The 113,715-nt window shown below is 71.6% G+C and carries 104 protein-coding genes and 1 rRNA gene (1 of these 105 only partly in view); 63 read left to right on the plus strand and 42 right to left on the minus strand.

Annotation, left to right across the window (positions count from 1 at the left end):
• Positions 1-8 precede the first annotated feature (8 nt).
• A 5S ribosomal RNA gene (gene rrf, locus HHX41_RS33260) occupies positions 9-125 on the plus strand.
• Positions 126-290: 165 nt separating this feature from the next.
• Complete coding sequence (locus HHX41_RS33265; protein WP_182909114.1) at positions 291-941, plus strand: SUMF1/EgtB/PvdO family nonheme iron enzyme; 651 nt, start codon at positions 291-293, stop codon at positions 939-941.
• Between the two features lie 74 nt (positions 942-1,015).
• On the opposite strand, the gene HHX41_RS33270 is transcribed toward HHX41_RS33265, so the two are convergent.
• Positions 1,016-1,501, minus strand: coding sequence for an Lrp/AsnC family transcriptional regulator (locus HHX41_RS33270; RefSeq protein WP_182909115.1), 486 nt, complete (start codon positions 1,499-1,501; stop codon positions 1,016-1,018).
• A 131-nt stretch (positions 1,502-1,632) separates the two neighbouring features.
• Between HHX41_RS33270 and HHX41_RS33275 the strand changes: the two genes are divergently transcribed.
• Positions 1,633-2,523 carry a phenylalanine 4-monooxygenase gene (locus tag HHX41_RS33275; RefSeq protein WP_182909116.1) on the plus strand — a complete coding sequence of 297 codons (891 nt, stop codon included), beginning with the start codon at positions 1,633-1,635 and terminating at the stop codon, positions 2,521-2,523.
• A gap of 65 nt (positions 2,524-2,588) precedes the next feature.
• Here the strand turns inward: HHX41_RS33275 and HHX41_RS33280 are convergent, their stop codons facing one another.
• The 4 genes from HHX41_RS33280 to HHX41_RS33295 form a co-directional block, all read right to left on the minus strand.
• The gene (locus HHX41_RS33280) at positions 2,589-4,058 is read right to left on the minus strand and encodes a phosphodiester glycosidase family protein (protein WP_182909117.1); all 1,470 of its coding nucleotides are present in this window, start codon (positions 4,056-4,058) and stop codon (positions 2,589-2,591) included.
• A 148-nt stretch (positions 4,059-4,206) separates the two neighbouring features.
• Positions 4,207-4,410, minus strand: coding sequence for a hypothetical protein (locus HHX41_RS33285; RefSeq protein WP_169988936.1), 204 nt, complete (start codon positions 4,408-4,410; stop codon positions 4,207-4,209).
• 200 nt (positions 4,411-4,610) lie between these two features.
• The gene (locus HHX41_RS33290) at positions 4,611-6,221 is read right to left on the minus strand and encodes a PucR family transcriptional regulator ligand-binding domain-containing protein (RefSeq protein WP_182909118.1); all 1,611 of its coding nucleotides are present in this window, start codon (positions 6,219-6,221) and stop codon (positions 4,611-4,613) included.
• Positions 6,222-6,288: 67 nt separating this feature from the next.
• Positions 6,289-6,999: a TetR/AcrR family transcriptional regulator C-terminal domain-containing protein gene (locus HHX41_RS33295; protein WP_182909119.1), complete on the minus strand. Its 711-nt coding sequence runs from the start codon at positions 6,997-6,999 to the stop codon at positions 6,289-6,291.
• Between the two features lie 83 nt (positions 7,000-7,082).
• Here HHX41_RS33295 and HHX41_RS33300 point away from each other — a divergent pair, with 83 nt between their 5' ends.
• The 4 genes from HHX41_RS33300 to HHX41_RS33315 all read left to right on the plus strand — a co-directional run bounded on the left by HHX41_RS33300 (position 7,083) and on the right by HHX41_RS33315 (position 12,666).
• Entirely contained in the window at positions 7,083-8,552 is a 1,470-nt protein-coding gene (locus HHX41_RS33300) for an MFS transporter (RefSeq protein ID WP_182909120.1), read from the plus strand.
• Positions 8,553-8,622: 70 nt separating this feature from the next.
• On the plus strand, positions 8,623-9,918 hold the full coding sequence (locus tag HHX41_RS33305; RefSeq protein ID WP_182909121.1) for an aspartate aminotransferase family protein: 1,296 nt from the start codon (positions 8,623-8,625) through the stop codon (positions 9,916-9,918).
• On the plus strand, positions 9,905-11,398 hold the full coding sequence (locus HHX41_RS33310) for a CoA-acylating methylmalonate-semialdehyde dehydrogenase (RefSeq protein WP_182909122.1): 1,494 nt from the start codon (positions 9,905-9,907) through the stop codon (positions 11,396-11,398). Before HHX41_RS33305 ends, HHX41_RS33310 begins: the two co-directional genes overlap by 14 nt.
• A gap of 74 nt (positions 11,399-11,472) precedes the next feature.
• Positions 11,473-12,666, plus strand: coding sequence for an extracellular solute-binding protein (locus tag HHX41_RS33315; protein WP_182909123.1), 1,194 nt, complete (start codon positions 11,473-11,475; stop codon positions 12,664-12,666).
• A 39-nt stretch (positions 12,667-12,705) separates the two neighbouring features.
• Here the strand turns inward: HHX41_RS33315 and HHX41_RS33320 are convergent, their stop codons facing one another.
• The gene (locus HHX41_RS33320) at positions 12,706-13,287 is read right to left on the minus strand and encodes a hypothetical protein (protein ID WP_182909124.1); all 582 of its coding nucleotides are present in this window, start codon (positions 13,285-13,287) and stop codon (positions 12,706-12,708) included.
• Between the two features lie 87 nt (positions 13,288-13,374).
• Here HHX41_RS33320 and HHX41_RS33325 point away from each other — a divergent pair, with 87 nt between their 5' ends.
• The gene (locus HHX41_RS33325) at positions 13,375-13,965 is read left to right on the plus strand and encodes a TetR/AcrR family transcriptional regulator (protein WP_182909125.1); all 591 of its coding nucleotides are present in this window, start codon (positions 13,375-13,377) and stop codon (positions 13,963-13,965) included.
• Positions 13,966-14,115: 150 nt separating this feature from the next.
• Here the strand turns inward: HHX41_RS33325 and HHX41_RS33330 are convergent, their stop codons facing one another.
• Both HHX41_RS33330 and gabT read right to left on the minus strand, forming a co-directional pair.
• Complete coding sequence (locus HHX41_RS33330; RefSeq protein WP_139576006.1) at positions 14,116-14,364, minus strand: hypothetical protein; 249 nt, start codon at positions 14,362-14,364, stop codon at positions 14,116-14,118.
• A gap of 170 nt (positions 14,365-14,534) precedes the next feature.
• Complete coding sequence (gabT, locus tag HHX41_RS33335; protein WP_182909126.1) at positions 14,535-15,884, minus strand: 4-aminobutyrate--2-oxoglutarate transaminase; 1,350 nt, start codon at positions 15,882-15,884, stop codon at positions 14,535-14,537.
• A 108-nt stretch (positions 15,885-15,992) separates the two neighbouring features.
• Between gabT and HHX41_RS33340 the strand changes: the two genes are divergently transcribed.
• A complete protein-coding gene (locus tag HHX41_RS33340) occupies positions 15,993-17,774 on the plus strand; it encodes a PucR family transcriptional regulator (RefSeq protein WP_310742300.1) in 1,782 nt (593 codons plus the stop codon).
• 23 nt (positions 17,775-17,797) lie between these two features.
• Here the strand turns inward: HHX41_RS33340 and HHX41_RS33350 are convergent, their stop codons facing one another.
• Positions 17,798-18,427 carry a TetR/AcrR family transcriptional regulator gene (locus tag HHX41_RS33350; protein WP_169988926.1) on the minus strand — a complete coding sequence of 210 codons (630 nt, stop codon included), beginning with the start codon at positions 18,425-18,427 and terminating at the stop codon, positions 17,798-17,800.
• A 218-nt stretch (positions 18,428-18,645) separates the two neighbouring features.
• Between HHX41_RS33350 and HHX41_RS33355 the strand changes: the two genes are divergently transcribed.
• The gene (locus HHX41_RS33355; protein WP_169988925.1) at positions 18,646-20,091 is read left to right on the plus strand and encodes an aldehyde dehydrogenase family protein; all 1,446 of its coding nucleotides are present in this window, start codon (positions 18,646-18,648) and stop codon (positions 20,089-20,091) included.
• Positions 20,092-20,169: 78 nt separating this feature from the next.
• On the opposite strand, the gene HHX41_RS33360 is transcribed toward HHX41_RS33355, so the two are convergent.
• The 3 genes from HHX41_RS33360 to HHX41_RS33370 form a co-directional block, all read right to left on the minus strand.
• Entirely contained in the window at positions 20,170-20,619 is a 450-nt protein-coding gene (locus HHX41_RS33360) for a hypothetical protein (RefSeq protein ID WP_169988924.1), read from the minus strand.
• A gap of 10 nt (positions 20,620-20,629) precedes the next feature.
• Entirely contained in the window at positions 20,630-21,736 is a 1,107-nt protein-coding gene (locus HHX41_RS33365) for a DUF6745 domain-containing protein (protein WP_182909127.1), read from the minus strand.
• 75 nt (positions 21,737-21,811) lie between these two features.
• Entirely contained in the window at positions 21,812-23,179 is a 1,368-nt protein-coding gene (locus HHX41_RS33370) for a S41 family peptidase (RefSeq protein ID WP_182909128.1), read from the minus strand.
• Positions 23,180-23,267: 88 nt separating this feature from the next.
• Here HHX41_RS33370 and HHX41_RS33375 point away from each other — a divergent pair, with 88 nt between their 5' ends.
• From HHX41_RS33375 to ppk2, 3 genes are all read left to right on the plus strand, one after another.
• Positions 23,268-23,921, plus strand: coding sequence for a response regulator transcription factor (locus tag HHX41_RS33375; RefSeq protein ID WP_169988921.1), 654 nt, complete (start codon positions 23,268-23,270; stop codon positions 23,919-23,921).
• Complete coding sequence (locus tag HHX41_RS33380) at positions 23,918-25,000, plus strand: HAMP domain-containing sensor histidine kinase (RefSeq protein ID WP_182909129.1); 1,083 nt, start codon at positions 23,918-23,920, stop codon at positions 24,998-25,000. Before HHX41_RS33375 ends, HHX41_RS33380 begins: the two co-directional genes overlap by 4 nt.
• Before the next feature lie 62 nt (positions 25,001-25,062).
• A complete protein-coding gene (gene ppk2, locus HHX41_RS33385; RefSeq protein ID WP_259401498.1) occupies positions 25,063-26,007 on the plus strand; it encodes a polyphosphate kinase 2 in 945 nt (314 codons plus the stop codon).
• Positions 26,008-26,011: 4 nt separating this feature from the next.
• Here the strand turns inward: ppk2 and HHX41_RS33390 are convergent, their stop codons facing one another.
• Together HHX41_RS33390 and HHX41_RS33395 are read right to left on the minus strand one after the other, a co-directional pair.
• Positions 26,012-27,052 (minus strand): serine protease, encoded by a 1,041-nt coding sequence (locus tag HHX41_RS33390; protein ID WP_182909130.1) that lies wholly within the window; start codon positions 27,050-27,052, stop codon positions 26,012-26,014.
• A gap of 51 nt (positions 27,053-27,103) precedes the next feature.
• Positions 27,104-28,216, minus strand: a complete 1,113-nt coding sequence (locus HHX41_RS33395) for a serine protease (RefSeq protein WP_182909131.1) — start codon at positions 28,214-28,216, stop codon at positions 27,104-27,106.
• 213 nt (positions 28,217-28,429) lie between these two features.
• Between HHX41_RS33395 and dxr the strand changes: the two genes are divergently transcribed.
• Positions 28,430-29,617 (plus strand): 1-deoxy-D-xylulose-5-phosphate reductoisomerase, encoded by a 1,188-nt coding sequence (gene dxr / locus HHX41_RS33400; protein WP_182909132.1) that lies wholly within the window; start codon positions 28,430-28,432, stop codon positions 29,615-29,617.
• Positions 29,618-29,667: 50 nt separating this feature from the next.
• On the opposite strand, the gene HHX41_RS33405 is transcribed toward dxr, so the two are convergent.
• Entirely contained in the window at positions 29,668-30,801 is a 1,134-nt protein-coding gene (locus HHX41_RS33405) for a lytic polysaccharide monooxygenase (protein WP_310742301.1), read from the minus strand.
• 335 nt (positions 30,802-31,136) lie between these two features.
• On the opposite strand from HHX41_RS33405, the gene ispG reads away from it, so the two are divergent.
• The 3 genes from ispG to HHX41_RS33420 all read left to right on the plus strand — a co-directional run bounded on the left by ispG (position 31,137) and on the right by HHX41_RS33420 (position 34,970).
• Positions 31,137-32,303, plus strand: coding sequence for a flavodoxin-dependent (E)-4-hydroxy-3-methylbut-2-enyl-diphosphate synthase (ispG, locus tag HHX41_RS33410; RefSeq protein ID WP_169988914.1), 1,167 nt, complete (start codon positions 31,137-31,139; stop codon positions 32,301-32,303).
• A gap of 127 nt (positions 32,304-32,430) precedes the next feature.
• On the plus strand, positions 32,431-34,071 hold the full coding sequence (locus tag HHX41_RS33415) for an alpha/beta hydrolase (RefSeq protein ID WP_182909133.1): 1,641 nt from the start codon (positions 32,431-32,433) through the stop codon (positions 34,069-34,071).
• 56 nt (positions 34,072-34,127) lie between these two features.
• The gene (locus tag HHX41_RS33420) at positions 34,128-34,970 is read left to right on the plus strand and encodes a GNAT family N-acetyltransferase (RefSeq protein WP_182909201.1); all 843 of its coding nucleotides are present in this window, start codon (positions 34,128-34,130) and stop codon (positions 34,968-34,970) included.
• Here HHX41_RS33420 and HHX41_RS33425 read toward each other — a convergent pair.
• From HHX41_RS33425 to HHX41_RS33440, 4 genes are all read right to left on the minus strand, one after another.
• Complete coding sequence (locus HHX41_RS33425) at positions 34,951-35,382, minus strand: DUF3037 domain-containing protein (RefSeq protein ID WP_182909134.1); 432 nt, start codon at positions 35,380-35,382, stop codon at positions 34,951-34,953. The genes HHX41_RS33420 and HHX41_RS33425 overlap by 20 nt on opposite strands.
• The gene (locus HHX41_RS33430) at positions 35,379-36,233 is read right to left on the minus strand and encodes a HipA family kinase (RefSeq protein ID WP_310742302.1); all 855 of its coding nucleotides are present in this window, start codon (positions 36,231-36,233) and stop codon (positions 35,379-35,381) included. The genes HHX41_RS33425 and HHX41_RS33430 overlap by 4 nt, the downstream gene beginning before the upstream one ends.
• 75 nt (positions 36,234-36,308) lie before the next feature.
• Entirely contained in the window at positions 36,309-37,631 is a 1,323-nt protein-coding gene (locus HHX41_RS33435; protein WP_169988911.1) for an alkyl sulfatase dimerization domain-containing protein, read from the minus strand.
• Positions 37,632-37,679: 48 nt separating this feature from the next.
• The gene (locus tag HHX41_RS33440; RefSeq protein WP_182909135.1) at positions 37,680-38,546 is read right to left on the minus strand and encodes a helix-turn-helix domain-containing protein; all 867 of its coding nucleotides are present in this window, start codon (positions 38,544-38,546) and stop codon (positions 37,680-37,682) included.
• Positions 38,547-38,727: 181 nt separating this feature from the next.
• Between HHX41_RS33440 and HHX41_RS33445 the strand changes: the two genes are divergently transcribed.
• A complete protein-coding gene (locus HHX41_RS33445; RefSeq protein WP_182909136.1) occupies positions 38,728-39,588 on the plus strand; it encodes an SDR family NAD(P)-dependent oxidoreductase in 861 nt (286 codons plus the stop codon).
• A 33-nt stretch (positions 39,589-39,621) separates the two neighbouring features.
• Here HHX41_RS33445 and HHX41_RS33450 read toward each other — a convergent pair whose 3' ends face one another.
• Positions 39,622-42,228 (minus strand): AAA family ATPase, encoded by a 2,607-nt coding sequence (locus HHX41_RS33450; protein ID WP_182909137.1) that lies wholly within the window; start codon positions 42,226-42,228, stop codon positions 39,622-39,624.
• A gap of 120 nt (positions 42,229-42,348) precedes the next feature.
• The gene (locus HHX41_RS33455; RefSeq protein ID WP_182909138.1) at positions 42,349-42,888 is read right to left on the minus strand and encodes a TetR/AcrR family transcriptional regulator; all 540 of its coding nucleotides are present in this window, start codon (positions 42,886-42,888) and stop codon (positions 42,349-42,351) included.
• Positions 42,889-42,996: 108 nt separating this feature from the next.
• Here HHX41_RS33455 and HHX41_RS33460 point away from each other — a divergent pair, with 108 nt between their 5' ends.
• On the plus strand, positions 42,997-45,249 hold the full coding sequence (locus HHX41_RS33460) for an MMPL family transporter (RefSeq protein WP_182909139.1): 2,253 nt from the start codon (positions 42,997-42,999) through the stop codon (positions 45,247-45,249).
• 31 nt (positions 45,250-45,280) lie between these two features.
• Here HHX41_RS33460 and HHX41_RS33465 read toward each other — a convergent pair whose 3' ends face one another.
• The 4 genes from HHX41_RS33465 to HHX41_RS42465 form a co-directional block, all read right to left on the minus strand.
• A complete protein-coding gene (locus HHX41_RS33465; RefSeq protein WP_182909140.1) occupies positions 45,281-46,606 on the minus strand; it encodes a cellulose binding domain-containing protein in 1,326 nt (441 codons plus the stop codon).
• Between the two features lie 251 nt (positions 46,607-46,857).
• Complete coding sequence (locus HHX41_RS33470; RefSeq protein WP_182909141.1) at positions 46,858-49,071, minus strand: serine/threonine-protein kinase; 2,214 nt, start codon at positions 49,069-49,071, stop codon at positions 46,858-46,860.
• Positions 49,072-49,142: 71 nt separating this feature from the next.
• Positions 49,143-49,367: a hypothetical protein gene (locus HHX41_RS39910; RefSeq protein WP_220504648.1), complete on the minus strand. Its 225-nt coding sequence runs from the start codon at positions 49,365-49,367 to the stop codon at positions 49,143-49,145.
• Positions 49,364-49,684 carry an amidohydrolase family protein gene (locus HHX41_RS42465; protein ID WP_396795561.1) on the minus strand — a complete coding sequence of 107 codons (321 nt, stop codon included), beginning with the start codon at positions 49,682-49,684 and terminating at the stop codon, positions 49,364-49,366. The genes HHX41_RS39910 and HHX41_RS42465 overlap by 4 nt, the downstream gene beginning before the upstream one ends.
• On the opposite strand from HHX41_RS42465, the gene HHX41_RS33480 reads away from it, so the two are divergent.
• On the plus strand, positions 49,593-50,249 hold the full coding sequence (locus HHX41_RS33480; protein WP_169979648.1) for a ThuA domain-containing protein: 657 nt from the start codon (positions 49,593-49,595) through the stop codon (positions 50,247-50,249). The two genes, HHX41_RS42465 and HHX41_RS33480, sit on opposite strands and share 92 nt — an antisense overlap.
• An 11-nt stretch (positions 50,250-50,260) precedes the next feature.
• Here the strand turns inward: HHX41_RS33480 and HHX41_RS41290 are convergent, their stop codons facing one another.
• Complete coding sequence (locus tag HHX41_RS41290) at positions 50,261-51,202, minus strand: SIS domain-containing protein (RefSeq protein WP_182909142.1); 942 nt, start codon at positions 51,200-51,202, stop codon at positions 50,261-50,263.
• A gap of 53 nt (positions 51,203-51,255) precedes the next feature.
• A complete protein-coding gene (locus tag HHX41_RS41295; protein ID WP_182909143.1) occupies positions 51,256-52,344 on the minus strand; it encodes an aminoglycoside phosphotransferase in 1,089 nt (362 codons plus the stop codon).
• 124 nt (positions 52,345-52,468) lie between these two features.
• On the opposite strand from HHX41_RS41295, the gene HHX41_RS33495 reads away from it, so the two are divergent.
• From HHX41_RS33495 to HHX41_RS33510, 4 genes are read left to right on the plus strand one after another with little or no spacing between them, the layout of a single operon-like run.
• Positions 52,469-53,566 carry a spermidine/putrescine ABC transporter substrate-binding protein gene (locus HHX41_RS33495; protein ID WP_169979643.1) on the plus strand — a complete coding sequence of 366 codons (1,098 nt, stop codon included), beginning with the start codon at positions 52,469-52,471 and terminating at the stop codon, positions 53,564-53,566.
• The gene (locus tag HHX41_RS33500; RefSeq protein WP_259401499.1) at positions 53,563-54,429 is read left to right on the plus strand and encodes an ABC transporter permease; all 867 of its coding nucleotides are present in this window, start codon (positions 53,563-53,565) and stop codon (positions 54,427-54,429) included. Before HHX41_RS33495 ends, HHX41_RS33500 begins: the two co-directional genes overlap by 4 nt.
• Entirely contained in the window at positions 54,422-55,195 is a 774-nt protein-coding gene (locus tag HHX41_RS33505) for an ABC transporter permease (protein WP_182897671.1), read from the plus strand. The genes HHX41_RS33500 and HHX41_RS33505 overlap by 8 nt, the downstream gene beginning before the upstream one ends.
• The gene (locus HHX41_RS33510; RefSeq protein WP_182909144.1) at positions 55,192-56,241 is read left to right on the plus strand and encodes an ABC transporter ATP-binding protein; all 1,050 of its coding nucleotides are present in this window, start codon (positions 55,192-55,194) and stop codon (positions 56,239-56,241) included. Before HHX41_RS33505 ends, HHX41_RS33510 begins: the two co-directional genes overlap by 4 nt.
• A 20-nt stretch (positions 56,242-56,261) precedes the next feature.
• On the opposite strand, the gene HHX41_RS33515 is transcribed toward HHX41_RS33510, so the two are convergent.
• Positions 56,262-56,879, minus strand: coding sequence for a TetR/AcrR family transcriptional regulator (locus HHX41_RS33515; protein ID WP_169979640.1), 618 nt, complete (start codon positions 56,877-56,879; stop codon positions 56,262-56,264).
• A gap of 118 nt (positions 56,880-56,997) precedes the next feature.
• Between HHX41_RS33515 and HHX41_RS33520 the strand changes: the two genes are divergently transcribed.
• Genes HHX41_RS33520 through HHX41_RS33530 form a run of 3 tightly spaced genes read left to right on the plus strand, consistent with a single transcriptional unit; the run spans position 56,998 to position 61,107 of the window.
• Entirely contained in the window at positions 56,998-58,287 is a 1,290-nt protein-coding gene (locus HHX41_RS33520) for a glycosyltransferase (RefSeq protein ID WP_182909145.1), read from the plus strand.
• Positions 58,284-59,687: an FAD-binding oxidoreductase gene (locus HHX41_RS33525; protein WP_182909146.1), complete on the plus strand. Its 1,404-nt coding sequence runs from the start codon at positions 58,284-58,286 to the stop codon at positions 59,685-59,687. Before HHX41_RS33520 ends, HHX41_RS33525 begins: the two co-directional genes overlap by 4 nt.
• 10 nt (positions 59,688-59,697) lie before the next feature.
• The gene (locus HHX41_RS33530; protein ID WP_259401500.1) at positions 59,698-61,107 is read left to right on the plus strand and encodes an aldehyde dehydrogenase family protein; all 1,410 of its coding nucleotides are present in this window, start codon (positions 59,698-59,700) and stop codon (positions 61,105-61,107) included.
• Positions 61,108-61,121: 14 nt separating this feature from the next.
• Here the strand turns inward: HHX41_RS33530 and HHX41_RS33535 are convergent, their stop codons facing one another.
• Complete coding sequence (locus tag HHX41_RS33535) at positions 61,122-61,802, minus strand: DNA alkylation repair protein (protein ID WP_182909147.1); 681 nt, start codon at positions 61,800-61,802, stop codon at positions 61,122-61,124.
• Positions 61,799-62,479 (minus strand): TetR/AcrR family transcriptional regulator, encoded by a 681-nt coding sequence (locus HHX41_RS33540; protein WP_169979632.1) that lies wholly within the window; start codon positions 62,477-62,479, stop codon positions 61,799-61,801. Before HHX41_RS33540 ends, HHX41_RS33535 begins: the two co-directional genes overlap by 4 nt.
• Before the next feature lie 86 nt (positions 62,480-62,565).
• Here HHX41_RS33540 and HHX41_RS33545 point away from each other — a divergent pair, with 86 nt between their 5' ends.
• The 3 genes from HHX41_RS33545 (at position 62,566) to HHX41_RS33555 (ending at position 66,388) form a co-directional block, all read left to right on the plus strand.
• A complete protein-coding gene (locus tag HHX41_RS33545; protein WP_182909148.1) occupies positions 62,566-63,942 on the plus strand; it encodes an alkaline phosphatase in 1,377 nt (458 codons plus the stop codon).
• An 87-nt stretch (positions 63,943-64,029) separates the two neighbouring features.
• Positions 64,030-65,517, plus strand: a complete 1,488-nt coding sequence (locus tag HHX41_RS33550) for a glycoside hydrolase family 3 protein (protein WP_182909149.1) — start codon at positions 64,030-64,032, stop codon at positions 65,515-65,517.
• Between the two features lie 46 nt (positions 65,518-65,563).
• On the plus strand, positions 65,564-66,388 hold the full coding sequence (locus tag HHX41_RS33555; protein ID WP_182909150.1) for a RimK family alpha-L-glutamate ligase: 825 nt from the start codon (positions 65,564-65,566) through the stop codon (positions 66,386-66,388).
• Here the strand turns inward: HHX41_RS33555 and HHX41_RS33560 are convergent.
• Genes HHX41_RS33560 through HHX41_RS33570 form a run of 3 tightly spaced genes read right to left on the minus strand, consistent with a single transcriptional unit; the run spans position 66,378 to position 68,206 of the window.
• Positions 66,378-66,869, minus strand: coding sequence for a dethiobiotin synthetase (locus HHX41_RS33560; RefSeq protein ID WP_182909151.1), 492 nt, complete (start codon positions 66,867-66,869; stop codon positions 66,378-66,380). The two genes, HHX41_RS33555 and HHX41_RS33560, sit on opposite strands and share 11 nt — an antisense overlap.
• A 9-nt stretch (positions 66,870-66,878) precedes the next feature.
• A complete protein-coding gene (locus HHX41_RS33565; protein ID WP_182909152.1) occupies positions 66,879-67,640 on the minus strand; it encodes an SDR family oxidoreductase in 762 nt (253 codons plus the stop codon).
• A 32-nt stretch (positions 67,641-67,672) separates the two neighbouring features.
• A complete protein-coding gene (locus HHX41_RS33570; RefSeq protein ID WP_182909153.1) occupies positions 67,673-68,206 on the minus strand; it encodes a flavin reductase family protein in 534 nt (177 codons plus the stop codon).
• A gap of 558 nt (positions 68,207-68,764) precedes the next feature.
• Here HHX41_RS33570 and HHX41_RS33575 point away from each other — a divergent pair.
• The 3 genes from HHX41_RS33575 to HHX41_RS33585 all read left to right on the plus strand — a co-directional run bounded on the left by HHX41_RS33575 (position 68,765) and on the right by HHX41_RS33585 (position 71,158).
• Complete coding sequence (locus HHX41_RS33575) at positions 68,765-69,517, plus strand: GntR family transcriptional regulator (RefSeq protein ID WP_182909154.1); 753 nt, start codon at positions 68,765-68,767, stop codon at positions 69,515-69,517.
• A 216-nt stretch (positions 69,518-69,733) separates the two neighbouring features.
• Positions 69,734-70,426 carry an N-acetyltransferase gene (locus HHX41_RS33580; RefSeq protein ID WP_182909155.1) on the plus strand — a complete coding sequence of 231 codons (693 nt, stop codon included), beginning with the start codon at positions 69,734-69,736 and terminating at the stop codon, positions 70,424-70,426.
• A gap of 51 nt (positions 70,427-70,477) precedes the next feature.
• Positions 70,478-71,158: a copper homeostasis protein CutC gene (locus HHX41_RS33585; protein WP_182909156.1), complete on the plus strand. Its 681-nt coding sequence runs from the start codon at positions 70,478-70,480 to the stop codon at positions 71,156-71,158.
• Between the two features lie 6 nt (positions 71,159-71,164).
• Here the strand turns inward: HHX41_RS33585 and HHX41_RS33590 are convergent, their stop codons facing one another.
• Positions 71,165-72,748, minus strand: coding sequence for an FAD-dependent oxidoreductase (locus HHX41_RS33590; protein WP_182909157.1), 1,584 nt, complete (start codon positions 72,746-72,748; stop codon positions 71,165-71,167).
• An 83-nt stretch (positions 72,749-72,831) separates the two neighbouring features.
• The gene (locus HHX41_RS33595; protein WP_182909158.1) at positions 72,832-74,022 is read right to left on the minus strand and encodes a DUF6986 family protein; all 1,191 of its coding nucleotides are present in this window, start codon (positions 74,020-74,022) and stop codon (positions 72,832-72,834) included.
• 200 nt (positions 74,023-74,222) lie between these two features.
• Here HHX41_RS33595 and HHX41_RS33600 point away from each other — a divergent pair, with 200 nt between their 5' ends.
• Positions 74,223-74,867, plus strand: coding sequence for an NYN domain-containing protein (locus HHX41_RS33600; RefSeq protein ID WP_169979609.1), 645 nt, complete (start codon positions 74,223-74,225; stop codon positions 74,865-74,867).
• A 12-nt stretch (positions 74,868-74,879) separates the two neighbouring features.
• Here the strand turns inward: HHX41_RS33600 and HHX41_RS33605 are convergent, their stop codons facing one another.
• Positions 74,880-76,202, minus strand: coding sequence for an FAD-dependent oxidoreductase (locus HHX41_RS33605; RefSeq protein WP_182909159.1), 1,323 nt, complete (start codon positions 76,200-76,202; stop codon positions 74,880-74,882).
• A gap of 224 nt (positions 76,203-76,426) precedes the next feature.
• Between HHX41_RS33605 and HHX41_RS33610 the strand changes: the two genes are divergently transcribed.
• Together HHX41_RS33610 and HHX41_RS33615 are read left to right on the plus strand one after the other, a co-directional pair.
• The gene (locus tag HHX41_RS33610) at positions 76,427-76,951 is read left to right on the plus strand and encodes a hypothetical protein (protein ID WP_182909160.1); all 525 of its coding nucleotides are present in this window, start codon (positions 76,427-76,429) and stop codon (positions 76,949-76,951) included.
• A 173-nt stretch (positions 76,952-77,124) separates the two neighbouring features.
• Positions 77,125-78,867: a proline--tRNA ligase gene (locus tag HHX41_RS33615; RefSeq protein ID WP_182909161.1), complete on the plus strand. Its 1,743-nt coding sequence runs from the start codon at positions 77,125-77,127 to the stop codon at positions 78,865-78,867.
• Between the two features lie 96 nt (positions 78,868-78,963).
• Here the strand turns inward: HHX41_RS33615 and HHX41_RS33620 are convergent, their stop codons facing one another.
• Positions 78,964-79,557, minus strand: a complete 594-nt coding sequence (locus HHX41_RS33620; RefSeq protein ID WP_169979603.1) for a ferritin-like domain-containing protein — start codon at positions 79,555-79,557, stop codon at positions 78,964-78,966.
• Positions 79,550-80,080 (minus strand): hypothetical protein, encoded by a 531-nt coding sequence (locus HHX41_RS33625; protein ID WP_182909162.1) that lies wholly within the window; start codon positions 80,078-80,080, stop codon positions 79,550-79,552. The genes HHX41_RS33620 and HHX41_RS33625 overlap by 8 nt, the downstream gene beginning before the upstream one ends.
• A gap of 175 nt (positions 80,081-80,255) precedes the next feature.
• Between HHX41_RS33625 and rimP the strand changes: the two genes are divergently transcribed.
• The 20 genes from rimP to HHX41_RS33725 all read left to right on the plus strand — a co-directional run bounded on the left by rimP (position 80,256) and on the right by HHX41_RS33725 (position 103,113).
• Complete coding sequence (gene rimP / locus HHX41_RS33630) at positions 80,256-80,783, plus strand: ribosome maturation factor RimP (RefSeq protein WP_169979598.1); 528 nt, start codon at positions 80,256-80,258, stop codon at positions 80,781-80,783.
• Positions 80,784-80,805: 22 nt separating this feature from the next.
• The gene (nusA, locus tag HHX41_RS33635; RefSeq protein WP_211591473.1) at positions 80,806-81,795 is read left to right on the plus strand and encodes a transcription termination factor NusA; all 990 of its coding nucleotides are present in this window, start codon (positions 80,806-80,808) and stop codon (positions 81,793-81,795) included.
• A complete protein-coding gene (locus tag HHX41_RS33640) occupies positions 81,779-82,081 on the plus strand; it encodes a YlxR family protein (protein ID WP_182909163.1) in 303 nt (100 codons plus the stop codon). Before nusA ends, HHX41_RS33640 begins: the two co-directional genes overlap by 17 nt.
• 187 nt (positions 82,082-82,268) lie before the next feature.
• Complete coding sequence (gene infB / locus HHX41_RS33645) at positions 82,269-85,394, plus strand: translation initiation factor IF-2 (RefSeq protein WP_182909164.1); 3,126 nt, start codon at positions 82,269-82,271, stop codon at positions 85,392-85,394.
• Positions 85,395-85,462: 68 nt separating this feature from the next.
• Positions 85,463-85,762, plus strand: coding sequence for a DUF503 domain-containing protein (locus tag HHX41_RS33650; RefSeq protein ID WP_169979590.1), 300 nt, complete (start codon positions 85,463-85,465; stop codon positions 85,760-85,762).
• Between the two features lie 47 nt (positions 85,763-85,809).
• Positions 85,810-86,298 (plus strand): 30S ribosome-binding factor RbfA, encoded by a 489-nt coding sequence (gene rbfA / locus HHX41_RS33655; protein ID WP_169979588.1) that lies wholly within the window; start codon positions 85,810-85,812, stop codon positions 86,296-86,298.
• Positions 86,295-87,314 (plus strand): bifunctional oligoribonuclease/PAP phosphatase NrnA, encoded by a 1,020-nt coding sequence (locus HHX41_RS33660; RefSeq protein ID WP_310742304.1) that lies wholly within the window; start codon positions 86,295-86,297, stop codon positions 87,312-87,314. Before rbfA ends, HHX41_RS33660 begins: the two co-directional genes overlap by 4 nt.
• Complete coding sequence (gene truB / locus HHX41_RS33665; protein WP_182909165.1) at positions 87,311-88,225, plus strand: tRNA pseudouridine(55) synthase TruB; 915 nt, start codon at positions 87,311-87,313, stop codon at positions 88,223-88,225. Before HHX41_RS33660 ends, truB begins: the two co-directional genes overlap by 4 nt.
• A gap of 138 nt (positions 88,226-88,363) precedes the next feature.
• Positions 88,364-89,308 (plus strand): bifunctional riboflavin kinase/FAD synthetase, encoded by a 945-nt coding sequence (locus tag HHX41_RS33670; protein WP_169979585.1) that lies wholly within the window; start codon positions 88,364-88,366, stop codon positions 89,306-89,308.
• A 166-nt stretch (positions 89,309-89,474) separates the two neighbouring features.
• Positions 89,475-89,744, plus strand: a complete 270-nt coding sequence (rpsO, locus tag HHX41_RS33675) for a 30S ribosomal protein S15 (protein WP_030510715.1) — start codon at positions 89,475-89,477, stop codon at positions 89,742-89,744.
• Positions 89,745-90,026: 282 nt separating this feature from the next.
• The gene (locus HHX41_RS33680) at positions 90,027-92,351 is read left to right on the plus strand and encodes a polyribonucleotide nucleotidyltransferase (protein WP_182909166.1); all 2,325 of its coding nucleotides are present in this window, start codon (positions 90,027-90,029) and stop codon (positions 92,349-92,351) included.
• On the plus strand, positions 92,348-93,658 hold the full coding sequence (locus HHX41_RS33685) for a pitrilysin family protein (protein WP_182909167.1): 1,311 nt from the start codon (positions 92,348-92,350) through the stop codon (positions 93,656-93,658). Before HHX41_RS33680 ends, HHX41_RS33685 begins: the two co-directional genes overlap by 4 nt.
• Positions 93,659-93,867: 209 nt before the next feature.
• The gene (dapB, locus tag HHX41_RS33690) at positions 93,868-94,605 is read left to right on the plus strand and encodes a 4-hydroxy-tetrahydrodipicolinate reductase (RefSeq protein WP_182909168.1); all 738 of its coding nucleotides are present in this window, start codon (positions 93,868-93,870) and stop codon (positions 94,603-94,605) included.
• Positions 94,606-95,085: 480 nt separating this feature from the next.
• Positions 95,086-95,781, plus strand: coding sequence for a maleylpyruvate isomerase family mycothiol-dependent enzyme (locus HHX41_RS33695; RefSeq protein WP_220504651.1), 696 nt, complete (start codon positions 95,086-95,088; stop codon positions 95,779-95,781).
• 115 nt (positions 95,782-95,896) lie between these two features.
• Positions 95,897-96,658 carry an SDR family NAD(P)-dependent oxidoreductase gene (locus HHX41_RS33700; protein ID WP_182909169.1) on the plus strand — a complete coding sequence of 254 codons (762 nt, stop codon included), beginning with the start codon at positions 95,897-95,899 and terminating at the stop codon, positions 96,656-96,658.
• A gap of 32 nt (positions 96,659-96,690) precedes the next feature.
• Positions 96,691-97,509, plus strand: coding sequence for a phytanoyl-CoA dioxygenase family protein (locus HHX41_RS33705; protein WP_169979575.1), 819 nt, complete (start codon positions 96,691-96,693; stop codon positions 97,507-97,509).
• 44 nt (positions 97,510-97,553) lie between these two features.
• Entirely contained in the window at positions 97,554-98,738 is a 1,185-nt protein-coding gene (locus tag HHX41_RS33710) for an MFS transporter (RefSeq protein WP_182909170.1), read from the plus strand.
• Positions 98,739-99,088: 350 nt separating this feature from the next.
• Entirely contained in the window at positions 99,089-100,144 is a 1,056-nt protein-coding gene (locus HHX41_RS33715) for an ABC transporter substrate-binding protein (RefSeq protein ID WP_182909171.1), read from the plus strand.
• A 27-nt stretch (positions 100,145-100,171) separates the two neighbouring features.
• Complete coding sequence (locus tag HHX41_RS33720; protein WP_182909172.1) at positions 100,172-101,920, plus strand: iron ABC transporter permease; 1,749 nt, start codon at positions 100,172-100,174, stop codon at positions 101,918-101,920.
• Between the two features lie 35 nt (positions 101,921-101,955).
• Positions 101,956-103,113, plus strand: a complete 1,158-nt coding sequence (locus tag HHX41_RS33725) for an ABC transporter ATP-binding protein (protein ID WP_182909173.1) — start codon at positions 101,956-101,958, stop codon at positions 103,111-103,113.
• 241 nt (positions 103,114-103,354) lie between these two features.
• Here the strand turns inward: HHX41_RS33725 and HHX41_RS33730 are convergent, their stop codons facing one another.
• The 3 genes from HHX41_RS33730 to HHX41_RS33740 form a co-directional block, all read right to left on the minus strand.
• The gene (locus HHX41_RS33730) at positions 103,355-104,173 is read right to left on the minus strand and encodes a TauD/TfdA family dioxygenase (protein ID WP_220504652.1); all 819 of its coding nucleotides are present in this window, start codon (positions 104,171-104,173) and stop codon (positions 103,355-103,357) included.
• 458 nt (positions 104,174-104,631) lie between these two features.
• Entirely contained in the window at positions 104,632-105,516 is an 885-nt protein-coding gene (locus HHX41_RS33735) for a 1,4-dihydroxy-2-naphthoate polyprenyltransferase (RefSeq protein ID WP_169979565.1), read from the minus strand.
• A 34-nt stretch (positions 105,517-105,550) separates the two neighbouring features.
• Positions 105,551-106,408, minus strand: a complete 858-nt coding sequence (locus HHX41_RS33740; RefSeq protein WP_182909174.1) for a fumarylacetoacetate hydrolase family protein — start codon at positions 106,406-106,408, stop codon at positions 105,551-105,553.
• A gap of 127 nt (positions 106,409-106,535) precedes the next feature.
• On the opposite strand from HHX41_RS33740, the gene HHX41_RS33745 reads away from it, so the two are divergent.
• Complete coding sequence (locus HHX41_RS33745; RefSeq protein WP_259401501.1) at positions 106,536-107,444, plus strand: NAD(P)-dependent oxidoreductase; 909 nt, start codon at positions 106,536-106,538, stop codon at positions 107,442-107,444.
• Positions 107,445-107,450: 6 nt separating this feature from the next.
• A complete protein-coding gene (locus HHX41_RS33750) occupies positions 107,451-108,221 on the plus strand; it encodes a GntR family transcriptional regulator (protein ID WP_182909176.1) in 771 nt (256 codons plus the stop codon).
• On the opposite strand, the gene HHX41_RS33755 is transcribed toward HHX41_RS33750, so the two are convergent.
• Positions 108,200-108,991, minus strand: a complete 792-nt coding sequence (locus HHX41_RS33755) for an IclR family transcriptional regulator (protein ID WP_182909177.1) — start codon at positions 108,989-108,991, stop codon at positions 108,200-108,202. The two genes, HHX41_RS33750 and HHX41_RS33755, sit on opposite strands and share 22 nt — an antisense overlap.
• Positions 108,992-109,148: 157 nt before the next feature.
• Between HHX41_RS33755 and HHX41_RS33760 the strand changes: the two genes are divergently transcribed.
• From HHX41_RS33760 to HHX41_RS33780, 5 genes are all read left to right on the plus strand, one after another.
• The gene (locus tag HHX41_RS33760) at positions 109,149-110,183 is read left to right on the plus strand and encodes a cupin domain-containing protein (protein WP_182909178.1); all 1,035 of its coding nucleotides are present in this window, start codon (positions 109,149-109,151) and stop codon (positions 110,181-110,183) included.
• A gap of 43 nt (positions 110,184-110,226) precedes the next feature.
• A complete protein-coding gene (locus tag HHX41_RS33765; protein WP_169979554.1) occupies positions 110,227-111,432 on the plus strand; it encodes an FAD-dependent monooxygenase in 1,206 nt (401 codons plus the stop codon).
• A 73-nt stretch (positions 111,433-111,505) separates the two neighbouring features.
• On the plus strand, positions 111,506-112,489 hold the full coding sequence (locus HHX41_RS33770; protein WP_182909179.1) for an ABC transporter substrate-binding protein: 984 nt from the start codon (positions 111,506-111,508) through the stop codon (positions 112,487-112,489).
• Between the two features lie 18 nt (positions 112,490-112,507).
• On the plus strand, positions 112,508-113,080 hold the full coding sequence (locus HHX41_RS33775; RefSeq protein ID WP_169979552.1) for a carboxymuconolactone decarboxylase family protein: 573 nt from the start codon (positions 112,508-112,510) through the stop codon (positions 113,078-113,080).
• A protein-coding gene (locus tag HHX41_RS33780; RefSeq protein ID WP_182909180.1) for an FAD-dependent oxidoreductase crosses the window boundary here: on the plus strand, positions 113,077-113,715 show its 5' end (the start). It continues 1,332 nt past the right edge of the window; the window shows 639 of its 1,971 coding nt (coding positions 1-639); the start codon lies at positions 113,077-113,079; its stop codon lies off the right edge, out of view. Before HHX41_RS33775 ends, HHX41_RS33780 begins: the two co-directional genes overlap by 4 nt.

The following is a 113,715-nucleotide window of genomic DNA, read 5'->3' on the forward strand; positions in this document are numbered from 1 at the left end:
CATGGGGTTACGGCGGTTATAGCGGCAGGGAAACACCCGGTTACTTTCCGAACCCGGAAGTTAAGCCTGCCAGCGCCGATGGTACTGCACCGGGGACGGTGTGGGAGAGTAGGACACCGCCGGACAAACTTTGAAAAGGGGCCACCCCGCACGGGGTGGCCCCTTTTTTTGTTGCCGTGCTGCCGCGGTGGCACGTCCCATCCTCGGCTCGCGTCTACGGAATCGACGGCGAAGGGCAGGACCCTACGGTGAGCCGTGAATCGTCGCCGGCTGAGGTGACCACGGAGCGAATGATCCGAGTTCCCGCAGGGAGGATTCTCCTTCGGGATGAGGGGACGCGGACGAGCTGGGTGGGCGCGGTCGGGGATTTCCTGTTGGCGCCCTTTCCGGTGACCCGGGAGCTGTATGGATCCGTCACCGATGAGGCCGTGGTGAGCTCGGCTGGATCACTGACGCCGATGACTGATGTGTCCTGGATCGACGCCGTCCGGTTCTGCAATAGCCTCTCAGAGGCGGTGGGGCTGGCTCCTTGCTATGCGATCGGAGACGACCCCAACGCGCAGGACGTGGTCTGCGACTGGGACACGGACGGATACCGCCTGCCGTCCGAGGCGGAGTGGGAATACGCGTGCCGGGCCGGGACGACCGGGGTGCGGTACGGGGACCTCGACGAGATCGCCTGGCACAGGGAGAACTCCGCCGGGCGGGTGCACGACGTCGGGACCAGGAAGCCGAACGCGTGGGGCCTGTACGACATGATCGGCAACGTGTGGGAATGGTGCTGGGACGTCTACGACGCAAGTGTCTACGGTCCCTACCGCGTGTTCCGGGGCGGAGGAGCGCATGATCTGCCCCGGGGATGCCGGGCGTCCTGCCGCCGCAAGAGCCACCCGACGTTCCGCATCGACGACCTCGGCTTCCGCCTCGCGAGATCCGTCTGAGCCGCGGTTCGTCTGAGCCGACGAACGCGGCCCAAACGTCGGCGCCCGCGACCCGCAATGCGGATGACCGCGTTTCAGGCCGGTGACCGCGTCTCAGGCGGTGCGACCGCGGCCTCCAGCAGGGGTTCGATGCGGAAGGGGATCTGGGTCGACAGGGCGATCGTCGTGTCGGTGCGCTGGATGGCGGGGGAGGCGAGGATCCGGGCGATGATTTCCTGAAGATGCGGGGTGCTGCGGGCGACCACGCGGCACAGCAGGTCGGCCTGGCCGCTGGTGCCGTAGACCTCGAGGATCTCCGGGACGCCGTCCAGCCACCGCACGGCCTCGGTCAGTTTGCCCTGAGCGATCTGCAGGGAGGCGAAGGCGAGGATGGGGTAGCCGATCTGCTCTGTCGTGATCGTCGGGCCGAAGTCGCCGATGACGCCGCGGGCGGTGAGCTTGTCCAGCCGCGACTGCACGGTGCCGCGGGCCACGCCGAGCAGGCGGGCCAGTTCGGTGAGCCCGATCCGGGGGTTGGCCCGCATGGTGGTCAGCAGGCGGCTGTCGAGCGCGTCGAGCATGCGCCGAGGGTACGCCCGGACTGAGCGAATCGACCAGTGCGCTGGCCCGAAAAAACGCTGATTTGAGCGTTTCGCACACCTCGGCTGGTCACTCTTGCCAGCTAAGCGGTTACTTGCTGTCATATCGGAGTATGTTCGAAGAAGCGCAGTATTTCGCTCCGGTGGCGACGAAGGATGATGGATCCGTCGTCGTCGAGCTGGCCACGAGCCACCCCGGTTTCGCGGACGCCGTCTACCGTCAGCGCCGCAACGCGATCGCGGCGCTGGCGCTCGTGCACAAGCCGGGTGCCCCCATCCCTACGGCCGAGTACACCGACGAGGAGCACCATGTGTGGGCGCTCGTCACCAAGGAACTGGCGATCAAGCATCAGAAGTACGCGGTGCGCGAGTTCCTCGAGGCGACGGCGCGGCTCGGCCTGCCGGAGGACCGCATCCCGCAGCTTCAGGAGGTCGGCGACCTTCTGGAGCCGCTGACCGGTTTCCGCTACCTGCCCGCCGCCGGGCTGGTCCCGCTCCGCGAGTTCTACGGCGTCCTGGCCGACGGCCTGTTCCACTCCACCCAGTACATCCGGCACCATTCCGTGCCGTTCTACACTCCTGAGCCGGATGTCATCCACGAGGTGATCGGGCACGCCAACACGCTGGCGTCACCCCGGTTCGCCGCGCTGTACCGGGCCGCCGGCCGGGCGGCCCGCCGGGTGGAGACCGACGAGGCGCTGGAGTTCGTGTCCAAGGTGTTCTGGTTCACCCTGGAGTTCGGCGTCATGCGGGAGGACGGCGAACTCAGGGCGTACGGCGCGGGGATCCTCAGCTCGTACGGCGAGATCGAGGAGTTCCGCGGAATGGACATCCGCCCGCTCGACCTCGCCGCGATGGGGACCACCCACTACGACATCACGAAGTATCAGGAGGTCCTCTTCGAGGCGGCCTCGTTCGACCACCTCGAAGACACGGTCGGGACGTTCTGGGACACCTGCGACGACGACACGATCGCCCGGCTCCTCGCGGCGCCCCCCGCCTGAGCGGGTTCGCGTGTACCCCGGTCCGGCACGTGCCCCGGTTCGGCGCCTCCCCCGCCTGATCGGGATCAGCGCGCGCCGACGATCAAGAGGGCGTCGCCGACCCCCCGCTCGGCGCCGTCGGACGGATGGTTGACCACCTTCTTGCCGAGGACCATGGTGCTCGACCCGCCGCCGTCCAGGTTGACCGCGTCGCGCGCGCCGAGCCAGCGCATGAGCGCGGCCGCCTCGAAGAAGGACGCGCCGATCGTGCTGCCCGGCCGGCGGCCGTCGACGACCGCGATGACGAGCTTGCCGTCGCGGGTGACGCCGGCGAGCGTGCGCGGATGGCGCCGCAGGATCATGTTGGTGTTGGCCATGCCGTCCCGCGACGCGGTGATCGAGGTCCTGCCGTTCCGGACCAGGCCGATCGCGCCGCCGATGATGTTGGTCTCCGGGGTCAGCGGGATGGCCTTGTTCGTCCGCAGGTCGGTGACCCGGGTCGTGACCGTGATGGTCGTGCCCTCGCCCGCGCGCTGCGACAGCCAGTCGGCGGCGGCTCCGACGGCGTGCAGCACGCGGGTCCCCGGTGCCACGGGACCGCCGGACGCGCGGACGGCGGTCACCCTGCCGGACGCGTCGAGGACCACCTCGATCCCGTCGTCCTGCGGGGTGTCCCGCCCGAGTTCCTCGGTGTACATGACCAGTTCGTCCGGCTTCGGCACCCGGTTGATGCCGGTCACCTCGGCCGTGGTCCCGTCGGCCGCATGGGCGACCACCGTGGACGACAGCTCGGTGACGCGCGCAGTACGGCCCCGCAGGACCAGGCCCACGCGGCCGGCGACGGCCTCGCTGAGCAGCTTGCCGCGGACGACGGAGATGCCCGTCGGATCGCCACGGAAGGCGGGCAGCGTGTGGATGTCGAAGAAACCGCCGTTCACGGCGGCGAGCGCCCCGGCGGCGGAGGCCATGGCCGAGACCTTCTCGCGCTTGGCGACGCTCGTGCCCAGCGACGCCTCGAAGGAGCCGCGGAACTTCCGCGGGTCGACCACGATGACCCGCATATCCCAGGGGCCGGTGGTGACGAAGCCGTCGTCGCCCTGGAAGTCGACCTTCGCGCTCACCCCGGCGTCCTTGAGTTGCTTGACGACCTCGGCCGCCGCGGCCTTCTGGTCGAGCGGCCAGTTGCCCACCCGCACCATGAAGTAGTCGCCGGCGGGGTGGTCGGCGACGGCGGGCCTGGTGAACTTGACGATGAGGGGCTCGAGGCCCGCCGCCTGCACGGCCGTCGCCTGGGCCTGTGCCTTGGCTTCGGACATGAAGTCCTTGCCCGCGAGGACGACGCTGACCGTGTATCCCTCCTGCGGATTGCCGTGCCTGAGGGTGAAGTAGCTGACGCCGGGGGCCAGGCTCTTGGCCGCCGACTTCGGGATCCCGGGCTCACCGAGGGGAAAGGTCGTCGTCGGCAGTCCGGCGACGGGCTCGGCGGTGGCCGGTGCCGAAGAGATGGTCGTCGTCAGGGCCAGCGCGGCGGCCCCGACGATTAGGCGGCGTTTCATGCGATTGCTCCCGCTCGGTGATCCTTGCGGGACTATCGTGGCGACGATTGCGTACGAAGACGACGGAAACCCGCTAAAGCGCATGAATTTCCCAGACGACTTCGGCAGCTCTCATATGTCGAATCGGACATTCATGCATATAAGTGCATCAAGGGGTGTTGGCGTCGATTTCCCGCGCTCGCTGCACGAACTCCTGCGCGGACCGGGCCTCGATGTGGACGAGCAGCCCGTCGCGCCGCCGGGACATACCCCAGTAGTGCGTGGTGGCCTCGCCCCACCAGATGGTCCATTTGGGGAAACGCGCGGACAGGGCCCGGACCACGACCGTCGGGCTGATTTTGGGTTCGCTCATCGTGGGCACGTTTCGAGGTAAGCACGATTCAGCCCGTGAGTGCGAGCATACGAAGAGTAGTCGGGTGCGGTAGACCTTACACCCGGGACGACATACCTACCTTCTGGGTGTCGGCAAGTCCGCGAGGAGCCGCCCAGCGAGCGCCTTAACGGGTCAAATCGTCTGCCCCGGCCATCGACTCGGCTATGCGGAGAGCTCGTTCAGGTGGTCTCGCGGCGGAAGGTCTCCAGAGCCAGCAGCGCGACGTGCAGCGACAGGCACGACTCGACGTCGTCGAGGTCGGTGTCGAGGACGCGTTCGAGCCGCCGCAGGCGGTCGTAGAAGGCGGGGCGGGACAGATGGGCCTTCTGCGCGGCCACCGCCTTGTTGCGTCCCGCGTCGAGATAGATGCGCAGGATCCTGGTCAGGTCGCCGTGCCGCTGGGCGTCGTAGGCCAGCAGGGGCCCCAGCTCGCGCTCGGCGAAGGTCTGCAGCCGGGCGTCGTCGCGCAGCAGGTGCAGCAGGCCGCGCAGCCGCAGGTCGGGGAGCCGGTAGAACGGCCGGCCGTCGGGCTGGCGCACGGCCACCTCCGCCACCTGCTCGGCCTCCAGGAAGCTCCGCCGTACGTCCTTGATGGACTCGACGACCGAGCCGGCCGCGAGCACGAACGGCGTGGCGAAGTTCGCCCGCAGGCGCTCGGCCAGCGCGTCGAGCGCCGTCTCCGCGGCCATGCGGGGCGGCAGCGGCAGCAGCACTCCGACGCGGCTCTGGTCCAGAGCCCCGATCAGTGCGGGCAGTTTGGCCTCGCGGCAGGCGGCGGCGCAGGCCTCGGCGAGCTCGCCCAGCCTGGCCTGTTCGCCCAGCGCGGTGCCGGCGGGCGCGGTCAGCCGGATGACGGCGCTCACGAGCCTGCGGCCGGTGAGCGGGACGCCGACGGCGCGGGCGCGGGCGGCTGCCTCGTCGGGGTCGGCGTACGCGTGGGTGAGGATGCCGTTCAGTATGGTCCCGTGCGCCTGCCGCTCCAGGGACTCCTGGTGCCGCTCCAGCAGGCGGCTGAGCGCGAGCGTGGTCGCCGCGCGTTCGGCCAGCACGATGTCACGGGGGCTGGGCGGGCCGTCGCACAGCAGGATGAGCCGTCCCCAGTCCTGGCCACGGGCGCCGACCATGGTCACCAGCCACCCGGAGGCGGCGTCGTAGGCGGTCCGCTCGGCCGGCATCACCGCGCGCGACCTGGTCTCCCAGTTGGCCAGCACGGTTCCGGTGTCGCCTCCGGCGGCGTCGCACGCCAGGACCTGGTGGGCGAGGTTCTCCAGCAGCGCCGGGCGGCCGGAGAACCGGGTGACCTGGTTGAGCACCTCCGCCGGGGACGCGCCCTCGACCGACAGCTCGGTGAACACCTCGTGCAGTTGCTCGGAGGCCCGCAGCTCCTGGAGCTGGATGTCGATGATCCGCGCGTGGACCGACTCGGTGATCTGCACGAAGGGCGTCTCGCGGGCCAGCGTGATCAGGGGCAGCCCATGCTCCTCCGCCGCCTTGACCACTGGCCTCGGCAGCTCGCGGACGAACCTGCGGCCGAGCTCCACGATCAGGCCCGAGGCGCCGACCGCGGCCAGCTCGCAGATGTAGTCGGCCAGCTTGTCGGGTTCGCTCGGCAGCGCCACACCCGTCGTGAGGACCAGCTCGCCGCCGCGTAACAGGTGGGCGATGTCGTGCACCTCGCCCACGTGGACCCACCGGACCCTGGTGTCGAGCCGGTCGCCGCCCGCCACCACCCGGGGGCTGCCGCGCCGGACGGTGTCCAGCGCGAGCACGTCGGCGACCGTGGGGAGCATGCTCAGAGGCTACCTGATCATTATGTAAGGATGACCCCCCAGTAGCTGACACATTGAGGGCCTGATCTCAGCGCAGGCGCGTGCCGAGGCCCTCCAGAAGAGCCGTCAGCCCGAATTCGAAGGCGAGCCGCCGGGCCACGAGGGGGTCGAAGTTCTCGCTCGCGTAGGACCGGTAGCGCTCCAGCAGGTTGGGCCGGTCGGCCGCCACCTTCATCACGATCGGGTCCACGGCGGCCTGCATCTCCGCGAGGCTCTGGCCCGTGGCCTCCACCGCACTGAGGAAGGCGACCTCGGGAATCGTGCCGCCCAGCGTGTACGACACCACGGCCGTCATGGCGTAATCCACGTCGATCCCCTCGAAACCGGCGCGGGCGAACGCCCCCATCAGCCGGTCGGACGCGGTGAGCGCGTTCGGCCCGAGCGCGGGGACCACGCCGATGAGGCTCGCGCTCCAGGGATGCCCGAGGACCGCCTGGCGCATGCTGTAGGCGAACACCCGTGCCGTCTCCCGCCAGTCGGCGCCCTCGGGCAGCACGACGGTCGCGTAGACCTCGTCCATCACGAGCTCGATCAGCTCGTCCTTGTTCGCCACGTGCCAGTAGAGGCTGGTCGCACCCGCCCCGAGCCGGGCGCCGAGCTTGCGCATGCTGAGGGCGTCGAGGCCCTCGGCGTCGAGCAGCTCCACGGCCGCCCGGACGATCTGGTCACGGCTGAGGCCCTGCTCACGCGCTCCCTTGCGCTCGCGGGTCCAGACCGAGGAGAACGGCTTCGCTGACACGGCCTCACAATATTCGCTCGCACAGTGTTCGACTCAGTCGTACAGTGTCCGACAGTACTCGCACACTGTTCGAGGTGACTCTCATGTCTCATCCCCGACGCTGGTGGATCCTCGGCGTCCTCTGCCTGAGCCTGCTGACCCTGGTCGTGGACAACACCGTCCTCAACCTGGCGATCCCGTCGTTCATGCGCGACCTCGGCGCCACGCCGTCCGACGTGCAGTGGATCATCGACGCGTACGTGCTGGTGTTCGCGGGCCTGCTGCTCACTGCGGGCAGCCTGTCCGACCGGTACGGCAGGCGGCGGATGCTCGTGATCGGCCTGGCGTTCTTCGGCGGGGCCTCCCTGGCGGCCACGCTCGCCACCGAACCCTGGCAGCTCATCGCCGCCCGCGCGCTGATGGGCGTCGGCGGCTCCTGCGTGATGCCGTCGACGCTGTCGATCCTGATCACCGTGTTCGACGAGAGCGAGCGGCGCAAGGCCATCGCCGCCTGGAGTTCGGTCGCCATGGTCGGTGTCATCGCCGGTCCGACGATCGGCGGGTTCCTGCTCCGGCACTACTACTGGGGGTCGGTCTTCCTGATCAACGTGCCGATCGCGGTGCTGGCGATCGTCGCGGCCTTCGCGCTCATGCCCGAGACGTACGGCGAGGCGCGGCGGGCCGACCCGCTCGGCGTGATCCTGTCCACGGCCGGGATGGGCGGGCTGGTCTGGGCCGTCATCTCGGCGCCCGGCGGGCACTTCAACCCCCTGACCGTGGCGGTCTCGGCGGCCGCGCTGCTGGCGTTCGTGCTGTGGGAACGCCGCAACGCCCACCCCATGCTGCCGCTCGGCCTGTTCCGCGACCGCTCGTTCAGCGGCGCGTGCTTTTCCATCGTGCTGTTGTCGTTCGGCGCGGGCGCGCTGATGCTGGCCATCACGCAGTATCTGCAGTTCGTCCTCGGCTACGACCCGCTGAAGGCCGGTTTCGCCCTGTTGCCGTACGTGGTGGCCGCGATGGTGTTCAACGGCCTCGGCGCGGCTCTCGGCAAGAAGGTGAGCAACCGGACGCTGATCGTCACCGGCCTGGTCGTCATGGCCGCCGGGTTCGTGCTGCTGTCCACGCTCACCGGCGGATACGGCACGCTGATCGCCGGCCTGATGGTCATGGGAGTGGGCGGCGGCCTGGCCGGTCCCGCGTCGTACGCCACGCTGATGGGGGCGGTGCCGCCCGAGCGCGCCGGGGTCGGCTCCGCGCTCAACGACACGGTGCAGCAGGTCGGCATGGCGCTCAGCGTGGCCGTCCTCGGCAGCGTGCTCGCCGGCGCGTACACCGCGGCCATGCCGGAGTCGGCGCCGCCGGCGGCGCGCGAGTCGATCGGCGTCGCGGTGAACCTCGGCGACTCCGCCGTGGCCGCCGCCGGACGCGAGGCGTTCGTGTCGGCGATGTCCGTCGGCTCATGGCTGGGCGCGGGCTGCTCGCTCGCGGCGGCCCTGGTCGCGCTGCTGGTCCTGCGCCGGAAGGCCGCCGGCGCGGCTCCCGCGACGGAGACCGCGGCACCCACCACTGTGTAAGCGAACTTCGCGAGATCCCAGACAGGCTGACGGGTGAGCCGGTCACCCGTCAGCCGGGATACTTCAGAGCATGTCGGACCTTCTCGCACGCCATCGCGCGGTCATGCCGAACTGGATGGCCCTGTACTACAACGAGCCCATCGAGATCGTCGGCGGCAAGGGGAATCGCGTCGTCGACGCGAACGGGAAGAGCTATCTCGACTTCTTCGCCGGGATCCTGACCAACATGATCGGGTACGACGTGCCCGAGGTGCGGGAGGCCGTCGAGCGCCAGCTCGCCACCGGCGTCGTCCACACCTCGACGTTGTATCTCATCCGCGGCCAGGTCGAGCTGGCCGAGAAGATCGCCCGGCTGTCCAGCATCCCGGACGCGAAGGTCTTCTTCACCAACTCCGGCACCGAGGCCAACGAGACGGCCCTGCTGCTGGCCACCTACGCCCGCGGGTCCGACCAGGTGCTCGCCATGCGGCAGAGCTACCACGGCCGGTCCTTCGGCGCGGTCAGCGTGACCTCCAACCGGTCGTGGAAGAACAACTCGCTGTCGCCGCTCAACGTGCACTTCCTGCACGGCGCCGACAAGCACCTGGCGCAGTTCCGCGGCATGTCGGACGCCGACTACATCGCCGCCTGCGTGGACGACCTGCGTCACGTGCTCGCCACCGCCGTCACCAAGGACGTCGCCGCCCTCATCGCCGAGCCGATCCAGGGCGTGGGCGGCTTCACGATGGCTCCCGACGGGCTGTTCGCGGCGTACAAGGAGGTCCTCGACGAGGAGGGCATCCTGCTCATCTCCGACGAGGTGCAGACCGGCTGGGGCCGTACGGGCTCGGCGTTCTTCGGGATCCAGAACCACGGCGTGACGCCGGACATGATGACCTTCGCCAAGGGGCTCGGCAACGGCTTCGCCGTCGGCGGCGTCGTGGCGCGCGGCGACCTCATGGACGGCCCGCACGCCGCCGGTGTGGCCACGTTCGGCGGCAACCCGATCTCGATGGCGGCGGCCAACGCCACCCTCGACTACGTGCTCGACCACGACCTGCAGGCCAACGCCGCGAGGACCGGCGAGATCATCATCGGCGGGCTGCGCGAGGCGGCCGGCCGGCTGCCCGTCGTCGGCGACGTACGCGGCAAGGGGCTGATGTTCGCCGTCGAACTGGTCGACCCCGCCACCAAGGCGCCCGCCCCGGCGCTCGCCGCCCGCTTCCTGGAGGAGACCAGGAAGCTCGGCCTGCTCGTCGGCAAGGGCGGGTTGTACGGCAACACGCTGCGGATGGCGCCGCCGCTCACCCTCACCGAGGACGAGGCCCGCGAGGGCCTGGGCATCCTCGTCACCGCTTTGGAGGCCGTCAACGATGAAGCGCGTTAACCACTGGATCGGCGGCGAGGTCGTCGAGGGCGCCGGTCGTACGGCGGAGGTGTTCGACCCCGCCACCGGCGAGGTGAGCGGGCAGGTGGCGCTCGCCTCGGCCGAGGAGGTCGACGCGGCGGTCGAGGCGGCCGCGCGGGCCTTCCCCGCCTGGCGCGACGCCTCACTCATCAAGCGCACCCAGATCCTGTTCCGGTTCCGCGAGCTGCTCGACGCGCACCGCGACGACCTGGCCGCGCTGATCACCGCCGAGCACGGCAAGGTGCACTCCGACGCGCTCGGCGAGGTGGCCCGCGGACTGGAGGTCGTGGAGTTCGCCTGCGGCATCCCCCACCTGCTCAAGGGCGGCTACTCGGAGAACGTCTCGACCCGGGTCGACTCCTACTCGATCCGCCAGCCGCTCGGCGTGGTGGCGGGCATCACGCCGTTCAACTTCCCGGCGATGGTCCCGATGTGGATGTTCCCCGTGGCCATCGCCTGCGGGAACACCTTCGTGCTCAAGCCCTCCGAGCGCGACCCCTCCGCATCCCTGCTGCTCGGGGAGCTGTGGCGGCGGGCGGGCCTGCCGGACGGCGTGTTCAACGTCGTCCAGGGTGACAAGGTGGCGGTGGACCGGCTGCTGGAGCACCCGGCCGTACGGGCCGTGTCGTTCGTCGGCTCCACGCCGATCGCGCGGTACGTGTACGAGACCGGCACGGCCCACGGCAAGCGGGTGCAGGCGCTCGGCGGGGCCAAGAACCACATGCTCGTGCTGCCCGACGCCGACCTCGACCTGGTCGCCGACTCGGCCGTCTCGGCGGGCTTCGGCTCGGCGGGGGAGCGGTGCATGGCGATCTCCGTGGTGCTGGCGGTCGACCCGATCGGCGACGAGCTGGTCGAGAAGATCGTGTCGCGGGTGCGGGACCTCCAGATCGGCCCGGGGAACGATCCCGAGTCGCAGATGGGCCCGCTCGTCACCGCCGCCCACCGCGACAAGGTGGCGTCCTACCTCGACCTCGGCGTCGAGGAGGGGGCCAAGCTCGTGGTCGACGGCCGGGAGACGCCGGTGCGCGGCGGACGGGAAGACGGCTTCTGGCTCGGTCCCACCGTCCTCGACCACGTGCCGCCGAACTCCCGCGTCCACCGTGAGGAGATCTTCGGCCCGGTGCTGTCGATCGTGCGCGTCCGCTCGTACGAGGAGGGCCTGGAGCTGATCAACACCGGTGAGTACGGCAACGGCACGGCGATCTTCACCAACGACGGCGGCGCGGCCCGGCGCTTCCAGAACGAGGTCGAGGTCGGCATGATCGGCGTCAACGTGCCGATCCCGGTGCCGATGGCCTTCTACAGCTTCGGCGGCTGGAAGGCCTCGCTGTTCGGCGACACGCACGTGCACGGCACCGAGGGGGTCCACTTCTACACCAGGGGCAAGGTCGTCACCTCGCGGTGGCTCGATCCCTCCCACGGCGGCGTGAACCTGGGCTTCCCCACCAACGCCTGACGCGGCGGGCGGCGCCCCGGACCGGCAGGGCTTAGTAGGCTCGGGGCGTCCGTCTTCTCTCACGGGGGTCGTGCGTGCGCCGTACACATCTGGCCGGGACGGTCGCGGCCGCGGGCCTGCTCGCGGCCGCCTGCGGCGGCGGGCCCGTGCCCGAGACGGAGGTGGCGACGCCGGGCACCTCGGCGGTCGCGGCGACCGCGTCCCGCAGCGCCGGCGCCGGTCCGTCCTCCGCCGGCCCCACGCCCACCCCCGCCGCGTCCCTCGGGCCGGGCGAGGGGACGCTCAGCGTGGTCGCGATCGACGGGTACGCCGAGTGGGGCGGCGTCGATCCCAAGGTCAAGTGGGTCGGCACGTTCGAGAAGGAGACGGGCTGCAAGGTCAGCCTGCGCTACTACGACCCCCGCCAGGAGGAGAAACCGGGCGACTTCCCGCCGTCGTCGTTCGACGTGATCTCGGCGACGCCCGAGGTGGGCGGCCGGCTGATGAACGAGGGCAGGGCCGCCCCGCTCAACACCGCTCTGCTGCAGGGCTACGACAAGATCCCCAAGCGGCTGCGGACGCTGCCGTCGGTCACCCGGGACGAGCGGGTGTACGGCGTGCCGTACGTCTGGGCGACCAACGAGGTCCTCTACGACACCGGCAAGGTCAGTCCCGACGGCCCGGAGTCGCTCTTCGCGGACAAGGGCCCGGTGCTGCTGCGGGACCGCCCGCTGTCGCTCGCCGACGCCGCGCTGGTGCTCAAGGCCGGAGGCGGGGACGTCGGCGCGGACATCAAGGACCCGTTCGACCTCACCGACGCCCAGCTCGACGCCGCCACCGAGCTGGTCTCTTCCGGCGCGGACGGCCGCCGCGTCTTCTGGCGTGATCCCGTCGAGGTCGTCCAGGCTTTCGCGACCGGGTCCGCACGGCTCGCGCAGGCCACGCCGTACCACCTGGACGTGCTCAGGCGGGGGCACAAGCCGGTCAGGGCCCTGACGGACCGGCCGGTGACCGGCTGGGCCGACGCGTGGATGATGTCGGCCCGGGCCCCGCATCCGTCGTGCGCGTACAAGTGGCTGGACTTCACCATGTCGGCGGACGTGCAGCGCAAGGTGTCCGCCTGGACGGGCCTCGCCCCGGCCAACCCGGGGGCGTGCACCGGCGCGGCCCGCCGGATCTGCCTGGACTACCGCGTCGGCACCGCCCGCGCGTTCCGGGGCGTCTACTTCGCGGTGCGGCCCGAGGCGTACGACAAGTGGGTGGAGCGCTGGTCGCGCGTCGTGTCCTGACGGGCGGCGCCCGGCCGGACCGGTGCACCTTGACGCAGGTCAGCGCCCGGCCCCGCCGCTGAGGGATTGGTGCGTCCCGGCGTCCCGGGGCGCGCGCTTGGGGAAGAGGGTGTAGGCGACCGGCCAGAACACCAGCCAGACCACCATGACGAACGTCAGGCGGCCGGCCCATTCCAGCAGCGCGGCCGAGCGGTCGAGGTCGCCGACGAGCGCGACGCCGGCCAGCAGCAGCCCGCAGGCGACGGCCCAGCCGATCACGCCCTTGCCCCAGGCGCGCCATTCGTACCGGGCCCGCTCCCTGCCGTAAAGCTTGCGCCGGTCGGGCGGCGGCCCTCCGGCGAAGCGGTGGGCGAACCTGGCGTCGGCCCACCGCACCATGTCGTGCCCGAAGGCGACGCTGAACCCCAGGTAGGCCGCGGCCAGCCCGTGCGTGAGCTCCGCCCGGCCGCCGTCGCGGAGGTCGACGACGCTCGCCACAAGGAGGACCAGGTCGACGACGGGGACGGCGAGCAGCAGCAGGCCGCCGAGCCGCTGCCGGCGCAGGAGGTATCGGACGGCGAGGCCCGCGACCAGGAGTACCCAGAACGCCACCTCGCAGGCGACGATCAGTCCGAACAGCATGCCGGCTCCTTTTTTCGCACCGTGTGCTACGAAGGTTTCTCACACATTGTGCTATAAAAAATGGCGGGTCGCGTGGCTGGAGGAGCTGTGCCGAAGATCGTGGATCGCCGGGTGCGGCGTGAGGAGATCGCCGAGGCGCTGTGGCGGGTCGTGCGCAGGGACGGCGTCGGCGCCGCCACCGTCCGCAGCATCGCCGCGGAGGCCGGCTGGTCCCCGAGCGCGCTACGGCACTACTTCTCGACCCAGGCGGAGCTGCTCGCCTTCGCGATGGAGCACGTCATCGCGCGGGTCCGCGCGCGCATCGCGAGCACCGTCTTCGACGGACCCGTCCGCGTCGCCGTACGCCGCCTGATCGAGGAACTGCTGCCGATGGACCCGGAACGGCGCGCGGAGGCCGAGGTCTGGCTGCAGCTGACCGCGCGGGCCCAGGGCGACCCGGTCGCCGCCGACTGGTTGCGCCACGCGGACGACGGTCTGGTGGAGGCGACGACCTCGGCCGTCCGCGCGCTCGCCGCGGAGGGGGAGCTCGCCGGGCATCGGGACGCCGAGTTCGAGGCGGTGCGGCTGCGTGCCCTCATCGACGGCCTGACCGTGCACGTCCTGGCCAGGCCGGAGTCGATGCCGCCCGAGCGCGTCAGCGCGGTGCTGGCCGCCCACCTGGAGGATCTGGCGACCTGAGATCGGGCTCCGTCAAGGGCGGGGGGAGACAGGCGAGCGCGGCCCGGTGCGCGCGGCCGGAGCCGGCGGCGACGCGCCGCGTAATCCGTCCGCCCGCAGGGTGCGGTGATCTCGAAGGTGGGAGGTCTGGGGAACAGGGGCAGCCCTGGGTCAGGACATGGCCGCCCGGGAGCGGCGGGGCAGCGGCACCTTGCCCTCGGGGGCGGGCAGCAGGGCCTCGGCGCAGTCGTCGCAGGCGTGGACGGGGGCGTTGTCGGGCAGCATCCCGACCTTGACCCGGGGGCGGGGCCACTTCTTGTGGCAGACGACGCAGGCGTCGCCGTCGCGCTGCGTGGTGGTGAGGCCGGCAGGGTCGAACGTCAGCATGAGCCGCTCGGCGCCGTTCGGGTTCCAGCCCATCAAAGTCCCCCCTCGATCGCCTATCGGAACCGTTATAACGCGGTTACCCTTCGTGATCGGCGCGAGTCGGGCCAAGCGATGGTTAAATCGAGGCATAACGCAAGCCGTACAACAACAAAAGGGACACCTCGGAACAGACCGGGTGCCCCTTTTGATGTTGTTTAAACGGTCTACTCCACGTTGAGTGCCTTCTCCAGAATGGCGAGGCCCTCCTCGAGCAGGTGGTCCGGGATGACGAGCGGCGGCAGGAAGCGCAGCACGTTGCCGTACGTCCCGGCGGTGAGCGCGAGCAGGCCCTGCTCGTGGCACCTGCGCGCGATCTCGGCGGCCGGGTAGGGCTCCTTGGTGCCGGGCACCACGAGCTCCACGGCGATCATCGCGCCGCGTCCGCGCACGTCCCCGATGATCGGGTTGCGCTCCTGGATGGCGCGCAGGCGGGGCAGCATGACCTCGCCGATGTGCCGGGCCCGATCGACGAGCTTGTCCTGCTCGATGGTCTCCAGCACGCCCAGGGCCGCCTCGCAGGCGAGCGGGTTGCCGCCGTACGTGCCGCCGAGGCCGCCGCTGTGGACGTGGTCGAGCAGGTCGGCCCTGCCGGTCACCGCCGCCAGCGGAAGGCCGCCGGCGATGCCCTTGGCGGTGGTGATGATGTCCGGGACGATGCCCTCGTCCTCGCAGGCGAACATGTGGCCGGTGCGGGCGAAGCCCGTCTGCACCTCGTCGGCGATGAACACGATGCCGTTGGCGCGGCAGAACTCCACGATCTTCGGCAGGAAGCCGCGGGCCGGCTCGATGAAGCCGCCCTCGCCCGCGATCGGCTCGATGACCACCGCCGCGACGTTCTCCGCGCCGATCTGCTTGTTGATCATGTCGATCGCCTGCGCCGCGGCCTCCTCGGCGCAGTTGTCCGGGCCGGTCGGCCAGCGGAACGGGTAGGCGAGCGGCACCCGGTACACCTCGGGCGCGAACGGCCCGAAACCGTGCTTGTACGGCATGCTCTTGGCCGTCAGCGTCATCGTCAGCAGCGTGCGGCCGTGGTAGCCGTGGTCGAAGACGACGACCGCCTGCCGCCCGGTGGCGTGCCGGGCGACCTTGACCGCGTTCTCGACGGCCTCCGCACCGCTGTTGACCAGGAACGTCCGCTTCTCGTGGTCGCCGGGCGTGAGCTCGTTGAGCTTCTCGCAGACCGCGACGTACGACTCGTACGGGGCGACCATGAAACAGGTGTGGGTGAAGTCGGCGACCTGCTTCTGCACGCGCTCGACGACCCGGGGGGCGGCGTTGCCGACGTTGGTCACGGCGATGCCGGAGCCGAAGTCGATCAGCGAGTTGCCGTCCGCATCGACGATCACACCGCCGCCCGCGTGGGTCACGAAGACGGGCAGCGTGGTGCCGATGCCCGGAGGCACGGCGGACTGCTTGCGCGCGAACAGCTCGCGGGACCGCGGGCCGGGGATCTCGGTGACGAGGCGGCGCTCCTGGGGGAGCTGCGGGCCGCCGTGCGTGGTGGCAGTGCTCATACCTGAGACCGTACGACCGCCGCCGCCACCTGCCGATATGCCGCTATGTCAGAATATAGGCGTACTTTTGGCCGGTAAGGACAAGCCGGCTGTTCGGGGGGAAGAGCAGTGGCACCCACGCTGCGCCGGATCACCGCGATCGTACCGCTCCACCTCGCGGTCCTCGCGGGGCGCAACGGCCTCGACCGGCAGGTCCGCTGGGTCGCGGTGAGCGAGCTGGAGGATCCGACGCCGTTCCTCGAGGGCGGCGAACTGGTGCTCACGACCGGCATGCGCCTGTCCGCCGGCGACGCCGTGCCGTACGTCTCCCGGCTCGTGGCCCGGGGCGTCACCGGGCTGGGGTTCGGGGTGGGGCTGAGCCACGAGGCCGTGCCGCCCGGGTTCGCGGAGGCGGCCGAGGCCGCCGGGCTGCCGCTGGTCGAGGTGCCGAGGGACACCCCCTTCATCGCGATCGGCAAGGCCGTCAGCGACCTGCTCGCCGGAGAGCAGTACGAGGAGATCAGCCGCGCCTTCGCGGCTCAGGGCAGGCTCACCCGCGCCGCGCTGCAGCGCGAGGGGCCGGTGGCCGTGGTGGACCGGCTGGCGCGGGAGATCGGCGGCTGGGCGCTGCTGCTGGACCCCTCGGGCGCCGTACGGCACGCCGCCGACGCGACCGGCCGCCGCGCCGGTCCGGCCGGCACGCGCGGCGCGGCGGCGGACTGGGCGGGGGAGACGGCCCGGTCGCTCGAGCCCGAGATCGCCCGGCTGCGGAACGCGCCGTCGCTGTCGAGCCTCGCGCTGGCCACCCCGGACGAGCATGTCGTCGTCCAGCCACTGGGCCGCAGGGGCTTCTTCGCGGTGGGCTCGCCGCGGCCGTTCGCGCCCATCGCGCATACGGTCGTCAACGCGGCCGGGTCCCTGCTGACGCTCGCGCTGGAACAGGGCAGGGAGCAGCGGTCGGCCGCGGCGCACGTGCGCTCGGCGGTGCTCCGGCTGCTGCTGGCCGGTGAGGCGCGGGCCGCCGCGGAGACCCTGTCGGCCCTGGGCATGCGGCTGCCCCGGGAGCCGGTCACGGTCCTCGCCTGCGACACCCCCGACCCCGAGGCGCTGACCGAGGCCCTGACCGGCGCGGCACCGCACTCCACCGGCGGGCGCCGGCCGGCCGCGGCGGGCGCCCATGAGGCGAAGGGCGCGCCGGGCGCCGGGACGGCGTCGCGGGCCGTTCCCCCGTGCTTCACCGCCCACTGGGAGGGGCTGCTCGTCGTGCTGGCCCCGGATTCCTGCGCCGACGAGGTCGTCGCGCTGGCCGCGCGGCACGGCCGGGTGGGCGTCAGCGCGCCCGGCGTGGAGATCGCGGCCTCCGCGCGGGTGGACAACCGGGTGGAGAGCCGGCCGGACAACCGGGTGGAGAGCCGGCCGGAAAGCCGGTTGGAGAGCCTTGCGGAGATGCGCGCGGAGGCCTGGGACGACCGCGCCGCAGACCGCGCCGCGGACCGTGCCCCGGACCGTGCTCCCGACCACGCCCCGGACCGCGCCCTGCACCGTGTTTTGGACCGTGCTCTGGACTGTGCTCTCGACCAGGCGAGACGGGCGCTCGTCTCGGCCTCCCCGGTGGCGCGCTTCAGCGAACTGGCCGGGCGCGGGCTGCTGTCGCTGATCGACCCGGCCGCCGCCGCGTCGTTCGCCGCGGCGATCCTCGCGCCGCTCCGCGAGTACGGCTCGCGCGCCGATCTGGTCGAATCGCTGCGCGCCTACCTGGCCAGCAACGGCCACTGGGACGCGGCGGCCCAACGCCTGGGCGTGCACCGGCACACCCTCCGGTACCGCATGAAGCGGGTGAGCGAGCTACTCGGCCGTGATCTGGACGATCCCGCCGTCCGGGCCGAGCTGTGGATCGCGCTGTGCCTGTAGCTCAGACCGGGCTTAGACCGGGCTCAGGCCGAGGGGCGGGCGAGGAAAGAGCGGATGGTGGCGTTCGTGACGATCTCGTACGTCTTGCCGTCAGGCAGATGTCCGGCACGTTCCAGGCCGAGCGCACCCTGAGCTGCGGCCCACAGCGCATCGGCGATCTTCCGGGGCTGCGTGGGCACCAGGTGACCGGCGGAGATGCAGTCGGCGATCACCCGGTCCACGATGTTGAGCGCGGCCCTCGCGAGCGTGCGGGCGCGCTCGCTCGGCACGAAGCCGGGGATGGCCCGCTCGAACATCAGGCTGTAGTAACCGGGCTCGGCCAGCGCCGCCTCCCGGTACGCGGGGCCGAGCAGGCTCAGGTGCTCCAGCGGGTCGTCGCGCTTCGGCACTGCCTCCAGCCGGCGGCGGAACCGCTCGAAGCCCTCCAGGTAGAGCGCCTCGGCCAGTCCCTCCTTGCTGCCGAACATCGTGTAGATGACCTGGGTCGAGCAGCCGGCCTCGGCGGCGATCCTGCGTACGGTCAGGCTTTCCGGCCCGGCTTTGGCGAGCAGCCCGTTGGCGACGTCGAGGAGACGGGTGCGCAACTCGTCGTAGTTGCTGCGATGGCCACGTGCGTAGGCACCCTGAAGACCGAGCGGCGCCGGCGTACCCATCAGCGACGAGCCCTTCTCATATTGGGGGTCCCGCGACAGACCCGGATGATGACTTAACCATGCCGCTCCGCCTTCAAACCGCAGTGAAACAGAAAACATCATGAAATTGCCGCGCATCTGTGACATCTGAGAAGTTGTCCACGATGGCGCGATGGAGGGCGGCGATTGGCCCGTCCGGCGTAGGGACCGCCTCCCGCCAGGTGGCATAGCGTGAAGACATGGACGTAGGCCGCACTTCCGATCCCCGCCCCTTCTGGCTCGCCGGTCGCCCCGTCACCGGAAACGCCGAGCAGGCCGTGACCAACCCCCACGACGGCAGGGTCGTCGGCGTCCACTCGGTGCCGACCCCCGAGCAGGTCGAGCAGGCGGTGGCCGCCGCCGACGCCGTGCGCAAGCAGGCCGCCGCGCTGCCCATCCACGTACGCGCCGAGGCGCTGGCCCACGTGGCCCGGCGGCTGACCGAGCGCGCCGAGGAGATCGCCCAGCTCATCAGCGCCGAGAACGGCAAGCCGATCTTCTGGGCGCGGGGCGAGGTGGGCCGCGCGATCTCGACGTTCCGCTTCGGCGCCGAGGAGGCCCGCCGGTTCAGCGGCGAGGTGCAGCGGCTCGACACCGAGCCCGCGGCGCAGGGACGGCTCGCCTACGTCTCCCGAGTGCCGCACGGCCCGGTGCTGGCGATCACGCCGTTCAACTTCCCGCTCAACCTGGTGGCGCACAAGGTCGCCCCCGCCATCGCCGTCGGCGCGCCGATCGTGGTCAAGCCCGCGCCCGCGACTCCGCTTTCAGCGCTCGTGCTCGGCGAGATCCTGGCCGAGACCGATCTGCCCGAGGGCATGTTCTCGGTTCTGCCCGTGCCGAACGACCGGGCGGCCGCGCTGGTGGAGGACCCGCGGCTGCCGGTCATCTCCTTCACCGGCTCCGGCCCGGTCGGCTACTCGATCCTGGACAGTGTGCCGCGCAAGCACGTCACGCTCGAACTCGGCGGCAACGCCGCCGCGGTCGTGCTGGCCGACGCCGACCTCGACTGGGCGGCGAGCCGCGTGGCGCTCTTCTCCAACTACCAGGCGGGCCAGAGCTGCATCGCGGTGCAGCGGGTGCTCGTGGAGGACACGGTCGCCGGCGCGTTCACCGACAAGCTCGTCGCCGCCGTCGGCTCGCTCGTGACCGGCGACCCCGCGGACGACAAGACGCAGGTCGGCCCCCTCGTCAGCGAGGACGCCGCGATCCGCGTCGAGAGCTGGGTCAACGAGGCCGTCGCCGCCGGTGCGCGCCTGCTGGCGGGCGGCACCAGGGACGGCGCGACCGTCGCCCCCACCGTGCTGGCCGACGTGCCCGCCGACGCCAAGGTGGCCTGCGAGGAGGTCTTCGGGCCCGTCGTGATCGTGCAGCGGGTCGCCTCGGTCGACGAGGCGTTCGCCGCGGTCAACGACTCCCGGTACGGCCTGCAGGCCGGGGTCTTCACCCGCAGCCTGGACGTCGCCTTCCGGGCCAACCGGGAGCTCGAGGTCGGCGGCGTCATCATCGGCGACGTGCCGTCCTACCGGGCCGACCAGATGCCGTACGGCGGGGTCAAGGAGTCGGGCGTGGGCCGCGAGGGGCTGCGCTCGGCGATGGAGGACTTCACCTACGAGAAGGTCATGGTGCTCACGGGCCTCACGCTCTGAGCGCTTTGAGACGCCGCGGACTCAGCGGAGGCCGGGCTCGGGGACCACGTCCCCGAGCCCGGCTTCTTCTTCAGGGCGTCAGTCCGCCACGAGCCGTGCCCCGAGGGCCGATCCGCGGGACCACTGCTCGCGCTGCCGCCGTACGGCGTAGGCGCCGGGGGCGCAGCCCGTCCCGCCGTGCTCGGGATGCAGCAGGTAGACGACGGCCGAGGCCTCGAAGACGCCGAGCGCCAGGCCCTCGGCGTCGGCGACGTCCGCCGTCCAGCGGCAGGTGCCCGCGTCGGCGACGAGCGTGTGCGGGTTGCCGCCGGCGGCGCCGCGCAGCAGCTCGATCCCCTCGGGCGGCACGTCCGTCCACCGGGCCCGCGGCCGGGCCCGCACGGAGGACGCGATGAGCGGGAGCGGGACGACGATGAGGTCGCCTTGGGCGTGAAGCCCGTCGACGACGGGGATGCGCGCCGACCGTTCGAGATGGTCGAGCACGGCGAGTCCGGTCCGGTGGGACAGGGATGCCAGAGTCACAGTCATGGGAGTCACCTCAGGTTCGGCGGACGAGTAGGGAGTACTGCTCGGCGGACAGCCCGTAGGTCCAGCCGGCGGCGGCGATCGGGTCACGGAAGTAGCCCGGCACGGTCAGCCCGTACCGCCGGCGGGTCCCGTCGCGTTCGACGGAGCCGTTCACCGCGAGGAGCACCCTGGTCTCCCGGCGCAGGTCGTAGAGCCGCAGGAAGTGGCCGGGGTTGCCGGGGTCGGGCGCGGAGGCGACCGGGCGCAGCCCGGCCCGCTCGATGTAGGCGTCCCAGCCGATGCGCTCGATCGCGCACCGCCTGACCTCGACGTTCTCCTCCCGCTCGATGCGTTCGACGGACGGATCGGTGATCACCCACGGGGGCACGAGTGTGCCGTGCCAGGCGTGCACCTCCCAGCCGTCGGCGTACCGCACGGCCGGGCCGTCCGGGCAGTGCGGCCGCACCTCACCGTCGTCGCCCCACACCTCCGTACGGAGGACGGTGGGCCGTTCGGACACGACGCAGACGTCCTGGCGGGGCCACCACGGGCCGCAGGAGGCGGCCGCGGTGGCCCACAGGTCGAGTTGTCGCGCCTGCTCGGCCGTGAAGACCGCCCCCGCCCGCCGCAGGGCGTCGTAGTGGGCGACCCAGAAGGCGCTCTGGGTGCGGTACCAGGCCGGCCTGGGGAGGTGTGGTGCGTGCGCGGCCAGAACCGGCCTGACGAACGCGCCGTCCATCGAGCGCTCGAGCGAGACGTGGACGTCGCGGCGGATCCAGTCGTCCAGGCCTCGATGCGCGCGGCGGACCCGCGGATCGAGGTCCAGGCAGAGCCCCGTCACCACGGCCTGGAACCGGCGGGTGAGAGGCCAGTCGGATACCCGGCTCGCGTCCTCGGCGGAACGTGGACGCAGACCGGGCGGGAGGGTCGTCAGGGCCGTGAGTGGTGACGGGACCCAGTGGAACCGGGGCGGAGCGAGCCCGATCAGCCCGTACAGCCCGGTGATGGCGGCCTCTGCGGCCGGGCGGTCGGCGGGCCGCGTCGACAGGATGCGGCCCAGCCATTCTTCGCCCAGCCATTTTTCGCCCAGCCATTTTTCGCGGAGTGCGGCAGCTTCCCGCTGCGCGAGAACGCTCACCGGATGCGGGTGGCGTCGTCCTTTCCAACGATCATGTCTTCGATGGTGACAGACGGCCACGGGTCCTGTCCACGGTCAGAGGAGGCCGAGCGCCTTGGCCAGGCCAGGGTCGCTGCCCTTGGCCAGGTCGAGGGCGGTCATGGGGGCGTAGTGGTCGACGGGGACGCCGATGGTGTCGATGGTCTCCCGGGCGGGGCCGAGGTGCCGGACCTTGGGCAGGAGCAGCACGCTCCCGTCGTCGAGGAGGTACGGCTCGCTCGGGCCGGAGATCGCGCCCGCGGTGCGGGTCCCGACGAGGGTGCCCAGGCCGTTGTCCTTCACGGCCGCGCTGAAGTCCTCGCAGGCCGAGGCGCACGCGCGGTCGGTGAGCACGACCAGGCGCAGCCCGAGCAGCGGCACGGTGTCGTCGGTGCGGTTCGGCGCGCACTCGCCCTTGGGGGGACAGAAGTAGCTGGTGACCTTGCCGTGCGCGAACGCGCCGAGCAGCCGGGTCACCTCGCGCGGCGACCCGCCGCCGTTGCCGCGCAGGTCGATGACCGCGGCCTTCGTGGCGCCCTTCAGCTTGGCGATCACCTGGTCGGCCGCGCCCTCGAAGAACCCGGGCACCTTGACGTAGGTGACGCCTCCGGGCAGCGTCTTCGACGTCACCGCCCGCTCCTGCTCCCCGACGGGCCCCGCCGTGAGCTTCACGGTTCTGACACGTCCCGTCGTGGGCCGCTTCAGCGTGAGCCGCACGGTGTCGGAGGTGAACGCCTCGACGAGGCTCTGGTTCACCTTGTCCCCGAAGAACGCCGGCATGCCGTCCACCTCGACGACGATGTCGCCGGGCCGGACGCCGGCGCGGTCCGCCGGGCTACGAGGCAGGACGCGGGTGACGAACAGGGGTGGCCGGGCCGCCGGATCCAGCTGTGGCCCCTGCGCGGCCGACAGCCCCGCGATGCCCGTTCCGGTCGGCCCGCCCTCGGGCGGGGGAGTCGGCCTCATCACCCGGGCGTGGTTGTCGTGCAGCCCGGCGACCATGCCGGTGATCGCGGCGCGCAGCGCGTCCGGGTGGCCGGCGCCGATCACACCGGCGAACGCGGCCCAGTCGGCGTCGCGGTTCCCCGTCAGCGCGGGCAGACCGAGGCCGGCCGCGTCGGCGCCGCGTCGCATCAGCTCCTGCGTGTACGCGGCGAGAGCGTCCCGCAGCAGGACCTTCGGATCCAGCGCGGGCCCGCTGTAGTAGTTGTCCAGCACGCACTCGTACGCCTGCCGGAGCGTGTCCACCGTCGTCGGCGGCGCGGACTCGGGCGGTGGCGCGGTCAGCCGGGCGCACGCGCCGCCCGGAGACGCCGCGGCCGTCGCGGCAGGTGTCGTGGTGGTCGTCGCCGCGGTGGGAGCGGGAACGGTGGCGGTCAGCGCGCAGGCCGTCGCCAGGACGGCGGAGCAGACAGTTCTGATCATGCCCGTCAGCGTGGCCGCCGGCGGGTTGCGCGGCCGTGAACGACATCGTTAACGCCGCTGTTACCCCCCGTCGGTTAGGAACCCGGGTATGCGGGTTCTCGTGGCCGAAGACGAACGCGATCTGGCCGATCTCGTGGCGATGGGGCTGCGCCGTCACGCCATGGCGGTCGACGTGGTCTACGACGGGGCCGCCGCGGCCGAGCGGCTGGCGGTGAGCGACTACGACGTCCTCGTGCTCGACCGCGATCTGCCGGAGCTGCACGGCGACCTGGTCTGCCGCGAGCTGGTGGCGCGCGGCAGCCGTACGCGGATCCTCATGATGACGGCGGCGGCGTCGGTGCCGGAGCGCGTCGCCGGGCTCGGCATGGGAGCCGACGACTACCTGCCCAAGCCCTTCGACTTCACCGAACTCGTCGCCCGGGTCCGGGCGCTGGGCCGGCGCAGCCGGGAACAGGTGCCCCCGGTGCTGGCCCGGCACGGGATCGTGCTCGACACGCACCGGCTCCAGGCGTCCAGGGACGGCCGCCACCTGCATCTGTCGCTCAAGGAGTTCGCCGTCCTTGAGGTGCTGATGCGGGCGGAGGGCGCGGTGGTGAGCACCGAGCGGCTCCTCGAGGAGGCCTGGGACGAGAACGCCGACCCCTTCACGACCGTGGTGCGGGTCGTGGTCAGCCGCCTGCGCGCGAAGCTGGGCGACCCGCCGTGCATCCGGACCGTTCCCGGCGCGGGTTACGTGCTGTGACGACGGTCCGGGTACGTCTCACGCTGATCTACTCGGGGATCTTCCTGCTCACCTCCGTGGTGCTGCTGGTCATCGTCAACACGTTGTTGCGGCAGGCGCTGGCCTCGCGGATCGCGCGGCTTCCCGCGCCGTTGCCGGGAGGGGCACCGCCGGCCCCGGCCGCACCGATGGACAGGCCGCCGGACGCACCGTCGCCGCTGTCCGCGCTGGTGCGGGACGTGATCCACTATCAGTGGGACGTGAGCGTGCTGGCGATCGGCGTCCTGACGGTGGTGTCGGTGGTCGTGGGATGGGTGATCTCGGGACGTGTCCTGCGGCCCCTCCACCGGATCACCTCCACCGCGCAGCGGCTGTCCCTGTCCACCCTGCACGAGCGGATCGCCCTGTCCGGGCCGCGGGACGAGCTGAAGGAGCTGGCCGACACGTTCGACGCCATGCTCGACCGGCTGGAGCGCTCGGTCGTGAGTCAGCGGCGGTTCATCGCGAACGCCTCCCACGAGCTGCGGACCCCGCTCGCCGTGCAGCGGACGGCGATCGAGGTCGGCCTGCCCGAGGACGTCGGGGAGATCCGCGACACGCTGCTGCTCCACAACCACCGCATCGAAAGTCTCATCGACGCCCTGCTGGTCCTCTCCCAGGCCGAGCACGGGCTGGAGAGGCGGAGCCCGGTGGCGCTGGACGAGGTCGTACGGCTGGTTCTGGCGGAAGCGGACCGCGGTGCGGTGACCGTCACGGCGCGGATGGAATGGTTCGTCGTCCCCGGAGACCCGATCCTGCTGAACCGGCTCGTCACCAACCTCGTCGACAACGCCGTGCGGTACAACCACCCCGGCGGCGACGTCGAGGTGACGCTCGCCGGGGGCGTGCTGACGGTCCGCAACACCGGTCCCGAGGTGCCGGCCGAGCGCCTGGGCGACATCTTCGCGCCCTTCAGGCGACTGCACACCAGTCGCCGCCAGGGCGCGGGGCTCGGGCTGTCGATCGTCGCGTCGATCGCGACGGCGCACGGAGCCGCCGTACGGGCACGTCCCAACCCCGGCGGCGGCCTCGAAGTCGCCGTGACGTTCCCGGCCGGATGAATTTCCCGCGAACAGTGCGGCCGACGGGGATTGGGATCGCCCGACAGGTGCAGTAGGGGGGTATGGAGATGCCGGAAGCGTCGCAGAGTGCGCGGGAGCACCCGGACGGCGTCGAGTTGCTGCGCCGTACGCCGGGGTTGAAGGTGCTGGACGACGATGACGACGATCCCGTCCTCGTACGCGCCGACGGCGGTCCGGTGGACACCTGGCGCGAGCACTACCCGTACGACCACCGCATCGCCCGGCAGGAGTACGACCGGCACAAGCGGCTGCTGCAGATCGAGCTGCTGAAGCTGCAGTACTGGCTGAAGGACACCGGCGGGCGCCTGGTGATCCTGTTCGAGGGACGGGACGCGGCCGGCAAGGGTGGCACCATCAAGCGCTTCATGGAGCACCTCAACCCCCGCGGCGCCACGGTGGTGGCGCTGGAGAAGCCCAGCGAACGTGAGCGCGGCCAGTGGTACTTCCAGCGGTACGTCGAGCACCTCCCGGCGGCGGGGGAGATCGTGCTGTTCGACCGGTCCTGGTACAACCGGGCCGGGGTCGAGCGGGTCATGGGCTTCTGCACTCCGGAGGAGTACATGGAGTTCATGTACCAGGCTCCGCTGTTCGAGCGGATGCTCGTGCGCGACGGCATCCGCCTGGTCAAACTGTGGTTCTCGGTGTCGCGGGCCGAACAGCGCACCCGGTTCGTCATCCGCCAGGTGGACCCCGTGCGGCAGTGGAAGCTGTCGCCCATGGACATCGCCTCGCTGGACCTGTGGGACGAGTACACCCGGGCCAAGGAGGACATGTTCCTCAACACCGACACCGAGGACGCCCCCTGGACGATCATCAAGAGCAACGACAAGAAGCGCGGCAGGCTGGAGGCGATGCGCTACGTCCTGTCCCTGTACGACTACGACGACAAGGACGACTCGGTGGTGGGCGAGCCGGATCCCCTGATCGTCCGGTCCGCCGCCGACATCGTGGACGAGGACAACGCCGAGCCGCTGTCGCCGTTCTGACCCCTCACGCCCGCTCGGCGGTGCGATACAGGTCGCGTACGGCGTTGCCGAAGTAGGGGCCGTACATCGTGCGGTGGTCGTTGCTGTACTTGAAGCTGCTGACGGACGTCAGCGTGCCCCGGCCCGAGGCGGGGTCGAAGCCGCTGAGCCAGGGCCCGCCGCTGGCCCCCGCCGTGAGGTCGCACCGCAGGCCCTGGTCGCGGGTCTGCCCCTGCGGGTCGCCGTGCGGGACACCCGCGCAGTACAGCAGCCGCTCGCCGTCGTACGGAGGATCGGCGGGGAACCCGAAGCCGTAGGTCCGGCGGCCCCGCGGCGGGGCGAAGCCGATGGGCTGCCCGCCCACGGCGTCGGTCAGGTGCTGCCCGTCCAGGTCGTCCACGGCGACCATGCCCACGTCGTAGTCGTCGTTGCCGGAGCGCGACCAGGGCCCGGCGACGAACATGCGCCGCGCGGGGAAGCCGCCGTACGGCTGCCGCCCCTCGTCGTATCCGGGAACGAAGGTCCAGTTCTCCGCCCAGGCCCCGGCGCCGTCCTTGACGCAGTGCCCGGCGGTGACGACCAGATCCCTGTTCGCGCTGCGGACGGCACTGGCGGAGCAGGAGAAGTCCACCCCGTTCAGCGTCAGGAACACCCTGCCGGTGGTCCTCGTCACCGAACCGCCCGCCGCCCAGCGCGTGCCGCTGGTGGTGACGGGGGGCATCGCCGCCGCCTGCCGTGTCCTGCCGGTCCCGGTCGTCCGGGTCGTCCGGGTCGTCTGGGTCGTCCCGGTCCTCGCGGCCGGCTGCGCCGCGTGGCCGGGTGCGAGAGCCGACCTGGCGGCCGGCGGCAGGGCGGCCCCGACGACGGGCGGCAGGACCGGCGGGGTGCCGCCCAGCAGCCCGACCGGGACCGCCCGCGCCATCCGCTGCGGCGTCCAGTAGATCCCGGACGCGTGCCCGGCGACGTGCTCCACGACGTCTCCGAGGGGCGGGACCTCCGGGCTGGGGGCTCCCAGGAGCCCGGCGACGAGGGCGGTGACGGCAAGCAAGGGGAGGCTCGGAGTCATGGCTCCCGAGTGTGGACCACCGTTCGTGGTCTTGTCGCTACTTTCCGTGAATCAGGTCAGGGCCGTCTTCTGGGCCGCGTTGTAGACCGCCTCGGCCTCGGGGCCGAAGTAGGGCCCGAACATCCAGTAGGACGCGAAGTTGTACTTGAAGCTGTTCACCGAGTTGAGCAGGCCGCCGCCGGTGCTCGGGTCGAACCTCACGAACCACGGGCCGCCGCTCGATCCGCCGGTCATGCCGCAGCTCAGTCCCTGGTCCTGGGAGCTGAGGTAGTCGTCGAACGTGCGCCCGCCGCAGTAGACCAGCGTCGACCCGTCGTACGGCGCGCCCGCGGGGTAGCCGAACGCGTACGTCTGCCGCCCGCGCGGCTGGTTGAACGCGACGCCCTGGCCGCCGACGACGTCGGTGAGGCTCTTGCCGCCCTGCGGAGCGACGACGGCGGCGGCGAGGTCGTAGTTCATGTTCTCGCCGGAGTTCCACTGTGAGGTGGTGAGCAGGGTGGTCGCTGGCCAGGTGCCGTTGGGCCGGTCGCCCCGGTCATAGCCGGGGACGAAGACCCAGTTGGCGTGGAAGGCGCCGTTCAGCTTCACGCAGTGGCCCGCGGTGATGACCACGCTTTTGTTGGCGCTGGTGACGGCGGTGCCCGAGCAGGAGGCGTTCCGCCCGGCGTCCGACCCGGCCGTGACCGTGAAGAACACCCTGCCCGTCGTCCTCGCGACCGTCCCGCCCGCCGTCCAGGGCGAGCCCGAGGTCCGCGACGAGACGTTCGCGGCGGCGTCGGCCGCCATGGTCCTGGCCGTGGACGTCGTGGCGCCGGACATGGTGGAGGAGGTGGGCGCGGTGGAGGAGTCGGGCACGGTGGGGGAGACGACGACGGGCCGTGTCCCGGTGCCGTCGGCGGCGGCGGAGGCGGCCGCGGCGAAGTGCCGGTCGCCGGTGCCGGGCGCGTCCAGCGGCTCGGCGGCCTCCATCCTCGCGGCGGTCCAGAACTTCTTGACCGTACGCTGCTCCGTCGTGGTGTCGGCGGCCTCGTGAACGGCGGGCCGGGGGCCGGCGGCGGCCCGGGTCACGGTCGCCGCGGCGCCGTGTGCGGCGGGGAGCATCGCCCCCGCGGCCGCGAGGGCGGGGACGGCGAGAACCGCGAGACGTCGTGTGGTGGGGTGCATGCCTACCTCCGGGTCGGGATGTCCTGACGCGGGAAAGTAGCGACGCCTTCACCCGGATTTCTCACAATCCGTCTATACGGTTATGGGCAAATTCGGTCTTATATGTGCTGTTTTCTCCTGAGTATCGGCCGTCTCGTACCAGGGGTCGCGTCAGGACGTTTCGGGGGCCCGTGCTGATGCGAGCCCGGGGTGTGGCTTGGGGACAATGGGGGGATGAGCTCCGAATCACTGCCGCAGCCCCGGTCCGTCGTCGTGCTGGGGTCCACCGGGTCCATCGGCACCCAGGCTCTCGACGTCGTCGCCAACGCTCCCGGACGGTTCCGCGTGACCGCGCTCGCCGCCGGCGGCGGCCGGGTCGACCTGCTGGCGAGGCAGGCCGCCGACTTCGGGGCCGAGGCGGTGGCGGTCGCCGACCCGGCGGCCGTGCCGGCGCTGCGCGAGGCCCTCACGGCGGCCGGCGCGCGGCCGAGGGTGCTGGCGGGCCCGGAGGGGGTGGCGGAGGTCGCGGCGTCGCCCTGCGACGTCGTGCTCAACGGCATCACCGGGGCCCTGGGGCTGACCTCCACGCTGGCGGCGCTGGAGGCGGGCCGGGTGCTCGCGCTGGCCAACAAGGAGTCGCTGATCGTGGGCGGCCCGCTGGTCAAGCGCCTGGCCGGGCCGGGGCGGATGATCCCGGTGGACTCCGAGCACTCCGCGCTCGCCCAGTGCCTGTGGGCGGCCGGGCCCGAGGGGGCCGACCCGGCGGCCGTACGGCGGCTGGTGGTGACGGCGAGCGGCGGCCCGTTCCGCGGCAGGAAGCGGGCCGAGCTGACGGACGTCACGCCGGAGATGGCGCTGAACCACCCGACCTGGAGCATGGGCCCGGTCATCACGGTGAACTCGGCGACGCTCGTCAACAAGGGCCTGGAGGTGATCGAGGCCCATCTGCTGTTCGACATCGGCTTCGACCGGATCGAGGTGGTGGTCCACCCGCAGTCGATCATCCACTCGATGGTGGAGTTCGCCGACGGCTCGACGGTCGCGCAGGCGAGCCCGCCCGACATGCGGCTGCCGATCTCGCTCGCGCTGGCCTATCCCGAGCGGGTACCCGGCGCGGCCCGGCCGGTCGACTGGACCACCGCCCACACCTGGACCTTCGAACCGCTCGACGACGAGGCGTTCCCGTCGGTCGCGCTGGCCCGTCACGTGGGCGCCCTGGGCGGCACGGCGCCGGCGGTCTACAACGCGGCGAACGAGGTGTGCGTGGAGGCGTTCCTGAAAGGCGCCCTGCCGTTCCTCGGCATCGTGGACACGGTGGAACGCGTGGTGGCCGCCCACACCCCCGGGCCGGCGGCGTCCGTCGAGGAGGTCCTCGCGGCGGACGCCTGGGCGAGGGTGCGGGCGGCCGAGCTGACGCGCTAGGCACCCCTGGCGCGACCCGGGTCAGGCGGGCCGCGCCACGGGCGGGCGGGTCAGGCCGCCGAGCAGGACAGCGACGGGGTGCCGCTGCTCGAACCGTTGGCCAGGAAGCCGAACGTGGTCGAGGCGCCGGCGCCCAGGCTGCCGTTGTAGTTCACGTTCTTCACACTGACGTTGCTGCCGGACTGGCTGAGCGTGCCGTTCCAGACCTGTGTGATGGTGCCGCCGCTCGGCTGGGACCAGCTCACCGTCCAGCTGCCGATGGACGAGGACCCGGCCTTCACCGTCACCTCACCCTGGAAGCCGCCGCCCCAGGAGTTGGTGACCTTGTAGGTGGCCGAGCAGCCGCCGGGGCCGCCGGAGGTCGGGCTGGCCGAGGGGCTGACCCTCGGGCTCGGCGAGGTGTTGGGCGAGGTGCCGGGGGACGGGGAGACGGGCGGGGTGGGGCTCGGGCTGGTGTTCGGGATGCCGACGCCGGTCACCTCGCCGTTGCCGCCGTCGAAGACGACGTCGGAGCAGCTGTAGAACGTCTCGTTGCTGTCCGAGCGCTGCCACACGGTGTAGATGATGTGGCGGCCGCTCTTACCGGAAGGCAGGCGGGCGTTCCAGTAGTAGTGGCCGTCCTCGGTGCCCACCGAGCCGAGGCTCGGCGGGTTGGTGACGCTGTCGAACGGCGTCGACTCCAGGTCGCTCCAGGCCAGCGGGCGGGTCGGGCTCCAGGAGTCCTTGGTGACGTACGACCGGAACGTGCCGGGGTGCGCGGCCCACATGTTGTACTTGAACTGGATGCTCGCCCCGGACGTCAGGTGGGTGACCGGCCAGTCGTTGCGGGCGAGGTCGAAACCGCTGAAGTCGTAGACGATCGCGCCGCCGCTGCACAGCTGCCCGTCCGGGATGAAGCCGGACATCCGGCCCGCGCCGTCCGAGCGGAGCACGGCGAACCAGTTGTACAGCGCGTTGGTCCCGCCCTTGGCGACCGCGGCCGCGCAGGCGGGGTTCTTCGGCTGGATGGCACCGCTCGAAGTAGTGCCGTCCTTCCAGCACAGGTAGGTGCGGCTGCCGGGCACCATCGGGGCGCCGTGCGCGGACGCCGGGGAGGCGAGCACGACGGCGGACACGAGGGCGGACAGTGCGGCGACGATCAGCCCGATCGTCGTCTTCGTTACTCTTCTTCGTGGTCTACCCACGGGCTACCCTTTCGCGTGGTCATGGCTGCCGCACTCGTGGTGCAGCACGGCACCGCCGACGGCGCGAGCACGTCGGCCCGGGGGACAGCCTTTGACACAAACCGGCCAGATGGTGCGAGAGCGCTCACGCTGTTCGGACTGTAGGTCGGCCCCGGCCGTCTGCCCACCCCGCCCGCGAGCACGGTGCCGATAGGCGCAGGTCGAGCCGGTTTCTTCCGTGACGGGTCATGAAACCTTCATTCCTCGTGAAAGGTTTCGGGCCGTCCGGCCTCACGGCACTCCTTAGACTGGGAGGGCCCCCCACCGGGCGTCGCCTATCACAACAAGGTGCAGAAATGTCTGTTGATCTCGGGATTCCCGCCGTACGGACCCAGCCGATCGCCAAGCGGCGGGTGTCGCGTCAGATCATGGTCGGTTCGGTCCCCGTCGGCGGGGACGCGCCGGTCTCGGTGCAGTCCATGACCACCACGCTGACCGCCGACGTCAACGCCACCCTCCAGCAGATCGCGGAGCTCACCGCGTCGGGCTGCCAGATCGTCCGTGTCGCGGTCCCGTCGCAGGACGACGCCGACGCGCTGCCGGCCATCGCGAGGAAATCCAAGATCCCCGTCATCGCCGACATCCATTTCCAGCCCAAATACGTGTTCGCGGCGATCGACGCCGGATGCGCCGCGGTCCGGGTGAACCCGGGGAACATCAAGAAGTTCGACGACAAGGTCGGCGAGATCGCCCGCGCCGCCTCCGACGCCGGTGTGCCGATCAGGATCGGCGTCAACGCCGGCTCCCTCGACCCGCGCCTGCTGCAGAAGTACGGCAAGGCCACTCCCGAGGCGCTGGTGGAGTCGGCGCTGTGGGAGTGCTCCCTGTTCGAGGAGCACGGCTTCCGCGACATCAAGATCTCGGTCAAGCACAACGACCCGGTCGTCATGATCCAGGCCTACCGGCTGCTCGCCCAGCGCTGCGACTACCCCCTGCACCTCGGCGTGACCGAGGCGGGGCCGGCGTTCCAGGGCACGATCAAGTCCGCGGTGGCGTTCGGCGCGCTGCTGGCCGAGGGCATCGGCGACACCATCCGGGTGTCGCTGTCGGCGCCTCCGGTCGAGGAGGTCAAGGTCGGCAATCAGATCCTCGAGTCGCTGGGCCTGCGCGAGCGCGGCCTGGAGATCGTCTCCTGCCCCTCCTGCGGCCGGGCCCAGGTGGATGTGTACACCCTGGCCGAGCAGGTGCAGGCCGGGCTGACCGGGCTCAAGGTCCCGCTGCGCGTGGCCGTCATGGGCTGTGTCGTCAACGGCCCCGGGGAGGCCCGGGAGGCCGACCTCGGCGTCGCCTCCGGCAACGGCAAGGGCCAGATCTTCGTGAAGGGCGAGGTCATCAAGACGGTCCCCGAGTCGCAGATCGTCGAGACCCTCATCGAGGAGGCCCTGCGCCTCGCCGAGGAGATGGGCGTCGACGTGGACCTCGACGAGGACGAGGCCGCCGGCCCGGAGGTCGTCGTCCGCTGACCTCGGGCGTGTTACATCAAGCAATGCTCTGACTACACAATGGCAATGATCGGGTAGTACGGCCCGTACCCCGCCGATCACGCCGCGAAGCTGTCCTCTGCCGTAAAGGGAGCAGAGGAGCGTGCCGGTGAAGCGGGTCGTGGGTGTGGTCGTGGGCGTGGCGGCGCTGGTCGCCGGGCTGGTCGGACCTGAAGCGGCGGCTGGATCCGACCATGCCGGGCACTGGGGGCCGCCGCAGCGTCCGCTGGAATGGAAGCCGTGTCCGCCGGAACCCGCGTCGGCCTCCGGCGGCGCCCTCGGCCCGGCCCGGTCCGCCCGCCGGGAGCCCGCCCAGGAGTGCGCGGAGCTGCGCGTCCCGCTCGACTACCGCGAGCCGTACGGCCAGCAGATCTCGCTGGCGCTCAACCGGATCAAGGGCACGGCCTCGCGTGACGGCAACCACCTCGGCGCGTTGCTGGTGAACCCCGGCGGGCCGGGCGGCGAGGGGCTCAGCCTGGCCCGGTTCGTCGCGGCCCGGCTGCCCCAGGACGTCGCCGCACGGTTCGACGTCATCGGCTTCGCGCCGCGCGGCGTCGCCCCCAGCAAGCCCGCGCTGTCGTGTGTCGACGTGGCCCGCTTCTACGCGCCGCCCCGGCCGGACAACGTGCCGAGGAACGACGCCGAGGAGCAGGCGCTGATCGGCCGGGCCAAGCAGTACGCCGAGGGCTGCGGCAACCGCGGGTCCTGGTTCCTGCCCTACCTGACCACGGAGAACACCGCGCGGGACATGGACGCCGTGCGCGCGGCGCTCGGCGAGGAGAAGATCAGCTACCTCGGCTACTCGTACGGCACCTACCTGGGGGCGGTCTACGCCACCCTGTTCCCGCAGCGGGTGCGCCGGCTCGTGCTCGACAGCGTGGTCGACCCCGACGGGGTCTGGTACGAGGCCAACATCGCCCAGGACCACAGCTTCGACCGGCGGCACCGCGACTTCCTCGCCTGGGTGGCCGAGCACGGCGACGTCTACAAGCTGGGCACGACGCAGGCGGCGGTGTCCTTCGCGTGGTACTCCATGCGCTCACGGCTGCGCGACAGGCCCGCGGGCGGGATCGTGGGCCCGAGCGAACTGGACGACGTCTTCTCCAACGGCGCCTACAGCGACCGCCTCTGGCCGTATCTGGGCGCCGCCTTCTCGGCCTACGTCCGCGACGGCGACCCCTCGATCCTGGTGAAACTGTTCCACCTGGAGGCCGAGATCGACGCGAAGGAGGAGAACGCCTACGCGGTCTACCTGGGGGTGGAGTGCCGGGACGCCGCCTGGCCCCGGTCCTGGGAGCGCTGGCGCGCCGACACGCGCCGGGCGCACGCCGAGGCGCCGTTCATGGCCTGGCCCAACGCCGTCTACAACGCGCCCTGCGCCTTCTGGCCGGAGAAGGGCGGCACGCCGGTCAAGGTGGGCACACCACACCTGCCGCCCATCTTGCTCATCCAGGCCGAGCGGGACGCCGCCACGCCGTACGAGGGCGCGCTGCGCATGCGCCGCCTGTTCCCGACCGCGCGCCTGCTGACCGCGGGCGGCGGCAACCACGGCGTGTCGCTCGCGGGGAACGCGTGCGTGGACCGGCACCTGGCGGCCTACCTGCGCGACGCGACGCTGCTGCCGCAGCGCAGGGGCAAGCGGGGCGCCGACGCGACCTGCCCGGCCGGGCCGGAGCCGCGGGCCACGCTGATGAAGGTCACGGAGGGCGCGCAGGGGACGCCCGCCCACGTCTCGGCCGTACGACGGTGAGCGCAGCCGGGCCGATACCTCCCAAACGGGAATCGTTCGCGTAGGCTGGCCCCGTGATGCTGCGAACATCGGCGTCGCGCGTGCTCGACGACAGCGATCGTGACGAGGTTCTGGCGCTCCTCGACACCGATCCGGTCGCCAATGTGTTCGTAGCGGCCCGGGTCAGGGCCGTCGGCCTCAGCCCTGCACGGCTCGGCGGTCAGATGTGGGGCTACGGCCCGCGCGGCGGGCTCGCGTCCCTGTGTTACGCGGGCGCCAACCTGGTGCCCGTGAACGCCACCCGCGAGGCGGTACACGCCTTCGCCGACAGGGCGCGCAAGCAGGGCCGCCGCTGCTCGTCCATCGTGGGTCCGGCCGGCGCCGTGGAGCAGTTCTGGGAGCGGCTGGAGCCGCACTGGGGCGGCGCCCGCGCGATCCGGTGGGCCCAGCCGGTCATGGCCACGAGCTCCGCGCCCGCGGTCGAACCGGACCCGCTCGTACGCAGGGTCCGGCCCGAGGAGTTCGGCACCTTGCTGCCCGCCTGCGTGGCCATGTTCACCGAAGAGGTGGGTGTCTCGCCGGACAACGGCGACGGCGGAGCGCTCTACCGGTCCAGGGTCGCCGAACTCATCCGCATCGGGCGGTCGTACGCGCGCATCGACGACGGCCAGGTGGTCTTCAAGGCCGAGATCGGCGCGGTGACGCCGCAGGCGTGCCAGATCCAGGGCGTGTGGGTCCATCCCGACCTGCGCGGACGCGGCCACGCGGCGGCCGGCATGGCCGCCGTGGTCGAGCAGGCGCTGAAGTACTTCGCCCCGGTCGTCACCCTCTACGTGAACGACTTCAACCTCCCGGCCAGGGCGGTCTACCGCAAGGTGGGCTTCCAGGAGGTCGACACGTTCATGTCCGTGCTGTTCTGACCGTGCTGCTGTTACCGCCGGGTGCGGCCGACGTCGCACGGACCAGCCGGGTCAGCAGGTGGTCCAGCTCGGCCGCGGGGTCGCGGGTCAGCCCGGCGTGCACCGGCCCGGTCTGGACGACCGTGCTGCGCGGCGCGGTGAGCCAGCGGAACCGGGCGCCCAGCGGCTCCCCGCCCAGCGGCCCCGCCTCCTCGCCGCACGCCCTCTCGTAGGCGGCCAGGGCCAGTCGTACGCCGGGCAGGTCCACCGGCGTGCCCAGCGCCAGCAGCCGGGCCTCGTCCAGCTCGACCCGCGCGCACAGGTAGCCGCGCGGCTGGCAGTAGAGGATGACCCCGGCGTTGACCAGCTCGCCCCGCTCCACGCTGGGCACCACGCGGATCACCGCATACTCGTAGACGTCCAGGTCGCTCATCGGCCGCCCTCCCGGGTGGCGCGCCAGAAGCCGCCGATCGTCGCGCCCCGCTCGCCGCGGAGCTGCGAGGCGGAGGCGGTGGCGGTGCTGGTGGCGGTGCTGGTAGCGGGGTCCGGCAGCCAGTCGCGCGGCCCCGCGACCCGGGCGAGCAGGTGCTCGGTGTAGGCCTGCCGTACGGCCCGCGCGTCCGCGAAGCCCGGCTCGCCCTCCAGCCACTCGTCCGGCACGAGCGCGGTCACCTCGTCGAGCAGCGGGCGGGTGACGAGCGCGGCCAGGTCCGCGTCGGCCTGCTCCAGCTTCGTCGCGAACGGCGCGAGCACGTGGTCGCGGCCGTCGAACCGGCGCCGCGGGTCCGCCGTCGGCCAGTTGTGGTGGAACCACAGAGCCGCGCCGTGGTCGATCAGCCACACCCCGCCGTGCCAGACGAGCAGGTTCGGGTTGCGCCAGCTCCGGTCCACGTTGTGGACGAGCGCGTCGAACCACAGCACCCGGGAGGCGAACTCGGCGTCGGGCTCCCAGGCGAGCGGGTCGAAGCCGAGTGCTCCGGGCAGGAAGTCGATCGCGAGGTTGTGCCCGGCGCTCGCCGTGAGCAGGTCCTGGATCTCCTCGTCGGGCTCGCGGAGGCCGAGCTGCGGGTCGAGGTCGATGACCTTGAGCTCCGGTGTGGCGAAGCCGAGCCGCCTGGCGAGCTCGGCGCAGACGATCTCGGCGACGAGCACCCGCCTGCCCTGCCCGGCGCCGCGGAACTTCACGACGTACGTGCCGAGATCGTCGGCTTCGACGACACCGGGCAGAGACCCGCCCTCGCGCAGGGGCGCGACGTACCGCGTCGCCGTGATCTGTTCGAGCACGAGAGGAAGGTTACCGTCAGGGCCGGCGGTCGCTCCCCTCCCCGCGCCCGCCGGCCGTCGTGACGGACAAGCTCCTCAGTTGGCCTTGCTCGGCATCCACCACATACGGCCCTCGGCGACGTCGTGGTAGACGTCGAGCAGGTCCATGCCGGTGGTCTTGCTGCGTGATTCGGCCGCGGCCCACGCGTACACGCCCCGGGCGATCGCGCCGGGCTCCTGCTGGACCCGCATCGCGTAGACGAGGGCCCTGATCTCGTGCACCTTCCGGTCCTCCGGCTCGGCCTGCGCGGCGAGCTCGGCGAGCTGGCAGGCCAGGCGCAGGTCGCCGTCGGCGGCCGCGGCGACGGCCCGGCCCGCGACCGACGCCGCTCCCGCGGACAGTTCGGCGACCGCGCGGGCGAACACGGCGTCCGGGGCCGGCTTGAGGTTGGCGGGGTTGCCGTCATGCCAGCCGCCGTGCAGCCGCCAGATGTTGCGCACGATGAACTCGGGCTCGTCGTGACGTTCTCGCAGGTAGGGCCGTCCGGCGAGCGCGGCGGGCGGCTTGACCGAGTGCAGGATCTCGTCCAGGCGGGCCCCCGCGTTCATCAGGTCGAGCGTCTGCTCCACCAGGCTGTCGAGATAGTCGGCGGTGTCGGCGAGCGCCCGGCGCACCCGGGCCGACCCGCGGACGGGCAGCCCACGCCCGGGGAGCAGCAGGTCGGCGTCGAGCGCCGCCATGGTCCGCAGCGCCACCGCCCAGTCGTCCGGATAACGCTGCACCCGCTGCGGGTCGCCCGCTCCGGGAACCGTCCAGGCGAACAGGTCGCCGGTCAGCAGCACGCCACGCTCGGGCAGGAACGCCCAGGTGGCGTCCTCGCTGTCACCGCGGGCGTGCATGAGCTCGAAGGTGACGTCTCCCAGCGATAGCGACAGCCGGTCGCGGTAGGTCAGGTCGGGCAGCCGCTGCGGCGGCGGCCAGACCAGCCGGGGGAAGCCCCGCTCGCGCAGGTCGACGACCGCGTTGTAGCCGGCCGTCCTGGCCTGCCGGGTGAGCCTGCGGGCCAGTCCCTCCTGCGCCACGACCAGCGGGCGGGTGCCCGGTTCGGCGTCGAACTCCTCCATGCCGGTCAGCCTCTCGGCGCGGCTGCGCGAGAAGATGGCGTATTTGAGCGGCTCTACCGACCACTTCCTGATCGCGCGGTACGACTGGGAGGCCTCGTGGGCGTCGCCGGTGTCGAAGAGGCCGAGCCCTTCCTCGCCTCGGACCACGTACACGTTGCCGCACGCCGGCCACATCGCCACGCCGTAGGCGATCTCCTGCACCCCGTCTCGGCGGAGCTCTGAATAGGGCACGTCCTCCGGGCGCACCGAACCACGCCAGACCTCGTCGGCGTACGAGAGGATCGGTGATTCCATGGTCAAGAGCCTGATCCTCCGGGCGGACGGTGCCCAGTAGGGAGATCCCTAGTGTCCGCGCCGGCCCGTGAGGGACTCGGCGGTCCAGCTCGCGAGAAGGTCCAGGGCGCGTTCGGAGGACGAGCCGGCTTCGGCGGTGTAGACGAAGAGCGTCGTATCCGGGTCGCCGGGCAGGGAGAGGGTCTCGTACTCGACGGTCAGCTCACCGACGAGAGGGTGCCGCAGGCGCTTGGAGCCGTGGGTGCGCTGGTGGACGCGGTGCTGTTCCCACCAGTGGGCGAACTCACGGCTGTGCTCGCGCAGGTCGGCGATGAGTGCGACGGTGGCCTGGTCGTCCGGGTCGCGGCCCGCGTCGAGCCGCAGGCTCTCGACCGCGGCGCGTGCCTGGACGTCCCAGTCCACGAACAGCGATCGGGCCTCGTCGTCGAGGAACATCCACCGCGCGTAGTTGCGCCGGCGGGACGGTAGCCGGTCGAAGTCCGTGAACAGTGCTTTCGCCATCGTGTTGGCGGCGAGGACGTCGGTGCGGCGGCCGAGGACGAGGGCGGGCTCGCCGTCGAGGGCGTCGAGGAGCTGGTAGAGCCCGGGGCGCACGCGCTGGACGCCGCGAGTCCGGCGCAGGACGGGGGCCGCGGTTATCCCGATGAGGTCGCGCAGATGCGCGCGCCCGGCGTCGTCGAGCCCGAGGGCACGGCCGACGGCCTCGACCACGGTCGGCGAGGGGGTGATGCGCCGGCCCTGTTCGAGGCGTGCGTAGTAGTCGGTCGAGACTCCGGCCAAGAAGGCGACCTCCTCGCGGCGCAGCCCCGGGACCCGTCGCACGCGGCCGTCGGAGGGCAGGCCGGCCCGTGACGGGTCGACCTGGCTGCGGGCGCGTCTCAGGAAGTCGGCGAGTTCACGGTTGGTTCCGGCCACGAATCCAGTCTCTCGCCTGCCGTGCGTTCCTGACTGGTCCTGTGCGTCCTAGGTTCCCCCGTGCGCGGTCGCGCAGGGCGCGATATGGACGTCCGCAGCGGGTCGCGGTGAACGAAGCTGGAGCCGTGCCGGTCCCGGGGCTCCCCGGCCGGCGCCACTCGCGACATTCGAGAGGATCACCATGAGATTCCCAGCGGATCGTCCCGCCACCTGGTTCGTGACCGGCACCTCCCGCGGCCTCGGCCTCGAACTGGTCAGGCAGATCCTGGAGCGCGGCGACCAGGTCGCCGCGACGACGCGGTCGCCGGAGCGGCTGCTCGCCGCACTCGGTGACGGGGTCGAGACGGCGCGCCTTCTCCCGCTCACCGTCGATCTGCGTGACGAGGCGGCGGTCAAGGGTGCGGTCCGGGAGACCACCGAACGCTTCGGCGGCCTGGACGTCGTCGTCAACAACGCGGGCTACGGTTTCCTGGCCGCAGTGGAGGAGACCGGCGACCGCGAGGTCCGCGACATGCTCGACGTCCAGGTCGTAGGCGTGTGGAACGTGCTGCGCGCCGCTCTGCCGATCCTCCGCGAGCAACGCGGCGGCCACATCGTCAACGTGTCCTCGATCCTCGGCCTGACCGCCGTCCCGGGCTGGGCCCTCTACTGCGCCGGTAAGTTCGCGCTGGAGGGGTTGAGCGAGGCGCTCGCCGCCGAGGTGGCGGACTTCGGCGTCAAGGTCACCATCGTCGAGCCCGGCTACTTCCGCACCGAGTTCCTCACCGCGGACTCCCTCGCCCTGCCCGCCGAGACGACCGCGCACTACCCGGCCATCCGCGAGATGACCCTCGACCACCTCAAGCTTCAGGGCAGCCAGCTCGGCGACCCGGTCAGGGGCGCCCGCGCGATCATCGGCCGGGTCCTGACCGGGGAAGGCCCGCTGCGGCAGTTGCTCGGGTCGGACGCCCACTCCTACGCCGTGGCCAAGGTCGAGGCCCTGCGGGCGAACGTCGACGCCGCCGCTCTCACCGCCCCGGCCACCGACTTCCCCGCCGCCTGACGCCCCGCCGCCTCTCGTGGACAGGCGGACTTGTCACAGCTCGCCGCGTTCGACGGCCAGGGCGAGCTCGACGCGCGACCGCAGGCCGGTCTTCGCGTAGACGCGGGTGAGATAGACCTCGACGGTCTTGCGGCTGTAGTGCAGCTCCTCGGCGATCTGGGGGTTGCTCAGCCCGTCGGCGACCAGTTCGATGACACGGCGCTCCCCGGGGGTCAGGCGGCCCGCCGGTTCGGGGACCAGCCCGGCCGCACGCAGGCGGCGCTCCGACAGGGCCGCCCAGGGCGCGGCGCCGAGCCGGGTGAAGATCGCGTGTGCGCGGGGGAGCTGCGCGGTGTCGCCGAGCGCGCCGAGGACCAGCCGGGCCCGGGCCTCCTCGAACGGCAGGCCGTCCGCGCGGGCCTGCTCCAGCGCCGCGCCCGCCCGCGCGCGGTCGCGGAACGCCCAGCCCACCGCCAGGTCGGCCGCGAGCCGGGCCCGGGGGGTGCCGTTCGCCGACCGCTCCTCCAGCCGGGAGGCCGCCGCCCGGCAGCCCGCGTCGTCGCCCGCCCCTGCCGTCACCAGCACCTTGATCGCCAGCGCCCGGTGCACCACCTCGGGCACCTCGTACGCGAGGGCGTCGTCGAGTTCGCGCCGCGCGGCGGCGATGTCGCCGCGGCCCGCCGCCAGGCGCGCGCGTAACACGCATCGCATGCCCTGCTGCAGGGCCGAGCCGGGCGGCGGCTCGGCGAGGACCCGGGCGGCCTCGTCCAGCCTGCCCTGGTCGAGCAGGATGTCCAGTTCCATGTTGCGCAGGAGGGCCAGGTTCTCCAGCAGGCCCGCCTCGGCCAGCGCCCGGGCCGCGACCGCGATCTCCTCCAGCGCCCGCGCCCACTCGCCGCTCATCCGCCGGATCACGGCCATGGTCCGTACGTGCTGCCCGGCGATGTCGTGCCAGCCGAGGCCGCGGTGGATCTGCTCGGCCTGGTCGAGCACCTCGACGGCGCGCGAGCGCTGCCCGGCGATCGCCAGCACGTGCGCCGCCGACTCCAGCGACGCGAGCCGGGCGCCAGGGGGCAGCGCGGCGGCGAAGGTGAGCAGGTCGTCGACCGCCCGCCGCGTCTCGGTCCAGTCGCCCTGGACGAGCGCGTGAAGGGCCAGGTAGCCGACCGTGATCGCGCGGTCCTGCGGCGGGCAGTCGGCCAGGCCCTCCCAGGCCCGCCGGGCGGATTCCCTGCTGGGACGGCCCATCTCCGCGCTGACCAGCGCCTGCTGCGCGAGCAGCGCCGAGGCGTCGTCGGCCTTCGGGATCTGGCGGCGGGCCACGTCGAGGGCCACCTCGTACCAGCCCATCACGTGGGCCGCGCCGACCGCGGTGTACGCGGCGCGGGTGCGCCGCCGCCCGGCGGGCAGCACGGCGAGCCCACGCTGCGCGGAGTTCAGCGCCAGTGCGGGCCGCGACCCCTTCCAGTACGCGAGAGCCTGCCTGGCCAGCAGCTCGCCGGGCTCCGGGGACAGCTCGGCGGCCTTGCCGTACCAGTGCGCGGCCGACAGCGGCGCGGTCCAGCGGGTCAGTTCGGCCGCGCGCAGCACCGCGGGCAGTGCCTCGGCGGCCGGCCCCGCCTCGGCCATGTGGGTGGCCCACTCCAGGACCCGTCTGGTCCCGGTCAGCCCCTCCCGTTCGAGCATGGCGGCGATGCGGCGGTGCACCTCGCGCCGGCCGGAGGCGCCGAGGTCGTCGTAGAGCGCCTCGGCCACGAGCGGGTGCGCCAGCGCGTAGCCGTCGCCGTTCTCGGTCACCACGCCATCCCTGACCAGCGCCTCGAAGGCGCGTTCCGCCCGGGGCGGGTCGAGCCCGGCGAGTTCGGCGAGGGCCGTGAGATCGGCGCTCTCCCTCGTCCGCGACAACGTGGCCAGCACGCGGGCGAGGTCGCGTCCGCCCCGGTCGCGCTGGAACAGGCGGCTCAGGATCGCGCCACGCCGCGCCCCCGGATCCGCAGAGCGCACGGCACCGCCCTGCACCAGGGCCAGCACGGCCTCCTGCACGAACCACGGGTTGCCCCGGCTCGCGACGTGGATCCGCCGCAGGACGGTGTCGCTCGGCGTACGGCCGAGCAGCGTGCCGACCAGGTCCGCGATCTCGGCCATGTTCAGCGGCTGGAGCCGGACGGACAGGTCCACGTCGAGCGGGGGAGGGTGGCGGGCGGTGCCGAGGATGGCGACGGCGTCGTGGCGGCGCGGCAGGGCCCGCAGCACGCTCAGGGTGTCGGCGTCGGCCAGGTGTAGATCGTCGATGGCGAGGAGGGTCGGGCCGGGCAGCGACTCCAGCAGGCGGGCGGCCATCGCGCCGGGCGCCGCCGCGGGGTGCCCGAACGCGGCCTGGTCGATCGCGTCGAGCAGGTCGGACAGTACGTCGGCCGCCTCACCGCGCAGCGCGCCGAGCGCATCGACGAGGGGGGCGTAGGCGCGCCCGCCGTCCAGTTCGCGGGCCTGGCCGCGCAGCACGTGGTAGCCCTTGAGCCGCGCCGCGACCTCGTTCAGCAGGTGCGTCTTCCCGATGCCGGGCTCGCCGAGGACGAGGACGGTCCGCGGCGTCTTCGACAGGGCCGACACCACCTGACCGAGCGTGCCCGCGCGGCCCTCGCCGGCGGCCGATACGTCCAAGGCTGGCCGTCACTCCCTTCGCATCCGTCCCGCTGGTGTCTCCTAGGACGCGGCGGAAAGGTTGAACGTTCACACGTGAATGTGACGCGCTCCGCAAGTGATCGCAAGGGGATCGATATATCAAGATTCGAACACGGCGACGGCGGCGGCGGTCAGTCTCTCCTCGACCACCTCCGCGGGCACGTCCATCGTTTTCACCACCCCGGACTGCACCGCACCGAGGGCGGCCCAGGCGCGTACGCGCGTGCTCGGGGAGGGGTCCGGCCCGGCCAGGCGGGCGAACAGCTCCCGGCCGAACTCCCTGATCGCCTCGCCGGGCGATCCGGGAGGGGCGCTGTCGGCGCCGCCGATGTCCTCGGTGAGCAGCCGGACCACCGCGCGGTGCCGTACGGCGAACGCGGTGAACGCCCGCAGGAACTCCCGGTGCCCGGGGAACCGGGCGCCGAGCAGCGTGAGCAGGTCGTCGGCCGCCGGGGCGATGATCTCGGCCGCCAGCCTGTCCTTGGGATGGAAGTGGTAGGCGACCGCCGTCTTGGTCAGACCGACCGCCGCCGCGATGTCGGCGAGCGACACGGCGGCGTACCCGCGTTCGGCGAACAGGTCGCGGGCCGCGGCCAGGATCCGGGACCGGGTCGCGTTCCCCTGGTCGAGTGTGGTCATCGTCTCATTTTCCGGCGTGCCGCTCGCCCGCCGACAAGTTCCGTTTACCCTTGTTTTGTACGGCCGTACAGGACGGCCGTCAGGACATGCTACCCGGGACGGACGACGATGAGCGGGCTTCTGGGGCGGCTCGGCGGATGGTGCGCGCGCCACGGCTGGATCGTGCTGACGCTGTGGGTGCTGGCGGCGGGACTGCTCACGGCGGGCACGCTGGTGTGGGGCCGGCCGGTGAACAACGACGTCGCGATCCCCGGCACGGACGCGCAGCGGGCGCACGAACTCATGCACGAGGGCTTCGGCCCGGGATTCGACCCGGGCGGGACAGTGCAGCTCGTTCTCTACACGGCGAACGGCACACTGATCGACAAGTCCCGCAAACAGGCCGTCGAGGAGTCGATGGACGCCCTGCGGCGCGCGCCGCACGTCACCCAGGTGGAGACGCCGTACCGGATCGGCGGCATGTCGTCCAACCTGCGGATCGGCATGATCACCGTACGGCTGAAGGGGCAGGACACCACCAAGATCGCGCAGACCTCCGAGCAGCTCGTCGCCGCCGCCGCGCCGGCTGCGCGGGCGGGCATCGAGGTCGTCCCGTCCGACAGCTCCACTCCCGCCGACAAGCAGATCAAGACCGGCGCCAGCGAGGTCGCGGGCGTGGTCGTCGCGCTGCTGGTGCTGCTGTTCGCCTTCGGGACGTTGGTCGCCGCGCTCGTGCCGATCTTCACCGCGCTGATCAGCATCGGCGTGGGGCTCGGCGTGATCGCGCTGCTCGGGCACGTCGTGGACGTGCCCTCGACGGCGTCGATCCTGGCCACGATGATCGGCCTCGGCGTCGGCATCGACTACGCGTTGTTCCTGCTGTCGCGGCACCGGTCGCTGCTGGCCGCCGGCGTGCCGGTGCGGGAGGCGGTGCGGCGCACCGTGGCCTCCTCGGGCGGGGCCGTGCTGTTCGCCGGCGGCACGGTCGTGATCGCGCTGAGCGCGCTGATGCTCACCGGCTTCCCGCTGCTGCGCACGCTCGGCTGGATCACCGGCGTCTCGGTCGTGTGCGCCGTGCTCACGTCGATCACGCTGGTGCCGGCGCTGCTCGGCATCCTGGGGCACCGGATCAACGCGCTGCGGTTGCCGTTCTCCGGGCGCACCGCCCGCCGCGACGGCCCGGCCACGGGCTGGGCCAAGCTGGGCGCCTGGGTGGCGCGCCGTCCCTGGCGGGTGCTCGCCGTCACCGTGGTCGTGCTGGCGGCGCTGGCCGCCCCGGCCGCCACGATCAAGCTCGGTCCGCTCGACAACGGGTACGGCGACAAGGGCACCTCCGCCCGCCGGGCGTACGAGCTGATCGAGGCGGGCTTCGGCCCGGGGGCCAACGGCGGGCTCGTCGTCGTGGCCGAACTGGACCAGAAGATCGCCGACTCGACGCCGCCCGACCCGGTCGTGCAGGTGCTGCGGCAGCGGGTCGAGCACACCGAGGGCGTCGCGTTCGTCGCCCCGCCGAAGGTCAACGAGGACGGCCGCTCGGTGCTCATCCAGGCCGTGCCCGACTACGCGCCGAGCGACCCGCGGGCCCTCGACGTGGTGAAGCGGGTGCGGGCCATCGAGGTGCCCGGGGCGCACGTCCACGTCGGCGGCGAGGTGGCCGGGCTGGCGGACGCGGGCGACCGCATCATGGGCAGGACGCCGCTGGTCGTCGGCATCGTCGTGCTGCTCAGCGCCCTGCTCCTGCTGCTGGCCTTCCGCGCGCCCCTGGTCGCGGTCAAGGCGGCGGTGATGAACCTCGTCTCGCTCGGCGCAGCCTTCGGCGCCCTCGCCGTGGTGTTCTCCCACGGCCTGGGCAGCCGCCTGGTCGGCATGGACCCCCCGCCCTCGGCCGACGGGTCCTACCTCGCCACGCTGTTCTTCTCGGTGCCCATCGACACGTACGTGCCGCTCATCCTGTTCGCCGTGCTGTTCGGCCTGTCGATGGACTACGAGGTCTTCCTGCTCACCTCCGTACGGCAGGCCTACGCCCGCAGCGGGGACAACCGGAGCGCGGTGGCCGAGGGACTGGGGTCGACCGGCCGCGTCATCACCTCGGCCGCGCTGATCATGGTGGCGGTGTTCACCGCCTTCATCGCCTACCCCGACCCGTTGGTCAAGGTGTTCGGCGTCGGGCTGGCCGTGGCCATCACCGTCGACGCGACCCTGATCCGGGGCTTCCTCGTGCCCGCCACGATGGTGCTGCTCGGCAGGCTCAACTGGTGGATCCCGCGGTGGCTCGACCGGATCCTGCCGAACCTGTCCATCGAGGGCCATGAGGAGGACGGCGAGCCGGCCGGGCCGGCGGAGCCCGAACTCGTCGGCGCGGGCCGGCACGCTCGTCCCTGACGCGCTCATTCGCACGGCACCGGTGTCCGGGTCAGAAGTTCTTGCTCCGGACCGTCCAGGGGGCTCTGGCCGCCAGACCCGAGGGGCCGAGGATGTACGCGCGTGCCGTGGCGTTGCCGTTGAGGGTCATGTCCAGGAACTGGACCACCGCGGTCATGCCGTCGGTCATCTGGCTGCCGGTGATGAACCCGACGTGACCGGCCTGCGGATGCTCGGCCAGCACCGCCGGCACCTGGGTGAGGTCGTAGTTGGCCCGGGTGTTGTCGTAGGCGATGTCGGAGGGCCCGCCGTCCAGGAACATCACCGGGGTGTGCAGCTTGGACAGTTCCGCGCGTGAGTATCCGAACGAACCGTCGGCGAACAGCCCGCTGTCCAGCGAGACGACGCTCTTGACCCGCCGGTCCTGGCCGGCGATCAGCGCCTCCAGCCCGCCGCAGGAGTGCCCGGCCGTGGCGACCCTGGACAGGTCGATGCGCTGGTAGAGCGGCGAGCCGGCGCGGGCGTTCTCCCGCTCGGCCCAGCTGATCCCGTCGGTCAGCAGCGACGGGATCGGGGACCCGCTCTGCACGCCGTTCGGCGAGCCGTCGACCGACGCGGTGTCGACCACGACGAACCCGCGGGCGGCGACGAACGTCAGCGCCTGGACGACCTCGCTCCCGTTGGTGTGTGCGCAGGCCCCGTTGCCGAAGACCAGCACGGGCATGGGACGCCCCACGGCCGCGGGGTTCGACGGCCGGAACACGGTGTAGCGGTTGGTGCCGTACGCCCCCTCCCTGGTGACCGGGAAGTTGTTCTCGATGGCCGGCCTGCTCGGCGGGGTGGGACTGGCACTCGGCGAGGCGCTGGGACTGGGACTGGGACTGGGACTGGGGGAGGCGCTGGCACTGGCACTGGCGCTGGGGCTCGGCGTGGGGCTGGGGCTGGGAGAGGTGACGCCGCCGGTGCAGGTCACGCCGTTCAGGGCGAAGCTGGACGGGACCGGGTTGGAGCCGTTCCAGCTGCCGTTGAACCCGAATTCCGTGCTGCCTCCGGTGGGGATGCCGCCGTTGTAGGAGAGGTTGGTCACCGTGACCTGGGAGCCGGACTGGGTGTGGGTGCCGTTCCACAGCTGGGTGATGGTCTGCCCGGCGGGGAACGACCAGGTCAGCTTCCAGCCGTTGATCGGGTCACCGAGGTTGCGGACGCTGACGCTCGCGCCGAAGCCGCCTTGCCACTGGCTGGTGACCGTGTAGCCGACCTGGCACCCGGCCGCGGCCGCCGACGCGGCGTGCGTCGCGGCCACCCCGGCGCCGGCCGTCAGCAGCACGGCGGCGGCCGACAGCGTCAACCGCCGGCGAAAAGAGCTCTCAATACGCACGGGCTTCTCCCGAGTCTCCCGAGTATTCGCGTTAGCGCTAACAATCAAGGGTGCCGATGTACGCGGACATCGCTTCTGTCGCTGTCGGGAGTCAAACCGGCACGCAATGACGCGTCAACGGCACGAGGGTGTCCGCCGTTCTGACAGCACGATGGGAAACCCCTGGTGAACAGGCGCTTCGAAAAGCATGCGAAAGACTGTCGGTCGGGACGGCGGTGAATCTTTCACGCCACCCGCCCGTCATGCGCGGGTCAGTCGACCACCGGAGGAGGCGGGCTGTCCTGCGGATCGGGACTCTGCCGCCCCGGCTCCCGCGGCCCGGGGTCCCCCGGCACCGGGCTCCTCGGCGGATCAGGAGTCGTGGGTGTATCGCTCCTTGGCGGATCGGGTGACTTGGGTGGGTCGGGCGTCTTGGGCGGGGTGGGGCTCTCGTTCCCCTGACCCGAGGGGGACTCCTGCGGCCGCGGGCACCGGGGGCCGCCGACCCCCACCTCGGCCTGGCGCGGCCCGCCGGGATAGGCCGGATCGGTCGTGACGCGCACCCCGAACAGGGCCCTCTTCCCGCATTCCACGGGCCCGAGGCCGGCGGCCACCGTGAAGGAGTAGGACGTGCGGCCCGAGAGCGTACGGGTGTCGGCCGCTGTCGAGCGGCCGTCGCGCGTGAAGACGGTGGAGACCCTGACCGGGCCCCTGCCCGTGGTCCGCACCGTCACGGCCGCCGCCCTGCCGTCCCAGCGGTCGATCGCCACGTCCTCGACGGCGGGCGCCGGGCAGGGCGCCCCGGTGAGTCTCCGCGTCTGTGCGCGGGTGCCCCCGCGGGCGGCCGGGGCCGTGGACACCTCGACCCGACGAAAGACGGTGGTCCCGCAGGCCGGGGCGGGGAACGGCTGCTGCAGCCCGATGTGATAGGACGTCGCGCCCCGCAACCCGACCGTCTGCGCGGGCGCGGCGGTGAGCGCGTCCGGCGACGGCCCGGCCGCGAAACGTGCGGTGAGCAGGACCCGGGCCGTCGTGCTCGCCCGTACGTCGACCGTGACCGCCTGGCCGTCGAACGCCGCGATGCCGAGGTCCGTGACCCGCGCCGGCGCCGGCGACGCGGTCGCGCCCAGGTGCGAGGGGGTGGCGCTCGGCCCCGAAGAGTCCGGCGGCCCCGAAGAGCCCGGCGGGACGGAGTGGCTCGGCGGGACGGCCGGCCCGGTGGACACGGACGACACCGGCGTGCCGGACAGGTCGGGCGGCGTCGTCCCGGCGTTGTCGTCCGGCCCCGCATCGCTCTCCGCGGTCTCGCCCGGTGTCGTCTCGTCCGGTGCCGTTTCCCCCGATGCCGTCTCGTCGGGTGCGGTCTCGGCTGTGACCGGCGGGACCGCTTCCGTGGAGTCCGTGGCCGGGGGCAGCGCCGCCGGAGCGCTCCGCGGCGGCGGGGTGAGCAGGGTGTCCTGCGCCACCGGGGTTTGCCGGTTGGCCGCGACCACCGCCGCGATCACGGCGGCCGACAGAACGGCGGCGCCGATGGCGAAACGGGGCGCGAAGCGCGTGAGCCGCTCCGACAGCACGGTCTGGGCGAGCGAGGTGGACGCCTCGACCGGCTCGGCCGGAGCGGCCAGGGGGAACGTCAGCGCCAGCAGCGTCGCCAGCTCGGCCAGATGGCGGCGGCCGCGCTGCTCCCAGTCGGGCCCGTACGCGGCGGTCGCGGCGGTCTCCAGATCGGCGATGAACGCCCGCGCGGTGGGCGGCCGGTCCGCCGGGTTCTTGGCCATGCCGCGCGCGACCAGGCCCCGCACCGAGCCCGGCACGTCCGCCGCCGGGACGGGAGCGCTGCGGTGCAGCATGCGCAGCGCCGTCAGATCGCCGGCCCGGTAGGGCCGCCGCCCGGTGAGGCACTCGTAGAACACGCAGGTGGCCGCGTACACGTCGGCCGAGGGGCCGGCGAGCCCGCCGTACCACTGCTCCGGAGCCATGTAGGGCGGGGTGCCCGCGGGCGCGTCCGGCGAGCCGCTCGGCGTCGCGATGCCGAAGTCCGACAACTTGCTGGTCCCGTCGGCCTGGATCAGCACGTTCTCCGGCTTGTAGTCACGGTGGACGATGCCCGCGGCGTGCGCCGCCGACAGGCCCGCGAGCGAGCCCTTCAGCACGACCAGCGCCGCCTCCGGGCTGGTCGAGCCGTGCTCGGCGAGGATCCTGCGCAGTGAGACCCCGTCGACGAGCTCCATGACGATCGCCGCGCCGTCGGGCGCCTCGACGTACTCGTACAGGCGCACGACGTTGGGATCGTTCAGCTCGACCATGACCCGGGCCTCGTGCCGGAAGCCGGCGAGGAAGCGCCGGTCCCGCCGCAGTTCCTCGCGCAGGTACTTGATCGCCACGTAGGCGCCGGTGGTCACGTAGGTCGCCAGCACGACCCGTCCGGCGCCGCCGGCGCCGAGTTCGCGCACCTCCCGGTATCCCGGTACCGACCAGGCGTTCATGACGCCGCCCCCTCGGATAGCTTCGACTCAAGGTCTCACCCGAAAGGGCGATTGTCACCGGAGCAAAAAAGTCACCTTGCGGATGTAGTCCTGGCGTGCGCGGTGACGTGCCGGGCCGCGCGTACGGCGAGGTCGCGGGCGCGGTCCACGTCCACGCCCACGAGGCGGCCCCCGCGCTTGACGACGCGCCCGCCGACCAGCACCGTGTCCACGGCGGCGGTGCCGGCCGCCGTGACGGCCGCGGCCACCGGGTCGTGCACGGGCGCGAGGCCGGGGGCGCCGGCGTCCAGGATCACGATGTGGCCTGCTTGCCGGGGCGCAGCGAGCCGATCCTGCGGTTCATGCCCAGCGCGGCCGCGCCTTCGATCGTGGCCATGCGCAGCACGTCCGCCGCGGTGAGAGCGGGCCCGGCGGGGCGGGCGCGTCCGGCCGCGAACCCCGAGTGCCTCCGAAAACGGTGATGCGCACGGCGTCCTCCCCGACAGCGGTGTCTGGGCCCTTCACATCTATGGTGATTGCCTATGCCGCGCAACCTCATCCTGTCCGGGGGAGTAGCCCACGACTTCCCGGCCACCTCAGCCGCCCTCGCGGACGTGCTCGCTGAGATCGGCATCGAGTCGGAGATCACCGAGGACGTCGCCGGAGCCCTCGCCGCGCCCGCGCCGGTCGACCTGATCACGGTCAACGCGTTCCGATGGAGGATGGACGGCGACGACTTCGCGCAGGAGCGGGACCGCTGGCGTTTCGAGACGCCGGACTCCGTCAGGCGGACGCTGCTCGACCACCTCGGGAGGGGCGGCGGGCTGCTGGCCGTGCACACCGCCTCGCTCTGCTTCGACGACTGGCCGGAGTGGGCCGAGATCCTGGGCGGCGCCTGGAGGTGGGGCACGTCGTACCATCCGCCGATCGGCAGGGCGAAGGTCCGGCTCGGCGCCGGTCATCCGATCGTCGACGGCCTGGCCGGCTTCGAGGTGACCGACGAGGTCTACACCGACCTCGAGGTCCTCCCGGACGTGGAGCCGCTGGCGTACTCGGGAGACCAGCCCCTGCTGTGGGCGAGAACCGTGGCGGGCGGCAGGGTCGTGTACGACGCGCTCGGCCACGACACCCGGTCGTACGAGAACCCGGTGCGCCGCACACTGCTGCGGCGGGCGGCGCGGTGGCTCCTCGGGAGCTGACCTCCGGAGACCTACCGCCCCCAGAGCGTCGCGGCGACGAGTTCGGGCACCAGCGTCTCGGTGAGCAGGGCGACGTCCGGATCGTCGTCGTGGCGATAGCGCACCGCCGCCGCCTGCCCCTCGACCTCCCCGCCGACGGCCAGCACGCGCGACCCGCGCATGCGGATCCACTCCATCGCCTGCTCGTCGTAGCGCGACCCGGGGAACAGCACGGCCCGGTAGTCGCGGGTCTTGGTGAGATAGACGTCCACGTGCGCCCAGTCGCCCGTCTCGCACGCGTCCGCCTGGATGCGCGGTCCCTCACGGAACATCAGCGCCGACTGCTCGGCCGACGACAGCCGCTCGGCCGGCGCGATCGTGTAGACGCCGTGCGGCCCGTCGAGCAGCCCCACGGCGTCCGCCAGCCACTCACGCCGCCGATCCAGCAGGTCGGCGGTGGCCGCCGCGGCCCGCCGTACGAGGCCCGCCACGGCATCGGGGCCCTCGGCGAGCGTGAGCAGGAGGGCGAGCGTGTGCTGGAAGGTCCGGCAGGCGACGCCGCCCCGCTCCTCGCCGGCGAGCATCGGCACGACCAGGTCGGCGCCCTCGGTCACGGGGGAGCCGGGCCGGTTGGTCAGCGCCACGACGAACGACCTGCCCCGGTGACGGGCGAGGGCGTCGAGCGTCTCCCGGCTGCCGCCCGTCGCCGACACGACGACGGCGGCGGTGCGCGGGCCGGGCGGGGTGCCGAGCGCGGCGGAGGCGTACTCCGCGACGGCGTCCACTCCGGCCGCCCGCAGCCGTTGCGCCGCTACCCCCGCCGCGTAGCGCGAACTCCCCATGCCGAGGAACACGACGCGGTCGAACCGCCGCGTCAGCCCCTCGAACGGATCGCCGCCGTCCAGGAAGCCGGCCAGCGCCTCCAGTGCCTCTGGCTTCGCCTCCAGGTCGGCGAGAAACAGCCCCGCGTCCACGCGTCCATCCCCTCGTTTCGTAGTCAGGCGTTCCGTAGTCAGGCGTTTCGTTGTCAGGCGTACCAGGCCCGCAGCACGCCCATCGGCGCGTACCGCCAGCGCGGCAGGTGGCGGGCGGCGTAGATCAGTTCGCGGCACTCCTGCTCGACTTCGAACGGCCGCAGCAGCGACCGGTCGAGCAGGTCGGCGCGGCCGGCCCGCCCGAGCGTCCGGGCGTAGGCCGCCGTCAGCTCCCGGCGCGCCGCGGCGGCCCAGGCGGCCGTCGCGTCCGGGTCGGCGGACCTGCGTCTGACCGCCACCTGCCCCGCGTGGTCCACGCTTGTCGTGAGCTGCGCGAGGTCGCGGGCCGCGGGCTGGTAGGGGTCGGCGTCCGCCACGGTCGGGTTGCCGTCGAAGTCGACCACCGCGTAGCCGTCCCGCCAGCGCAGGATCTGTCCCACGTGCAGGTCGCCGTGGACGCGGATCAGCGGTGTGGCGGGGGTGCGGGCGAGGGGCTCCAGTTCGCGGCGCAGGGCCTCGGCCCGCCCCGCGAGCCATGCGCCGTCCGCGCCGTCCGTCAGAGCCAGGGCCTCACGCAGCGCCTCCTCGGCGCGGGCCCGCCACGCCCCCTCGCCGGGCGGCGACAGCCGTACGGGGTCGGGGAGGACCGCGGACGGGGTGGCCATCGCGAGGTGCAGTTCGGCGGCGAGGGCGCCGACCTCGGCGGCGAAGCCGGTGCGGCCGGCCTCGGCCTCGTCGACGCACCACTCCCAGCCGTCCCGCGCCTCGGGCAGGTACGCCGTCACCAGGGCGACCAGCGCGTCCTCCCAGTAGACCGCCGCGTACGGCGTGGCCGTACGGGCGAAGCCCGCCAGATGGGCGAGCAGCCCGGGCGCGGGGTGCGGGGCCCGCGACGGCCGGGGGAACCACTTGACGACCACGGTCTCGCCCGCGACGACCGAGTGGTTGGTCTGGTCCACCGTGATGGCCCGTTCGCCGGGGGGCACCGGCGGCAGCGGCCGCAGCGCCCGCACCGAGAAGGGCGGCGGAGCCGCTTCCCGCGCCAGGTCGCGCAGCACGCGCTCGGTGACCCCTTCGGCCGTCTCCAGCGTGAGGACGCCGTCAGGGCCCTCGATCACCCGGGGCCAGCGGGAGCCTTGCACTCGATCTCCTGAACGTGGGTTCAACGCGGCAACAAAAGGAGCAGGTAGACGTAACGGGAAAAGTCTTGTCTATGTTGATTCGTCCTGCAACACTGGCCGCCATCCTCACGCAAGGGAGCCCCCCATGACGCGCCGCGTGCCCCTCGTCGTGGCCTCTGCCTTTCTGGCGTCCGCCCTGACCGCCTGTGGCGGAGGCGCGGCGACCGACTCCGCGGGTGCGCCCGCGACCCTCGACGCCAAGGCGGACCTGTCCAAGCAGAGCCTGACGATCTCGATCTGGGACGGTTACAGCCCGAAGGATCTTCCGCAGCGGGTGAAGGCCACGCTCGGTTTCGACACCAAGGTCGCCATCCACGACACGAACGAGACGATCGTGGCCAAGCTGACCGCCGGAGGCGACAGCGGCATCGACGTGGCGTTCGTGTCCGGTCAGTACGCGCAGGCGCTCAACGCGCAGGGCCTGCTGGAGCCCATCCACCGTGAGCTGGTCCCGAACCTGAAGAACCTCTACCCCGAGGCGTCCCAGCTCGCCTACGACAAGGGGAACGTCTTCTCCGTCCCGTACACCTGGGGGACCACCGGGTTGTGTTACCGCAGCGACCTGGTGAAGACGCCGCCGACGAGCTGGAACGACCTGCTCAGCCCGGCCCCCGAGCTGAAGAAGAAGATCACCATGATGACCACCGAGCGGTGGCTGGCGCTTCCGGCGCTCAAGCTGCTCGGAGCCTCGGTCAACACCACCGACCAGGCCGCGCTCGACAAGGCCAAGGAGCTGCTGCTGAAGGTCAAGCCCGACCTGCTGGCCTACGACGACACCACGTTCGGCGACCGGCTCAAGTCCGGCGAGGCCGTGATGGCCGAGGCGTGGGACGGCTGGTGCCCGACGTCGGAGAAGAACATCAAGTTCGTGGTGCCGAAGGAGGGCAGCGACCTCTGGGCGGACACGATGGTGATCCTCAAGAGCTCCAAGAACAAGGAGGCGGCGCACGCCTTCGTCAACTACATCCTCGACCCCGAGAACCACGGCTGGGTGCCCGCCAACATCCTCTACAGGATCCCCAACAAGGCGGCCATGGACAAGGTCGACCCGGCACTGCTCAAGAGCTACCCGGCGCTGGCGGAGCCGCCGTCCGAGCTGCTCAAGGGTGAGAGCCTGATCGACCTCGGCGAGGCGTCCACCGCGTACACGCGCCTGTCCACCGAGGTCTCGGCGGCGCAATGACGGCCCGACAGCCCGCCCATGTCGTCGGCAAGGCGGCAGGCCGCCTCGCCACGATGGGGCCCGGGTTCGGCTTCCTGACCGTCTTCCTGCTGGTCCCGCTGGCGCTGGTGCTGAGCTACACCGTGTTCAGGCGGGGCCGGTTCGGGGGAGTGGTCTACGAGCCGACCGGGGAGAACTTCACCCGCCTCGCCGACCCGCTCTACCTCGACGTGGTGGTCGGGTCGGTGAAGCTCGCGGCGATCACGACGCTGCTCGCCCTGCTGCTCGGGTATCCGACGGCGTACATGATCGCGAGGCTGCCCGCCCGGTGGAAGGTCGTCGCCCTGGTGGCGGTCGTGCTGCCGTTCTGGACGAACTTCCTCATCCGTACGTACGCCTGGATCGTGCTGCTCAACTCCGAGGGGCCGGTGAACTCCGGGCTGAAGGCGCTCGGCCTGGGGCCGGTGGAGCTGCTCTACACGGACGGCGCCATCGTCGCCGGGCTGCTCTACGCCTATCTCCCGCTGATGATCCTCCCGCTGTACTCCGCCGTGGAGCGGCTGGACCCGCAACTGCGGGAGGCCTCGGCGAACCTGGGCGCACGGCCGGCCAGGACGTTCTGGTCGGTGACGCTCCCACTGTCGCTGCCCGGCGTGCTGACCGGATGCGTGTTCGTGTTCGTGCCGAGCCTGGGCAACTTCGTCATCCCTGAGCTGCTCGGCGGCGGACGCCGGATCATGGTCGGCAACCTCGTCCGCGACCAGTTCCTCAAGGCCCGCGACTGGCCGTTCGGGTCGGTGCTGGCGCTGGCCGTGATCGCCGTGCTCGTGTTGCTGCTGTTCGCCCAGGCGTGGGCCGCGCGGAGGGCGGGACGCGGTGCGTAGACACGGCTGGCTCCGGCTGCCCTTCTGGCTGACCTATCTGTTCCTGTACGCGCCGATCGTCGTGCTCGTCGTGATGTCGTTCAACCGGAACAAGTCGCCCTACTCGTGGGGCGGCTTCTCGCTCGACTGGTACGGCAGGCTGGCGGGCAACGCGTCGATCCGTACCGGGCTGCTGAACACGCTGATCGTCGCTCTCGGCTCGACGGCGCTGTCCACGGTGCTCGGCACGCTGCTCGCGGTCGGGCTGGCCCGCCACACGCGCTCGCGGCTGCTCGACGCGCTCTCGACGCTGCCCGCGATCCTTCCCGACCTCGTCATCGCGATCGGGCTGCTGGCGTTCTACTCCGCGATCAAGCTGACGCTCGGGCTGCACTCCGTGCTGATCGCGCACACCGTCTTCGGCATGGCCTTCGTCGCGGCCGTCGTCCGGGCCCGGCTGGGCGGCATGGACACGTCGCTGGAGGAGGCGTCCCGGGACCTCGGCGCGACCCCGCTGACCACGTTCGTCAAGGTCACCCTGCCCACGCTCGCCCCGGGTATCCTCGCGGGCGCGCTGCTCGCCTTCACGCTCTCCCTGGACGAGTTCGTGATCGCGTTCTTCACCGCGGCTCCGTCCGAGCCGACGCTGCCGATCGTCATCTACTCGATGGTGCGGTTCGGCGTGACCCCCGAGATCAACGCGCTGGCGACGCTGCTGCTCGCGGTGAGCTTCACCGTCGTGATCGTCGCGCAGCGCCTGACCAGACTGACCGAGGCCCTGCGATGACTCTCATATCCATCGACGGCGTCAGCCGCCGGTTCGGCGAGGTGACCGCGCTCGACTCGGTCGACCTCGACATCCGGCAGGGCGAGTTCTTCGCCCTGCTGGGACCGTCCGGCTGCGGCAAGACCACTCTGCTGCGGATCCTCGCCGGGTTCGAGCAGCCGGACACCGGCTCGGTGCGCCTCGACGGCGCCGACCTGCTCGCTATCCCCGCGCACCGCCGCCCGGTCAACCTCATGTTCCAGTCGTACGCCCTGTTCCCGCACATGAGCGTGGAGAAGAACGTGGCGTACGGCCTGGAACGGGAGCGGCTGCCCCGCGCGGAGATCCGGGAGCGGGTCGGCGCCGTGCTGGAGACCGTCGGCCTGACCGCGCAGGCCCGCCGCAGGCCGCACGAGCTGTCGGGCGGGCAACGCCAGCGCGTCGCCCTGGCCAGGGCCGTCGTCAAGCGTCCCCGGCTGCTGCTGCTCGACGAGCCGCTGAGCGCCCTGGACAAGCAGGTCCGCTCGGAGATGCAGCTCGAACTCAAGCGGCTGCAGCACGAGGTCGGCATCACCTTCGTCGTGGTCACCCACGACCAGGAGGAGGCCATGTCGCTCGCCGACCGGATCGCGGTGATGAACGGCGGCCGGGTCGAGCAGGTGGACGCCCCCGAGGACCTCTACGAACGGCCGCGCACGCCCTTCGTGGCCGGCTTCATCGGGGCCAACAACCTCTTCACCGGAAGGGTCACGGGCAAGGGCCTGGAGGTCGACGGGCTGGGTGTGCTCCCCGCGCCCGCGGGGAGCGAGCAGGGCGGGACGGCGATGCTCGCGGTGCGGCCGGAACGGATCCGCCTCGGCCCGGTCACGGCCGGCGAAGGGGTGCTGCGAGGCCGGGTCGTCGACGTCAGCTTCTACGGCGGCGTCTCCCACGTGGCGCTGAGCGTGCCCGGTCACGACCGCGCGGTGCTGGCGGCCACGCAGGGGCGGGCGAGGGTGGAGGCCGGCGCCGAGGTCGCCGTCTCCTGGGACGCCGACGACGCCGCCCTCGTGACGCCGCCCCTGTGAGCCGCCCCAGCCCACGGAGGTCAGCGGCGATCTGCGGGCCTGAGGGGGTTGCCCGTGGCCAGGCGGGCGTAGTCGAGGATCAGCTCGACGGCCTTGTCCGGGTCGATCGAGTGGTGCCGGGCGATGATGCGGTAGCCGTACGCGTCCTCGAGAGCGACGAGGTTGCGGGCGATGGTCTCGGAGTCCTGCGCCAGCGTGAATACGCCGTGGGCGGCGCCCGTCTCCAGGATCGTCTGGTACATCGACACCTGCCGGTCGAACAGCGTGGTCAGCAGCGTCGCGTAGACGCGGTTGCGGCCGGCGGCGCCGCCGAGCTCGCACAGCAGCCGCACCCCCGCGTCGTCCGGGCCGTCGGGCAGGCCCGAGCGGATCGTGACGACGAGCTTGTCCGCCGGGTCGGAGATGCCGCTGATCTTCTTCATGCGCCGCTCGTAGAAGCGCTCCATGCCGGCGTGCTGGGCCTCGATCAGCAGCTCGCGCAGGTCGGGGTAGTGATAGAGCACCGCGCCGGAGGTGAGCCCCGCCTCCTCGGCGATCTGGTTGAGGTGGACCCCCTCGGCGCCGTGCTGGAGCATCGCCCTGTGGGCCGCGTCGATGAGGTCGAGCCGCCGGTCCGCCTTGCTCTTGCGCTGCGTCATCCCACCCCTCTCATTGCACCTCGCTTCACATCGCGCACACGATACTCCCCCAGCTCTTGACGGGTGTATCCCCCTCGTATTTGAATCTCGCTTCAACTAGCTTCGGAGGAGCCCCCCAATGACGGCCACGCCTTTGACGATCCTGTTCATGCCGGAGAGCGCCTACGGGCCGACGAACAACTGCGTCGGGATCGGCGACGTCCTGCGCCGCCGCGGCCACCGCGTGGTGTTCGCCGCCGAGGCGTCGTGGAAGGGCAAGCTGGAGGCGCTCGGTTTCGAGGAGGACCTGGTCGACCTGGCGCCGCCGGCGCCCGAAGAACAGGACGCGACGGAGCAGGACGCGGGCCAGTTCTGGAAGGACTTCATCCGCGACACGGCGCCGGAGTACCGCAAGAGCACCCTGGACCAGCTGGAGACGGTCATCAAGCCGATCTGGGAGGCGCTCATCGACGGTGCCAAGTACTGCGAGCCGCAGCTCAAGGCCATCATCGAGCGGGTGCGGCCGGACGTGATCGTCGAGGACAACGTGGTGGCCTTCCCCGCCCTGGTGACGGCGGGCGTCCCGTTCGTACGGATCGTCTCGTGCAACCCGCTCGAGGTGAAGGGCCCGGGCGTGGCCCCGCCGTTCTCCGGACTGCCGGCCGACGGCACCGGCTGGGCGGAGTTCCGGGCGGAGTACGACCGGACCCACCGTGAGATGTGGGAGGCGTTCAACGCGTGGGTGGTCGAGCAGGGCGCCCCGGCCCTGCAGGACCTGGAGTTCATCCACGAGGGTGACGCGAACCTGTACGTGTATCCCGAGATCGCGGACTACGCGGCGGAGCGTCCCCTGGGGGACTCCTGGACCCGCGTCGACTCGTCCGTACGGGAGACCGACGAGGAGTTCACGCTGCCGGACATCCCCGGCGAGGGTGCGCTGATCTACTTCTCGCTGGGTTCGCTCGGCTCCGCCGACGTCGATTTGATGCGCCGCGTGATCTCCGTGCTGGCCCGCACGCCGCACCGGTACATCGTCTCCAAGGGCCCGCTGCACGAGGAGATCGAGCTGGCTCCCAACATGTGGGGCGCCGAGCTCGTCCCGCAGACGAAGATCCTGCCGCTGGTCGACCTGGTGATCACGCACGGCGGCAACAACACGACGACCGAGGCGTTCCACTTCGGCAAGCCCATGATCGTCATGCCGCTGTTCTGGGACCAGTACGACAACGCCCAGCGCGTGCACGAGGCCGGGTACGGCGTCCGCCTGGACACCTACGGCTTCGCCGACGAGGAGCTGACCGGGGCTATCGACAGACTGCTCGGCGACCAGGACCTGCGCGACCGGCTCGCGGCGGCCGGCGAGGAGATCCGCCGCCGCGACGGCCTGCGCATGGCCGCGGACGTCATCGAGAACATCGCGACCAAATGACCAAGGGCAGCCGTCTGATCGAGGACGCCGCTCCACGGGTCTTCTGGACCGACAGGCCCGGGGCGCCCGGCCCGTACGAGCCCCTGCACGGCCGCACCACGGCGGACCTGCTGGTGGTCGGCGGCGGCTTCACCGGCCTGTGGGCCGCCGTGCTGGCCAAGGAGGAGAACCCCGCCTGCGATGTCGTCCTCCTGGAGGCGCGCTCGATCGCGTACGGCGCGAGCGGCCGCAACGGCGGGTTCGTCTCCGACTCCCTGACCCACGGGCTGGGTCAGGGAACGAGGCTGTGGCCGTCGGAGAACGCGGCCCTGCTCGCGCTCGGGCGGGCGAACCTCGCGGCCATCGCCCGCTTCGTCGACGACCACGGCATCGACGCCGACCTCCGGCTGGTCGGCAAGACCACGGTCGCGGTGGCGCCCCACCAGGTGGAGGAGCTGAGGCGGGCCGAGAAGCTGCACCGCGAGCACGGAGAGGACGCGGTGTTCCTCGGCCGCGACGAGATGCGCGCGGACGTCGAGTCGCCCACCTATCTCGCGGGGCTGCGCCTGCGCGGCACCGGCGGCGTCCTCGACCCCGCCGCGCTCGCGTGGGGCCTGGCCCGCGTCGCGGCGCGGCTCGGGGTGCGCATCCACGAGGGCACCGAGGTCACCGCGCTGACCCGGACGCGTACCGGCGTGGAGGCCGGGACGAGAGGCCGCGGCGTGGTAAACGGCGTGGTGAGCGCCGGGCAGGTGCTGCTGGCCACCAACGCCTTCCCCTCGCCCCTGCGCAGGCTGGGCCTGTTCGTGCTGCCGGTGTGGGACTACGTGCTCGTCACCGAGCCGCTGTCGCCCGAGCAGCGGGCGTCGCTCCGGTGGCCGGAGGGCCAGGGACTGACCGACGCGGGCAACCGGTTCCACTACTACCGGCTCACCGGCGACGATCGCATCCTGTGGGGCGGATACGACGCTGTCTACAACTTCGGCGGCGGCGGCTCGGAGCAACGCGACGCCACGCACGAGCGGCTCGCGCGGCACTTCTTCGCGACGTTCCCGCAGTTGCGTGGCCTGCGCTTCACCCACAGGTGGGGCGGGGCGATCGACTCGACCAGCCGGTTCACCCCGTTCTTCGGCACGGCGATGGGCGGGCGGCTGGCCTACGCCCTCGGATACACCGGCCTCGGCGTCGGCGCGTCCAGGTTCGGCGCGATGACCGGCCTCGACCTGCTGGCCCGGCGGTCCACCGAGCGGACGCGGCTGCGGATGGCCCGCCGCCACCCGGTGCCGTTCCCGCCCGAGCCGCTGCGCTGGCCGGTGGTGCAGCTCACCCGCCGCGAACTCGCCCGCGCCGACGAGAACGGGGGCCGCCGGGGGCCCTGGCTGCGGTCACTCGACCGTTTCGGCATCGGTTTCGACAGCTGAGGACGACCTCATGACGACCCTCATGACGACATTGATCAACCCCGCCGACGGCCGGGTCATCGAGGACGTGCCCGACACCCCGGTCGACGGGGTTGCGCGGGCCGTACGCGTGGCCCGGGAGGCCTTCGAGCAGTGGCGCGAGACGACGCCGGGGGAGCGGGCGCTGGTGCTGCTGCGCCTGGCGGACCTCGTCGAGCGGGACGCCGCGGAGCTGACCCGGCTGGAGGTCGAGGAGACCGGCAAGCCCGCCGCCGTGTTCCGGGATGGCGAGCTGCCGTTCGCCGCCGACAACCTCCGGTTCTTCGCCGGCGGGGCCAGGTCCCTGGACGGCACGGGCGCCGGCGTGTTCAGCGCCGGATACACGTCCGTGCTGATCAGACGGCCGATCGGGGTCGTGGGGGCGATCGCGCCGTGGAACTTCCCCCTCATCATGGCGATCTGGAAGATCGGCCCGGCCGTCGCCGCGGGGAACGCCGTCGTGATCAAGCCGGCGCCCCGGACGCCCCGCACCACGCTGCGGCTCGCCGAGCTGTTCGCCGAGGCCGGGGCCCCGGAGGGCCTCGTACGGGTGGTGACCGGCGGCGCCGACGTGGGGCGGGCCCTGGTGACCGACCCCGGCGTGGACATGGTCAGCGTCACCGGGTCCACCGCCACCGGCCGCGAGGTCATGCGCGGCGCGGTGGACGGCCTCAAGCGGGTCCATCTGGAGCTGGGCGGCAAGGCGCCCGCGCTCGTGTTCGCCGACGCCTCACTGGAGGACATGGCGGCCGGGGTGGTCATGGGCGCCACCTACAACACCGGTCAGGACTGCACGGCCGCGACCAGGGTGTACGTCGAGAGATCGCGGTACGCCGAGGCGGTCGAGGCGATGCGGGAGGCCGTCGCCCGCGTCCGGCCCGGCGACCCCTGGGCGCCGGACGCCGACATCGGCCCGCTGATCAGCGCCGAGCACCGTGAGCGGGTCCACGGCTTCGTGACCAGGGCGTCCGGCCGCGTCGTCCACGGGGGCGCGCCGATCGACGGCCCCGGCTTCCACTACGCGCCGACGCTGATCGCCGACGCCGACCCGGCGAGTGAGATCGTGCGGAGCGAGGTCTTCGGCCCGGTGCTGGTGGCGATGCCGTTCGACGGCGAGGACGAGGCGGTCCGGCTCGCCAACGCCACGCCGTACGGGCTGGCCTCGTCGGTGTGGTCCACGGACGTGGCCCGCGCCCTTCGCGTCTCCCACCGGCTGGACGTGGGCGTGACGTGGGTGAACGACCACCTGCCGATCGCCTCGGAGGCGCCGCACGGAGGCGTGAAGGGCAGCGGGTTCGGCAAGGACATGAGCCAGGAGGCCGTGCTGGAGTATTCGGTCACCCGGCATCTCATGATCAAGCACGCGGCCCCGCAGGCGCGCGACTCGTTCCGCCCCGCCTGACCGGGCCGCCTGCTCTACGCGCCGGGGAGGTTCCGCAGCGCCTCACGGCGGCTCAGCCCGCTGAGGCCCTGGTGCTTCACGTAGCGGAGCACCTCCTGCGGGTTGGTCTTCGCGTACTCCCGCAGCGCCCAGCCGATCGCCTTGCGGGCGAAGAAGTCGGTGTCCGACAGGCTCGGCTCGATGCAGGCGTAGAGCAGGTGGGCGTCGGTCCGCTCCTTGAAGGAGTTCTGGCACAGGATGGCGGTGCGCCGTTTCCACAGGTCGGAGTCGTGCGCCCACTCCAGCACCAGGCGGCGCATGCTCTCGGGATACAGCCGCAGCAGCGTGCCGATCCGGTGCACGGCGATGTCGTCGACCAGGTCCCACCACGCCCCGGTGACGATCATCTCCTCGTACATGGGGATGGTGTAGAGCGTCTGCCAGGGCCGGTAGAAGCGGTGCGCGGACAGCTCGATGGCGGCGTAGCGCTCCTCGCGGTACTCCGCCTCGCGCCACAGCGCCAGCACGGCCCTGCGCCACTCGGGGGCGCTGTCCAGCCGGTGCTCGGAGAAGACCCTGCGCAGCGCGGCCCGGCGGGGCACGGCCGTCACCCCGAGGAACGGCATCTCCGACTTCATGTACGACCGCATCGAGACGGCGCGCGCCGGGTCGGCGGCCTCGGTCAGCGCGAGCCGTACGGCCTTGAGGAGTGTCATGACGGGCGGCTCGCCCGTTCGCCGGTCGCCAGGCCGTCGAACAGCAGCTTGCCGAAGTGGTCGGCCAGCGCGTCCGTGTCGAGCGTGCCGCCGGGGCGGAACCAGCGCACGGTCACCCAGATGGTGTCGCGGATCATCCGGTAGGTCAGCTTGGGGTCGACGTCGGGGCGGAACTGCCCGGCGGCCTGGCCGCTCTTGATCTGCTCCACCCACATGCGCTCGACCTCGTCCTCGGCCCGCACCAGGTAGTCGAACCGGTCGCCGGGCAGCGAGCGCAGGTAGTTCCAGTCGTTCTGCATGACCGTGATGGCCGCCCGGTGGTCCTCCAGCGTGCCGAAGCCGATTCTGACCATCTCCGCCAGGACCGAGCGCGGGTCGGCCTGCGTGTTCAGGGCCGCGCGGTAACGGGCGATCAGATCCTCGAGGAAGGTGCGCAGCACCTCGTCGACGATCGTCTCCTTGGAGTCGAAGTGGTGGTAGAGACTGCCGGAGAGGATGCCGGCCTCCAGCGCGATCTCCCGCACGGTGGTGGCCTGGAAGCCCTTGCGCGCGAACAACTCGGCGGCGAGCTTGACGAGGTGGTCGCGCCGTTCGGACGCCGAACCGGCCGCCCCCCGCTTCGCCCTGACCGGCGCGGCCGTGCCGCCGGAGTCCTTACGCTGGTTCACGGCTCCCATTATGGCCGCCGACCAAGAGCTTGTTCACATTCTCGCCTCGCCCGACCTCCCCGCACCGGCCGGGCCCGTAGGGCAGGATCGAACTCATGGCGAAAATGGGCTATCCGTTCACCCTGGGGGTGGCGTCAGGGGAGCCGTTACCCGACGGCGTGATCCTGTGGACCCGTCTGGCCCCCGAACCGCTGCATCCGACACAGCCTGGCGGCATGCCCAACCGGGCGATGACCGTACGGTGGGAGCTCGCCGAGGACGAGGCGTTCACGAGGATCCTGCGGTCCGGCACGGCGCCCGCGCAACCGGACTGGGCGCACAGCGTACACGTGCGGGTGACCGGGCTGCGGCCCGCCGCCGACTACTTCTACCGGTTCTCCGTGGAGGGCCACGTCAGCCCGGTGGGCCGCACCAGAACCGCGCCGGCCCCCGATTCGACCGCACCCGTGCGGTTCTGCTTCGTCTCCTGCCAGCGCTACGAGCACGGCCACTTCACCGCGCTGCGTCACATGGCCGCCGAGCGCCCCGACCTCGTCCTCCACCTCGGCGACTACATCTACGAGTACGGCAAGCCGAAGAACCCCAAGCCGGGCCGATGGGTGCGCCCGCTCGAGTCGGCGGCCGAGTGCACGACGCTGGGCGCCTACCGCAACCGCTACGCCCGCTACAAGATGGATCCGGACCTGCAGGCCGCCCACGCCGCCGCGCCCTGGGTCCCGATCCCCGACGACCACGAGGTGCGCGACAACTGGGCGGGCGCGCTGCCCGGCGACGGCGGCAGCCCCGCCGCCTTCCTCAAGCGCAGGGCCGCCGCGTTCAAGGCCTACTACGAGCACCAGCCGCTGCGCGTGCGCCCGTCCGGCTCCAGTCTGCAGAACCACCGCTGGCGCCCTTACGGTCGGGTGGCCGACTTCCTGCTGACCGACACGCGGCAGTACCGCGAGGGGCGCGACATGCTCGGCGCCGAGCAGGAGAAGTGGCTGACCGACCGGCTGCGCGGCTCGGCGGCCCGGTGGAAGGTGCTCGCGCAGGCCGTGTTCTTCTCCCAGCGCAAGTTCCCGCTCGAACCCGTCAGCGCCGACGCCTGGGACGGCTACCCCGGCTCGCGGTCCCGCGTGCTCGCCGCCGCCCCCGACGGGCTGGTCGTGCTGAGCGGCGACGTGCACAGCGCGTACGCCTGCGACATCCGTGCCGACTGGGCGGATCCGGCCTCGCGCGCCCTCGGGGTCGAGTTCGTCGGGCCGTCGGTGACGAGCATGCCCGGCATCACGGACGCGAGCGCGATCCTCGACGTCAACCCGCACATCGCGTTCTTCGACAGCCGCCACGGCTACGTGTCCTGCGCGGCGGACATGGAGGGCTTCCGCGCGGACTACCGGGCCGTCGCCTTCGTGGACCGTCCCGGCGCGCCGGCGACCACCGTCGCCGGCTTCGAGGTGAAGGAGAACCGGCTCCACCGCGTCGATCTGTGAGCACATCCCCAGGCCTGCCCCCTAGCAAATAGGAAACTTTCCTATTAGATTGCGGGGCATGCCTGAGCGATGCCTTGTGGGCGCAGCATGAAGCGAAGCCCTGACCTGCTCCGTCTGGCCGACACGGTCCTGTTGCCCGGCTTCACCGGGACCACCGCCCCCGACTGGGTGCGGCGGCGGCTCGCCGGCGGGCTCGCCGGTGTGGTGCTGTTCTCCCGGAACGTCGACACCCCGGCCCAGCTCGCCGCGCTGACCTCGGCTCTGCGCGCGGAGAACCCCGACATCCTGATCGGCATCGACGAGGAGGCCGGGGAGGTGACGAGGCTCGAGGCCCGCACGGGCAGCTCGCGGCCGGGCAACTACGCCCTGGGCGTCGTGGACGACGTGGAGCTGACCGAGCGGGTGGCCCGCGACATCGGCCGCGACCTGCGGGCCGCGGGGGTGAACATCGACTTCGCCCCGGCCGCCGACGTCAACTCCAATCCGGACAACCCGGTCATCGGCCTGCGGTCGTTCGGCGCCGATCCGCTGCTCGTCGCGCGGCACACGGCCGCCTGGATCCGCGGCCTGCAGTCCACCGGCGTGGCGGCCTGCGCCAAGCACTTCCCCGGGCACGGCGACACGTCGGTCGACTCCCACCACGGCGTGCCGCGCGTCGGGGTCTCCCGCGAGGAGCTGGCCGAGGTCGAGCTGTGGCCGTTCCGGGTGGCCATCGACGAGGGCGTGCGCTCGATCATGACCGGCCACCTGCTGGTCACGGCGTACGACGAGGAGCTGCCGGCCACGCTCAGTCCCCGCATCCTCACCGGCCTGCTGCGGGAGGAGCTGGGCTTCGAGGGCCTGATCGTGACCGACGGCATCGAGATGGCCGCCGTCTCCGGCCGGTACGGCTTGGGCGGCGCGAGCGCGATGGCCGTGGCGGCGGGGGCCGACGCGGTCTGCGTGGGCGGGGAGAACGCCGACGAGGCGACCCACGAGCACATCCGCGACGCCGTCGCGGACGCGGTGACCGAGGGCAGGCTGTCGGAGGAGCGGCTCGCCGACGCCGCGGCGCGGGTGCGCGCCCTGACCGCCTGGCAGGCGCAGGCCCCGCCGCTGGACGACCGCACGGACGAGATCGGGCTCGTCGCCGCCCGCCGGGCCGTACGGGTGACCCTGCGCGGGGCGGACGGCGTGCTGCCGCTGGCCGGAGCCCCGCACGTGGTGGAGCTGGCGCCGGAGACCAACCTCGCGATCGACAAGGGCATGCCGTGGGGTGCGGGGGAGCCGCTCGGCAAGCTGCTGCCCGGCACCACGGTCGCCCGGCTGCGGCAGGGCGACGTGCACAACGGCGTCGCCGGCACGGTGCTGAGCCAGGCGGCCGACCGGCCCCTCGTCATCGTCGTGCGGGACGCCCACCGCCACCTCTGGCAGACGGACCTGCTGGAGCGCCTGCTGGCCGCCCGGCCGGACGGCGTCGTGGTCGAGATGGGGCTGCCGGGCCGTACGGACCTGGGGGCGGTCCACATCGCCACGCACGGCGCCGCCCGGGTGTGCGGCCAGGCGGCGGCGGAGGTGCTGGCCGGGCTCACCTGACGTGCCCAATAGCATTGGTCACCGATGACATGCGGATGGGAGCGTCATGAAGGTCGCCTACGTCACCACTGACCACCCGGCGGCCGAGCTGGACGACGAGCGGGAGATCGCCCTCGCCGCCTGGCTCGGCGCCGGCATCGAGGGCGCGCCGGTGAACTGGCACGACCCCCGCGTCGACTGGTCGGACTTCGACGCGGCGGTGGTCCGGTCCCCGTGGGACTACATCGACCGTCGTGACGAGTTCGTCGCGTGGGCCCACCGGGTGGAGTCGGTGACGCGGCTGTTCAACCCGGCGCCGGTGATCGAATGGAACACCGACAAGACCTACCTGCGCACGCTCGGCGTGCCCACCGTTCCGACGCACTGGGCCGAGTCCGGCACGGACCTGCCCGACTGGGACGAGTACGTGGTCAAGCCCGCCGTCTCGGCGGGCGCCCGTGACACCGTCCGCACCGCGGACCGGGACGCCGCCGCGGGCCACGCGGCGAAGCTGCTCGCCGAGGGCCGTACGGTCATGGTCCAGCCCTACGTCGCGTCCGTCGAGCAGGAGGGGGAGCTGTCGCTGCTGTACTTCGGCGGGCAGTTCAGCCACGCCGTACGGCGGCACCCGATGCTGACCGGCGTGGCGGAGACCCGGGAGAACCGCGCCACGCTGCGCGACCCGGACGACGACCAGTTCGCCCTCGCCGAGCGGGTCCTGGCCGCGGTGCCGCCGAACCTGCTGTACGCCCGGGTTGACCTGGTCCGGATGCCGGACGGCGAGCCGGTCCTGATCGAGCTGGAGCTCACCGAGCCCTACCTGTTCCTGCGGGACGAGCTGGCCGCGCCGGACCTGTTCGCCGAGACCCTCGCCGAGATGCTCAAGGGCTGAACGGGCCCGCCCGTCCCGCGGCGGCCAGCGCCAGCCGTACGGCCTCGGCCGGGCCGGCCGCGGGCACCGGACCGGGCACCGGGCGGCCCTCGGCGTCGAGGACCTGCCAGCCGCCGAGGGTGATCACGGGCGTGCCGCCCCGCTGGGCGAGGGCCAGCTCGGAAAGCGTGCCCCAGGACCCGCCCACGACGACGACCGCGTCGGCGGCCCGCACGATCAGCGCGTTGCGGGCCTCGCCCAAACCGGTGGGCAGGGCCACGGTGAGGTCCGGGCTCGCCCCGGACCGGTCCCGCCCGGACAGGACGCCGACCGCGACGCCTCCGCCCTCCCGGGCGCCCGCCGCGGCGGCGGCCATCACCCCGCCGTACCCGCCGCACAGCACGACCGCGCCGTGCTCGGCCAGCAGACGGCCCACGGCGCGGGCCGCCCCGGCCTCCTGCGGGGTGCACTCGCCCGGCCCGCACACCGCGATCTGCCACATGCCCGTCCCCTACCCGTGGGTGGAGATCCCGCCGTCCACCGGGATCACCGCGCCGGTCAGGTACGACCCGGCGCGTGAGGCGAGGAAGATGGCCGCGCCCGCCATGTCGTCGGGCCTGCCGATCCGGCCCAGCGGAACGCCGTTCTCGATCGCGCCGCGCATCTGGGGGTCGTCGAGCGCGAAGGCCATCATCTTCGACTCGAACGGCCCGGGCGCGATCGCGTTGACCGTGATCGACTCCCGGGCGAGCTGGTGGGCCAGGTGCCGGGTCAGCATGTGGACGCCCGCCTTGGCCGCCGAGTACGCGTAGTTCTCCAGGAACGGCACGCGGAGCCCGTCGATCGACCCGATGTTGATCACCCGTGCCGGGTCGCCGGGTGACGCGGCGGCGCGCAGCAGCGGCAGGAACCGGCGGGTGAGGAAGAACACGCCCTTGACGTTGATGTCCCAGAGCTTGTCGAAGGCGTGCTCGGGATACTCCTCCAGCGGCGCGCCCCAGCTCGCCCCCGCGTTGTTGACGAGCACGTCGAGGCGGCTCTCGCGCTCCGACACGGCCTGCGCCAGCGCCTCGACGCCGTCGGGGGTGGACAGGTCCGCCCGTACGGCGTGGCAGCCCAGCTCGGCGGCCGTGGCCTCCAGCTCGTCCTTCTTCCGTGAGGAGATGTAGACGGTGGCGCCCGCGTCGAGGAACCCTCGCGCGATCATCTTCCCGATGCCCCGGGACCCGCCCGTGACGACGACCGTCTTGCCTTCCACCGAGAACAGAGTCATGCGGGCAGCATACCGACCGGTCGGTTCCTGCGTCAGGAGCGGAACCCTCCGTACGCGCCGCGGAAGAACACCAGCGGGCCGCCGTCGTCGTGCCGGTCGAGCCCGGTGACCCGGGCGACGACGATCACGTGATCGCCGGCGGGGTGCTCCACGTCCACGACGCAGTCGATCCAGGCGAGCGCGCCGTCCAGCACGGGGGCGCCGCCGGGGGACAGGGCCCACGACAGGCCCGCGAACTTGTCCCCGCCCGGGGCGGCGAGCCGCTCGCACGCCTCCCGCTGCTGTTCGGCGAGCACGTTGACGCACAGGTTCGCGGCGGCCTTCAGCCGCGGCCAGCTCGTGCTGTCGCCCGAGACGCAGAACGCGACCAGCGGCGGGTCGAGGCTCACGGACGTGAAGGAGTTGACGGCCAGGCCGCACGGCTCCCCGGTCCGCGGGTCGATCGCGGTGACGGCCACGACGCCCGTGGCGTACCTGCCGAGGACGTTCCTGAAGTGCTGGGGATTGACGGCCGGAATCCTCCTGGCGCCGTCATGGCCGACCCTCCGGGACACAGGGATGCTCATCGCGCGGGCGCCTCCTCAGCCGGAACTCCCCATGAGACTCAAGGAGGGCCGGAGACGATGCATTCCCTGCTTGCGCCTAACGGTGGCGCGTCCTGGCGGGCGTGGGGGACCCGCCAGGACGCGCTCCGCCCCGGCGCGAGACCTCGACCCCGGCGAGGGTTGGGGTCGAGACCTCGTTCATTCGCACGGAGTCCGTGGGGAGCGGCCGTCCTCGTCCGGCCGCTCGGGGGTGCGGTGGTACCGCGCGTTCGGGCATGTCACGCCATTTCCGCGCAAGGCGGTCATGCCGGTGGATACCGACAGCTCTGACATGTCGTTCCCGTCGCTCTGATAGGTCTGGGCTCTGGCAGGTCTGGGCTCGGTTGGCCGGGGTCGGAGCTCGCGGCAGAGCGAGTTCGGCGTTCGCGCACCGACCGCCCTCACGGGCCCACCTCCATTGGATGGATTTGTACCAACGTTTGGATAATGCGCGGCCGGGTGGGCTCAGGTCAAGGGGTTGTTTCCCGGTAGACCGAGATCCTCTAGATTTGTTGGAACAAAAGGGTGGATTGAGGAAAGATGGCACGATCGTCGCTCTACCAGCAGGTGGCCGCTGAGGTGCGCAGGGCCATCTACGCGGGCGAACTCGCGCCGGGCGACCAGATCCCGACCGAGGCCGACCTCATGGAGGCGCACGGCGTCAGCCGCAACACCGTACGGCTGGCACTGGGCGAGCTGGAGAACGAGGGTCTCATCCTGCGGATGCGCCGGCGTGGAACGTTCGTACGCGAGCGCCGCCCCCTCCTCATGCGCCCCCAGGACGAGTTCCTCCCGTACGACCAGGAGGAGCCGCGGTTCGACACCTTCGTCCACGCGGTCCGCTCCGAGGGCCGAACGGCGGACCAGCGGATCGAGGTCTCGATCGTCGAGCCGCCCGAGGACGTGGCCACCCGCCTCGCACTGGCCGACGGCGCCCTGGCCGTCGTGCGCCGGCGGCTGCGCTTCGTGGACGGCCAGCCGTACAACACGCTGGACTCGTACTTCCCCCTGGAGATCGTGGGGGACTCCGAGATCGCCCGGCCCGGCGACATCACGCGCGGGGCCAACCGGGTGCTGGAGGAGCTGGGACATCTCCAGGTCCGCGTGATCGACGACATTTCCGCGCGCATGCCGACCTCGGACGAGTCGTTACGGCTCCAGCTGGAGCCCGGCACTCCGGTCGTCGTCCACACCCGGGTCGGCTACGACGCCGATGACACGCCCGTACGCGTCGCCGTGTCCGTGCTGCCCGCAGACAAGCATCTGATCCGATACGAGCTGGAACGTCATTGACGAGGCCCGGACACCCTCTCGGCTGAGCGGGTGTCCCCGGCCACAAGGCCCTCCTCCGGGGGGCCGTTCCCGCGATTCCCGTCCTGACCCCGGCAGGGGACCGCGCCGGACCCGCGCGCCCTGACGCGGCCCGCCGTCTCCGGACGGACGCTGTACGGCATCCCGCCGTCACTCACAGTGGTCGAATCGCCGCCGTCGGCACGAAAGGAATCAGGCATGCCTGCGAACACCCTGGATCTTGTTACGGAACTCACGCTGCGTCGCGCCGCCCCCGCCGATCTGCAGGGCGTCCTCACCCTGCTGGCGCGCACCGCCGGGTGGCTGAACGGCCTCGGCGTGCGGCAGTGGCCCGCCGGAGGCTTCCCCGCCGGGCGCATCGAGCCGCTCATCGGCGAGGGGGTCATGTACGTCCTGGACGCCGGTGAGGACGCCGACGCCGACGCCGACGCCGGTGTCCGGGTGCCGGCGGCCACGATCGCCGTGGACGGCCACGCCGACCCGGAGTTCTGGACCCCCGGGGACCGGCCCGGCGACGCGCTCTACGTCCACAAGCTCGCCGTGAGCAGGGCCTACTCGGGACAGGGCCTGGGGGAGGCGCTGCTCGACTGGGCCGCCCTGCGGGCCGCCGTCCACGGCCGGCCCTACCTCCGGCTGGACTGCGCCAAGGACAACGCCGGCCTGCAGTCGTACTACCGGAGGGCGGGCTTCCGGCACGTCCGCACCGTCGACCTGCCGCACCGCGCCTCCGGCGCGCTGTTCGAGCGGGACGCGCCCGGCGCGCTCCCGGCCGGTTCGTCCCGTCGCCGCACGCCGGCGGTGCCGGTGGTGCCGGCCCCCCGCTCGGGACATGCCACACAAGCCCGGAGGGTTCTTGACATCACAGCCCACAACGAGTTGATCGAGTGCTGAACAGGGCGGATGCCGTGAGGTGCCGCAAAGGGACCGGATACTGTTCACTCCATGACGGGATCCCTCCTTGAAGTGATCGCGCTCGACCTGCGTGACGCCGTGGCCGCCGAGGAGGGCGGGGCGGACCGCCTGGAGATCGTGTCCGACATGGACGCGGGCGGGCTCACCCCCTCGGCGGACCTCGTCGCGGCGATCGCGCGCGAGTGCGGGCTGCCGCAGATGGTCATGCTCCGCTGCAACGCCGGGTTCACCGTGACCTCGGAGGAGCTCGACCGGCTGCGCGGCCACGTCAAGGAGCTCGCCGAGGCCGGCGCTGCGGGGTTCGTCTTCGGTTTCCTGACCGAGGACGGGTCGGTCGACAGGGAGGCGACGGACGCGCTGATCCACGCGGTCTCGCCGCTGCCCTGGACCTTTCACCGCGCCGTGGACCACGCCGCCGACGTGCGGGCCGCCTGGCGTGCCGTACGGCTGCTGCCGAACCTGGCGACCGTCCTCACGTCCGGTTCACCCGAGGGCGTCGGCAGCGGCCTGGGGGTCTTACGCGCGCGGGCCGAGGCGGGCGACGCCTCGCTCATGCTCGCCGGCGGCGGCCTGCGCGAGGAGCACGTGCCGGTGCTGCTCGACTACGGCGTCCGGGCCTTCCACGTGGGCAGCGCCGTACGGGGCTCGTGGCGGGAGCCGGTCGACGCGGACCGGGTCAGGCGCTGGCGCGGCATCGTGGACCGGTTCTGACGCTCTCTACGGGCGGCGGCGGGCGACGAGGACGGCGTCGCGGATGGTGACCTCGCGCCCCTCCTGGTCGGCGGCCGTGCGCGGCCGGGCCTCGGCCGCCGCGACCTCCCACTCGGCCGGGTCGAGCGAGGCCGCGACCTCCTCGGCGGTGAACATCATGTGCGGGAAGTGCATCCGCCTGACCGTGGTCAGCAGGTCGGACGGGTGGTGCCCGACGATCAGCAGGGTGCCTCCCGGAGCCACCGCGGCGGCCAGCCGGCCGAACAGCCCCCGCCTGGCCTCGCCCGGCAGGTGCATGTACTGCGCCGAGACGAGGTCGTAGGCGCCCTCGGGAAGGGCGTGGTCGCGCAGGTCCGCGTGCAGCCACTCGACGCGGCCCGCCACGTCCGCACCCGCCTCGGCGGCATGGGCGGCGGCCCGCTCCAGCGCCGTGGCGGAGATGTCGGCTCCCGTCACCCGCCAGCCCCTCGCGGCGAGCCAGACCGCGTCGGCGCCCTCGCCGCTGCCGACGTCGAGGGCCCGGCCCGGCGGCAGCTGGGCGGCCTCGGCGACGAGCTGGGCATTCGGCTGCCCGCTCCAGACCGCCGGCCGGGAGCGGTAGCGCTCCTCCCAGGCGGCCTCCTCGACAATCGTGCTCATCTGGTCCCGGTAGGCGGCGACGGCCTCCCGGGTCTCCTCCGCGGTGAGATCCATGTTGATCGCCGCGCCGGCGGCCAGGCCCGCGGCGGCGGACGCGATCACAACGGCGCGCACGTCCGTCACGTTGCCCGCCACCCAGACGCCGGGCACGGCGGTCGCCCCGGTCGGCTCCGCGGCGATCCGGGTGCCGGCCACATGACCGCCGTGCTCCGCCTCGACCGGCTTGAGCCCGAGCGATTCCAGCACCCCGGAGCGAGCGGTGAGCGGCGCTGCGACGACGAGCGCGTCGAGCGCGACGACCTCGCCGGAGGCCAGCCGCACCCCGGTGAGCGCGTCGCCGGTCACCTCGATCGCCGCGACCGTGCCTTCGGCGACGGGAATCCGGCGCGCGGCGAGCCGCTCGGCGTCCTCCTCCGGCAGCGCGGGGAGGTGGTGGGCCAGGAACACCACGTCCTCGCTCCACTGCCGCCACAGCAGCGCCTGCTCGACGGAGAGCGGCCCGGTGGCCAGCACCCCGATCCGCCGGTCGCGGACCTCCCAGCCGTGGCAGTACGGGCAGTGCAGCACGTCGCGGCCCCACCGCTCGGCCAGGCCGGGCACGCCGGGCAACTCGTCCACGGCTCCGGTCGCCACCAGCAGCCGCCGGGCCCGTACGGCGCGGCCGTCGTCCAGCGTCACGAGGAAGCCGTCGTCCTCCCGCGTGGCGGCCTCGGCCCGCCCGGCGACGACCTCGACGCCGTACCGGATCACCTCATCCCGCCCGGCCGCCAGCAGCTCGGCGGGCGGCGTGCCGTCCCGGCCGAGGTAGTTGTGCATGTGCCCGGCGGGCGCGTTGCGCGGCTCCCCGGCGTCCACCACCAGCACCGACCGCCGCGCCCGTCCCAGCGCCAGGGCGCCGCTGAGCCCGGCGGCGCCGCCGCCCACCACGACCACGTCGTACTTCTCGTTCACCTGTGCCTCCTGTGTTCGGCTTGTGCGCAACAGTGCGGCACGGCCGGTGAACACGGCAAGAAATTTTGCCGATGCGGCAAATCTCAGCAGAGCGCCCGGTCGGCTCGGGCCAGCGCGGCGACCAGCGTCTTGATCGTCGCGGGCTCGTCGAGCACGCCCCCCGCGGCCGTACGCCGTTCCTGCCAGGCGCGCACCCGATCGGCGTACTTCTCGTAGCAGGCGAGATGGAACGCGTAGACGGTCGTGAAGCGGCTGACGAGGTGCGAGGGGTGCATGTCCCAGCCCTGGTAGAAGCCGTGCGCCAGCGAGTGCGACACCAGCGCCGAGTGCCTGCTCAGCAGGGCGTGCACGTCGGCCGCCGCGTCCGAGGCCGGGGTCGCGGCCAGGGAGCCGTCCGACAGCTCCACGCCCGTCCCCGACAGCGCCGTCTGCATGACGTGCCGCGCGTGGTCGCAGGCCGGATGGTCGAGCCGCTGCTCGTCCGGCGGCAGCCCGAGCGCGGCGGTGTAGTCGAACACCCCGAAGTGGGCGGCCGCCAGCCGCCCGCCCAGTGAGGGCACCAGGTCGGCCGAGCGCTGGAGCATGAGCACGGTCTGCGGAGCCTCCACCTGCATCTCGAAGCGCAGCGTGCCGGTGGGCAGGCGCAACGCCCGTTCCAGCGCCTCCAGGCAGCCGGCGAACTGGCGCAGGTAGTCCTCCATGAGGACCTTGGGGAACGTGACCGTGAACCCGCCGGGCAGTTCGCCGGTGCGCCGCACGACCCCGGTCAGGAACCCGTCGAGCGTGCGCAGCGAGCGCAGGGGGTCGCCGTCGGCGAACGACTTCACCCGCAGCCCCCACCTGCGGGGCAGCGTGCCCGCCGCGTGCATCGCGGCCACGGCCGTCGCGGCCGACTCGGTGTGCCGGTCCTCCTCCTCGTGGGGGCGCCGGCCGTACCCGTCCTCGAAGTCGATCCGCAGGTCCTCGATGGGCTCGGCGTGCAGCTTCCTGCGTACGCGGTCGTGCACGGGCTGGGCCAGCTCGGGGTCGAGACCGAACAATGCGGCCAGCTCGGCGGGGGTGAACAGGAGCCGGTGGAGCAGGTCGGTCGCGGCGTGCCGCCACTGCTGGACGATCTCCGCCGTCACCCGGTCCGCGGGCACGTACACGGTGTGCACCGGCTGCCACGCGGGTTCCCGTTCGGGGAACCGGGTGAGCTGCTCGTCGTAGGTGCCGGCGAAGCCGTCGAGCAGTCCGTCGAGCGGTCCGTCCGGGCCGGTCAGCGTCGTCTCCATGGGGACGATCCTCGCAGACGCCCCCGCCACGGCGACGTCATCACGCAACGTCGCTGCGTGAGCACGATCCGTTGGCTATTCTTTTCCTCGAACAGCCGATCGAACAGGTGAGCGAAAAAAGAAACGGCCCCCTGTCGGGGGCCGTAGAGCCCGGGGACGTAGCCGCGGGCGCGGTGACTCCATGTTAGGAGATGATGGCGGTGCGCGACAACCCCGTTCCCCACGTCGTGCGTGTCGGGGTCTACGTCGACGGGTTCAACCTCTACTACGGGCTGCGCTCCCTGCGGGGGCGGCGCTATCTCTGGCTCGATCTACAGGCGCTGGCCCTTCGGCTGCTCAGGACCGGGCAGACGCTGACCGCCGTCCGCTACTTCACCGCTCCCGTCCGGGGCGACGCTCGTGCCCTCGCCCGCCAGCAGACCTATCAGGCGGCCCTGGAGACCCTGGGGGTCGAGGTGGTGCTCGGGCGGTTCCAGGAGCAGCGCGCCTCCTGCCGGGCCTGCGGCGTCTCCTGGAAGACCTACGAGGAGAAGCAGTCCGACGTCGCGCTGGCCGCCGCGATGGTCGGCGACGTCGCCCTCGACCTGGTGGACACGGTGCTGCTGCTGTCGGCAGACTCCGACCTGTGCGCGGCCATCGAGGCGGTGCGCCAGGTGGACGCCCGGCGCGGCGGAAAGACCCGGGTCGTAGCCGTCTTCCCGCCCGGCAGACGCTCCGACGGCCTGCGCCTCGCCAGTGACGCCTGGTTCCCCCTCGGCGACGCGCTCATCCGGCAGTCGCAGCTTCCCGAAGTCGTGCCCGGCCGCGACGGCGCGCGCTACCACCGGCCGGCCCACTGGTCCTGACCGGGACAACCGTCAGGACGCGCTCCCCGGCCGGGCGAGCCGGCCGCACGCGCCCAGCATCGCGTCCCTGCCCACCAGCTTCACCCGCTCGCCCCTCCGCAGACTGCCGGCCAGCGAGGCCTCCGCGGCCTCGATCGCGAGCCAGTCCTCGTACGTCACCGGGCTCAGCCCGCGCGCGGCGAGCAGATCGTCCAGCCGGGTGGTCGCGGTGCCCGGCACCGCCTCGGCGAGCAGGGTGCGCACGGTCTCGGCGGCATCGGACTTGTTGGTCCCGATCACGCCCGTCGGCCCCCGCTTGAGCCAGCCCGAGACGTACTGCCGGTCCGCCACCCTTCCGGCGACGTTCGGCACCGTCATCGTCTTCGGGTCGAACGGCACCCCGGGCAGCGCCACGCTCTGGTAGCCCACCGAGCGCATCACCATGTCCGCCGGGATCGTCTCGTACTCGCCCGTCCCGACGACCCGCCCGTCCTCCAGCCGGGTCCGCTCCAGCCGTACGCCCTCGACCCGGGACACACCGAGGATCTCCACGGGACGCAGCCAGAAACGCACCTCCAGGCGGCGAGGCCGGTCGGCCGGCTTGCGCTCCGACCACGACCGCAGGACGTCCACATTGCCCTTGACCTGCCGCGACAGCGTGGTCAGGTCGGCGACCGCGATCTCGTCGGGGAAGGTGAGGACGTCGGCGTTCAGCAGTTCGCCGAGCTCGCGCAGCTCCTTCAGGGTGAACTTCGCGTGCTCGGGGCCGCGCCGGCCGACCATGTGGATGCGCTTGACCCGCGAGGCGGCCAGCCGGTCGAGCACCTCCTCGGGCACGTCGGTGCCGCGCAGCTCGCCGGCGCTCTTGGCCATGATCCGCACCACGTCCACGGCGACGTTGCCGACACCGATGACGACGACGTCCTCCACGTCGAGGGAGAAGGCGTCCGGCGGTACGTCCGGGTGGCCGCAGTACCAGTTGACGAAGTCGGTCGCGGCGACGCTGCCCGGCAGGTCCTCGCCCGGGACGCCGAGGTGCCTGTCGACCATCGCCCCCGTGCAGTACACGACGGCGTCGTAGCAGGACAGCAGGTCGTCCGCGGAGAGGTCCGCGCCCAGCTCGACGCCGCCCAGGAAGCGGACCCCCGGGGTCTCCAGCACCCTGCGCAGGTAGCCGGCGATCGACTTGATCGACGTGTGGTCGGGCGCGACGCCGTACCGGACGAGCCCGTACGGCGTGGGCAGGCGTTCGAGGACGTCCACCTCGACGGGATCGGGCGACTGCTTGACCAGCGCCTCGGCCGTGTAGATGCCGGCCGGGCCCGACCCGACGATCGCGACGCGCAGTGTCACCATGGCCTCCAGGCGCAGGCGGAGCTTCTACCTGTGATTCTTTATCATCGCCAGCACGCCCTGCCAGTGGTACGCCATGCCGTGCACCCCATGCGGATCCGTGTTGTGATGATTCGCGGGGTTGCGGGGGAGCGGCGGCCGCGATCAAAGTGATGCCCGTGGGCTCTGGGGCTAAAAGACGGGGAAACCCGCGGACGAGAAGGCCGGGCGGTGGCACCCTCCCTGACATGAGGGGACTCCGCGGGGGGCGGGACGAGCCCGGGGCCTCACCGGCCACGGTCTACGGCCCGCAGAACGGTCAGGACGACGGCGACGACGCGCCGCCGCACGGCTCCGGCCCGGACGGGCTCAGGTACGAGGCGCTGGGACGGGTCATGGCCGCCCTGTCCGGCGAGGCCGAGACACTCGAGGCGTGCCGCGACCTCACCTGGTGGCGGGGCACCGGCCGGTCCTGGCACATCGAGTGGCGCGACGGCCCGTACGCGGCCGAGGTGGCGGCGCTGCTCATGGAGCGGGTGGGTGAACCGGGGCCGGAGACCGTGCCGGCGGCCCCCGCGGGCCCGGCGACCACGTCGACGGCGATGCTGAACGTGATGGGCGTGACCTTCGTGCTGCGGGCCATCGACCCGTCCGGCATGGAGCGGCACCGGACCAGGGCCGGTCTGTGGCGGCTGTCGGCGGCGCTGGACGGCGGCCCGGTCGGCACGGGAGGGCGGTCGCGCCGGCACTGGGAGGAACTGCTCGGCGGCTGAGCCGGACCGGTCGCCGTTCAAGTGAGGCGGTGAGGGCCCCGGAGTCGATAGCCTTGAGAGCACATCGTCTTCGTCTCGTCTCTCAGGTCGTCTCCGAGGATCCGCGAGTAGCTCCGCGTCGCGGGCCCCGAGGAGGCGCCGCCGGCGAGACCTCTCACGAGCAAGGAGTAGCCGTGCTGCTGCGTATGTCGACCCTGTTCCTGCGCACCCTGCGTGAGGATCCGGCGGACGCGGAAGTGCCGAGCCACAAGCTGCTCGTCCGCGCCGGCTACATCCGCCGGGTCGCGCCCGGTATCTACTCCTGGCTGCCGCTCGGCAAGATCGTGCTGGAGAACGTCGCGCGGGTCGTCCGTGAGGAGATGGACCGGATGGGCGCGCAGGAGGTGCTCTTCCCCGCGCTGCTGCCCAGGGACTTCTACGAGCCCACGGGCCGCTGGACCGAGTACGGCGACACGCTGTTCCGGCTGAAGGACCGCAAGGGCGCCGACTACCTCCTGGGGCCGACCCACGAGGAGATGTTCACCGACATGGTGAAGGGGGAGTACTCCTCCTACAAGGACTACCCCGTCACCCTGTACCAGATCCAGACGAAGTACCGCGACGAGGCCCGGCCCCGCGCGGGCATCCTGCGGGGCCGCGAGTTCGTCATGAAGGACTCCTACTCCTTCGATCTCGACGACGACGGTCTCAAGCGGTCCTACGAGATGCACCGCGAGGCGTACATCCGCATCTTCGAGCGCCTCGGCATCGACTACAAGATCTGCTTCGCGATGTCGGGCGCCATGGGCGGGTCGGCCTCCGAGGAGTTCCTCGCCCCCTGCCCGACCGGTGAGGACACCTTCGTGGCCTGCCACAACTGCGGCTACGCGGCCAACGCCGAGGCCGTCGTCACGCCCGCGCCGCCCGCCGTCACCGCCGCGCAGCCGCCCATGCGGGTGCTCGACACGCCCGACACCCCGACGATCGAGTCGCTCGTCTCGTACGTCAACGAGCACCACGGTCTCGGCATCACCGCCGCCGACACGCTGAAGAACCTCGTCGTCAAGGTCCGCACGCCGGGCTCCGACGAGGTCAAGACGGTGATCGTCGGTGTGCCCGGCGACCGCGAGGTCGACTTCAAGCGCCTGGAGGCGGCGCTCTCGCCCGGCGTGCCGGAGATCTTCGAGGCCGAGGACTTCGCCCGTCACCCCGGCCTGGTGCGCGGCTACATCGGCCCGCAGGTGCTCAGGGACCTGGGGATCACCTACCTGGTCGACCCGCGCGTGGTCGAGGGCTCGGCCTGGGTGACGGGCGCCAACGAGCCGGGCAGGCACGCCGCGCACGTGGTCGCGGGCCGCGACTTCCAGCCCGACGGCACGATCGAGGCCGCCGAGGTGCGGGCGGGCGACTCCTGCCCCCGCTGCGCGCACCCGCTGTCGATCGACCGGGGCATCGAGATCGGCCACATCTTCCAGCTCGGCCGCAAGTACGCCGACGCCGCCCAGCTCGACGCGCTCGGGCCCGACGGCAAGCCGATCCGCATCACGATGGGCTCGTACGGCGTCGGCGTCTCCCGGGCGGTGGCCGTGCTCGCCGAGCAGCGCCACGACCAGCTGGGCCTGGTGTGGCCCAGGGAGGTGGCGCCCGCCGACGTGCACATCGTCGGCACCGGCAAGGAGAACCAGATCGAGGTCGCCAGCACGCTCGCCGAGACCCTCGAGGCGCGGGGGCTGCGGGTGCTCGTGGACGACCGTCCCGGGGTGTCACCCGGTGTCAAGTTCAAGGACTCCGAGCTGCTCGGCCTGCCCACCGTCCTGATCGTCGGCCGGGGACTGGCCAACGGCGTGGTCGAGCTGCGCGACCGGGTCACCGGGACCAAGGAGGAGATCCCGCTGGACGAGGCCGTCGAGCGGGTGCTGACCGCCTGCCGGGCCTGATCGCCGGACACACGGCGCCGCCGTCCCCCGCACATGACTCACGCGGGGCGGCGGCGCTGCCCTTTTCGCTGAACGCGGGGTCGTGTCCTGCGCCGCCTACTGGCCGTCGGGCGCGGACGGCTCCGGCTGGGCCTCCTGACCGGACGTCTCCGCGGAGACGTCGGATTCGGAGCTGTCCACGACGGGGGAGTCCGGCGCGGAGGATTCGGCTTCCTGAGTGGGGATGGCGGCGTCGAAGTCGGCGCCGTCCCGGCCCATGCCCGGAAACGGGTCACCGATCTTCGGCTGCCAGCCGTACGCCCGGGTCGCGCACTCCTGCGCGGTCAGCGCCGCGATCCGCCGCAGGCCGGGGTCGGGGTCGGCGGCCAGCTCCAGGTAGGCGGTGATCATCCGCTGCTCCACCAGCACCGCCAGGCGCACCGCGTCGGCCGGTTTGCGCACCTCGAAGGGCAGGCGGTAGGTCGGGCCCGGCTCGGCGGGCGTGCCGCCCCGCTCGGTGATGAACGCGCGAAGCTGGTCGCGCCGCGCCCGGTGGGCGTCGAACCCCGCCATGGCGCGCCTGAGCAGCGCACCGCTCGTCTTCCCGCCGATCACTCCGTACGCGAACACGGCGGCGTGCTCGGCGGACAGGACACGGCCGAGCACGTCGTCGGCCGGCGACCCGGTGGGCCCGGTCGGGCTCTCAGTCACGCACCCTCCCCAGGGCGACGACGTGGACGGCCTCGCACGCCCCGATGCTCGCCAGGAGCTGGGAGAGAGCGGGGGAGGCCGCGGCCATCTGCGCCGGGCGCGCCGACGCGGCGCGCCGCTCGGCGTCCCTGAGCGCTTGCACCGAGACCGCCGACCGCCCTTCCGCCGGCGACGCGGAGGACGAGGGCGGGGACGGGGGCGCGGGGCTCGCGGGGAACGTTCCCGTGCCGTTCGCGGCGGGCAGGAGCACGCGCAGGGCCTGCAGATGGGCCACGTGACGCTGACGGAACGGCTCCAGCGCCGCGGCCCGGTCCGGCAGGGCGGCGGCCGCGCGCCCGTACAACGACACCAGTTGCTCCTTGCCGGCGATCAGCGAGGTGAGCAGCACGGCCTGCGGGTCCGGCGACGCCGGCGCGGCCGGTCGCCGCGGGCCCGAGGAGCAGCCGGCCGCGGCCAGACCGGCCGCGGCGGCGGAGCCCAGCAACACGCGCCTCGTCACCCGTGCCCCGCCGCTGTGTCTCACGACACAGCATCGTACGGCGCGCCGCCCAGTGGTCATCGCCCCGTGACCACGATGATCGTGCACGTGTCGGAGCGCCGCTCGGGTGTGGCGCTGTTTCCACCTCCCGGTGTCGATAGGCTGTTGGCACATCGGGCTAGGCACACGGTCACAGCCACACGGTCATAGGGAGGTCGGCATGGGCAGCGACGCTCGAAGCGGCCGCCTGGTTGAACTGCTCGGCCCGGTGGTCGCCGCCGAGGGCTTCGACCTGGAGGACGTGACGGTCACACCGGCGGGTCGCCGGCGGCTGGTGCGCGTCGTGGTGGACCGGGACGGCGGCGTGAGCCTGGACGACGTGGCCGACGTGAGTCAGTCGGTCTCCAAGCGGCTGGACGAGGTGGACGTCCTCGGCGGCAGCCCGTACGTCCTCGAGGTCACCTCTCCCGGCGTCGACAGGCCGCTCACCGAGCCGCGTCACTGGCGCCGGGCGCGCGGGCGGCTGGTGAAGGCGGAGCTGCGCGACGGCACCGCCGCGGAGGGCCGCGTGACCGAGGCCGACGAGACCGGTGTGGAGCTGGACGGCACGCGCCGCCTCGCGTACGGCGAGCTGGTGCGTGGCCGGGTGCAGGTCGAGTTCAACCGGCGAGACGCCGGGCTCGACGACGAACTTGATGAGGACCTCGATGTCGACGAAGACATCGACGACGCCGACGACGAGGGCTAGGGGGAGCCTTGTGGACATTGACATGAGCGTCCTGCGCAGCCTGGAGCGGGAGAAGGACATCTCCTTCGACCTGGTCGTCAAGGCGATCGAGGACGCGTTGCTCATCGCGTACTTCCGGACGGAGGGCGCGGCGCAGAAGGCGCGCGCCGAGCTGGACCGCGACACGGGCCACGTGATCATCTGGGCGGCCGAGCTGGACGAGAACGGCGACGTCGTGCGGGAGTACGACGACACCCCGTCCAACTTCAGCCGGATCGCCGCCACGACGGCCAAGCAGGTGATCCTCCAGCAGCTGCGCGACGCCGAGGACGAGATCAACTTCGGTGAGTTCGCCAGCCGCGAGGGCGAGCTGGTCGCGGGCGTCATCCAGCAGGGCAAGGACCCGCGGGTGGTGCTGGTCGACCTCGGCAAGATCGAGGCGATCCTGCCGCACAACGAGCAGGTCCCGGGCGAGGAGTACGCGCACGGCGAGCGCATCCGCTGCTACGTCGTGCAGGTGAAGAAGGGACCCAAGGGCCCGTCGGTCACGCTGTCGCGCACTCATCCCAACCTCGTGAAGAAGCTCTTCGCGCTGGAGGTTCCGGAGATCGCCGACGGCACGGTGGAGATCGCGGCCATCGCGCGCGAGGCCGGCCACCGCACCAAGATCGCGGTGAGGTCGCGCAAGCCCGGCGTCAACGCCAAGGGCGCCTGCATCGGCCCGATGGGCTCGCGCGTGCGCAACGTCATGACGGAGCTGCACGGCGAGAAGATCGACATCATCGACTGGTCGGAGGATCCGGCCGAGTTCGTCGGGAATGCCCTGTCGCCCGCGCGCGTTTCCCGTGTCGAGGTGGTCGACGCCGACAGCCGCACCGCGCGGGTGATCGTGCCCGACTACCAGTTGTCCCTGGCGATCGGCAAGGAAGGGCAGAACGCCCGCCTCGCCAACCGTCTGACGGGCTGGCGGATCGACATCCGGCCGGACACCGAGCAGGCACCTGCTGATCCCGCTGATGCGTCGGCGAGGTAAGCTGGAATATGGTTACCGGGCAGCCCCACTGAGAACGTGTGTGGGCTGCCGGGTTCGCACGGTAAAGTCCGAGTTGCTCCGCCTGGTCGTGGCCGAGGGCGTGATCGTCCCCGACACGACAGGACGGCTTTCGGGACGCGGTGCGTCGCTGCACCCGTCCCCGCGCTGTCTGGAGCTCGCCGAGCGTCGCCGGGCGTTCCCTCGCGCGTTCCGCGTGGAGGGGCCGCTTGACACGTCGCTCTTGCGGGCTCACGTGGAGGGGTTGACGCCGGGGCGGTCCGGGTGAATGGTTACCGCTGGCCCTCGGTATCGGCTCCGGGAGCCAGGGCACGACGAAATTGTCATGTAGGACGCCGAGTTGATGGGCGGAGTCAGATTGCTATGAGCGCCTGATGAGCACGCGGCGATGAGTACGTTCAGGTAGCGACGGTCCGGCGGCACTGCAAGCCTCCCGGGCCGAGTTAGGGAGTGCAGTGGCGAAGGTCCGCGTATACGAGCTCGCCAAGGAGTTCGGGGTCGAGAGCAAGGTCGTCATGGCCAAGCTCACCGAAATGGGCGAGTTCGTGAGGTCGGCGTCCTCAACGATCGAGGCGCCGGTCGTCCGCAAATTGACCGAGGCGTTCAAGGGTGACGCCTCCAAGGGCGGGGGTAGGCCCGCCCGTCCGGCGCAGCCGAAGCCTGCGCCGAGGCCGGCTGAGAGCCAGGCCAACGGGGGCGCCCCGCAGGCGCCCGTTTCCCAGTCCACCGGCGCGGTGGCCAAGCCGGGCCCGAAGCCCGGTCCGCGGCCCGCTCCGCGTCCGGTTCCGATGCCTCACGCGCCGGTGTCCCAGCCGGACGCGGCGCGCCCCGAGGCCGCCCGTCCGCAGGCGCCGCGTGCGGAAGCGCCGCGTGCGGAGGCCCCGCGTGCGGAGGCCCCGCGTCCAGCGGCCGCGGGCCCCAGGCCGGGTGCCCCCGGTGCCGGTGCGCCGAAGCCCGGCCCCAGGCCGGCCCCGGCCCCGCGCCCGGGCGGCGCACCCGCCGGTCCCGGTGCGCCCACCGGCGGCGCTCCGCGCCCCGGCGGGCCCAAGCCGGGCCCGCGCGGTCCGCGTCCGGGCAACAACCCGTTCTCCTCGAACGCCAGCGGCATGGGCCAGCGGCCCGCGCGTCCCGGCGGCCGCGACGGCGGTCGTCCCGACCGCGGCGACCGTCCCGAGCGTACGGACGGTGGTCCGCGCGAGCCGCGCCGTGACGGCGGCCGCGACGGCGCCATGCCGCGTCCGCCGGCCGCGCGTTCCGGCGCTCCGGGCGCCGGCGGCCCGCGTCCCGGGCCCGGGGGCCCGCGTCCCGGACCGGGCATGGGCGGTCCGCGCCCCGGCCCCGGTGCCGGTGGCCCGCGTCCCGGCGGTCCGCGTCCGAACCCGATGATGATGCCGCAGGGCCGTCCGGCGGCGCCGGGCGGCGGTGGCCGTCCCGGTGGTCCCGGTGGCGGCGGAGGCCGTCCCGGTGGTCCCGGTGGCGGTGGCGGTCGTCCGGGTGGCGGCGGCGGTCGTCCCGGTGGGGGCTTCGGCGGTCCGCGTCCCGGCGGCGCTACGGGTGCCGGTCGCCCCGGTGGTCCCGGCGGTGGTCCGGGCGGTGGCGGCGGCGGCTTCGCCGGCCGTCCGGGTGGCGGCGGCGGCCGTGGCCGCGGTGGCGGCACGGCGGGCGCGTTCGGGCGTCCCGGAGGCCGTCCGACCCGTGGCCGCAAGTCCAAGCGCCAGAGGCGCCAGGAGTTCGACAACATGCAGGCCCCGGCGATCGGCGGCGTGCAGGTCACGCGTGGCGGCGGGCAGACGATCCGCCTGCCGCGGGGCGCGTCCCTGTCGGACTTCGCCGACAGGATCGGCGCGAACCCGGCCTCGCTCGTGCAGATCATGCTGCACCTCGGCGAGATGGTGACCGCGACCCAGTCGGTCAGCGAGGAGACGCTCCAGCTTCTCGGCGCCGAGCTGGACTACGACGTCCAGGTCGTCAGCCCGGAGGAGGAGGACCGCGAGCTCCTCGAGTCCTTCAAGATCGAGTTCGGCGAGGACGAGGGCGACGAGGCCGACCTCGCGCCGCGCCCGCCGGTCGTGACCGTCATGGGTCACGTCGACCACGGTAAGACCAAGACGCTCGACGCGATCCGCCACACCAACGTGGTGGCCCGCGAGGCCGGCGGCATCACCCAGCACATCGGCGCCTACCAGGTGGCGACGACGCACGAGGGCGAGCAGCGGAAGATCACCTTCATCGACACCCCGGGTCACGAGGCGTTCACCGCCATGCGTGCCCGTGGTGCGCAGGCCACCGACATCGCGGTGCTGGTGGTCGCGGCCGACGACGGTGTGAAGCCGCAGACCATCGAGGCGCTCAACCACGCCCAGGCGGCGAACGTCCCGGTCGTGGTGGCGGTCAACAAGATCGACAAGGAGGGTGCGGACCCGACCAAGGTGCGGGCCCAGCTCACCGAGTACGGCCTGGTGGCCGAGGAGTTCGGTGGCTCCACCCTGTTCGTCGACATCTCCGCCAAGCAGGGCATCGGCATCGACAACCTGCTCGAGGCCATCCTGCTGACCGCCGACGCCGAGCTGGACCTGCGGGCCAACCCGGACATGGACGCCCAGGGCCTCGCGATCGAGGCGCACCTCGACAAGGGCCGCGGCCCGGTCGCGACCGTGCTCGTGCAGCGCGGCACGCTCCGGGTGGGCGACTCGATCGTCTGTGGTGAGGCGTTCGGCCGCGTCCGCGCCATGCTGGACGACAACGGCGAGACGGTCGAAGAGGCCGACCCGTCGCGTCCGGTCCTGGTCCTCGGTCTGACGGCCGTCCCGCGCGCCGGTGACAACTTCATCGTCGTCACCGACGACCGGATGGCCCGCCAGATCGCCCAGCAGCGGGCGGCCAGGCAGCGGATCGCCGACATGGCGAAGTCCGGCCGCCGCCGCACTCTCGAGGAGCTGTTCAAGGACCTCGAGAAGGGTCAGGTCGACGAGCTCAAGCTCATCATCAAGGGTGACGTCTCCGGTTCCGTCGAGGCCCTGGAGGACGCGCTGCTCAAGATCGACGTCGGCGACGAGGTGCGCCTGCGGGTGCTCCACCGCGCGGTCGGCGCCATCACCGAGCACGACGTCAACCTGGCGATGGGCGACGACAACGCCGTCATCATCGGCTTCAACGTCCGGCCCGAGGTGCGGGCGCGGGACCTGGCCGAGCGCGAGGGCGTGGACATCCGCTACTACTCGGTCATCTACCAGGCGATCGAGGAGATCGAAGCGGCCCTCAAGGGCATGCTCAAGCCGGAGTTCGAGGAGGTCAGGACCGGCACCGCGGAGATCCGCGAGGTCTTCAAGGTCCCGAAGATCGGCAACGTCGCCGGTTCGATCGTCCGCTCGGGCGTGATCACCCGCAACAGCAAGGCCCGGCTCATCCGCGACGGCGTCGTGGTGGCCGACAACCTCACCGTCTCGTCGCTGCGCCGCTTCAAGGACGACGCGACCGAGGTCCGCGAGGGCTTCGAGTGCGGTATCGGTGTCGGCTACAACGACATCAAGCTCGACGACGTCATCGAGACGTTCGAGATGCAGGAGAAGCCGCGCGTCTGACGCACCGTGCCGCCGCCCCCGCCACGCGCGGGGGCGGCGGCCGGGCGTTCGGGACGTGGTGAGAACCCATGTTCATCGGTGCTCTTACTCTGGACATCCTGCTGGGCGACGTCCATTCGCTGAAGCAGAAGCGCTCGCTGGTCCGGCCGCTCATCGCCGAGATCCAGCGCAAGTACCCCGCCGTCGCCGTCGCGGAGGCGGGCCACCTCGACCTGCACCGGCGCGCCGAGATCGGCGTGGCCGTCGTGTCGGCGTCCGCGGCCAACTGCGACGAGGTGCTGGACGCCTGCGAACGCCTGGTCGCCTACCATCCCGAGATCGAGTTGCTGTCCGCGCGGCGGCGGCTCTTCAACGACCACGAGGAATAGACGGCCCGGCCCGCGCGTCAGCCGTACAGATACGAGGGAGCGTGAGCATGGACGCAGCGCGTGCCAGAAAACTGGCCGACCGCATCCAGCAGGTGGTCGCGGAGATGCTGGAGCGGCGGATCAAGGATCCGCGGCTGGGGTTCGTGACGGTGACCGACGCCAAGGTCACCGCTGACCTGAGCGACGCGACCGTCTACTACACGGTGTTCGGCTCCGAGGCGGAGCGGGCCGACACGGCCGCCGCCCTGGAGAGCGCCAAGGGCATCATCCGGTCCGAGGTCGGCCGGCAGACCGGCCTGCGGCACACCCCCGGCCTCACGTTCGTGCACGACCCCCTCCCCGACAACGCACGTCACATGGACGACCTGTTCGCGCTCGCCAAGGCCAAGGACGCCGAGATCGCCCGCCAGGCGGAGGGCGCGAACTTCGCCGGGGACGCCGACCCCTACCGCTTCGAGGAGGACCTCGACGCCGAGGCGGCCGAGGAGGAGGGCGAGGACGAGTCCTCCGGCCGGGCGGGACGCCCCGCGCGGTGACCGCGATCGACGAGACGGCGATCGGCGAGACGGACTGGCGGCGGGCGGCCGATCTGATCGACGCCGCCGGCTCCCTGGCCCTGGCCTGCCACGTGTCCCCGGACGGGGACGCACTCGGCTCGATGCTCGGTCTGGGGCTGGCGCTCGCGCGTACCGGGAGACAGGTCGTGGCGTCATTCGGCGACCGGGTCTTCGCGGTGCCCCGGCTGCTGCGGTTCCTGCCCGGGCAGCGGCTGCTGGTGGAGCCGTCGGCCTACCCCGCCGAGCCCGACCTGATGGTCACCTTCGATGCCTCCACGATGGAGCGGCTGGGCCTGCTCGCGCCCCACGCGGGCAAGGCAGGCGAACTCGTCGTGATCGACCACCACGTGTCGAACACCCGCTTCGGGACGGTCCACCTCGTGGATCCCACGGCGGCCTCGACCACGATGATCGTCGAGGAGCTCATCCGCCGGCTCGGGCTCACGGTGGACCGAGAGGTCGCCACCTGCCTGTACGCGGGCCTGGCGACCGACACCGGCTCCTTCCGGCACTCCATCACCACTCCGGCCGCCCACGCCATGGCCGGCCGGTTGCTGGCCACGGGACTGCGCCCGGAGGAGATCGCCAGGGAGCTGTGGGACCGCTCGCCGTTCGCGTACCTGCGGGTGCTCGGCACCGCGCTCGGGCGGGCCGCTCTGGAGCCGGACGCCGCGGGCGGCCTGGGACTGGTGTGGACCTACGTGAGCCGCGCCGACCGCGCCGCGGAGGGCCTGCCGTACGACGAGGTGGAAGGCATGATCGACGTCGTGCGCCGGGTCGACGAGGCGGAGGTCGCGGTCGTCCTCAAGGAGGACGACGAGGGCGGCTGGAACGTCTCGACCCGGTCGAAGGGCGCGGTGGACGTGGCGCGGGCCTGCGCCGCGCTCGGCGGCGGCGGCCACCCGCGTGCCGCCGGGTTCTCCTCGGCGCTGCCGGTGGCGGACACGATGGCCGCCCTGCGTTCCCACCTCACCCCGGAAGGGAGCCGGTCATGAGCACGGCCCAACCCAAAAGGACGCAGCCCAGAAGAACTCCTCCGCCGAGTGGCCTGATCATCGTGGACAAGCCGTCCGACTGGACGTCGCACGACGTGGTGGGCAAGATGCGCGGCGTCGCGGGCACCCGCAAGGTCGGCCACGCGGGCACGCTCGACCCGATGGCCACCGGCGTGCTGGTGATCGGGGTGGAGAAGGCGACCCGCCTCCTCGGGCACCTCGCGCTGACCGAGAAGGTCTACGAGGCGACGATCCGCCTCGGCGCGACGACGAACACCGACGACGCCGAGGGCGAGGTGGTCGCCACCACCCCGGCCGGGCACGTGACCGACGAGCAGGTGCGCAAGGGCGTCGCCGCGCTCACCGGTGAGATCATGCAAGTTCCGCCGCAGGTGAGCGCCATCAAGGTGGACGGGCAGCGGGCCTACAAGCTGGCCCGCGCCGGCGAGGAGGTGGCGCTGGCCGCCCGGCCGGTCACGATCCACGCGTTCGAGGTCGGGGAGATCAGGCGGATCCCGGAGACGGTGGAACTGGACGCCGTGATCACCTGCTCCAGCGGCACCTACATCCGGGCGCTGGCCCGCGACCTCGGCGCGTCGCTCGGCGTCGGCGGCCACCTCACCCGGCTGCGCCGCACCCGGGTCGGGCCGTACGGCATCGAGGCGGCCCGCACCATCGAGGACCTCGCCCGGGAGTGTGTGATCATGCCCATGGCCGACGCGGTGGCGGCGGCCTTCCCCCGCAGGGACGTGGGCGAGGAGGAGGCGCGGCTGGTCGCGCACGGCGGCAGGCTGCGCGCGGCGGGCCTCGGGCCGGGCCCGATCGGCGTTTTCGGGCCGGACGGAGCGCTGCTCGCGCTCGCCGAGGAGCGCGGCGGTACGGCCCGGCCCCTGGTGGTCTTCGCCTCCTGACGCCGGGGCTGGTTCCCCGGCACCCTGGTTCCCCGGCACCCCCTGGGGCATGGCAGTCTTGTCTACTGCGCTTCCCACGCGAGGCGGCTCAGGCGCCTTGCCGGAGGCGCGGCAGATGAACACAGAAGCGAGGTCGAGGTGCAGAGCTGGCACGGGCTGGACGAGGTCCCACAGGACTGGGGCAGGTCCGTCGTCACGATCGGCGTGTTCGACGGCGTGCATCTCGGTCACCAGCGGATGGTGGCCCGCGCGGTGGACATGGCCCGCGATCTGGGGCTGCCGGCCGTGGCCGTCACGTTCGACCCGCACCCCGACGAGGTCGTACGGCCCGGGAGTCATCCGCCGCGGCTCACCACGACCACCCGCCGGGCCGAGCTGCTCTTCACGCTCGGCGTGGACGCGGTGTGCGTGCTGCCGTTCACGCTGGAGTTCTCCCGGATGTCGCCGGACGAGTTCGTCCAGACGGCTCTGGTCGACCGGCTGCACGCCGCGGGGGTCGTGGTGGGGGAGAACTTCCGCTTCGGCCACAAGGCGTCGGGCGATCTGGAGACGCTGCGGACGCTGGGGGAGAAGTACGACTTCACGGCCGAGGGCGTGCCTCTGGTCAGCGACGGCGACGCCATCTCCTCCACGTTGATCCGGGAGCGGCTGGCCGCCGGCGACGTCGCGGGCGCGGCCGCCCTGCTGGACCGCCCCCACCGGGTGGAGGGCGTGGTGGTCCGCGGTCACCAGCGCGGCCGGGCGCTCGGCTTCCCCACGGCGAACGTCGAGTCGCCGCAGCACACGGCCATCCCCGCCGAGGGCGTCTACGCCGGATGGCTGCAGTGCGTGCAGAGCCCCTCGCCGTACGAGGGGGAGCGCTGGCCGGCCGCGATCTCGATCGGGACCAACCCCACGTTCGACGGAGTGGAGCGCACGGTCGAGGCGTACGCGCTGGACCGCGACGACCTGGACCTGTACGGCGCGCACGTGGCGGTGGACTTCGGCGAGCGGCTGCGCGACACGCTCAGGTTCGACTCGATCGAGGCGCTGATCGAGCAGATGCACGCCGACGTGGCCCGGGCGCGGGAGCTCACGTCCTGAAGGGCCGGCGTGACGCGGTGTGTCCTACGGGCTGGTAGGGTTGTATGTCAGCCATGTTCAGGTGGCGTAAGCCACCCGGCTGTCCTGTCACGGCGACTGTAGGCACGCACGGTCGTTCGCGGGCTGGGAACCGTTGCGCGTGCCATTTCACCAGAACGGAGAAGCAGTGTCGCTTGACGCCGCTACCACCAAGTCCATCATCGGCGAGTACGGCACCAGCGAGGGTGACACCGGGTCGCCGGAGGTCCAGATCGCGCTTCTGAGCAAGCGGATCAGCGACCTCACCGAGCACCTGAAGACGCACAAGCACGACCACCACAGCCGTCGTGGTCTGCTCCTGCTGGTGGGTCGCCGTCGCCGGCTGCTGAAGTACCTGCAGGCCAAGGACATCACCCGCTACCGCTCCCTCATTGAGCGGCTGGGCCTTCGCCGATAAGGTGAGGAAGGAGCGGCGATTCTTCGCCGCTCCTTTTCCATAACGGGCCACAATGGCCTGAGCGAGACAACTGAATAGCCGAGACCAACTGCCCCGCGTCCGCAAGCAAGCCGCAGCGCGATCCCGCGGCGTGAGAGGGCCGGTCCTCGGTAGTGGCCCCCGGTCGGCACGGCGACAGCCGTTTGTACGGACCGGGCGCTTCGATCGAAGACCGGCACTGCACCTGAACGGGGAGCCCGGCGACCGAGGACGCGGGAGACCGATCCGAAGAGGAGGTCCCCCGTGGAGGGTGTCCACAGCACAGAGGCCGTTATCGACAACGGTCCCTTCGGCACGCGCACGATCAGGTTCGAGACCGGGCGGCTCGCCCGGCAGGCGGCGGGAAGCGCCGTCGCGTACCTGGACGACGAGACGATGATCCTGTCCGCGACCACCGCGTCCAAGCATCCCAAGGAGAACCTGGACTTCTTCCCGCTCACGGTCGACGTCGAGGAGCGGATGTACGCGGCCGGCCGCATCCCCGGCTCGTTCTTCCGCCGGGAGGGCAGGCCGTCCGAGGACGCGATCCTCACCTGCCGTCTCATCGACCGGCCGCTGCGCCCGTCGTTCGTGAAGGGCCTGCGCAACGAGATCCAGATCGTCGCGACGGTCATGGCCCTGCACCCCGAGCACCTGTACGACGTGATCGCGATCAACGCCGCGAGCATGTCCACGCAGCTCGCCGGGCTGCCGTTCTCCGGCCCGATCGGCGGCGTCCGCGTCGCGCTGATCGACGGCCAGTGGGTGGCGTTCCCGACCCACACCGAGCTCGAGCGCGCCACGTTCGACATGGTCGTCGCCGGGCGCGTCCTGGCCGACGGCGACGTCGCGATCATGATGGTCGAGGCCGAGTCGACCCGCGACACGCTCAAGCTGGTCGCCGAGGGCGCGGTGGCCCCGACCGAGGAGGCCGTGGCCCAGGGTCTGGATGCCGCCAAGCCGTTCATCAAGGTGCTCTGCGAGGCCCAGTCGAAGCTGGCCGAGGTCGCCGCCAAGCCGACCGCCGAGTACCCGATCTTCCTCGACTACCAGGACGACGCCCTGGAGGCCGTCACCGCCGCCGTCAAGAGCGAGCTCGCCTCGGCCCTGACGATCGCGGGCAAGCAGGAGCGCGAGCTGGAGATCGACCGCGTCAAGATGCTGGCGGCGGAGAAGCTGCTGCCGGACTTCGAGGGCCGCGAGAAGGAGATCGGCGCCGCGTTCCGGTCGCTCACCAAGAAGCTGATGCGCGAGCGCGTCATCAGCGAGGGCGTCCGCATCGACGGCCGCGGCCCGAAGGACATCCGGCAGCTCAACGCCGAGGTCCACGTGGTGCCGCGGGTGCACGGGTCGGCCCTGTTCGAGCGGGGCGAGACGCAGATCCTCGGCATCACGACGCTGAACATGCTGCGCATGGAGCAGATGATCGACACGCTCAATCCCGAGCGGACCAAGCGCTACATGCACAACTACAACTTCCCGCCGTACTCCACGGGCGAGACGGGCCGCGTCGGCTCGCCGAAGCGCCGCGAGATCGGCCACGGCGCGCTGGCCGAGCGGGCGCTGATCCCCGTGCTGCCGTCGCGCGAGGAGTTCCCGTACGCCATCCGGCAGGTGTCGGAGGCGGTCGGGTCGAACGGCTCGACCTCCATGGGGTCGGTCTGCGCCTCCACGATGGCCCTGCTCGACGCGGGCGTGCCGCTCAAGGAGATGGTCGCCGGCATCGCGATGGGCCTCATCGGCGAGGGTGACACCTACGTCACGCTGACCGACATCCTCGGCGCCGAGGACGCCATGGGCGACATGGACTTCAAGGTCGCCGGCACCAAGGACCTGATCACCGCGCTCCAGCTCGACACCAAGCTGGACGGCATCCCGGCCCACGTGCTCGCCGCGGCCCTGAAGCAGGCGAGGGGCGCCCGGCTGGCGATCCTCGACGTGATGCAGGAGGCCATCGACGCCCCGGCGGAGATGAACCCGACCGCGCCGCGCATCATCACGATCAAGGTCCCGGTCGACAAGATCGGCGAGGTCATCGGCCCCAAGGGCAAGATGATCAACCAGATCCAGGACGACACGGGCGCCGAGATCACCATCGAGGACGACGGCACGATCTACATCGGCGCCACCGACGGCCCGTCCGCCGAGGCCGCCCGTACGCTGATCAACGGCATCGCGAACCCGCACATGCCGGAGGTCGGCGAGCGTTACCTGGGCACGGTCGTCAAGATCGCCGCCTTCGGCGCGTTCGTCTCGCTGCTGCCGGGCAAGGACGGCCTGCTGCACGTCTCGCAGATCCGCAAGCTGCACGGCGGCCGGCGGATCGAGAACGTCGAGGACGTCATGAACGTCGGCGAGAAGATCCAGGTGGAGATCGCCGAGATCGACTCGCGCGGCAAGCTTTCGCTGGTCCCGGTCGAGGTGGTCGAGAAGGAGGCCGCCGAGAAGGCCGCCGCGGCCGAGAACGGCGAGGCCGCGCCCGCTCCGGCCGAGGCCGCCGCCGCTCCGGCGGAGGAGGAGGACCAGCCGCGGACGCCGCGCCGCAGCCGCAGCCGCACCCGTGGCGGACGTGACGAGCGCAACTCGTGACGACCGAGACGCTGTTCCCGGGCAAGGACGGTGCGGGGGTCATCCGCCGCACCGTCCTCCCCGGCGGCCTGCGGGTCGTGACCGAGACGATGCCGACCGTGCGAAGCGTGGCGGTCGGCCTGTGGGTGGGCATCGGCTCGCGTGACGAGGCCCCCGAGCACATGGGGGCCACCCACTTCCTGGAGCACCTGCTTTTCAAGGGCACGCCCACGCGTGACGCCATGGAGATCTCGGCGTCCATCGAGGGCATCGGCGGTGAGATCAACGCGTTCACCGCGAAGGAGTACACCTGCTACTACGCCCGGGTGCTCGACGAGGACCTGCCGCTGGCGATCGACGTGCTCGCCGACGTGGTGACCTCCTCGCTCATCACCGAGGAGGACGTGGAGTCGGAGCGCGGCGTGATCCTGGAGGAGATCGCCATGCACGACGACGATCCCTCGGACGTGGTGCACGAGCAGTTCTCCGCCGAGCTCTACGGCGACACGCCGGTGGGCCGCCCGATCCTCGGCAACGAGGAGTCGATCAACGCGCTCACCCGTGACCGCATCCGCGAGTACTACCAGCGGTTCTACGTCCCGCCCCGCACGGTCGTGTCGGTGGCGGGCAACGTCGACCACGAGCGGGTGGTCGCGCTGGTCGCGGCGGCGTACGAGCGGGCGGGCGCCCTCGGCGGCTCCGTCGAGCCCGCGGCCCCGCGCCTCGGCGGTCCCGGCGTGGACGTCCGCAGCGGCGTCCGGGTGCTCGACCGGCCCACCGAACAGGCCAACCTGGTGCTCGGCATGACCGCCGTCCACCGCAACGACGACCGGCGCTTCGCCCTCGGCGTCCTGAACGCGGCGCTCGGCGGCGGCATGTCGTCGCGGCTGTTCCAGGAGATCCGGGAGAAGCGCGGCCTGGCCTACAGCGCCTACAGCTACACCTCCCAGTACGCCGACACCGGGCAGTTCGGCATCTACGTGGGCTGCCTGCCCGGCAAGGTGGACGACGTGCTCAAGATCTGCCGCGACGAGGTGGCCAGGGTCGTCGCCGAGGGGATCACCGCCGAGGAGATCGCCCGCGGCAAGGGCCAGATGCGCGGCGGACTGGTGCTCGGCCTGGAGGACACCGGATCGCGCATGTCCAGGATCGGCAAGAGCGAGCTCGTGTACGAGCGCCTCATGACGGTCGACGAGGTGCTCGCGCGGATCGAGGGGGTCACCCCCGAAGAGATCGCCGCGGTCACCGAGGACATCCTCAACCGGCCGCTGACGCTCGCGGTGATCGGGCCTTATTCCGACAAGGACTTCGGCTTCGCCATCGCCTGACCGTGCCGTTGGAGGCCGCGCCGGCGCCGTCGCGCGTCGCGCGGCCTCTTTCGTCCCCGCGACATGCGGGCCGCCCGCTCGTCGCGGCCCGGCCCCGCGCCCGCCCGGTACGGCTTTCGCCGCGGCGGCGCCTCCCGCCGTCGCGGGCACGGGCGCGTCGTGCCGCTCCTCGCCGTCCCGGCTCCCGCCGGCACGTATAGCCTTGGCGCGTGATTAAGGTCGGTGTTCTTGGCGCCCGAGGGCGCGTGGGTGTGGAAGTGTGCAAGGCCGTCGAGGCGGCCGACGACCTGGAGCTCGTGGCGGAGGTCGACAAGGACGACCCGCTCGACGCGCTGACCGGCGCCGAGGTGGTGGTGGACTTCACCCACCCCGACGTCGTCATGGGCAACCTCGAGTGGTGCATCTCCCACGGGATCCACACGGTCGTGGGCACGACGGGCTTCGACGCCGGACGGCTGGAGACCGTGCGGGGCTGGCTGGCCGCCAACCCGGGGACCAACGCGCTGATCGCCCCCAACTTCGGCATCGCCGCCGTGCTGATGATGCACTTCGCGGCGCAGGCGGCCAAGCACTTCGAGTCGGTCGAGATCGTCGAACTGCACCACCCGCACAAGGCCGACGCCCCCTCCGGCACCGCCCGCCGCACGGCGGAACTGGTGGCGCGGGCGCGGCATGAGGCGGGGCTCGGTCCGTCTCCCGACGCGACGACCACCGCCCTCGACGGCGCCCGCGGGGCCGTGGTGGGCGACGTGCACGTGCACGCCGTACGGCTCGCCGGGCTGATCGCCCATCAGGAGGTCATCCTGGGCGGTGAGGGGGAGACCCTCACGATCCGGCACGACACGATGAGCCGGGCGTCGTTCACGCCGGGCGTCCTGCTGGGCGTACGCCGCGTGCCGGAGCTCGACGGTCTCACCCTGGGTCTGGAACGCCTCCTCGACCTGTAATCCATCCACAGCCGGCACCGGGCGGACGATCCGCCCGGGCCGTGTCAGAGGGCCGGATCGAGCGGGAGGAGGGCGCCGCGGGCGCCCCGGCCCGATGAGGCCTGGCGCCAGGGTACGCCTGCCTGTGTTCACCGTCCTCGGGGCTTGTCCCGCCGAGCCGGACGTCGATCGGCAGGCGTGTCCCTGTTCCTCCTCCCTTTCTCTCATCGGTGTTCTCACCGGTGTCCCCGCGTGTCTCCTGCGTGTCTCCAACATGTTTCCTGGATGTTCCTCATAACAGAATTGCCTGACCGAAGGCGCAGAACGCTTCTTAAACTCATCCGGACACGCGAGATTCAGGAAGTGCCCGATGATCACCGAAGTGACGCCCTCCCCGGTGCGACTGGTCGCAACGGACGCTCCGAACCAGCCTCCGACGACCCCGAGACGGCTCGCTGAGCTCAGCGGCCCGGCACGGCTCGTCGACCGGGCCGAGCGACCGTGAGCCGCACGCGAGTCTGGATGGACGAGGTCAGCACGTTGTTCCTCCTGGCCATGTCCTCCCTCGACGACGACGAGCTGAGCGCACCGACCGCGCTGCCGGGGTGGACGCGGCGACATGTTCTGGCGCACGTCGGATGGAACGCCAGGGCCTTGCAGCGGCTGGTCGGCTGGGCGCGCACCGGTGTGCCCGCGGCGATGTACGCCTCCGCCGAGCAGCGTGTGGCCGACATCGAGGAGGCCGCGGGCTGGGAGGGGCAGCGCCTGCGGGAACTGGTGGCCGCCGGCATGGCGGACCTCGCCGCGGATCTCGACGGCCTGGACGACGACCAATGGCAGGCCCGGCTCGTCGTGCAGGGCCGCACCGTGCGGGCCGCGGAGCTGCCGTGGCTGCGAACCCGCGAGGTCGGCGTTCACGCCGTGGACCTCGGGGCCGGCGTGACCTTCGAGGATCTCGCCGAGGATCTGTGTGCGGCACTCCTGGACGACGTGGCCGGCCGTCGTTCCTCGTTGCGCGAGGACCCCGCCCTGCTCCTGAGGGACGAGGCCGGACGGTCGTGGCCGGTCGAGGGGCACGGCGTCCCGATGACCGTCACGGGGTCGGTGCACCGGCTCGCGAGCTGGCTGACCGGCCGTGGCGGCGAGGGCGTACGAGCCGAGTCCGGTCCGCCGCCGGCCCTGACCCCATGGTTGTAGAGGGGCGCGGCGGCACCGCCACCAGCCCCGCGGAGGCGGGGACGTCCGGCATCGGACGAAATCCTGAACCGTCCGGATCGGTCTTCGGCCCAAGGTCTCGATGAGGAGCACCAGCATGTTGAACCAGCTTCGGTTCACCGGAACCAGCGTCGTCGTCACCGGCGCGGCCGCCGGCATCGGCGCGGCCGTCGCCGAGCAACTGGCCCAGTTGGACGCTCACGTCGTGGCCGTCGACGTCGACGAGACCGGCCTGGCGCGGCTCGTGGAATCGCTCGCGGCGCAGTCGCTTCAGGCGACGAGCGTCGTGGCCGACGTCCGCGAGCCCGCGAGTGCGACGCGTGTCGACGCCGCGGTCGCCGGGACCGGCGTGCCGCTCAAAGCCCTCGTCAACAACGTCGGGGTGAACCGGAAGGCCCCGTTCTCCGAGGTCACCGAGGCCGACTGGAACGAGACCCTGGCGCTGAACCTCACGAGCGCCTTCCGGCTGACCCAGGTTCTTCTGCGGAGACTCCTGGCGGCGCCGGGTGGTGGGGCGGTGGTCAACGTGTCGTCCGTTCACGCCCTCCGGGGCCAGCCGGGGGCCACGGGCTACGCCACCACCAAGGCGGGGCTCATCGGCTTCACCCGGCAGCTGGCGGCCGAATACTCCGAGGCCGGCCTGCGGGCGAACGTCGTCTGCCCGGGGCTCACGATGACCGAACGTATCCTCGCGCGTGGCCATGGGGAGGCGCAGGAGGCGCTTCGCGATCGGCTGCTCGACGGCCGCTTCGCGGAACCGGCCGAGGTCGCCAACGCGATCACGTTCCTCGCCTCCACCGCCGCTTCGTATATCAACGGCGTCGTCCTCCCTGTCGACGGAGGCTTCACCGCCCGCTGAACAACGATCACTATGCGAAAGGGAATTCAGACATGACGATCGCTACGGGCCTGAGCCGGGACCAGGTGGAGGCCTACCGGAGGGACGGCTTCCTCTTTCCTCTGCGGGCCATGTCCGCCGAGAAGGCCGCGGAGTACCGAGCCAGGATGGAGGCGTTCGAGTCCGAGCACGGCGAGCGCGCTTCCGGCATCCTCCGCTCGAAGTCCCACCTGGTGCTGACCTGGGTGAACGAGCTCATCCGGCTCGATTCGGTGCTCGACGCCGTCGAGAGCGTCCTCGGGCCCGACATCTACTGCTGGGGCTCCTCGTTCTTCATCAAGAATCCGCACAACCCCGGGTTCATCGCGTGGCACCAGGACGCGCCGTTCTCCGCCATCCCGCCTGGTGGTGAGATCCTCACGGCGTGGATCGCCCTGGCTCCGAGCACCCTGGAGAACGGCTGCCTCAAGGTCGTCGCCGGCACCCACAAGGAGCAGGCGGAGCACGTGTTCGTCGACAACGACTCCAACATGCTCTCGCAGGGACAGGAGATCGCGGTCGAGGTCGACGAGGCGGACGCGACCGCCATCCAGCTCCTCCCCGGCGAGTTCTCCCTGCACCACCAGTTCATCTTCCACGGCTCCGGCCCCAGCGTGAGTGACGAACGCCGCATCGGCCTCGCGGTCCGGTACATGCGCCCCTTCCCGCGGCAGGACGACGAACCCGTCACCGCGACCCTCGTCCGCGGACAGGACCCGTACGGCACCTTCGAGAACGAGCCGGTGCCGACCACGGATATGGACCCCGCCGCTGTCGCCTACCTCGACGAGCAGCTCATCCGGCGCCACGGCGACCGCTACCGCAAGGCCTGACCAGTGCCGACGGCCGCTGACGCAGCCGATCTTCAGGAGTGCGGATGATCCCGGTCGTGGCCGGTGCCGTCATGTTGGCCACGACCGGGACCCTGCCGGTGTTCATGCTCACCGCGCAATCGGTGCTCGTCACCGACGATCTGGGCCTGACCGATGCGCAGCTGGGCATGCTCGTCACGGTTTTCTACACCGCGTCGGCTCTTTCCTCGATACCGACCGGCCGTGCGGCCGAGCGGCTCGGGACCGGCAGGGCCAGCCGGCTGGCCGCGGGGCTCGCGGCTGTCAGTCTGGTCGGGATCTCCCTACGGCCCACCTCGCCGGTCATGCTCGCCGTGTTCCTGGTGCTCGGCGCGGTGGGCAATTCGATGTCCCAGGCAGCGTCGAACCTGCTTCTCGCCCGGGGCACACCGGCCCGGCGGCAGGGGGCGGCCTTCGGAGTCAAGCAGTCCGCCGTTCCGCTCGCGGCCGCGATCGGCGGTGCCGCCGTGCCCACCGTCGGCGTATCCCTCGGATGGCGGTGGGGCTTCGCGGGGGCGGCCGTCCTCGCTGTGCTGGTCGCGCTGCTCGTGCCCCGCGTCTGCTCCGGTGCCGAGGCGGCCCGGTCCCGGACGACGAGCCGCGACGGCGCCCGGCCGAGGCTTGTCGGCCTGCGTCCTCTGCTGCTGCTCGGGACGGCGACCGCCTTCGGCAGCGCGGCGATGGGCAGCCTCATGGCCTATCTCGTCATCTGGGCGAACCACTCGGGGATGACCGCGGGAAACGCCGGTCTCCTGCTCTCGGTCGCCGGCGTCGGCAGCATCGTCGCGAGGGTGTCCATCGGATTCGTCGCGGACCGCCGGGCGGGCAACAACATGGCCGTGGTCATCGGCCATGTCCTGCTCGGCGTCGTGGGGCTGTGCCTGATCGGCACCGGAGTCGTCCCGCTGATCGTGCTCGGCGCGGTGCTGACCATCTCCATCAGCTGGGCCTGGCCCGGACTGATGCTCTTCACCGTCGTCCGGACCAACCCGTCCTCTCCCGCCGCGGCGACCGGCGTCATCCAGATGGGCGCCTATACGGGAAACGCCGTGGGACCGGGTCTGTTCGGTGTGCTGCTGACCCTCGTGGCCTTCCAGGTAGGCTGGCTGGTCAACGCCGGTCTGCTCGTCATGGCGGCTCTGCTGATGGCATGGGCCCGCCGCCTACGGCTGGTGGAGCGGCGACGACCCGAAGAGCCGCCCACCGTCTGAGCCATCCTGCGCCGCATCGACAGAAATCCGTGGACACCGTCGCCTTCCTGCCCGTCCTCGGCGCGGGCACAGTACGCCGCCCGGCGCACGCGACCTTCACCCGAATGCCCCCATTTCCGTGATCTTCGCCGCGACCGACCGGTGCGGCGGAATCTTTCCAATGTCTCCGCGAGATTCGGGAGGCGAGCGCGTTCGCGCAGTTCAACCGGCATCGATTTCAGATTTTCGGTATGGCCCCGGCCTTTCGCCGGAATGGCTTGGCGCAATCTCGTTCTGCTAGGTGGAATGGTATTGTCGCCGAACAGAGCATGTTCATACGTTGAGCGCACTCTGAAGGGAAGGTAAAGGCAATGAACGCAGGTCGTCGAACCGCTGGTCTCATCGGTGCTGTCGTCGTGGCCCAGGCGGTCCTCGCCGGCTGCGGCAACGGTGGCAATGGCACGGACACCGTGATCCGGGCGGGCGAGGTGAAGCTCGAGGGTGAGCAACTCGTCGCCGCGGCCAAGGAAGAGGGAGAGCTCTCCTTCTACTGCGCCAGCGCTCCGGACACCTGTAAGGCGCTGGCCGACGGTTTCCAGGAGAAGTATCAGGGGACCCGTGTCGTCGTGCTGCGCGTGACCAGCCCGGACCTTTCCGCGCGCTACGCCTCGGAGAAGAAGGCGCGGGCCAAGACCGCGGACGTCCTCCTGCACTCCGACATCCCCTTCATCGCCGTGGGACTCAAGGAGGGCCTCATCACGTCCTTCGGGAAGGCGGGCTACCTGCCCGGGGACTTCCCGAAGGAGTGGGTGGTCTCCACCGGCGAGATCACCGGCACGCCCTTCATCTCCGAGGGCATCGGAATCGGCGTCAACACCGAGGTCGTGCCGCAGTCGGAGCGGCCGACATCGTGGCAGGACATCACCGACCCGAAGTGGCGCGGCAAGATGACGGGCCCGGACAAGACGAACGCCGGCTTCGCGCCGATGTACGGAACCACCGCGGACCACGTGCCGGGGCTGCTGGAAGGGCTGAGCAAGCAGGAGATCTTCGGGGACACCGGCGGCATGGTCAGCCTCACCGAGTCCCTGGGCGCGGGTCAGTACGCCATCCAGACCCTGGCCAGCCCCGTGACCATCGCGGCCGCGAAGCAGAAGGGCGCTCCGGTGGACGTCGTGTACCCGAAGGAGGGGGTGACGGGCCCCGCTTTCGCGTACACGCTGAACCCGGAGCCGGCGAAGCCGCACCTGCAGAAGTTGTTCGCCCAGTACGTCGCCTCCAAGGACGCCGGCGAACGTCTCTCGAAGATCAACGATGCCCTCGCGGCGGCCTACATCGACCTCAAGTTCACCTTCAACCCGCCGAACTTCGAGTACTACACCGAGGCGGGGAAGAAGAAGATCATCGACGCGATGGCCGGCAACTGAGCCACGTGATCGGGAAGTGAGACCAGGATGAGCATCCTGCAGGCGCCGAAGCCTCAGAGCGTGGCAGCGGCCGACACCCGCGGGCGCCAGGTATTTACCCCAGCACGGGTCGTGGTCGCGGTGATCGGCCTGCTGATCAGTGTCCTGATCGGCTATCCCCTGTTACGAGTCCTCGCGGGCATCGTATGGGTGGACGGGCGCCTCAGCACGGCGGCCATCACGGAAACCCTCGCCCTGCCGGAACTCGGCGTGGTGCTGCGCGACACGACGATCGTCGTGGTGAGCGCGGTGGCGATCGCGCTCTTCGTCGGCTCCCTGTTCGCGTGGCTCAACGAGCGTACCGACGCGCGAATGGGGGTGCTCACCGACGTCCTGCCGATCGTCAACTTCCTGATGCCCGGCATCGCCACCGCGGTGGGCTGGCTGCTGCTCCTGTCGTCGCAGGCGGGCTACGTCAACAAGGTGCTGCGCGCGGTGCTCAACTCGGTGTTCGGCATGGACCTGAAGTCCGGACCGCTCTCCGCGCACAGCTGGTACGCGGTGATCGGCGTCTACGCGCTCACCCTGGTCCCCTTCGTCTACCTGGTCGTCTCGGCGGGGCTGCGCAACATCGACTCGCGTCTGGAGGAGCAGTCGAGGATGTGCGGCGCGGGAACGCTGACCACGCTGCGCCGGGTGACTCTGCCGGCGCTGCGGCCGAGCTTCCTGTCCGCGAGCTTCCTCGCCGTCTGGTTCGGCTTCGCGATCTTCTCGGTGCCGGTGGTGCTCGCCGAGCCCGCCGGGATCCAGATCATCTCGGTGCGGATCGTGCACATGCTCACGGAGACCTATCCGCCGAAGACGGCGGTGGCGATCGGGCTGAGCCTGGTGATCCTGGTCTCGCTCGCGGCGATCTGGATGTTGCAGCAGAAGTCGATCCGCAGCCAGCGCTCCGCGATGCTCGGAGGCAAGGGCGCGGGCACCGGCCGCATACCCCTCGGCCGGCTGCGGATCTGGGCGCGGCTGGCGATGCTCGCCTACCTGATCTTCGCGGTGGTGCTCCCGCTGAGCGCCCTCGTGCTCGTCTCTTTCAACGGCTTCTGGGGCAACATCCGCTGGACCGAGCTGTCTGTGGCGCCGTTCCTCGACGTCCTGTCCAAGCCGGCGAACTTCGCCGCTGTCCAGAACAGCCTCGTGTTCGCGCTGATCGTGGCGACGGTCGCCATGCTGCTCTCGGCGTGCATGGCGTGGGCGGCCGTGACGTCTCCCGGCCGTCTGTCCCAGGTAGCGGCCGCGATCGCCAAGGTTCCCGCGGCGGTGCCGCCCATCGTCATCGGCGTCGGTATCGTGCTCGCGGTCGCCGGCCCCCCGTTCTTCCTCGGCGGGACCGCGTTGATCCTCATCCTCGGCTTCCTGATCGTGGCGATGCCCGAAGCGTCCATCACGTCCGAAGCCGCCGTCGGGCAGGTCGGCCATGAGCTCGGCCATGCGTCGGCGCTGTCCGGCGCCTCGCCGCTGCGCACGTTCCGGTCCGTCTACCTGCCCCTGATGATGCCGGGGCTCGCGGCCGGCTGGACCCTCATCTTCGTCAGGATCATGGCCGACGTCGAGATGTCAGTCCTGCTCGCCAGCACCGGGACGCCCGTCATCGGCTTCCAGTTGCTCTCGATCTTCGAGGGCAGCGGAGGCTACGCGGAGCTCGCGGCACTCGCGCTGTTCGTCACGATCACCTCGATCACCATGGTGACGATCGTGCTGAGCACCACCGCAGCACTTCAGCGCCGGCGAAGCCGGTGACACGCCCCGATTTCTTCGGCACTGAGGAGAACCCCATGTCCGTGACCGCCACGACCGCGATTCCGGCGACATCCCCTGATTCCGACGCCGGGCCGGCGCTGAGCATCCGCCAGCTCAAGAAGGTCTTCCACCGCCCCGGCGGGCAGGACGTGCCCGCCGTCGACGACACCACCATGGATGTGGCCAAGGGAGAGCTCCTCGTTCTCCTCGGCGCCAGCGGCTGCGGAAAGAGCACCTTCCTGAGGTGTATCGCCGGCCTGGAGACACCGGACAGCGGCGTCATCGAAAGCCACGGCAGGATCTGGTACTCGTCCCAGGACAGGATGCTGGTTCCCCCGGAGCGGCGCGACCTCAGCATGATCTTCCAGTCGTACGCCCTCTGGCCGCACATGACCATCCGCGACAACGTGGCCTATCCACTCACCGTCGGCAAGAAGCGCCCCTCCCGGACGGAGATCCGGGAACGCGTCGACGATGTCCTGCGGATGATGGGGATCGAGAACCTCGCGGAGCAGTATCCCGCCCAGATCAGTGGCGGCCAGCAGCAGCGGGTCGCCCTGGCCCGGGCGCTTGTCCGAGGCTCCGAGATCGTGCTGTTCGACGAGCCGCTGTCGAACGTCGACGCCCGGGTGCGTGACCAGCTCCGTACGGAGATCCGTGCCATGCAGCAGCGTCTGGGCTTCACCGCGATCTACGTGACGCACGACCAGGAGGAAGCCCTGGCGATCGCGGACCGGATCGCTGTGATCGACCATGGCGTGGTGGCCCACCTGGGTACGCCTCGGGAGGTGTACCTGGCCCCGGCCAATCTCCGGGTCGCCCGGTTCGTGGGCAAGCTGAACGAGGTCGACGGCGTCGTCTCCTCGGTCGAAGGCGGCCGCGTCACGGTGCGGACGGACATCGGAGAGGTCGTCGCGGGCTCCGCGCAGGAGGGACTGGCCGTAGGCGATCCTGCGGTCGCTGTCTGGAGACCCGACCGCGTGCGCCTCGGCGGCGGCACGTCGGGTCCGAACTCCTGGGACGGCGTCGTGACGAGCTCGCACTTCTTCGGTTCCTTCACGGACACCAAGGTGGCTGTCGCCGGCGTGACCGTCCTTACCTGGGACCTCGGCGACTGTCCCCAGCCGATTCAGGGGAGCGTGCGGTTCAGCGTCGCGCCCGACGACGTGCGGGCGCTCAAGCCGATGCCGTGAGTCGCCGCATCGCGGCGTCCCTCAGTTCGATCAGGAGGGCCGGGTCACCCGGCCCTCCTTCGAGTGTCCGCGGTTCGCCGCGAGGCGGAGCGGGAGGTGGGCGAGCTGAACTCGGCGCCAGACCGCGAAAGACGCTCGGCCGGGATACCCCGGCCGAGCGTCTCGCTGTGCTTCTCGACGCCAGTGATCGATCACAGTGTGGCGACGGCCGCTCGAATGCGCCGACGGCGGGCGGCGGTGGTCAGCCGATCACGAGCCGGTGCATGACGCGCAGGTGGCCGGTGGAGTCGTTGATGGCGTAGTGCCAGACCTGACGATTGTCCCAGAAGGCGATGGAGCCCTTCCGCCAGCGGAAGCGGCAGCCGAATTCGGGACGCAGGGCGTGCTGGAAGAGGAAGTTGAGCAGCGGTGTGCTCTCCTCCTCGGTCCATCCGTCGAACCGCACCGTGTAGCCGGGCGACACATACAGCGCCTTGCGCCCCGTTTTCGGGTGGGTCGTCACGACCGGGTGGACGGCGACCTCGGGCCGGGCGGCGATCTCCTCCGGCGTGCGGTTCTTCTGGTTGCGCGCGTGCACGTGGACGCCCTTGAGGTTCTCCAGGGTCTGCTTCAGCCCCTCGGAGAGGTATTCATAGGCGGCCTGCATGTTGATGTACGCGGTGTCGGCGCCGTATTCGGGCACCTGCAAGCCGTACAGCATGGTCCCGTAGGTCGGCTCGTCCCGGTACGTCTGGTCCGCATGCCAGACGCCGCCGACGACGTCCGGCTGGGCTTCGGGCCGGCGGATGAGCTCGTTGATGAGCGGGTGTCCGGCGACGGTGGGAAGGGCCTTGCTGACGCTGATCTCCCCGAAGTGGCCGCCGAACTCGAGGTACTGCTCAGGGGTGAGGTCCTGGTCCCGGAAGAAGATGACGCCGTGCTGGTTGAGCGCGTCCTTGATCGCCTTGATCGTCGCCTGATCCAGCGGCTGCGACAGATCCACTCCGGACAGTTCGGCGCCGAGCATCCCCGTCACGGGAACGACGGACAGCCCCTGGATCGGCTGCGTGGTAATGGTCATTGGTCTTTCCTCTGCACATCAGGTCATCCGTAAAACCATATGACTAGAGGATAGCGCTGAGCTGGAATGGAAACAAGGGGCGTAGATCGGCGCATGGCAAGCCGTGATCGTCGATGTGACGACCTGGTGGAGCTCGTGGGCGGGATGCCGCCTATCCGCGGGACATCACAGGTGGAGGGCGATCCGGCACGAGCCGGACCGGATCGCCGCCGCACGACACCGCGGAGGGGAAGATGGCCCAGGTGGTGTGGGGCGGGCAGTCGGGCAGGCCTGGCGCGCCACCCGCCCGGAGCCGCCCCGTGGCCGTCGCGTCACCGTGGTCGTCGCGTCACCCGTGGCCGTGGCCGACGGAGCGGGGGCGACCCCTGACCGCGGCCGTGAGCGCGCCCTGGCGTGCTCACACACCTCCTGGGCGTCCCAGGAGGTGCGGGAGGTGAGGGACCGGGAGAGAAGGGGTGTCAGGCGGCCACAGCCAGGCCGGCGAACATGCCGAGCGCCCACAGCAGTTCGGCGACGCTCGTCTGTGCCAGCACCGGCACCAGCCGCCCGCCGGTGGCGCCGCGCAGGACGGTCGACACGGCCGGGACCGCGGCGGCCAGGAAGACGAGGCCGAGTAGCGCCCACGGAGACGTTGTCGCGGCCACCACCGCCAGACACAGCACGGCGGCGGCAAGCACCGCCGCGTACAGGAGCCGGGACTTACGGTCTCCGAGCAGGGCCGGGACGGTCAGTTTGCCGGACAGCGGATCGCTGTCGATGTCTCGCAGGTTGTTCGTCAGCATCACCGCGGCGGTGAGGATCCCGACGCCGGTGCCGGCGGCGAGTGTCGGGATCCAGATGCCCGAGAGCGACTCGACCTGGATGTAGGTGATCCCGGTGACGGCCACCGGGCCGAAGAACAGGAAGACCATGACCTCGCCGAGCCCGTGGTAGGCGTACGGTCTGGGTCCCCCGGTGTACGTCCACGCCGCGAGGAGGCACAGGGCGCCCAGTAGCAGCAGGCGTAGGTCTGTCGTCACCGCTATGACGACGCCCGCCACCGCCGCGATGCCCAGCGAGATCAGCGCGGCGGTGCGGACGTGTGCGGGTGCGGCCGCCTTGGAGGCGACGAGCCGCGCCGGACCGATCCGGTTGGTGTCGGTGCCCTTGATGCCGTCGAAGTAGTCATTGGCGTAGTTCGCTCCCGCCTGCACGCCCGCGACGGTGATGAGGGCGAGCAGTGCCTTCGGCCAGCTGGCCGAGCCGGCGAACGCCGCGATCGCGGTTCCGCCCAGAACCGAGGCCATGGCGACGGGGAGTGTCCGGGGGCGGGCGCCCTGGATCCACTCGCGCGGTGAGGTCATGGTCTCCGTCCGGGTCGTCAGGCGTCCGGTCCGGTCACACCTTCGCCTGGGGACGGTCGGCGTACGGCACCGCGCCATTGCTGCTGACAGTGGCGGTAAGTCTACCAACCTGCTCGATTTCGACGACGATCCTGTCGCCGTCACTGAGCGGCCCGACCCCCTCGGGCGTCCCGGTGGCGATGACGTCGCCCGGGAACAGCGTCATCACGGAGCTCGCGTAGGCGATCAGCTGGGGGACACCGAAGATCATCGCCGAGGTGCTGGCATCCTGCCGGAGATCATCGCCCACCCAGCACCTGAGCCGCAGGTCGTCGGGGTCGGCGATCTCGTCCTTGGTGACGATGTACGGCCCGATCGGGGTGAACGTGTCGTACGACTTGCGCGTCGAGCGGTCCTCGGTCGACCGGGTGGTGATGTCGAGCAGGCAGGTGTAGCCGAACACGTAGTCGAGCGCCTCGTCCGCGGAGACGTGCCGCGCCTCGCGGCCGATGACCACCGCGAGCTCGCCCTCCTGGTCCGTCCGCACGTCGGTGTAGGGCAGCTCCACCGTGCCGCCGTCACCGATCACCGACGAACTGGCTTTGAGGAACAGGCCCCACTCGTTGATCGTCGTCGGGTTCCCCATCTCCTCGACATGCGCCCGGTAGTTCGCGGGGGCGCCGAGAATCTTGTCCGGGTGCGGCAGCGGGGCCCTCCAGCGCGGGTTCGCCACGCGCGGAGCCGAGCGCAGGGCTTCCTCGGTCAGCCTGGCCTCGAGCTGCCCGCACGCGATGAGCGCGTGCAGCAGTCCCTGCCGGCCGGCGGAGTGGACGCCGGCGATCTCTGTCACGTCGAGGACCTCGTCCTTGTGGATGACACCGAGCCGGTCGTCGTCGAACACGCCCAAACGCATGCGCTCTCCTGGGGTTGCTGAAGGGGCTGAAGGAATCATGGGGGGAAGTGATACGGTATCATGTATGACCAGACGACTTGGGGGCGGGTGCCCGTACGTCGTCCCGTCGGGCCCGTGAGACGCGCAGATGAGGTGCACCGTGCGATCCAATGAGGTACTCGGCTTCGTCGGTCTGGGGGCCATGGGGCGGCCGATGGCGGAGCACCTGCGGGACGCGGGCTTTCCCCTCGTCGTCCACGACGTGTCCGCGGCGGCGTCTTCTCTTTCCGGTGTCACCGTTGCCGCCACTCCGGCGGAGGTGGCAGATCGGGCTGATGTGGTCTTCCTCTGCCTCCCGGACGCGCACGCTGTCCGGGAGGTCGTTCTGGGACCTCAGGGACTGCGCCTGGGAGAGCGGATGTCCGTGCTCGTGCACACCGGGACGTCCGGGGCGCCGGTCGTGCAGGAGATGGCGTCGGCGCTGGCAACCGTTTCGGTCGTCGACGCGCCCGTCACCGGCGGCGTGCCGCGGGCGCGCGCCGGGTCGCTGACCGCCATCGTAGCGGGGCCGGTGGTGGCGGTCGAGCGTGTCCGGCCCTACCTGGACGCCTTCGCCACGAAGGTGGCGCACGTCAGTGCCAACCCCGGCGACGCGCAGCGGATGAAGCTGGTCAACAACTTCCTCTCCGCGGGCAATCTCGCGCTGGCCTGCGAGGCCATGGTCCTCGGCCAGAAGCTGGGCCTGGACCCGAAGGCCATCGTGGACGTCGTCAACAGCGGTTCGGGCCAGAACAGCGCGACCCTGACGAAGATCCCGGAAAACGTCATTCCGCGGAAATTCTCCCGCGGCGGCGCCATCGGCATGCTGCTCAAGGACCTGCGCGAGGCCGAGGACGAGGCCCGGGCCAACGGGGTCGAGACCCCGCTCGGCGACGCGGTGCGTGCGGTGTTCGCGCGTGCGATCGCCGAAGGCTCGCCGCGAGACGACTCGACGTCGGTCATCTGCCACATGGAGCGGGCTGCCGGGCTGCACAGCCACATGTCGGCCGAGGACTGAGGACCTATGAACACGACACCGGACACGTCGTTGCTCCGCCCGCTGTACCAGCGGGTGTACGCCGTTCTGCTGCAGCGGATCTCGGAAGGAGAGTATCCGGTGGGCTCGGCCCTGCCCTCGGAGTCCCGCCTGTCCGAGGAGTTCGCGGTCAGCAAGGCGACCATCCGCAAGGCGGTCGACGAGATGGTCGTCCGCGGCTACGTCGTGCGTCGGCAGGGCAGCGGCACCTACGTCAGCGCCAGGGGCCTGCGGCCGGAAGGCGGCGTCTTCGTGGGATCCATGGACGACCTGATCTCCGGCACGCCGCATCTGCCCGTTCACGACGTGCGCGTCTCGCGGGGTGTGCGCTTTCCGCAGGACGTCCGCGAGGTGTTCTCGCCGGGCGTCGAGAGCGGGACCATAGTCCGCAGCAGGCGCAAGTCCGGAGACACGATCTTCGTCTACTCCGTCCACTACCTGTCGCCCGGGATCGAGCCGCTCATCACCGAGGAGGAGCTCCGGGAGGGCGGCATGATGGCTCTGCTTCGCCGGCGCGGTGTGCCGCTCACCGCGGTCGAGCAGACCATGTCAGCCCGGCTCGCCGATGTCGAGGTGGCGGAGGAGTTCGACATCGGCGTCGGCTCGCCGGTTCTGCTGGCCCGCCGCGTGCTCTACGCGCAGGAAGGCCCGGTGGACGTGACGCGGATCTGGTACCGCGGGGACATGTTCCAGTGGCGGGCCTCGCTGCGCCTGGCGGAGGGCCAGGAGGACGGAATCTACTCGGCGTCGGCGCGCTGAGGCAGTCCGCTTCGGGGGCTGCCCCGAAGGTCCCGCTCGACGGCGGCGACGGTCGACGCGATCTCCGCGTTGAGCCTCGACAGCTGGTCCCTGCGGAACCGGGACGTGGGCATCGCCAGCGACATGGCCGCTATGACCTCCTCGTTCGGCTGCCTGACCGCGCGCGCCACCGCGGTCACGCCGCGCTCGGTGCGCTTGTGCTGATCGTTGATCGCGAACCCACGCCGCCGCACCATGTCCAGGATCTTGAGCAGGCTGTCGAGCTGTGACGGGTCGAACTCCGGCTCCGCGGTCAGGCGCTCGACCAGTTCCTCCGGCGGCAGCGCCGCCAGGAGGACCCTTCCCCCGGAGATGTCCCATGCCGGGAACAGCTGACCCTCGCGGTCGCCGACCTTCAGCAGGTGGGTCGACTCCACGCACGCGATGAACCGGACGTGGAGACCGGACAGGACCTGAAGGTTCACCGTCTCACCGGTCGTATCGCGCAGCGTCTGCAGGTGGGGCATCGCGAAGGCGCGCAGCTCCGCGACCTGGGTGGAGTTGAGGCCGATCGGCCGCAGGGCCGGCCCGGCGTCGTACCGGCGGTCCTCGTTCTGCTGGGCGAAACCGCGGTACACGAGCATGGCCAGCAGCCGATGTGCCGTCGAGCGGGCGATCTTCAAGCGGCTCGCGAGCTCCGAGCTTCGCATCGGGCCCTCCTGCTGAAGGAGGAGGGCGAGCCTGAGCGCGTGGTCGACGGAAGAGACCGCGTAGTCGGGGCGATTCTTCATGGCGGCATCGTATATCGGATCAGCGGAATCGCGATTAGCCTCTCAGGTGATGGTCGCCGGTCCCCAGAGTCCGCTCCCTCGGCATAGCCGGGCGGACAGCCGGCACCACGAGCGCGGGAACCCGCGCTACTACATCGACGCCGGAAGTGAGGACGCGATGGCGACATCGACTGAGAAGCGCGGGGCTTTGGCCGAGTCCTACTACGAGCGCGTTCGCGAGGCGCACCTCGTGGCACTGTGGCGGGTCCCGGAGACGGACGCGCCGGAGCCCGCGCCGGCGGAGTCGCCGCATGTCTGGCGCTACGACGAGCTCATCGGTTTGCTCAAGGAGGCCTGCGCCCTCGACCTCGGAGGCGAGTCCGACCGGCGGGCGCTCAACGCCGTGAACCCCGGCCGCCTTTGGGGGACGACGCAGAGCATGGTGGCCGGCTACCAGATGGTGCTCCCCGGTGAGAGCGCCCCTGCGCACCGGCACACCCCTGCCGCGATCCGCCTCATGTTGTCGGGGCGGGGGTACACGGTGGTGGAAGGCGAGGCCGTCTTCATGGAGCCGGGCGACCTTGTGCTCACCCCCGGGTGGACCTGGCATGACCACCGCAACGACGGAGACGAGACGATGGTCTGGCTCGACGGCCTCGACGTCCCGTTCGTCCGCGGTATGAACGCCCAGTTCTACGAGGACTTCGAGGGTAAGCAGCTGCAGCCCAAGCTCGTTCCGGACAACGCCAGCGTGTCGCGCTTCGGCTCCGGCGTGGTCCCCTCGGACGAGCCCGCCGTCACCAGGCACTCCCCGCTGACCAAGTATCCGTACGGCTCCACACTGGCGAGCCTGCGGCGGCTGCGCGAGGTGAAGGGTGACCCGGAGCACGGCGTGTCCATCGACTTCGTCCATCCGCTCACCGGCGGCCCCGTGCTGCCCACGATGGCCTGCGCCATGCAGTTGCTCCCTCCGGGCCGCGCGACCCAGGCGCGCCGGCACACGTCCAGCACCGTCTTCTGCGTCACCCAGGGCGAGGGTTACACCGTCGTCAACGGTGAGCGCATGGACTGGAAGCACAAGGACTTCTTCGTGGTGCCGTCCTGGACCTGGTACGAGCACCACGCCACCGGTACCGAGGACGTGACGCTGTTCTCGATGAGCGACCGACCGCTCCTGGAGCCGTTCGGGCTCTACCGGGAGCAGGTGCGCTGAGGGATCGGACGAGTTGAGAGCAGATAGGACTAGACAGTTGAATTTGGCACAGCGAGCCCTTCCTCGGGTCGTCGTGGTCGGTGGCGGCATCGGGGGGTTCACGACGGCGCTGGCGCTGGCCCTGCGGGGGATGGAGGTGCAGGTCCTCGAACGAGCCCCCGAGTTCACGGAGATCGGCGCCGGGCTTCAGTTCGGCCCCAACGCCAACCGGGCCCTTGAGCGCCTCGGCGTACTCGACGCCGTGCTCAAGACGGCGGTGCTGCCGACGAAGTTCGCCATCATGGACGTCTACACGGGTGCCGAGCTCTACCACGCCAAGCTCGGCGAGGTTCTGGCCAGCCGCTACGGGGCGCCGTACACGGTCATGCACCGTCATGACCTGCTCACCGCGCTCATGGAGGGCGCGAGGGCGACCGGGCGCGTGGAGGCCCTGCCGGGCAAGGAGGTCGTCGACCTGGCTCAGGACAGCACCGGCGTCCGGGTCACCTGCGCGGACGGCTCGACGTACCAGGGGGACGTGCTCGTCGGGGCGGACGGGGTGCGCTCCATCGTGCGCAGGCTCGTCCTCGACGACTCGGAGCCGCTGATGTCCGAGTACGTCATCTACCGCGGGCCCGGTCCCCGGCCGGAGGGCATCGAGGACGCCGTGATGCTGTACACCGGCGACCAGATGCACCTGATGCAGTACCCCATCCAGGGGGGTGCCATGGTCAACCGCGTCCTGTCCTTCCGCAGCACGAAGGGGAAACCCGGAAGCGACGAGTGGGGCACGCCGGAGGAGCTGTTCGACCGGTTCAGCGTGGCCTGCGACCACGTGCGGGCGGCGCTGCCGACGCTGGACCTGGAGAAGAAGTGGGTGCAGTTCGACCGGGCGCCCCTGGCGGGGTGGGCGCAGGGACGAGTCGCGCTCCTGGGCGACGCGGCTCATGCCATGCGGCAGTACCTCGCGCAGGGTGCCGGGCAGGCGGTGGAGGACGCTCTCGCCCTCGCCGAAGCCCTCAGCGCGCGGCCGGACGACATCCCGGCGGCACTGGCGCGCTACGAGGAGGTCCGCTTCCCGCGCGCCAGCGCCGTCCAGATGAACACGCGCTTCTTCGGGGAGTTCACCCACTTCGGGGGCATCGAGGCACTGGTCCGGAACTATCTTCTGAAGATCCTGTCGAGCGACGACTACGAGCTCGTGGAGTGGCTCTACGGTGACGGCAGCGTCCCGCCCCCCGTCCCGCCGAGAAGCCTGAACCTGTACTGATGCCCGTCCTTCCGGGATGGCGGCGCGTGACGCCGCGCCGGAAGGAACTGGAGAAGGACAACGAGGACAACAAGTGGTTGAACGAATCACATTGGCGTGCGGGCCCTACGACCGCACCGCGGCACTCGCCGACGGCCGGGTCAGGGTGCAAGGCGTCGACCTGAACTATCTGCCCCTGAGCGCCGAGGAGATCTTCTTCCGGATGGCCCGGCACGGGGAGTTCGACGTGGCGGAGATGTCGCTGTCCTCGTACACCCTGAGCGTTCTGCGCGGGCGGCCGTTCGTGGCGATCCCCGTCTTCCCCTCCAGAACCTTCCGGCACCACGGCGTCTACGTCCGCGGTGACAGCGACTACACCGACCCGTCGCAACTGGCGGGCAAGACGGTGGGCATCCCGGAGTACCAGATGACCGCGGCGGTGTGGATTCGCGGCATCCTCCAGGAGCACCATGGGCTGCCCGTCGACTCGGTGAGGTACCGAACCGGCGGACTGCTCGAACCCGGCCGGATCGAGAAGCTCACGATCGACGTCCCGGGCGTCGACATCGCGCCGATTCCCACCGGCACCACGTTGTCGGACATGTTGGAGCGCGGCCAGATCGACGCGCTGTACACCGCCCGGACGCCCCGGGGCTTCGGCGGCCCGGACAGCAACATCCGCCGGCTGTGGAGCGAGCCGATGGACGTCGAGTCCGACTACTTCCGTCAGACCGGCATCTTCCCGATCATGCACACCGTCGTCATCCGCTCCGACGTGTACGAGCGCAACCGCTGGCTGGCCCGCTCCCTGATGAACGCCTTCTCCGAGGCGAAGGCTCTGGCCGCCCAGTCCCTCGCCGAGGTCGTGGCGCTGTCCAATCTCCTACCCTGGGGCTACCGGCAGGCGGAGCACGTCCGCGAGCTCATGGGAACGGATCACTGGCCGTACGGCATCGAGGAGAACCGGGCCTGCCTCACCACCTTCCTCGGCTACATGCGGGCCCAGGGCCTCACGCAGCGGCTTGTCAGCCCCGAGGAGATCTTCGCCCCCGAGACCCACGACGAATTCGTCGTCTGATTACGGAGTGATGCACTCGTGACCTCCCGGCTTGCCGAGCCTGATCCGCGGTCCTTCACGGCCGACGAACGTGCCGTTTACGACGTTGTCACCAGCGGCCCGCACAACCCCACCGGGCCGACGGCGATCTGGTCCCGCAGCCCCAGGCTCGCTCAGGCGGCACTCGACTTCGGTAACTACGTCCGCTTCGGTTCGGTTCTCGAGCCGCGGCTCCGGGAACTGGCGATCCTCGTCACCGCCGTGGAGTGGCGCTGCGAGAACGAATGGCTCGCCCACGAGCCGCTGGCCCGCAAGGCCGGCCTGTCCGAGGAGGCCGTCGCGGGCGTGCGTGACGGCGCTTTCGCGTCTCAGGACGCGGCGGAGCGGGCGGTCCACGACGTCGCCGTGTGCCTGCACCGGGACCGGGACATCCCGGACGACGTTTACGAGCGCGCGTCGCGCGTCCTCGGTGACCGGGGAATGGTCGAGCTCATCTCCACCGTCGGCTTCTACACGATGATCGCCATGCTCCTCAACGGAACCAGGGCCCCCATCACCAGACGCGACGACAAGGACACCCGGCCCGACCCCCAGGAAGTGAGCAAGCCATGAGCCCGTTCGAGACCCTCTCCAGCCCGATCTCGATCGCCGGGATGACGGTTCGCAACCGTCTCATGCTGACGACGCACAACCCGAAGATGAGCGAGCGGCGCTACCTCAAGTACCTTGAGACGCGCGTGCGCGGCGGCGTCGGACTGGTCGGCATCCCCGTTCTGTCCGAGGCCATCTCGACGCCGTACTTCGTGACGACCGGATGGCAGGACCACGTCGCGATCGATGACATCGACGCCGGTCCCGACCCCGAGACCCCGGAGGGCGAGGCTTTCTACGACCGCTTGCTGCTGCCGAAGATCGAGGCGCGAGCCAAGATCGTCCACGACTCCGGCGCCGTCGTGTTCGGGCAGGTGGCGAACCGCGGCTCGATCCGCCTGCCGGAGACGTTCCAGGCCATGGTCTCCCCGAGCGGCAAACAGGATCCGCACGTCCGTACGCAGCCGCACACCCTGACGACGGACGAGGTGAAGCAGGTGGTGCGGCTCTTCGCCCGGGCGGCCTCGCGGGTCCAGCGCGGCGGCTTCGACGGTGTCGAGGTGCACGCCACCCATGGCTACCTCGTCGAGCAGTTCCTCTCCCCGGTCACGAATCAGCGGACCGACGAGTACGGCGGCACCCCGGAGAACCGGCGC

The sequence above is a fragment of the Microbispora sp. H13382 genome (genome assembly GCF_014161445.1).
Lineage (GTDB): Bacteria > Actinomycetota > Actinomycetes > Streptosporangiales > Streptosporangiaceae > Microbispora.

Bases quoted from the DNA above. Each gene is read 5' to 3' on its own strand.
- HHX41_RS33425 (WP_182909134.1), bottom strand. From the start codon at position 35,382: ATGAGCGACCTGGACGTCTACGAGTATGCGGTGATCCGCGTGGTGCCC.
- HHX41_RS33550 (WP_182909149.1), top strand. From the start codon at position 64,030: ATGAAGCGAAGCCCTGACCTGCTCCGTCTGGCCGACACGGTCCTGTTG.
- HHX41_RS33565 (WP_182909152.1), bottom strand. From the start codon at position 67,640: ATGACTCTGTTCTCGGTGGAAGGCAAGACGGTCGTCGTCACGGGCGGG.
- HHX41_RS33445 (WP_182909136.1), top strand. From the start codon at position 38,728: ATGAGATTCCCAGCGGATCGTCCCGCCACCTGGTTCGTGACCGGCACC.
- truB (WP_182909165.1), top strand. From the start codon at position 87,311: ATGAGCACGGCCCAACCCAAAAGGACGCAGCCCAGAAGAACTCCTCCG.
- HHX41_RS33595 (WP_182909158.1), bottom strand. From the start codon at position 74,022: ATGGAGACGACGCTGACCGGCCCGGACGGACCGCTCGACGGACTGCTC.
- HHX41_RS33585 (WP_182909156.1), top strand. From the start codon at position 70,478: ATGACGGGATCCCTCCTTGAAGTGATCGCGCTCGACCTGCGTGACGCC.
- HHX41_RS33715 (WP_182909171.1), top strand. From the start codon at position 99,089: ATGAACGCAGGTCGTCGAACCGCTGGTCTCATCGGTGCTGTCGTCGTG.
- HHX41_RS33355 (WP_169988925.1), top strand. From the start codon at position 18,646: ATGGACGTAGGCCGCACTTCCGATCCCCGCCCCTTCTGGCTCGCCGGT.
- HHX41_RS33500 (WP_259401499.1), top strand. From the start codon at position 53,563: ATGACGGCCCGACAGCCCGCCCATGTCGTCGGCAAGGCGGCAGGCCGC.
- HHX41_RS33720 (WP_182909172.1), top strand. From the start codon at position 100,172: ATGAGCATCCTGCAGGCGCCGAAGCCTCAGAGCGTGGCAGCGGCCGAC.
- HHX41_RS33280 (WP_182909117.1), bottom strand. From the start codon at position 4,058: ATGAAACGCCGCCTAATCGTCGGGGCCGCCGCGCTGGCCCTGACGACG.
- HHX41_RS33395 (WP_182909131.1), bottom strand. From the start codon at position 28,216: ATGCACCCCACCACACGACGTCTCGCGGTTCTCGCCGTCCCCGCCCTC.
- HHX41_RS33735 (WP_169979565.1), bottom strand. From the start codon at position 105,516: ATGACCTCACCGCGCGAGTGGATCCAGGGCGCCCGCCCCCGGACACTC.
- HHX41_RS33580 (WP_182909155.1), top strand. From the start codon at position 69,734: ATGCCTGCGAACACCCTGGATCTTGTTACGGAACTCACGCTGCGTCGC.
- HHX41_RS42465 (WP_396795561.1), bottom strand. From the start codon at position 49,684: ATGCCGATCTCAGCGAGCACGTCCGCGAGGGCGGCTGAGGTGGCCGGG.
- HHX41_RS33705 (WP_169979575.1), top strand. From the start codon at position 96,691: ATGACGATCGCTACGGGCCTGAGCCGGGACCAGGTGGAGGCCTACCGG.
- rbfA (WP_169979588.1), top strand. From the start codon at position 85,810: ATGGACGCAGCGCGTGCCAGAAAACTGGCCGACCGCATCCAGCAGGTG.
- gabT (WP_182909126.1), bottom strand. From the start codon at position 15,884: ATGAGCACTGCCACCACGCACGGCGGCCCGCAGCTCCCCCAGGAGCGC.
- HHX41_RS33535 (WP_182909147.1), bottom strand. From the start codon at position 61,802: ATGACACTCCTCAAGGCCGTACGGCTCGCGCTGACCGAGGCCGCCGAC.
- HHX41_RS33495 (WP_169979643.1), top strand. From the start codon at position 52,469: ATGACGCGCCGCGTGCCCCTCGTCGTGGCCTCTGCCTTTCTGGCGTCC.
- HHX41_RS33740 (WP_182909174.1), bottom strand. From the start codon at position 106,408: ATGCGTTTGGGCGTGTTCGACGACGACCGGCTCGGTGTCATCCACAAG.
- HHX41_RS33575 (WP_182909154.1), top strand. From the start codon at position 68,765: ATGGCACGATCGTCGCTCTACCAGCAGGTGGCCGCTGAGGTGCGCAGG.
- HHX41_RS33265 (WP_182909114.1), top strand. From the start codon at position 291: ATGATCCGAGTTCCCGCAGGGAGGATTCTCCTTCGGGATGAGGGGACG.
- HHX41_RS33480 (WP_169979648.1), top strand. From the start codon at position 49,593: ATGCCGCGCAACCTCATCCTGTCCGGGGGAGTAGCCCACGACTTCCCG.
- nusA (WP_211591473.1), top strand. From the start codon at position 80,806: ATGAGCGTCCTGCGCAGCCTGGAGCGGGAGAAGGACATCTCCTTCGAC.
- HHX41_RS33570 (WP_182909153.1), bottom strand. From the start codon at position 68,206: ATGAGCATCCCTGTGTCCCGGAGGGTCGGCCATGACGGCGCCAGGAGG.
- HHX41_RS33745 (WP_259401501.1), top strand. From the start codon at position 106,536: ATGAGGTGCACCGTGCGATCCAATGAGGTACTCGGCTTCGTCGGTCTG.
- HHX41_RS33455 (WP_182909138.1), bottom strand. From the start codon at position 42,888: ATGACCACACTCGACCAGGGGAACGCGACCCGGTCCCGGATCCTGGCC.
- HHX41_RS33460 (WP_182909139.1), top strand. From the start codon at position 42,997: ATGAGCGGGCTTCTGGGGCGGCTCGGCGGATGGTGCGCGCGCCACGGC.
- HHX41_RS33310 (WP_182909122.1), top strand. From the start codon at position 9,905: ATGAAGCGCGTTAACCACTGGATCGGCGGCGAGGTCGTCGAGGGCGCC.
- HHX41_RS33275 (WP_182909116.1), top strand. From the start codon at position 1,633: ATGTTCGAAGAAGCGCAGTATTTCGCTCCGGTGGCGACGAAGGATGAT.
- rimP (WP_169979598.1), top strand. From the start codon at position 80,256: ATGGGCAGCGACGCTCGAAGCGGCCGCCTGGTTGAACTGCTCGGCCCG.
- HHX41_RS33520 (WP_182909145.1), top strand. From the start codon at position 56,998: ATGACGGCCACGCCTTTGACGATCCTGTTCATGCCGGAGAGCGCCTAC.
- HHX41_RS33725 (WP_182909173.1), top strand. From the start codon at position 101,956: ATGTCCGTGACCGCCACGACCGCGATTCCGGCGACATCCCCTGATTCC.
- HHX41_RS33390 (WP_182909130.1), bottom strand. From the start codon at position 27,052: ATGACTCCGAGCCTCCCCTTGCTTGCCGTCACCGCCCTCGTCGCCGGG.
- HHX41_RS33545 (WP_182909148.1), top strand. From the start codon at position 62,566: ATGGCGAAAATGGGCTATCCGTTCACCCTGGGGGTGGCGTCAGGGGAG.
- HHX41_RS33525 (WP_182909146.1), top strand. From the start codon at position 58,284: ATGACCAAGGGCAGCCGTCTGATCGAGGACGCCGCTCCACGGGTCTTC.
- HHX41_RS33755 (WP_182909177.1), bottom strand. From the start codon at position 108,991: ATGAAGAATCGCCCCGACTACGCGGTCTCTTCCGTCGACCACGCGCTC.
- HHX41_RS33305 (WP_182909121.1), top strand. From the start codon at position 8,623: ATGTCGGACCTTCTCGCACGCCATCGCGCGGTCATGCCGAACTGGATG.
- HHX41_RS33730 (WP_220504652.1), bottom strand. From the start codon at position 104,173: ATGACCATTACCACGCAGCCGATCCAGGGGCTGTCCGTCGTTCCCGTG.
- HHX41_RS33515 (WP_169979640.1), bottom strand. From the start codon at position 56,879: ATGACGCAGCGCAAGAGCAAGGCGGACCGGCGGCTCGACCTCATCGAC.
- HHX41_RS33435 (WP_169988911.1), bottom strand. From the start codon at position 37,631: ATGGAATCACCGATCCTCTCGTACGCCGACGAGGTCTGGCGTGGTTCG.
- HHX41_RS33760 (WP_182909178.1), top strand. From the start codon at position 109,149: ATGGCGACATCGACTGAGAAGCGCGGGGCTTTGGCCGAGTCCTACTAC.
- HHX41_RS33470 (WP_182909141.1), bottom strand. From the start codon at position 49,071: ATGAACGCCTGGTCGGTACCGGGATACCGGGAGGTGCGCGAACTCGGC.
- HHX41_RS33370 (WP_182909128.1), bottom strand. From the start codon at position 23,179: ATGATCAGAACTGTCTGCTCCGCCGTCCTGGCGACGGCCTGCGCGCTG.
- HHX41_RS33270 (WP_182909115.1), bottom strand. From the start codon at position 1,501: ATGCTCGACGCGCTCGACAGCCGCCTGCTGACCACCATGCGGGCCAAC.
- HHX41_RS33290 (WP_182909118.1), bottom strand. From the start codon at position 6,221: ATGCTCCCCACGGTCGCCGACGTGCTCGCGCTGGACACCGTCCGGCGC.
- HHX41_RS33640 (WP_182909163.1), top strand. From the start codon at position 81,779: ATGCGTCGGCGAGGTAAGCTGGAATATGGTTACCGGGCAGCCCCACTG.
- ppk2 (WP_259401498.1), top strand. From the start codon at position 25,063: ATGGAGATGCCGGAAGCGTCGCAGAGTGCGCGGGAGCACCCGGACGGC.
- HHX41_RS33610 (WP_182909160.1), top strand. From the start codon at position 76,427: ATGAGGGGACTCCGCGGGGGGCGGGACGAGCCCGGGGCCTCACCGGCC.
- HHX41_RS33650 (WP_169979590.1), top strand. From the start codon at position 85,463: ATGTTCATCGGTGCTCTTACTCTGGACATCCTGCTGGGCGACGTCCAT.
- HHX41_RS33750 (WP_182909176.1), top strand. From the start codon at position 107,451: ATGAACACGACACCGGACACGTCGTTGCTCCGCCCGCTGTACCAGCGG.
- HHX41_RS33605 (WP_182909159.1), bottom strand. From the start codon at position 76,202: ATGGTGACACTGCGCGTCGCGATCGTCGGGTCGGGCCCGGCCGGCATC.
- HHX41_RS33510 (WP_182909144.1), top strand. From the start codon at position 55,192: ATGACTCTCATATCCATCGACGGCGTCAGCCGCCGGTTCGGCGAGGTG.
- HHX41_RS33700 (WP_182909169.1), top strand. From the start codon at position 95,897: ATGTTGAACCAGCTTCGGTTCACCGGAACCAGCGTCGTCGTCACCGGC.
- HHX41_RS33540 (WP_169979632.1), bottom strand. From the start codon at position 62,479: ATGGGAGCCGTGAACCAGCGTAAGGACTCCGGCGGCACGGCCGCGCCG.
- HHX41_RS33360 (WP_169988924.1), bottom strand. From the start codon at position 20,619: ATGACTGTGACTCTGGCATCCCTGTCCCACCGGACCGGACTCGCCGTG.
- HHX41_RS33330 (WP_139576006.1), bottom strand. From the start codon at position 14,364: ATGGGCTGGAACCCGAACGGCGCCGAGCGGCTCATGCTGACGTTCGAC.
- HHX41_RS33320 (WP_182909124.1), bottom strand. From the start codon at position 13,287: ATGCTGTTCGGACTGATCGTCGCCTGCGAGGTGGCGTTCTGGGTACTC.
- HHX41_RS33285 (WP_169988936.1), bottom strand. From the start codon at position 4,410: ATGAGCGAACCCAAAATCAGCCCGACGGTCGTGGTCCGGGCCCTGTCC.
- dxr (WP_182909132.1), top strand. From the start codon at position 28,430: ATGAGCTCCGAATCACTGCCGCAGCCCCGGTCCGTCGTCGTGCTGGGG.
- ispG (WP_169988914.1), top strand. From the start codon at position 31,137: ATGTCTGTTGATCTCGGGATTCCCGCCGTACGGACCCAGCCGATCGCC.
- HHX41_RS33710 (WP_182909170.1), top strand. From the start codon at position 97,554: ATGATCCCGGTCGTGGCCGGTGCCGTCATGTTGGCCACGACCGGGACC.
- HHX41_RS33530 (WP_259401500.1), top strand. From the start codon at position 59,698: ATGACGACCCTCATGACGACATTGATCAACCCCGCCGACGGCCGGGTC.
- HHX41_RS33420 (WP_182909201.1), top strand. From the start codon at position 34,128: ATGCTGCGAACATCGGCGTCGCGCGTGCTCGACGACAGCGATCGTGAC.
- HHX41_RS33560 (WP_182909151.1), bottom strand. From the start codon at position 66,869: ATGTGGCAGATCGCGGTGTGCGGGCCGGGCGAGTGCACCCCGCAGGAG.
- HHX41_RS33555 (WP_182909150.1), top strand. From the start codon at position 65,564: ATGAAGGTCGCCTACGTCACCACTGACCACCCGGCGGCCGAGCTGGAC.
- HHX41_RS33350 (WP_169988926.1), bottom strand. From the start codon at position 18,427: ATGGGTACGCCGGCGCCGCTCGGTCTTCAGGGTGCCTACGCACGTGGC.
- HHX41_RS33375 (WP_169988921.1), top strand. From the start codon at position 23,268: ATGCGGGTTCTCGTGGCCGAAGACGAACGCGATCTGGCCGATCTCGTG.
- HHX41_RS33300 (WP_182909120.1), top strand. From the start codon at position 7,083: ATGTCTCATCCCCGACGCTGGTGGATCCTCGGCGTCCTCTGCCTGAGC.